Source organism: Streptomyces sp. SLBN-31, from assembly GCF_006715395.1.
Classification (GTDB): domain Bacteria; phylum Actinomycetota; class Actinomycetes; order Streptomycetales; family Streptomycetaceae; genus Streptomyces.
Genome location: NZ_VFNC01000001.1, coordinates 2,557,495 through 2,671,231 on the forward strand (window position 1 = coordinate 2,557,495; position 113,737 = coordinate 2,671,231).

The 113,737-nt window shown below is 72.1% G+C and carries 103 protein-coding genes and 1 pseudogene (2 of these 104 running past the window's edge); 62 read left to right on the forward strand and 42 right to left on the reverse strand.

Annotation, left to right across the window (positions count from 1 at the left end):
* Positions 1–713 carry the 3' portion of an RNA polymerase sigma-70 factor gene (locus FBY22_RS11740; RefSeq protein WP_142144802.1) on the forward strand. 205 nt of this gene lie to the left of the window's left edge, so only the last 713 of its 918 coding nucleotides appear in the window; its start codon lies beyond the left edge, outside the window; it ends in the stop codon at positions 711–713.
* A gap of 216 nt (positions 714–929) precedes the next feature.
* On the opposite strand, the gene FBY22_RS11745 is transcribed toward FBY22_RS11740, so the two are convergent.
* Entirely contained in the window at positions 930–3,494 is a 2,565-nt protein-coding gene (locus FBY22_RS11745; protein ID WP_142147548.1) for a CHAT domain-containing protein, read from the reverse strand.
* Positions 3,495–3,644: 150 nt separating this feature from the next.
* Between FBY22_RS11745 and FBY22_RS11750 the strand changes: the two genes are divergently transcribed.
* Genes FBY22_RS11750 through FBY22_RS11760 form a run of 3 tightly spaced genes read left to right on the forward strand, consistent with a single transcriptional unit; the run spans position 3,645 to position 6,215 of the window.
* Complete coding sequence (locus FBY22_RS11750) at positions 3,645–5,081, forward strand: S8/S53 family peptidase (RefSeq protein WP_142144804.1); 1,437 nt, start codon at positions 3,645–3,647, stop codon at positions 5,079–5,081.
* Positions 5,082–5,140: 59 nt separating this feature from the next.
* The gene (locus FBY22_RS11755; RefSeq protein WP_142144806.1) at positions 5,141–5,716 is read left to right on the forward strand and encodes an RNA polymerase sigma factor; all 576 of its coding nucleotides are present in this window, start codon (positions 5,141–5,143) and stop codon (positions 5,714–5,716) included.
* Between the two features lie 4 nt (positions 5,717–5,720).
* Entirely contained in the window at positions 5,721–6,215 is a 495-nt protein-coding gene (locus tag FBY22_RS11760) for a hypothetical protein (RefSeq protein WP_142144808.1), read from the forward strand.
* A gap of 27 nt (positions 6,216–6,242) precedes the next feature.
* On the opposite strand, the gene FBY22_RS11765 is transcribed toward FBY22_RS11760, so the two are convergent.
* The 3 genes from FBY22_RS11765 to FBY22_RS11775 form a co-directional block, all read right to left on the reverse strand.
* Positions 6,243–7,052: an N-formylglutamate amidohydrolase gene (locus FBY22_RS11765; protein WP_142144810.1), complete on the reverse strand. Its 810-nt coding sequence runs from the start codon at positions 7,050–7,052 to the stop codon at positions 6,243–6,245.
* 37 nt (positions 7,053–7,089) lie between these two features.
* A complete protein-coding gene (locus FBY22_RS11770; protein WP_142144812.1) occupies positions 7,090–7,638 on the reverse strand; it encodes a YciI family protein in 549 nt (182 codons plus the stop codon).
* Between the two features lie 148 nt (positions 7,639–7,786).
* A complete protein-coding gene (locus FBY22_RS11775; protein WP_142144814.1) occupies positions 7,787–10,006 on the reverse strand; it encodes an NADP-dependent isocitrate dehydrogenase in 2,220 nt (739 codons plus the stop codon).
* A gap of 222 nt (positions 10,007–10,228) precedes the next feature.
* Between FBY22_RS11775 and FBY22_RS11780 the strand changes: the two genes are divergently transcribed.
* Positions 10,229–11,770, forward strand: a complete 1,542-nt coding sequence (locus tag FBY22_RS11780; RefSeq protein ID WP_142144816.1) for a M1 family metallopeptidase — start codon at positions 10,229–10,231, stop codon at positions 11,768–11,770.
* 4 nt (positions 11,771–11,774) lie between these two features.
* On the opposite strand, the gene FBY22_RS11785 is transcribed toward FBY22_RS11780, so the two are convergent.
* Positions 11,775–12,869, reverse strand: coding sequence for a mechanosensitive ion channel family protein (locus tag FBY22_RS11785; RefSeq protein WP_142144817.1), 1,095 nt, complete (start codon positions 12,867–12,869; stop codon positions 11,775–11,777).
* Between the two features lie 97 nt (positions 12,870–12,966).
* The gene (locus FBY22_RS11790; protein WP_142144818.1) at positions 12,967–13,731 is read right to left on the reverse strand and encodes a crotonase/enoyl-CoA hydratase family protein; all 765 of its coding nucleotides are present in this window, start codon (positions 13,729–13,731) and stop codon (positions 12,967–12,969) included.
* 57 nt (positions 13,732–13,788) lie between these two features.
* Here FBY22_RS11790 and FBY22_RS11795 point away from each other — a divergent pair, with 57 nt between their 5' ends.
* Entirely contained in the window at positions 13,789–14,502 is a 714-nt protein-coding gene (locus FBY22_RS11795; protein WP_142144820.1) for an SDR family NAD(P)-dependent oxidoreductase, read from the forward strand.
* 51 nt (positions 14,503–14,553) lie between these two features.
* On the opposite strand, the gene FBY22_RS11800 is transcribed toward FBY22_RS11795, so the two are convergent.
* Complete coding sequence (locus FBY22_RS11800) at positions 14,554–15,534, reverse strand: lysylphosphatidylglycerol synthase transmembrane domain-containing protein (protein WP_260844797.1); 981 nt, start codon at positions 15,532–15,534, stop codon at positions 14,554–14,556.
* A gap of 174 nt (positions 15,535–15,708) precedes the next feature.
* On the opposite strand from FBY22_RS11800, the gene FBY22_RS11805 reads away from it, so the two are divergent.
* On the forward strand, positions 15,709–17,604 hold the full coding sequence (locus tag FBY22_RS11805) for an ABC transporter ATP-binding protein (RefSeq protein WP_142147550.1): 1,896 nt from the start codon (positions 15,709–15,711) through the stop codon (positions 17,602–17,604).
* A 60-nt stretch (positions 17,605–17,664) separates the two neighbouring features.
* On the opposite strand, the gene FBY22_RS11810 is transcribed toward FBY22_RS11805, so the two are convergent.
* A complete protein-coding gene (locus FBY22_RS11810) occupies positions 17,665–19,086 on the reverse strand; it encodes an amino acid permease (RefSeq protein WP_142144824.1) in 1,422 nt (473 codons plus the stop codon).
* A 200-nt stretch (positions 19,087–19,286) separates the two neighbouring features.
* Here FBY22_RS11810 and FBY22_RS11815 point away from each other — a divergent pair, with 200 nt between their 5' ends.
* From FBY22_RS11815 to FBY22_RS11850, 8 genes are all read left to right on the forward strand, one after another.
* Positions 19,287–19,982 carry a FadR/GntR family transcriptional regulator gene (locus FBY22_RS11815; RefSeq protein ID WP_142144826.1) on the forward strand — a complete coding sequence of 232 codons (696 nt, stop codon included), beginning with the start codon at positions 19,287–19,289 and terminating at the stop codon, positions 19,980–19,982.
* Between the two features lie 53 nt (positions 19,983–20,035).
* Positions 20,036–21,478 (forward strand): APC family permease, encoded by a 1,443-nt coding sequence (locus FBY22_RS11820; RefSeq protein ID WP_142144828.1) that lies wholly within the window; start codon positions 20,036–20,038, stop codon positions 21,476–21,478.
* 342 nt (positions 21,479–21,820) lie between these two features.
* Positions 21,821–22,144, forward strand: coding sequence for a hypothetical protein (locus tag FBY22_RS11825; RefSeq protein WP_260844798.1), 324 nt, complete (start codon positions 21,821–21,823; stop codon positions 22,142–22,144).
* Between the two features lie 180 nt (positions 22,145–22,324).
* Positions 22,325–23,671 (forward strand): DEAD/DEAH box helicase, encoded by a 1,347-nt coding sequence (locus FBY22_RS11830; RefSeq protein WP_142144832.1) that lies wholly within the window; start codon positions 22,325–22,327, stop codon positions 23,669–23,671.
* A gap of 121 nt (positions 23,672–23,792) precedes the next feature.
* Positions 23,793–24,035 carry a DUF5302 domain-containing protein gene (locus FBY22_RS11835; protein ID WP_142144834.1) on the forward strand — a complete coding sequence of 81 codons (243 nt, stop codon included), beginning with the start codon at positions 23,793–23,795 and terminating at the stop codon, positions 24,033–24,035.
* A 365-nt stretch (positions 24,036–24,400) separates the two neighbouring features.
* Positions 24,401–24,889: a GNAT family N-acetyltransferase gene (locus FBY22_RS11840; protein ID WP_174267126.1), complete on the forward strand. Its 489-nt coding sequence runs from the start codon at positions 24,401–24,403 to the stop codon at positions 24,887–24,889.
* A 272-nt stretch (positions 24,890–25,161) separates the two neighbouring features.
* Entirely contained in the window at positions 25,162–25,581 is a 420-nt protein-coding gene (gene panD / locus FBY22_RS11845) for an aspartate 1-decarboxylase (RefSeq protein WP_142144838.1), read from the forward strand.
* A 35-nt stretch (positions 25,582–25,616) separates the two neighbouring features.
* Entirely contained in the window at positions 25,617–25,970 is a 354-nt protein-coding gene (locus tag FBY22_RS11850; RefSeq protein WP_142144840.1) for a GNAT family N-acetyltransferase, read from the forward strand.
* Positions 25,971–26,571: 601 nt separating this feature from the next.
* On the opposite strand, the gene gndA is transcribed toward FBY22_RS11850, so the two are convergent.
* Positions 26,572–28,011, reverse strand: coding sequence for an NADP-dependent phosphogluconate dehydrogenase (gene gndA / locus FBY22_RS11860; protein ID WP_142144842.1), 1,440 nt, complete (start codon positions 28,009–28,011; stop codon positions 26,572–26,574).
* A gap of 278 nt (positions 28,012–28,289) precedes the next feature.
* Here gndA and FBY22_RS11865 point away from each other — a divergent pair, with 278 nt between their 5' ends.
* Entirely contained in the window at positions 28,290–29,459 is a 1,170-nt protein-coding gene (locus tag FBY22_RS11865) for a transglycosylase family protein (RefSeq protein WP_142144844.1), read from the forward strand.
* Here the strand turns inward: FBY22_RS11865 and FBY22_RS11870 are convergent.
* Entirely contained in the window at positions 29,449–30,513 is a 1,065-nt protein-coding gene (locus tag FBY22_RS11870) for a DMT family transporter (RefSeq protein ID WP_142144846.1), read from the reverse strand. The two genes, FBY22_RS11865 and FBY22_RS11870, sit on opposite strands and share 11 nt — an antisense overlap.
* Before the next feature lie 210 nt (positions 30,514–30,723).
* Between FBY22_RS11870 and FBY22_RS11875 the strand changes: the two genes are divergently transcribed.
* The 8 genes from FBY22_RS11875 (at position 30,724) to FBY22_RS11910 (ending at position 42,483) form a co-directional block, all read left to right on the forward strand.
* The gene (locus FBY22_RS11875; protein ID WP_142144848.1) at positions 30,724–31,443 is read left to right on the forward strand and encodes a (2Fe-2S)-binding protein; all 720 of its coding nucleotides are present in this window, start codon (positions 30,724–30,726) and stop codon (positions 31,441–31,443) included.
* A 37-nt stretch (positions 31,444–31,480) separates the two neighbouring features.
* Complete coding sequence (gene glgA, locus FBY22_RS11880; RefSeq protein ID WP_142144850.1) at positions 31,481–32,632, forward strand: glycogen synthase; 1,152 nt, start codon at positions 31,481–31,483, stop codon at positions 32,630–32,632.
* A gap of 81 nt (positions 32,633–32,713) precedes the next feature.
* Positions 32,714–33,934, forward strand: coding sequence for a glucose-1-phosphate adenylyltransferase (gene glgC, locus FBY22_RS11885; protein WP_142144852.1), 1,221 nt, complete (start codon positions 32,714–32,716; stop codon positions 33,932–33,934).
* A gap of 157 nt (positions 33,935–34,091) precedes the next feature.
* Positions 34,092–36,707 (forward strand): PA14 domain-containing protein, encoded by a 2,616-nt coding sequence (locus FBY22_RS11890; protein ID WP_142144854.1) that lies wholly within the window; start codon positions 34,092–34,094, stop codon positions 36,705–36,707.
* Between the two features lie 57 nt (positions 36,708–36,764).
* Entirely contained in the window at positions 36,765–39,083 is a 2,319-nt protein-coding gene (locus FBY22_RS11895; RefSeq protein ID WP_142144856.1) for a GH92 family glycosyl hydrolase, read from the forward strand.
* A 156-nt stretch (positions 39,084–39,239) separates the two neighbouring features.
* On the forward strand, positions 39,240–40,577 hold the full coding sequence (locus FBY22_RS11900; RefSeq protein WP_142144858.1) for a wax ester/triacylglycerol synthase family O-acyltransferase: 1,338 nt from the start codon (positions 39,240–39,242) through the stop codon (positions 40,575–40,577).
* Positions 40,578–40,681: 104 nt separating this feature from the next.
* The gene (locus FBY22_RS11905) at positions 40,682–42,175 is read left to right on the forward strand and encodes an SDR family NAD(P)-dependent oxidoreductase (RefSeq protein WP_142144860.1); all 1,494 of its coding nucleotides are present in this window, start codon (positions 40,682–40,684) and stop codon (positions 42,173–42,175) included.
* Between the two features lie 74 nt (positions 42,176–42,249).
* Entirely contained in the window at positions 42,250–42,483 is a 234-nt protein-coding gene (locus FBY22_RS11910) for a hypothetical protein (RefSeq protein ID WP_142144861.1), read from the forward strand.
* Positions 42,484–42,500: 17 nt separating this feature from the next.
* Here FBY22_RS11910 and FBY22_RS11915 read toward each other — a convergent pair whose 3' ends face one another.
* From FBY22_RS11915 to FBY22_RS11930, 4 genes are all read right to left on the reverse strand, one after another.
* On the reverse strand, positions 42,501–43,316 hold the full coding sequence (locus FBY22_RS11915) for an SDR family oxidoreductase (RefSeq protein WP_142144864.1): 816 nt from the start codon (positions 43,314–43,316) through the stop codon (positions 42,501–42,503).
* A 25-nt stretch (positions 43,317–43,341) separates the two neighbouring features.
* Complete coding sequence (locus FBY22_RS11920) at positions 43,342–43,737, reverse strand: inositol oxygenase family protein (protein ID WP_142144865.1); 396 nt, start codon at positions 43,735–43,737, stop codon at positions 43,342–43,344.
* A gap of 95 nt (positions 43,738–43,832) precedes the next feature.
* Complete coding sequence (locus FBY22_RS11925; RefSeq protein ID WP_142144867.1) at positions 43,833–45,020, reverse strand: permease; 1,188 nt, start codon at positions 45,018–45,020, stop codon at positions 43,833–43,835.
* A 57-nt stretch (positions 45,021–45,077) separates the two neighbouring features.
* Positions 45,078–46,184, reverse strand: coding sequence for an ABC transporter ATP-binding protein (locus FBY22_RS11930; protein WP_142144868.1), 1,107 nt, complete (start codon positions 46,182–46,184; stop codon positions 45,078–45,080).
* 374 nt (positions 46,185–46,558) lie between these two features.
* Here FBY22_RS11930 and FBY22_RS11935 point away from each other — a divergent pair, with 374 nt between their 5' ends.
* Positions 46,559–46,732, forward strand: a complete 174-nt coding sequence (locus FBY22_RS11935; protein ID WP_106980896.1) for a hypothetical protein — start codon at positions 46,559–46,561, stop codon at positions 46,730–46,732.
* 152 nt (positions 46,733–46,884) lie between these two features.
* Here the strand turns inward: FBY22_RS11935 and FBY22_RS11940 are convergent, their stop codons facing one another.
* The 6 genes and pseudogenes from FBY22_RS11940 to FBY22_RS11965 all read right to left on the reverse strand — a co-directional run bounded on the left by FBY22_RS11940 (position 46,885) and on the right by FBY22_RS11965 (position 52,178).
* The gene (locus tag FBY22_RS11940; RefSeq protein ID WP_142147552.1) at positions 46,885–47,523 is read right to left on the reverse strand and encodes a LysE family translocator; all 639 of its coding nucleotides are present in this window, start codon (positions 47,521–47,523) and stop codon (positions 46,885–46,887) included.
* A 56-nt stretch (positions 47,524–47,579) separates the two neighbouring features.
* Complete coding sequence (locus FBY22_RS11945) at positions 47,580–48,926, reverse strand: amidase (RefSeq protein WP_142144870.1); 1,347 nt, start codon at positions 48,924–48,926, stop codon at positions 47,580–47,582.
* Between the two features lie 492 nt (positions 48,927–49,418).
* Positions 49,419–50,027 carry a DedA family protein gene (locus FBY22_RS11950; RefSeq protein WP_142144872.1) on the reverse strand — a complete coding sequence of 203 codons (609 nt, stop codon included), beginning with the start codon at positions 50,025–50,027 and terminating at the stop codon, positions 49,419–49,421.
* A 64-nt stretch (positions 50,028–50,091) separates the two neighbouring features.
* Positions 50,092–50,610: a MaoC family dehydratase gene (locus FBY22_RS11955; RefSeq protein ID WP_142147554.1), complete on the reverse strand. Its 519-nt coding sequence runs from the start codon at positions 50,608–50,610 to the stop codon at positions 50,092–50,094.
* Positions 50,611–50,688: 78 nt separating this feature from the next.
* Positions 50,689–51,047 (reverse strand): annotated as a pseudogene (locus tag FBY22_RS11960) (SAM-dependent methyltransferase); the annotation flags it as partial.
* Positions 51,048–51,167: 120 nt separating this feature from the next.
* Complete coding sequence (locus tag FBY22_RS11965) at positions 51,168–52,178, reverse strand: LacI family DNA-binding transcriptional regulator (protein WP_142147556.1); 1,011 nt, start codon at positions 52,176–52,178, stop codon at positions 51,168–51,170.
* A gap of 231 nt (positions 52,179–52,409) precedes the next feature.
* Here FBY22_RS11965 and FBY22_RS11970 point away from each other — a divergent pair, with 231 nt between their 5' ends.
* The 6 genes from FBY22_RS11970 (at position 52,410) to FBY22_RS11995 (ending at position 61,940) form a co-directional block, all read left to right on the forward strand.
* A complete protein-coding gene (locus FBY22_RS11970) occupies positions 52,410–53,702 on the forward strand; it encodes a sugar ABC transporter substrate-binding protein (protein WP_142144874.1) in 1,293 nt (430 codons plus the stop codon).
* A gap of 6 nt (positions 53,703–53,708) precedes the next feature.
* Complete coding sequence (locus FBY22_RS11975; RefSeq protein ID WP_142144876.1) at positions 53,709–54,611, forward strand: carbohydrate ABC transporter permease; 903 nt, start codon at positions 53,709–53,711, stop codon at positions 54,609–54,611.
* On the forward strand, positions 54,608–55,513 hold the full coding sequence (locus FBY22_RS11980) for a carbohydrate ABC transporter permease (protein ID WP_142144878.1): 906 nt from the start codon (positions 54,608–54,610) through the stop codon (positions 55,511–55,513). Before FBY22_RS11975 ends, FBY22_RS11980 begins: the two co-directional genes overlap by 4 nt.
* Positions 55,514–55,545: 32 nt before the next feature.
* Positions 55,546–56,802: a glycosyl hydrolase gene (locus tag FBY22_RS11985; RefSeq protein WP_142144880.1), complete on the forward strand. Its 1,257-nt coding sequence runs from the start codon at positions 55,546–55,548 to the stop codon at positions 56,800–56,802.
* On the forward strand, positions 56,799–58,799 hold the full coding sequence (locus tag FBY22_RS11990) for an endo-beta-N-acetylglucosaminidase (protein WP_142144881.1): 2,001 nt from the start codon (positions 56,799–56,801) through the stop codon (positions 58,797–58,799). The genes FBY22_RS11985 and FBY22_RS11990 overlap by 4 nt, the downstream gene beginning before the upstream one ends.
* Positions 58,800–58,919: 120 nt before the next feature.
* Positions 58,920–61,940, forward strand: a complete 3,021-nt coding sequence (locus FBY22_RS11995) for a glycoside hydrolase family 38 C-terminal domain-containing protein (protein ID WP_142144883.1) — start codon at positions 58,920–58,922, stop codon at positions 61,938–61,940.
* Positions 61,941–61,969: 29 nt separating this feature from the next.
* On the opposite strand, the gene FBY22_RS12000 is transcribed toward FBY22_RS11995, so the two are convergent.
* A complete protein-coding gene (locus FBY22_RS12000; protein ID WP_142144885.1) occupies positions 61,970–62,662 on the reverse strand; it encodes a TetR/AcrR family transcriptional regulator in 693 nt (230 codons plus the stop codon).
* A 130-nt stretch (positions 62,663–62,792) separates the two neighbouring features.
* On the opposite strand from FBY22_RS12000, the gene FBY22_RS12005 reads away from it, so the two are divergent.
* From FBY22_RS12005 to FBY22_RS12015, 3 genes are all read left to right on the forward strand, one after another.
* Complete coding sequence (locus FBY22_RS12005) at positions 62,793–64,238, forward strand: DHA2 family efflux MFS transporter permease subunit (RefSeq protein ID WP_142144887.1); 1,446 nt, start codon at positions 62,793–62,795, stop codon at positions 64,236–64,238.
* A gap of 120 nt (positions 64,239–64,358) precedes the next feature.
* Entirely contained in the window at positions 64,359–64,781 is a 423-nt protein-coding gene (locus FBY22_RS12010) for a YciI family protein (protein WP_142144890.1), read from the forward strand.
* Entirely contained in the window at positions 64,774–65,916 is a 1,143-nt protein-coding gene (locus FBY22_RS12015) for an RNA polymerase sigma factor (protein WP_142144892.1), read from the forward strand. The genes FBY22_RS12010 and FBY22_RS12015 overlap by 8 nt, the downstream gene beginning before the upstream one ends.
* Positions 65,917–66,319: 403 nt before the next feature.
* Here FBY22_RS12015 and FBY22_RS12020 read toward each other — a convergent pair whose 3' ends face one another.
* Positions 66,320–67,021, reverse strand: a complete 702-nt coding sequence (locus tag FBY22_RS12020; protein ID WP_142144894.1) for a FadR/GntR family transcriptional regulator — start codon at positions 67,019–67,021, stop codon at positions 66,320–66,322.
* Between the two features lie 163 nt (positions 67,022–67,184).
* Between FBY22_RS12020 and FBY22_RS12025 the strand changes: the two genes are divergently transcribed.
* From FBY22_RS12025 to FBY22_RS12060, 8 genes are read left to right on the forward strand one after another with little or no spacing between them, the layout of a single operon-like run.
* Entirely contained in the window at positions 67,185–68,255 is a 1,071-nt protein-coding gene (locus FBY22_RS12025; RefSeq protein WP_142144895.1) for a sugar ABC transporter substrate-binding protein, read from the forward strand.
* Complete coding sequence (locus tag FBY22_RS12030; protein ID WP_142144897.1) at positions 68,252–69,754, forward strand: sugar ABC transporter ATP-binding protein; 1,503 nt, start codon at positions 68,252–68,254, stop codon at positions 69,752–69,754. Before FBY22_RS12025 ends, FBY22_RS12030 begins: the two co-directional genes overlap by 4 nt.
* Complete coding sequence (locus FBY22_RS12035) at positions 69,747–70,772, forward strand: ABC transporter permease (protein WP_142144899.1); 1,026 nt, start codon at positions 69,747–69,749, stop codon at positions 70,770–70,772. The genes FBY22_RS12030 and FBY22_RS12035 overlap by 8 nt, the downstream gene beginning before the upstream one ends.
* 32 nt (positions 70,773–70,804) lie before the next feature.
* Complete coding sequence (locus FBY22_RS12040; RefSeq protein ID WP_142144901.1) at positions 70,805–72,145, forward strand: L-fuconate dehydratase; 1,341 nt, start codon at positions 70,805–70,807, stop codon at positions 72,143–72,145.
* Positions 72,142–72,897 carry an SDR family NAD(P)-dependent oxidoreductase gene (locus FBY22_RS12045; RefSeq protein ID WP_142144903.1) on the forward strand — a complete coding sequence of 252 codons (756 nt, stop codon included), beginning with the start codon at positions 72,142–72,144 and terminating at the stop codon, positions 72,895–72,897. Before FBY22_RS12040 ends, FBY22_RS12045 begins: the two co-directional genes overlap by 4 nt.
* Positions 72,894–73,880 carry an aldo/keto reductase gene (locus FBY22_RS12050; RefSeq protein WP_142144905.1) on the forward strand — a complete coding sequence of 329 codons (987 nt, stop codon included), beginning with the start codon at positions 72,894–72,896 and terminating at the stop codon, positions 73,878–73,880. The genes FBY22_RS12045 and FBY22_RS12050 overlap by 4 nt, the downstream gene beginning before the upstream one ends.
* Complete coding sequence (locus FBY22_RS12055; RefSeq protein WP_142144907.1) at positions 73,877–74,191, forward strand: L-rhamnose mutarotase; 315 nt, start codon at positions 73,877–73,879, stop codon at positions 74,189–74,191. The genes FBY22_RS12050 and FBY22_RS12055 overlap by 4 nt, the downstream gene beginning before the upstream one ends.
* Positions 74,188–75,021 carry an amidohydrolase gene (locus tag FBY22_RS12060; protein ID WP_142144909.1) on the forward strand — a complete coding sequence of 278 codons (834 nt, stop codon included), beginning with the start codon at positions 74,188–74,190 and terminating at the stop codon, positions 75,019–75,021. The genes FBY22_RS12055 and FBY22_RS12060 overlap by 4 nt, the downstream gene beginning before the upstream one ends.
* A 56-nt stretch (positions 75,022–75,077) precedes the next feature.
* Here the strand turns inward: FBY22_RS12060 and FBY22_RS44805 are convergent, their stop codons facing one another.
* On the reverse strand, positions 75,078–75,287 hold the full coding sequence (locus tag FBY22_RS44805) for a hypothetical protein (protein ID WP_260844799.1): 210 nt from the start codon (positions 75,285–75,287) through the stop codon (positions 75,078–75,080).
* On the opposite strand from FBY22_RS44805, the gene FBY22_RS44810 reads away from it, so the two are divergent.
* Complete coding sequence (locus FBY22_RS44810; RefSeq protein WP_260844800.1) at positions 75,286–75,624, forward strand: hypothetical protein; 339 nt, start codon at positions 75,286–75,288, stop codon at positions 75,622–75,624. The two genes, FBY22_RS44805 and FBY22_RS44810, sit on opposite strands and share 2 nt — an antisense overlap.
* A 10-nt stretch (positions 75,625–75,634) precedes the next feature.
* On the opposite strand, the gene FBY22_RS12070 is transcribed toward FBY22_RS44810, so the two are convergent.
* Positions 75,635–77,059: a lipase maturation factor family protein gene (locus FBY22_RS12070; protein WP_142147558.1), complete on the reverse strand. Its 1,425-nt coding sequence runs from the start codon at positions 77,057–77,059 to the stop codon at positions 75,635–75,637.
* A gap of 175 nt (positions 77,060–77,234) precedes the next feature.
* Between FBY22_RS12070 and FBY22_RS12075 the strand changes: the two genes are divergently transcribed.
* Both FBY22_RS12075 and FBY22_RS12080 read left to right on the forward strand, forming a co-directional pair.
* Positions 77,235–79,301, forward strand: coding sequence for a SpoIIE family protein phosphatase (locus tag FBY22_RS12075; protein ID WP_142144911.1), 2,067 nt, complete (start codon positions 77,235–77,237; stop codon positions 79,299–79,301).
* A gap of 49 nt (positions 79,302–79,350) precedes the next feature.
* A complete protein-coding gene (locus FBY22_RS12080) occupies positions 79,351–80,214 on the forward strand; it encodes an Fpg/Nei family DNA glycosylase (RefSeq protein ID WP_142144913.1) in 864 nt (287 codons plus the stop codon).
* A gap of 25 nt (positions 80,215–80,239) precedes the next feature.
* On the opposite strand, the gene FBY22_RS12085 is transcribed toward FBY22_RS12080, so the two are convergent.
* The 3 genes from FBY22_RS12085 to FBY22_RS12095 form a co-directional block, all read right to left on the reverse strand.
* On the reverse strand, positions 80,240–80,890 hold the full coding sequence (locus FBY22_RS12085; protein ID WP_142144915.1) for a zf-HC2 domain-containing protein: 651 nt from the start codon (positions 80,888–80,890) through the stop codon (positions 80,240–80,242).
* Positions 80,891–81,040: 150 nt separating this feature from the next.
* Positions 81,041–81,553 carry a hypothetical protein gene (locus FBY22_RS12090; RefSeq protein WP_142144916.1) on the reverse strand — a complete coding sequence of 171 codons (513 nt, stop codon included), beginning with the start codon at positions 81,551–81,553 and terminating at the stop codon, positions 81,041–81,043.
* Positions 81,554–81,725: 172 nt separating this feature from the next.
* Positions 81,726–82,271, reverse strand: a complete 546-nt coding sequence (locus FBY22_RS12095) for a sigma-70 family RNA polymerase sigma factor (RefSeq protein WP_142144918.1) — start codon at positions 82,269–82,271, stop codon at positions 81,726–81,728.
* Between the two features lie 232 nt (positions 82,272–82,503).
* Here FBY22_RS12095 and FBY22_RS12100 point away from each other — a divergent pair, with 232 nt between their 5' ends.
* On the forward strand, positions 82,504–83,655 hold the full coding sequence (locus FBY22_RS12100; protein WP_142144920.1) for a CapA family protein: 1,152 nt from the start codon (positions 82,504–82,506) through the stop codon (positions 83,653–83,655).
* Position 83,656: 1 nt separating this feature from the next.
* Here FBY22_RS12100 and FBY22_RS12105 read toward each other — a convergent pair whose 3' ends face one another.
* Positions 83,657–84,136, reverse strand: coding sequence for a MarR family winged helix-turn-helix transcriptional regulator (locus FBY22_RS12105; protein WP_142144922.1), 480 nt, complete (start codon positions 84,134–84,136; stop codon positions 83,657–83,659).
* 57 nt (positions 84,137–84,193) lie between these two features.
* On the opposite strand from FBY22_RS12105, the gene FBY22_RS12110 reads away from it, so the two are divergent.
* A complete protein-coding gene (locus FBY22_RS12110; protein ID WP_142144925.1) occupies positions 84,194–85,009 on the forward strand; it encodes an alpha/beta fold hydrolase in 816 nt (271 codons plus the stop codon).
* Positions 85,010–85,021: 12 nt separating this feature from the next.
* On the opposite strand, the gene FBY22_RS12115 is transcribed toward FBY22_RS12110, so the two are convergent.
* A complete protein-coding gene (locus FBY22_RS12115) occupies positions 85,022–85,483 on the reverse strand; it encodes a universal stress protein (RefSeq protein WP_142144927.1) in 462 nt (153 codons plus the stop codon).
* 89 nt (positions 85,484–85,572) lie between these two features.
* Between FBY22_RS12115 and lysX the strand changes: the two genes are divergently transcribed.
* Together lysX and FBY22_RS12125 are read left to right on the forward strand one after the other, a co-directional pair.
* Positions 85,573–88,851: a bifunctional lysylphosphatidylglycerol synthetase/lysine--tRNA ligase LysX gene (gene lysX / locus FBY22_RS12120; RefSeq protein ID WP_142144929.1), complete on the forward strand. Its 3,279-nt coding sequence runs from the start codon at positions 85,573–85,575 to the stop codon at positions 88,849–88,851.
* Between the two features lie 95 nt (positions 88,852–88,946).
* On the forward strand, positions 88,947–89,783 hold the full coding sequence (locus FBY22_RS12125; protein WP_142144931.1) for a polysaccharide deacetylase family protein: 837 nt from the start codon (positions 88,947–88,949) through the stop codon (positions 89,781–89,783).
* Between the two features lie 30 nt (positions 89,784–89,813).
* Here the strand turns inward: FBY22_RS12125 and FBY22_RS12130 are convergent, their stop codons facing one another.
* On the reverse strand, positions 89,814–90,470 hold the full coding sequence (locus FBY22_RS12130; RefSeq protein WP_142144933.1) for a class F sortase: 657 nt from the start codon (positions 90,468–90,470) through the stop codon (positions 89,814–89,816).
* Between the two features lie 333 nt (positions 90,471–90,803).
* Here FBY22_RS12130 and FBY22_RS12135 point away from each other — a divergent pair, with 333 nt between their 5' ends.
* A complete protein-coding gene (locus FBY22_RS12135) occupies positions 90,804–91,298 on the forward strand; it encodes a hypothetical protein (protein ID WP_142144935.1) in 495 nt (164 codons plus the stop codon).
* Positions 91,299–91,395: 97 nt separating this feature from the next.
* Here FBY22_RS12135 and FBY22_RS12140 read toward each other — a convergent pair whose 3' ends face one another.
* The 3 genes from FBY22_RS12140 to FBY22_RS44815 form a co-directional block, all read right to left on the reverse strand.
* The gene (locus FBY22_RS12140) at positions 91,396–91,938 is read right to left on the reverse strand and encodes a hypothetical protein (protein WP_142144937.1); all 543 of its coding nucleotides are present in this window, start codon (positions 91,936–91,938) and stop codon (positions 91,396–91,398) included.
* A 199-nt stretch (positions 91,939–92,137) separates the two neighbouring features.
* Positions 92,138–92,902: a DUF4239 domain-containing protein gene (locus tag FBY22_RS12145; RefSeq protein WP_142144939.1), complete on the reverse strand. Its 765-nt coding sequence runs from the start codon at positions 92,900–92,902 to the stop codon at positions 92,138–92,140.
* 16 nt (positions 92,903–92,918) lie between these two features.
* Positions 92,919–93,047, reverse strand: a complete 129-nt coding sequence (locus FBY22_RS44815) for a hypothetical protein (RefSeq protein ID WP_260844801.1) — start codon at positions 93,045–93,047, stop codon at positions 92,919–92,921.
* A 732-nt stretch (positions 93,048–93,779) separates the two neighbouring features.
* On the opposite strand from FBY22_RS44815, the gene FBY22_RS12155 reads away from it, so the two are divergent.
* From FBY22_RS12155 to FBY22_RS12180, 7 genes are all read left to right on the forward strand, one after another.
* The gene (locus FBY22_RS12155; protein WP_142144943.1) at positions 93,780–94,742 is read left to right on the forward strand and encodes an SCO0930 family lipoprotein; all 963 of its coding nucleotides are present in this window, start codon (positions 93,780–93,782) and stop codon (positions 94,740–94,742) included.
* Between the two features lie 250 nt (positions 94,743–94,992).
* Positions 94,993–95,805, forward strand: a complete 813-nt coding sequence (locus FBY22_RS12160) for an SAM-dependent methyltransferase (protein WP_142144945.1) — start codon at positions 94,993–94,995, stop codon at positions 95,803–95,805.
* Entirely contained in the window at positions 95,802–97,937 is a 2,136-nt protein-coding gene (locus FBY22_RS12165; RefSeq protein WP_142144947.1) for a bifunctional diguanylate cyclase/phosphodiesterase, read from the forward strand. Before FBY22_RS12160 ends, FBY22_RS12165 begins: the two co-directional genes overlap by 4 nt.
* Positions 97,938–99,206: 1,269 nt before the next feature.
* A complete protein-coding gene (locus FBY22_RS12170; RefSeq protein ID WP_313905374.1) occupies positions 99,207–101,192 on the forward strand; it encodes an AAA family ATPase in 1,986 nt (661 codons plus the stop codon).
* Positions 101,193–101,308: 116 nt separating this feature from the next.
* Positions 101,309–101,866 carry a helix-turn-helix transcriptional regulator gene (locus tag FBY22_RS45710; RefSeq protein WP_313905375.1) on the forward strand — a complete coding sequence of 186 codons (558 nt, stop codon included), beginning with the start codon at positions 101,309–101,311 and terminating at the stop codon, positions 101,864–101,866.
* A gap of 127 nt (positions 101,867–101,993) precedes the next feature.
* Entirely contained in the window at positions 101,994–102,818 is an 825-nt protein-coding gene (locus FBY22_RS12175) for an alpha/beta hydrolase (RefSeq protein ID WP_142144949.1), read from the forward strand.
* A gap of 31 nt (positions 102,819–102,849) precedes the next feature.
* Positions 102,850–103,629 carry an SDR family NAD(P)-dependent oxidoreductase gene (locus FBY22_RS12180; protein WP_142144951.1) on the forward strand — a complete coding sequence of 260 codons (780 nt, stop codon included), beginning with the start codon at positions 102,850–102,852 and terminating at the stop codon, positions 103,627–103,629.
* A gap of 158 nt (positions 103,630–103,787) precedes the next feature.
* Here the strand turns inward: FBY22_RS12180 and FBY22_RS12185 are convergent, their stop codons facing one another.
* Entirely contained in the window at positions 103,788–104,675 is an 888-nt protein-coding gene (locus FBY22_RS12185) for a LysR family transcriptional regulator (RefSeq protein ID WP_142144953.1), read from the reverse strand.
* Between the two features lie 120 nt (positions 104,676–104,795).
* Here FBY22_RS12185 and FBY22_RS12190 point away from each other — a divergent pair, with 120 nt between their 5' ends.
* The 3 genes from FBY22_RS12190 to FBY22_RS12200 are packed head-to-tail and all read left to right on the forward strand — an operon-like array spanning position 104,796 to position 108,161.
* Positions 104,796–105,467 carry a succinate dehydrogenase gene (locus FBY22_RS12190; protein WP_142147560.1) on the forward strand — a complete coding sequence of 224 codons (672 nt, stop codon included), beginning with the start codon at positions 104,796–104,798 and terminating at the stop codon, positions 105,465–105,467.
* Between the two features lies 1 nt (position 105,468).
* The gene (locus FBY22_RS12195; RefSeq protein ID WP_142144955.1) at positions 105,469–107,415 is read left to right on the forward strand and encodes a fumarate reductase/succinate dehydrogenase flavoprotein subunit; all 1,947 of its coding nucleotides are present in this window, start codon (positions 105,469–105,471) and stop codon (positions 107,413–107,415) included.
* Complete coding sequence (locus tag FBY22_RS12200; RefSeq protein WP_142144957.1) at positions 107,412–108,161, forward strand: succinate dehydrogenase/fumarate reductase iron-sulfur subunit; 750 nt, start codon at positions 107,412–107,414, stop codon at positions 108,159–108,161. Before FBY22_RS12195 ends, FBY22_RS12200 begins: the two co-directional genes overlap by 4 nt.
* Before the next feature lie 130 nt (positions 108,162–108,291).
* On the opposite strand, the gene FBY22_RS12205 is transcribed toward FBY22_RS12200, so the two are convergent.
* The 8 genes from FBY22_RS12205 to FBY22_RS12240 are packed head-to-tail and all read right to left on the reverse strand — an operon-like array spanning position 108,292 to position 111,974.
* Entirely contained in the window at positions 108,292–108,585 is a 294-nt protein-coding gene (locus FBY22_RS12205; RefSeq protein ID WP_142144959.1) for a gas vesicle protein K, read from the reverse strand.
* Complete coding sequence (locus FBY22_RS12210) at positions 108,582–108,830, reverse strand: gas vesicle protein (RefSeq protein ID WP_260844802.1); 249 nt, start codon at positions 108,828–108,830, stop codon at positions 108,582–108,584. Before FBY22_RS12210 ends, FBY22_RS12205 begins: the two co-directional genes overlap by 4 nt.
* The gene (locus FBY22_RS12215; protein WP_142144961.1) at positions 108,827–109,690 is read right to left on the reverse strand and encodes a GvpL/GvpF family gas vesicle protein; all 864 of its coding nucleotides are present in this window, start codon (positions 109,688–109,690) and stop codon (positions 108,827–108,829) included. The genes FBY22_RS12210 and FBY22_RS12215 overlap by 4 nt, the downstream gene beginning before the upstream one ends.
* Positions 109,687–110,031 carry a gas vesicle protein gene (locus FBY22_RS12220; RefSeq protein ID WP_142144963.1) on the reverse strand — a complete coding sequence of 115 codons (345 nt, stop codon included), beginning with the start codon at positions 110,029–110,031 and terminating at the stop codon, positions 109,687–109,689. Before FBY22_RS12220 ends, FBY22_RS12215 begins: the two co-directional genes overlap by 4 nt.
* On the reverse strand, positions 110,028–110,354 hold the full coding sequence (locus FBY22_RS12225) for a gas vesicle protein GvpG (protein ID WP_142144965.1): 327 nt from the start codon (positions 110,352–110,354) through the stop codon (positions 110,028–110,030). Before FBY22_RS12225 ends, FBY22_RS12220 begins: the two co-directional genes overlap by 4 nt.
* 4 nt (positions 110,355–110,358) lie before the next feature.
* Positions 110,359–111,117, reverse strand: a complete 759-nt coding sequence (locus tag FBY22_RS12230) for a GvpL/GvpF family gas vesicle protein (protein ID WP_142144967.1) — start codon at positions 111,115–111,117, stop codon at positions 110,359–110,361.
* Entirely contained in the window at positions 111,114–111,611 is a 498-nt protein-coding gene (locus tag FBY22_RS12235; protein WP_142144969.1) for a gas vesicle structural protein GvpA, read from the reverse strand. The genes FBY22_RS12230 and FBY22_RS12235 overlap by 4 nt, the downstream gene beginning before the upstream one ends.
* 39 nt (positions 111,612–111,650) lie before the next feature.
* Positions 111,651–111,974 carry a gas vesicle protein gene (locus tag FBY22_RS12240; RefSeq protein WP_142144971.1) on the reverse strand — a complete coding sequence of 108 codons (324 nt, stop codon included), beginning with the start codon at positions 111,972–111,974 and terminating at the stop codon, positions 111,651–111,653.
* 332 nt (positions 111,975–112,306) lie between these two features.
* On the opposite strand from FBY22_RS12240, the gene FBY22_RS12245 reads away from it, so the two are divergent.
* Both FBY22_RS12245 and FBY22_RS12250 read left to right on the forward strand, forming a co-directional pair.
* Positions 112,307–113,083, forward strand: a complete 777-nt coding sequence (locus tag FBY22_RS12245) for a GNAT family N-acetyltransferase (protein ID WP_142144973.1) — start codon at positions 112,307–112,309, stop codon at positions 113,081–113,083.
* Positions 113,083–113,737, forward strand: the 5' portion of a protein-coding gene (locus tag FBY22_RS12250; protein WP_142144975.1) for a 1-acyl-sn-glycerol-3-phosphate acyltransferase. The gene runs 152 nt beyond the window's last position; the window shows 655 of its 807 coding nt (coding positions 1–655); it begins with the start codon at positions 113,083–113,085; its stop codon lies off the right edge, out of view. Before FBY22_RS12245 ends, FBY22_RS12250 begins: the two co-directional genes overlap by 1 nt.

A 113,737-nucleotide genomic window follows, 5' to 3' on the forward strand; every position in this document is an offset into this window, starting at 1 on the left:
GCGTGCGGCGGGAGCACTACGTCGGCCCGTGGTTCCCGGAGCCGCTGCTCGCCGACCCCTACGAGGACCCGGAGCGTGCGGCGGAGCTGGCCGACTCCGTGTCGATGGCCGCCCTGCTGTTGCTGGAGCGGCTCAGCCCGCTGGAGCGGGCGGTGTTCGTCCTGCGCGAGGTGTTCGACTTCGGCCACCCCGAGATCGCGTCGGCGGTGGGCCGCTCGGAGGCCGCCTGCCGCCAGCTCGTGGTGCGGGCCCGGCGCCACATGGCCGCAGGCCGGCCCCGCTTCGACGCCGACCGCAAGGAGCGTCAGGAGCTGGCGTCGCGGTTCTTCGACGCCCTGCGCGAGGGCGACGTCGCCGGCCTGCGCGACCTGCTCGCCGCCGACGTGTCGATGGTCGGCGACGGCGGCGGCAAGGCCCCGCAGCTGGCCCGCGCGGTCATGGGCGCCGACAACGTCTCCCGGCTGCTCGCCTCCGTCCTGCCCCGGATGGCCCGTATCGACGTGACGTTCGAGCCGCACGAGCTCAACGGCCAGCCGGGCGCGGTCTTCCGCGACCGGGACGGCAGGGTGCTGCACACCCTGGCCCTCGACGTCCTCGACGGCCGGATCCAGGCCATCCGCCTGGTGATCAACCCCGACAAACTCGCCCACCTGGGCCCGGTGGCAGACGCCTGGGCGATCTCCGCCGAGCTCAAGCGAGCACCGCGGGGGTGACGCACGGGCGGGGTTCTCTACGCCGGTGACGGACGCCTCGGGGGATCGCCGTGAGCCGAGGGGTGAACGTGCGTAGGCGGGGCCCGCGCGCCGGTGGCGGGCGCCTCAGGGGATTCGGCACGGGCGGGTCCTGTCGGGCCGGCGGCGGATGCCTACGGGATTCACCGTGAGTTCAACGTGTGCCGAGGGGGTGGGTGACCCGCGCGGGCGGCGTCTTCAGGCCGCGCCGAAGGCCGTGAAGGCCCAGCCCGTTGCCTGGTGGAGGGCGTCGTCCGGCAGTGCGGTCCGTGCGTCGCGCAGTGACTCCGCCAGGGACAGGCCCGCGCTGAGCCCCTTGTGCAGCGCCAGCATCAGGGGCACCACGGCGTGGTCGTTGACGGGCGCGCTGCTCGCCACGACCCCCGCCGTGCCCAGCGGCAGCAGCGCGGTGACCAGACCCAGCAGCTCGTCCGCGCCGACCGAGGCGAAACGAGCGGTGTCGCAGCTGGAGAGGATGATCCGGTACGGGCTGCGGTCCAGGCGCTCGAAGTCGTGCACGATGAGCGGCCCGTCCGCCATCCGCAGCGAGGAGAACAGGGGACTGTCCGCGCGGAAGGTGCCGTGCGCGGCGAGGTGGACGAGCGTGGCCCCGTCGAGTTCCTCCAGCACCCGCGGCACGCGCGCGTGCTCGTGCTCCAACAGCACCGGTCTGCCGTACCGGCCGACGAGTTCGGGCACCTCCGCACCACCGGTGGCCAGGCCCGGACCGCGCACCAGCACATGGCGGCCACCCGGCGGCGGCTCGGTCTCACGCGCCCGCAGCCAGCTGCCCGCCGACGGCGACACGCTCAGCACCCGCTCGCGCAGCGCCGGCAGCAACGCCCACGGCACCCGGTGCAGCCGCCCCGGCGGTACGACGACCACGGGCCCGGAACCCAGGTGCGCTACGGCCGGCCCCAGCAGCAGCTCCTCAAGGCGGCGGCCCATCTCCTCCACCAGCGGAAGGCGGGCCTCCGCCCCGGGGTGGGCCAGACGCCGCAGCCCGGCCTGCACATGCTCGGCCTCCACCTCGGCGTCGGCCAGCAGCCCCGCCTCGAACCGGCGCACCCGCCCGTCCCCGCACAGCAGCACCTGCACCCGCCCGTCCAGCACGGCCAGCTCCACCAGCCGCGTGCCGCCCAGCCCGGCCAGGAGCCGGGCGGGGTCGAAGCGGCGCTCGTCGCCGGCCGCGTCACCGCGCATGTGCAGGGTGCGGGAGCGGATCTCCCGCTCCAGGCGCCGCTGCTCACGCTCCAGGGCGGGGATGGGGCGGCCGTCGCTGCGGGCCTCCTCCGCGCGGGCCGCGATCTCCCGGAAGGCGGTCAGGCTGCCGAGCAGCGCCTGATCGGCCGGGGGCCGGGTGGGCGGCGTGGACAGCACGGTCGCCCGCCAGCGTTCGCTCCACGTCAGCAGCCGCCGCGGCGCGCCCGAGTCGAGGCTGACCCGCTGGGCGAGCGCGGCGAGTTCCGCACCCTGCGCGGTGGCGCGGGCCCGCAGCTCCGAGGCACCCAGGGTCGTGCGATGGTCGTCGAGCACGTCCAGCCCGCGCCGGCACGCCTCCAGCACGCCCCGGCCCGAACCCGCGGCCCGGGCCCGCAGCGCCTGCGCCGCCCAGCCCGTCATCCGGGCCAGCGGAGGCCCGCTGTGCCGGCTGCGGGCCGCGACGGCCAGATGCCGCTCCGCGTCCGCCCGCCAGCCCAGCCCCAACGCGATCCGGCCCGCCAGCAGCGAGGCCTCCGGTGCGGCCGGCGCGCCGAAGGCGGCGAGCCGGTCGGCGACCGCGGCCGCGTCCGCGACCAGCCGCCCCGAGCCGCGCCCGGCGGCCAGCCGCGCCTCGATGAGCACCAGCCTGGCGTGCGTCTCCCACCAGGTGCGCCGCTGCCCGGCGAACAGCCGTACCGCCAACGCGGCGCGGGCGATCGCGGTGTGCGCGTCCCCCGCCAGCCGGGCCGCCCGCGCCGCGACCAGCAGCAGCTCCGCCTTGCGCGTCGACTGGCCGCCGATCCGGTCCAGCGCCCCGATCGCCGCGTCCGCCTCGGCCAGCGCCTCCGGCACCAGGCCCGCGGCCATCAGCACCTCGCAGCGCCGGATGTACAGCATGAACGACGGCGTGCCGAGCTTGAGGTAGCGCTCCTCGGCCTCGTCCAGCAGCCGCAGCGCGGCCGGCACGTCCCCCTGCCGGAACGCGGCCAGCCCCCGGCTCTCGACGACGTCCGCCTTGTCGTGGTCCTGCCCGGTGGTGTCCCACAGCGCCTCCGCCGACGCGAAGTCGGCGTCCGCCCGCTCCACCGCGCCGAGCGCCAGATGCACGGTCGCCCGCAGGGTCAGCGCCCGCGCCGTCCAGATGACGTCGTCGGCCTGCCGCAGCACGGGTATCGCCCGCCGCACGTCCTCCAGGGCCTCACGGTGCCGGCCCAGCACCCAGGAGGCGTACGCCCGCCGGAACAGCACGCGCGCGCGGGCGTGCCCGCTGCTGACGGCGACACCCCGCTCCAGGGCCTCCAGGCCCTGCCGGGTGCGCCCCGCGTGGATCAGGGCCACGCCCAGCGCGGCCAGCACGTCCGCCTCACGCTCGGGGTCCTGGGCGCGCGCGGCAAGATCACGGGCGCGGCGCAGATGGCGCAGCGCGATCCTGAGGTCGCCCCAGTCCCGCTGCCAGATGCCGATCGCCTGGTGCGCCACGGAGGCGCTCCACGGTGACGGATCGGACTCCAGCACGTCCTGAGCCCGCGCCAGAGCCTCGTTCGGGGCGGCGAACACCATCGGCAGCAGTTCGAGCACCGAGTCGCTTCCCGCTGTCACCCTGAGGATGGTAACGGCCCTGGTGGCGCCCCACACCCGTTTGGCGCTGTATCAGGTGACGCCCACGTGACTCTGAACTGACGACAGCTGCCTCGAGGGGGAGGACACGCCATGGCACCACAGCGATTCCACGAGCAGTTCGACCAGATCCAGCGCTCCATGCCCGCCGTACCGCTGGCCCTGGGACCCGACGACTCCGCGGAGTTCGTCTACGAGAAAGGCGTGGTCCTCGCCCGTGACGGCGAGGAGGCCCGGCTCGTCGAGGACACCGTGCGCACGCACTTCACCGAGGCGACCGGCCTGAGCGGCGACCAGGTGCGCCGGGGGAGCCCGGAGACCAACCGTTCGGGAATCACCCGCATCCAGGTCGGCGACCCCGGCCACGGCGACCGGCGCGGCGACCGGGCCGTCGCCCACGCGCTGCGCGCCCTGCGCGGGCACGAGTCCCGCGCCGGCCGCCGCCTGGTCAGCCGCAACCACGTGGTGTCGCTCGCCGTGAACTCCTGTCCCGGTGACGAGCCCGTGCCCGCCCCGCTCACCCAGGGCACCAATCCCGCCGCGGCGGAGGGCGGCCACGACGCCGACACGGCGGTCGACGTCCTCGTCGTCGACAACGGACTCACCCACGACTACTCCCTGGTGCCGCTGCTCGCCCACGTCCAGGGCGACCTGCACGGCACCGAGACCGACGCCCAGGGGAACCTCCTGCAGTACGTCGGGCACGGCACGTTCATCGCCGGGCTCGTCGCGGCCGTCGCCCCCAACACGAACATCACCGTCCGCAACACCCTCAACGACGCGGGCGCCGTCCTGGAGGACGAGTTCGGCCAGCGGCTCTTCGACGCGGTCGACCGCAACGGCTGGCCGGCGATCCTCAGCCTCTCCGCGGGCACCTCCAACGGCCGTGACGACGGCCTGCTCGGCGTCGCCGCCTTCATGGAGGAACTGCGCGAGCAGAACACCCTGCTGGTCGCGGCGGCCGGCAACAACTCCAGCGCCAGTCCCTTCTGGCCCGCCGCCTACGCCGGCCTGCCCGAGTACGCGCACGCGGTGCTGTCGGTCGGCGCGCTGCGCACCGACGGCGAGTACGGCGCCTGCTTCTCCAACTACGGCCCCTGGGTGAAGGCCTACGCCCCCGGGGAGCGCCTCACCAGCACGCTGACCGGCTTCGACGTGCCCGTGCCGTACCTCTACCAGCACAGCACCTACGACGCCTGCAGGTACAACTTCACCTACGCGTGCACGTGCCAGTCGCCGCGCCACACCGGTGTGCTGAGCGAGGCGGGCACGCCCACCTCGGGCAAGGCCGATCAGGTGATGTTCGAGGGCTACGCGCACTGGAGCGGCACCTCCTTCGCCACCCCGGTGGCGGCCGGGATGATCGCCGCCTTCATGACGGCCGACAAGGAGGGCGACGCGCGCGCCGCCCGCAAGCAGCTGCTCGCCGGGGACACGGCGTACGCGGAGGTGCGCGGGGCACACGTGCCGGCGCTGCTCCCGGCAGGCTGGCGTCCGTCGCCGGTCACGCAGCTGGTGCCTCCCGCATGAGGTGCGGAACGGTCCCGTCCACGGCGTACGATGACAGGCCGTACACGAGGAGTGGGACCGTGGACCGAGCACATGTCGGCGCGCTGGTCCGGACCGCCGTCGACGGCGACGCGGCGGCCTGGAAGGCGCTCGTGGAGGGGCTGAGCCCACTGGTGTGGTCGGTCGTGCGCGCACACCGGCTCTCCGACGCCGACGCGCACGAGGTCTACCAGACGGTGTGGTTCCGCTTCGCCCAGCACCTGGGGCGCATCCGCGAACCCGACAAGGCCGGCTCGTGGCTGGCCAGCACCGCACGGCACGAGTGCCTCAAGGTGCTCAAAAGCCTCAAGCGGCTGACTCCGACGGACGATCCGCAGCTGCTGGACCGGATCAGCGAGGACCGTACGCCGGAGCAGTCCTTCCTCGACCTGGAGGAGGCCGCCGCCGAGTCGGAGCGGATCAGGCACCTGTGGCAGGAGTTCGAGGAACTGGGCGAGCGGTGCAGGCAGTTGCTGCGCGTCCTGATGGCCACGCCGCCGCCCAGCTACCAAGAGGTGTCCGTTGCCCTCGGGATCGCCGTGGGCAGCATCGGACCGCTGCGCCAGCGCTGTCTTCGGCGTCTGCGGGCGCGGCTCGAGGCACGGGGAGCGGTGTGAGGGCATGGACGACGACATGAACGGCATGGACGACATGGACGGCGAAGAGCCCCTCGACGGCGAGGACTTCGGCCTCGACCTGCTGGAGGAGGAGCTCCGCCGGGCCGCGGCCGTCCTCGACCCCGTCCCGGCCGAGCTGCGGCAGATGGCCGTGGAGGCGTTCGCCCTGCACGACCTCGAGGCGCGGCTCGCCGAGCTGACCTTCGACTCGGTGGTCGACGCCATCCCTGTCCGGGGAGCCGCCGACCCGCCGCGGATGCTGACGTTCCACGCGGGCGGCGTGACCGTCGACGTGGAACTGACCGCGCACGGGCTGATGGGCCAGGTGCTGCCCCCGCAGTCGGCCCGGATCGAGGTGCTGACCGGCCCGCACCCGGGCGCCCCGCTGACGACCGACGAGATGGGACGCTTCACCCACGACCGGCCCCCTGCCGGCCCCTTCGCCCTGCGGCTGCGGACCGGCGAGGGAGTGCTCGTCACCGACTGGCTGACGGTGTGACCAGGGGCTCCGCCGGCCGGCCCGAGGTCAGCCGGCGGGGCCGGTGACGGCGTCGACGAGGGTCGCCAGCGCCGCCGCCAGCCGGCCGAGCCCCGGTCCGGCGGGGCCGCCCGGTTCGGTCATGTAGGTGTCCCGCCGGATCTCCACCATCAGCGCGCCGACCCGCGCGTCCGCGCCGTGGAACCGAAGCGGCACGTACGTCCCGGCGAACGGGCTGTCCAGTCCGGTCTCCCCGCAGGACGCGAACGCCTCCCGTGCCGCCCGCAGCAGTGCCGGTGGCGTGTGGAAGGAGTCGGTGCCCAGGCAAACCGGCGGACGCGGGCCTTCGCCGTGCAGTTCGTAGGGCAGGGCCGCGGTCGGGTAGGAGTGCACGTCGACGATCACGGCGCGCCCCGTCGCGGCGAGCCGGTCGGCCACCGCGTCCGTCATGGCCCGCGCGTACGGCCGGAAGTACCGCTCGATCAGCGGATTCGGGTCGGTGTCCGCGGGCCGCAGCGCCTGACCATGCGTCGTCCGCGTGTACACCGCGCCCATCCCGACGGCGAGCATCTCCTCCCGCTCGTCGGGGAACCGCTCGGGGTCGACGACCAGGCGCGACAACCGGTTGACGAACCGCCACGGCGTGACGCCGGCCGAGCGCGCCGCCGCCTCGGCGAGCTCGGCCGTGTGGGCGTCGGTGATGTGGTCCAGCTCCCGTTCCAGCGCCGCCTCGTCCAGCACGATGCCCGTACGCACCTCGGCGGGGATCCTCCGCGCCGAGTGCGGCACATGGAGGATCACGGGGGAGCCGGGCGCGCCGGGCAGGAGCTCGAAGGACGGCGCGTCGGCGTGCGGCATGGGCTGCTCCCTGCGGTTCGGCGTCACGTACGAGGAGCTATCGTCGCCCGCCGAACTCCCATTCGTGGACCTCGACGTCGGCGTACCGGTCCACGGTGAGGACGGCACGGGCGGTTTCCGGGTCCGGGGCCCGCAGCAGGGCCGCCGTCCCCAGCCAGGTCTTGCCGTCGTCGGACAGCAGCGGCCCGTACGCCACCAACTCGTCCCTGTCGGACGGCGGTTCGAGGTCGACGGCCTCTCCCGCACCGAGGCCGAGCACCAGGTACCGGTTGCCTCCGCTGCGCCCGCCGGGGAACTCCCACATGGTGCGTCCCAGCAGATTCCGCCACCGGCGCAGCAGCACGTCCCGGTACACGCCGGCCTGGTGGTTGGGTTCGTCGAAGGCGAACGCCCGGGCGGCGGTCGCGTCCGGCAGATCCACGATGTGCACGCTGCCGGTCGGCGTGTCACCGCCTGCCGCGAAGGTCGGACCGCGGGCGATCAGCTCGGCCGCGTAACGGTCCATGTAGGACCAGTGCGCCTCCAGCAACTCGTCCCGCAGGGTGGCGGAGCCGGGCCGGTCACGGTGATAGCAGAAGAACTCCATGAGGGCAGAGTCTGCCCAGGCCCGCGGGCCGCCGCCACGCGATATCCGGGGCCACTGTCGGACCCCTTGCCCGCTCTCCGCGAAAGCCGACGTCCCGGCGGCGGGTGCCTGCCGGGACGTCGGCTCGAAAGGTGACGGGGACCTGGCGTCAGCTCAGGGACGCCAGCGCCTCGTTCCAGGTGGCCGAGGGGCGCATGACCGCCGCCGCCTTGGCCGGGTCGGGCTGGTAGTAGCCGCCGATGTCGGCCGGCTTGCCCTGGACGGCGTTCAGCTCTTCGACGATCTTCTGCTCGTTCGCGGCGAGCGTCTCGGCGAGCGGGGCGAAGGCCTTGGCCAGGTCCGCGTCGTCGGTCTGCCGGGCCAGCTCCTGCGCCCAGTACAGGGACAGGTAGAAGTGGCTGCCGCGGTTGTCGATGCCGCCGACGCGACGGGTCGGGGACTTGTCCTCGTTCAGGAAGGTCGCCGTGGCCCGGTCGAGGGTGTCGGCGAGCACCTTGGCCTTCGGGTTGTTCGTGGCGCTCGCGTACTGCTCAAGCGACGGCACCAGCGCGAAGAACTCGCCCAGGGAGTCCCAGCGCAGGTAGTTCTCCTTGACCAGCTGCTGGACGTGCTTCGGCGCGGAGCCGCCGGCGCCCGTCTCGAACAGGCCGCCGCCCGCCATCAGCGGGACGACCGACAGCATCTTGGCGCTGGTGCCCAGCTCCAGGATCGGGAACAGGTCGGTCAGGTAGTCGCGCAGGACGTTGCCCGTCACGGAGATCGTGTCCTCGCCGCGGCGGATGCGCTCCACCGACAGCTTGGTCGCCTCGACCGGGTTCAGGACGCGGATGTCCAGGCCCTCGGTGTCGTGCTCCGCCAGGTAGGTGTTGACCTTGGCGATCAGGTTGGCGTCGTGCGCGCGGGTCTCGTCGAGCCAGAACACCGCCGGGTCGCCGGTGGCGCGGGCGCGGGTGACGGCCAGCTTCACCCAGTCCTTGATGGGGGCGTCCTTGGTCTGGCAGGCGCGGAAGATGTCGCCGGCCGAGACGGTCTGCTCCAGCACGGCGTTGCCGGCCTGGTCGACGAGGCGGACCGTGCCGGTGGTGGGGATCTCGAAGGTCTTGTCGTGGGAGCCGTACTCCTCGGCCTTCTGCGCCATCAGGCCGACGTTCGGGACCGAGCCCATGGTCGACGGGTCGTAGGCGCCGTTGGCCCGGCAGTCCTCGATCACGGCCTGGTAGACACCCGCGTACGAGGAGTCCGGCAGGACGGCGAGGGTGTCGGCCTCCTGGCCGTCCGGGCCCCACATGTGGCCGGAGGTGCGGATCATGGCGGGCATCGAGGCGTCGACGATGACGTCGGACGGCACGTGCAGGTTGGTGATGCCCTTGTCGGAGTCGACCATCGCCAGCTCCGGGCCCTCGGCGAGCTCGGCGTCGAAGGAGGCCTTGACCTCGGCGCCCTCGGGCAGTGCCTCCAGGCCCTTGTAGATGCCGCCCAGACCGTCGTTCGGGGTCAGGCCGGCCGCGGCGAGCGTCTCGCCGTACTTCGCGAACGTCTTCGGGAAGAACGCGCGTACCACGTGACCGAAGATGATCGGGTCGGAGACCTTCATCATCGTGGCCTTCAGGTGCACGGAGAACAGCACGCCCTGCGCCTTGGCCTCGGCGACCTGCGCGGTCAGGAACTCGCGCAGCGCGGCGACGCGCATCACGGAGGCGTCGACGACCTCGCCCTCGAGGACGGGGACGGACTCGCGCAGCACGGTCGTGGAGCCGTCGTCGCCGACCAGCTCGATCCGCAGCGCGCCGGCCTCGGAGATGACGACGGACTTCTCGGTGGAGCGGAAGTCGTTCTCGCCCATGGTCGCCACGTTCGTCTTGGACTCGGAGGTCCAGGCGCCCATGCGGTGCGGGTGGGTCTTGGCGTAGTTCTTGACCGAGGCGGGGGCGCGGCGGTCGGAGTTGCCCTCACGCAGGACCGGGTTCACGGCGGAGCCCTTGACCTTGTCGTAGCGGGCCTGGATCTCCCGCTCCTCGTCGGTCTTGGGGTCGTCCGGGTAGTTCGGCAGCGCGTAGCCCTGCGCCTGCAGCTCGGCGACGGCGGCCTTGAGCTGCGGGATCGACGCCGAGACGTTCGGCAGCTTGATGATGTTGGCCGCGGGCGTCCTGGCCAGCTCGCCCAGCTCGTGCAGGGCGTCCGGGATGCGCTGGTCCTCGCTCAGGTACTCCGGGAACACCGCGATGATGCGGCCCGCAAGCGAGATGTCCCGCGTCTCCACGGAGACACCCGCCTGCGAGGCGTACGCCTGGACCACCGGCAGGAAGGAATACGTCGCCAGGGCCGGGGCCTCGTCAGTGTGCGTATAGATGATGGTCGAGTCAGTCACCGGGTGCTCCGCTCCACGTCTGCAACATTGCTCGACATCAAGATATCTCGGACTCGGGGGCGGACTCGACAGGGGTCCGCCCCCGAGTCCGCTTCGACGGTGTTCGAAACGCCGGGCGGGGATGCAACCAAACACCCGACCCCATGGTCCTGGATGTAGATCGTCCCAACTGATCGTCGACGGCCGGAGCTGACCACCCGGCCGCCCGAGCGAAAGCTGACCATGAGATATCGCACCAGAGTGACGGCCCCCGCGGCCGCCCTGATCGGTACGGCCGCGGCACTGACCGTGGGGGGAACGGCCCAGGCGGCACCGCGGGGCGGAGGCACCCCGGGCGTCGAGACCCTCGGCGACAGCGTCTTCCCGGCCCTCGGCAACGACGGCTACCGCGTCTCGGCCTACCACCTCGACCTCGCCTACGACGCCACGACCAAGCTCGTCGAGGCCACCGCCACCCTGAGGATCCGCACCACCCAGCCGCTCAGCCGGTTCTCCCTGGACTGCCTCGGCCTGGACGTGCACGCCGTCCGCGTCGGCGGCCGCACCGCCTCCTTCGAGCAGGCCGACGAGAAGCTGCGGATCACCCCTGCCCGGCCGCTGCGCGACAAGGCCCGGGTGACGGTCTGCGTGGAGTACACGGCCGACCCGGCCCGCACCCTCCCGCACACCGCCTGGGTCGTCACCCCGGACGGCTTCGCGATCTGCCCGCAGCCGAACTCCGCGCACACCGTCTTCCCCTGCAACGACCACCCCTCGGACAAGGCGGACTTCACCTTCCGCGTCACCGTCCCCGACGGACTGCGGGGCGTCGCCAACGGCCTGCTCTGCGGCACCGAGAACCTCGACGGGGGCCGTACCGCGTACACGTACGAGTCCCGTGAGCCGATGGCCACGGAGTTGGCGCAGATCACGGTCGGCGACTACGCCGTCAAGGAGCGGCCGGGCCCGAACGGCCTGCCGCTGCGGGACGTCGTGCCGACGGCCCGCGCCGCCGCACTGGAGCCCGCGCTCGCGCTCACGCCCGGGCTCGTGGAGTGGATCGAGCAGCGCCTCGGGGCGTTCCCCTTCGAGACGTACGGCCTGCTGCCCTGCAACTCCGACAGCCCGACTGCCTTCGACTTCACGGGTCTGGAGACCCAGACCCTCACCCTGTACAAGCCGAACTTCCTGCTCCAGGAGGAGAAGAAGATCGGCTCGCACATGATGCACGAGCTGGTGCACTCCTGGTTCGGCAACATGGTCAGCCCCGCGAACTGGGCCGACCTGTGGCTCAACGAGGGCCACGCCGACTACTACGGACTGCTGTACCGCTACGAGCGCGGCTGGACAGACTCGCTCGGCTACAGCACCTTCGAGGACCGCATGAAGTGGACCTACGGCGTCGGCGACCAGTGGCGGCACGACTCCGGCCCGGTCGCCGCGCCCAACGAGGTCAACCTCTTCGACAGCCAGCGCTACACGGGCGGCGTCCTCGTCCTGTACGCGCTGCGCCAGGTCGTCGGCGAGGACGTCTTCCACGCGATCGAGCGCGCCTTCCTGGACCGGTATCGGAACTCCTCGGCGACGACGGACGACTACATCGCCGTCGCCTCGGAGGTCTCCGGCCAGGACCTGACCGGCTTCCTGCGGGACTGGCTCTACGGCACCAGGACCCCGCGGATGCCCGGGCACCCGGACTGGACGGTCACGCCGGTAAGTTCCTCGCTCGCCACGCCGCACAGCCGCCGGGGCGGGCACTGGCACGAGAACTCGGCGACCCTCTGAGCCGTCAGTCGAGGTGGGCGACGTGCGCGTCGCCCACCTGCTCGGCGCTGCGCTGCTGCGGGATGCTCACCGAGCCCTGCTGCAGCGCCACCGTCCGGGCGGGCGCCGGGATGCGGATGCCCTCCTGGCCGTAGCGCCGGTGCAGTCGCTTGATGAACTCGTGCTTGATCCGGAACTGGTCGCTGAACTCGCCGACCCCGAGGATCACCGTGAAGCCGATCCGGGAGTCGCCGAAGGTGTGGAAGCGCACCAGCGGCTCGTGGTCCGGGACGGCGCCGTCGATCTCCTGCATCACCTCGGCGACGACCTCGCAGGTGACGCGTTCGACGTGCTCCAGGTCACTGTCGTAGGCGACGCCGACCTGGACGGTGATCGTCAGCTTCTGCTCGGGGCGCATGAAGTTGGTCATGTTGGCCTTGGCGAGTTCCCCGTTGGGGATGACGATGAGGTTGTTGGAGAGCGCGCGCACGGTCGTCTGACGCCAGTTGATGTCCTCGACGTAGCCCTCCTCGCCGCTGCTCAGCTGGATGTAGTCACCGGGCTGCACGGTCTTGGAGGCGAGGATGTGGATGCCCGCGAACAGGTTGGCGAGGGTGTCCTGAAGGGCGAGGGCGACCGCCAGACCGCCGACGCCCAGGGCGGTGAGCATCGGGGCGATCGAGATGCCCAGCGTCTGCAGTACCACCAGGAAGCCGATCGCCAGGACCAGGACCCGGGTGATGTTCACGAAGATCGTGGCCGACCTGGCGACCCCGGAGCGGGACTGGGTGACCGCGCCCACCAGGCCGGCGATCACCCGGGCCGCCGTCAGCGTCACGACGAAGATGAGCACGACGGTGAGCGACTGGTTCACATGCTTCTGGACGGTCCTCGTCAGCGGCAGTATCCCGCCCGCGGACGCGGCCCCGCCCAGGAACGCGGCCCACGGCACCACCGTGCGCAGCGCGTCCACGATGACGTCGTCACCGCTCCAGCGGGTACGGTCGGCGTGCTTGCCCAGCCACCGCATCAACAGGCGCAGCAGGAACGCGGCCAACAGGCCCGCGCCCAGCGCGATTCCGGCGAGGACCAGGTCGTCCACGGTGAGCGCTCGGTTCACCGGTTACCTCCAATTTCGGGATGTGCAACCGCTCATCCTGCCGCATCCGCACAGGGGTTCGTGCCCGCCGCCCGTGCAGCCTGGCGCGTTCCGTTCGTCATACGTCCGTGAAGGACCCGTGCCGCCCCGCACCGGAGGCGAACCGCGCCGCACCCTCCACACCTTGCGCCAACACGTCCATCCCGTAACGCAGTTCGCCGCGCATCGCCTCCTCCTCGGTCAGCCCCTCCTGCTCCAGCGCCGACGCCCGGTCGCCGCGCAGGCACGCCTGCGGGAAACGGGCGACCTCCGCGGCCAGTTCCTCGGCCGCGGTGCGGGCCGTGCCGGTGGGGACGAGGCGGTTGGCCAGCCCCATCCCGTACGCCTCCCGCGCCTGCACCGGACGCCCCGTCAGGATCATGTCCAACGCCCGGCTCTGCCCGATCAGCCGGGGCAGCCGCACCGTGCCCCCGTCGATCAGCGGTACACCCCAGCGGCGGCAGAACACGCCGAAGACCGCGTCCTCCTCGGCGACCCGCAGATCGCACCACAGGGCCAGTTCCAGGCCGCCCGCCACGGCGTGCCCGGCGACCGCGGCGATCACCGGCTTGGACAGCCGCAGCCGCGTCGGGCCCATCGGGCCGTCGCCGTCCTCCGCGACCCGGTTCCCCCGCTGCGTGCCGACGGCCTTGAGGTCGGCGCCCGCGCAGAACGTCCCGCCCTCGCCCCACAACACCGCCACCCGCGCCTCCTCGTCCGCCTCGAAGTCGCGGAACGCGGCGACCAGTTCGGCGGCCGTCGGACCGTCGACCGCGTTACGGGCCTCGGGGCGGACGAGGACGACCGTGGTGACGTGTCCCTGGCGCTCGATCCGGACCGGCATGCTGGTCCCCCTTTTCCTGTGCGAGGCTGATGTCGCGTACTCAAGGGAGTGTTCCTGATGGCAGGCGAAGGCGCGGACCTCCCGGTCGCCGTCGTGACCGGGGCCAACCGCGGTATCGGGTACGAAGTGGTACGACAGCTCGCCGACCGGCGCCACCGCGTAGTCCTCGGCTCGCGCGACCTCGACAAGGGGCGCGCCGCCGCGGCCCGTCTCGACCCGGGCGGCGAGCGGGTGACCGCCGTCCGGCTCGACGTCGCCGACGCGGCGAGCGTGGCCGCGATGGCCGACCGGGTGACCCGCGAGCAGGGCCGCGTGGACGTGGTCGTCAACAACGCGGCGATCCTCTACGACACCTGGGCGCAGGCCCGGTCCGCCGACCTGGCCGAGGTGCAACAGGCCCTGGACACCAATCTGTTCGGTGCCTGGAGGGTCACCCAGGCGCTGCTTCCGCTGTTGCGGCGCGGCCCGCACGCCCGGGTGGTCATGGTGAGCAGCGAGGGCGGCTCCCTGCACGCAATGAGCGGCGGCACCCCGGCCTACAGCGTCTCCAAGGCCGCCCTGAACGCCCTCACCCGTCTGCTGGCCGGGGAACTCGGCCGGGACGGGGTGCTGGTCAACGCGGTCTGCCCGGGCTGGGTCGCCACCGACATGGGCGGCCGGGGCGGCCGGCCAGTGGCCGAGGGCGCGGCAGGTGTGGTGTGGGCGGCCACGCTGCCCGACGGGGGCCCGACCGGCGGCTTCTTCCGGGACGGCGAGCCGCTCGCCTGGTGAGGCGTCCGCCCCGGGTGAGGGGTGTGGCTCCCGATGGCCTTCGGCGCGGCCTCAGATCACCTTCAGCCGCACCAGCGCCCCCAGCGTCAGCGCCCCCGGCACCAGCGGCAGCCACACCGTGATGATCCGGTAGGCGAGCACCACTGCCGTCGCCACGGCCGCCGGGCCGCCCGCCGCCACCAACGCCACGACCAGCGCCGCCTCCACCGAGCCGAGCCCGCCGGGCGTCGGCACCAGCGCGACCGCGACGGTCGCGGCGAGATACGCCACGGCCATGTGCACCGGAGGCACCGGCAGCCCCAGCGACATGCCGACCAGGACGAGCCCCGCCGCCTGCAACGCGGGGAAGGCGAGCGAGCCGCCCCACAGGGCGAGGGCGCGGGACGGGCGCGCGTGCACCGAGCGCAGCTCGCCCAGCGCCGTCCGCAGGAAGGACAGCACGGCCGTCCGCAGCCGTCGCACCAGGACCAGGGCCGTGACGGCGAGGACCGCGACCACCGCGACCGTGAGCAGCAGCGGGTCTGTCGCGTCCGGCGGTACCAGGTTGCCGAAGCGCAGCGCGCCGGGGAACGCGAGCAGCAGCACGACCAGCAGGGCCACCCGGGTGACCGACTCCGCCAGCAGGTACAGGGCGAGGGCGGCCGAGGAACGGGCCAGCGGAATGCCGCACACGGTCATGAACCGCAGGTTGACCGCCCCGGCGCCCAGGCCGGTGGGCAGCAGGTGGTTGGCGGAGCCCGCGGCGAACTGGGTGGCCAGCAGCCGCCGCCTCGGCAGCCGGTCGACGACCGCGCCCTGCCGGGTGAAGGCGGCCGCCACCCAGGTCAGACAGGTGGCGGCGACCGCCGCCAGCAGCCACGGCCAGTGGGCCGAGCGCAGATGACCGAATCCCTCGGCCAGGACGTCACGGTGCCGCACGGCGACGACGGCGACCAGCAGGAGCGGAAGCAGGCACAGGACCTGGCGGACCGGGACGCGACGGGGGAACCGTCCCGGAGGGAGGGAGCCGTGGGGAACTTCGACCGCAGTCACACCGGAAGAGGGTTTCCGCGCCGCGCCAACTGCGGGTTGCGGCATCGCGGACAGCGGCTTACGGACGGGAAGCGGGTGGGGAGGCAGGGCCATGAGGTCCTTCGGGGCAGAGGACGAAGCGGCGGGAGTGTTGACCTCAATGACGCTTAAGGTTCTACGTTCTCTCCCATGAGCATGGAAACCACAGCGTGGACACAGCTGCACAGTGTCATGACCGCCCAGCAGGAGCGCCGACCCGTGGCGCGTGCCACGCTGCGCCGTATCGGCGCGTTCGCCCGTCCGCACCGCGCCCGCATCGCACAGTTCGTGCTCCTCGGGGTGGTGACCGCGCTGCTCGCCGTGGCGACCCCCGTGCTCGCCGGACATGTCGTGAACGCGATCGTGTCGCACGGTGACCAGGGCACCGTCGTACGCCTCGCCCTGCTCATCGCGCTCATCGCGGTCGCGGAGGCGGTGCTCGGGATCCTCGGCCGGAGGCTCTCGGCGTCGCTCGGGGAGGGCCTCATCCTCGATCTGCGGACGGCTGTGTTCGATCATGTGCAGCGGATGCCGGTCGCGTTCTTCACACGCACACGTACGGGAGCGCTGGTCTCCCGACTCAACAACGACGTCATCGGCGCCCAGCGCGCCTTCAGCAACACCCTGTCCGGAGTGGTCAGCAACCTGGTCACCCTCGTGCTCACCCTCGTCGTCATGCTCACCCTGTCCTGGCAGATCACGCTGCTGGCGCTGCTGCTCCTGCCGGCGTTCGTGGTCCCGGCCAGGCGCATGGGCAGCCGCATGGCCCGTATGCAGCGCGAGGCGGCCACCCTGAACGCGGCCATGGGCACCCGTATGACCGAGCGTTTCTCCGCTCCCGGCGCCACCCTGGTCAAGCTCTTCGGACGCCCGGAGCAGGAGTCGGAGGAGTTCGCGGCGCGCGCCCGCCGGGTCGCCGAGATCGGTGTGCGCACCGCCACGGCCCAGTCGGTGTTCATCACCGCCCTCACCCTGGTGTCCTCCCTCGCGCTGGCCCTCGTCTACGGCCTGGGCGGCTGGTTCGCCCTGCGCGGCAGCCTGGAGCCGGGCGCCGTCGTCTCGCTCGCTCTGCTGCTGACCCGCATGTACGCGCCGCTCACCGCGCTCGCCGGGGCCCGTGTCGAGGTGATGAGCGCGCTGGTCAGCTTCGAGCGCGTCTTCGAGGTGCTCGACCTGAAGCCGCTCATCGTGGAGAAGCCGGGGGCGCGGGCCGTCCCCGAGGGCCCGGTCTCCGTCGAGTTCGACGCGGTCCGCTTCGCCTACCCGTCCGCCGACAAGGTCTCCCTGGCCTCGCTGGAGGAGGTCGCGTCCCTGGACACCAGGGGCGGCGCCGAGGTCCTGCACGGCATCTCCTTCCGCGCCGAACCCGGCCGGACCGTGGCGCTCGTCGGGTCCTCCGGCGCCGGCAAGTCGACCATCGCGCAGCTGCTGCCGCGCCTGTACGACGTCGACGAGGGCGCCGTGCGCATCGGCGGCGTGGACGTCCGCGATCTGAGCGCCGGTTCGCTGCGCGCCACCCTCGGCATGGTCACCCAGGACGGTCACCTCTTCCACGACACGGTCCGTGCCAACCTGCTGCTGGCCCGCCCCGAGGCGGCCGAGGCCGAGCTGTGGGACGCCCTGCGCCGCTCCCGCCTCGACGACCTCGTCCGCTCGCTGCCCGACGGTCTGGACACGGTCGTCGGTGAACGCGGCTACCGGCTGTCCGGCGGCGAGCGCCAGCGCATGACCATCGCCCGCCTGCTGCTGGCCCGTCAGCGCGTCGTCATCCTCGACGAGGCCACCGCCCACCTCGACAACACCTCCGAGGCCGCCGTCCAGGAGGCGCTGGCCGAGGCGCTGGAGGGCCGCACCGCGGTCGTGATCGCGCACCGGCTGTCCACGGTGCGGGCCGCGGACCTGATCCTGGTGATCGAGGACGGGCGGGTCGTGGAGCGCGGCACCCACGAGGAACTGCTGCTGGCCGGCGGCCGGTACGCCGAGCTGTACCGCACCCAGTTCGCGGAGCCCGACGGGGAGGACGGCGCGCCGGAGGTCGAGGTGGTGGCGTGACGACGACCCACGGCCCCGGGGACGGCATCGCCGCCCCCGGGGCCGTACGTCGTGAAGTCGCTACGACTGCAGGGCCGGCTCGTCCCGCCTGCCGCGCACCCGCTGGCGGACCAGGGCGAAGACCACCACAGCCAGCGCCACCAGCGTGGACAGGACCACCTGGTCGCGGCCGCCGCCGTCGGCGGTGTCGGTCAGCATGTAGCCCAGCACGAAGGTGATCAGGGCGATCGTGGCCCAGGTCAGGTAGGGGTAGAGCCACATCCGCACGACGAGCTTCTCCGGCGACTCCCGCTGGATGATCTTGCGCATCCGCAGCTGGGAGAAGCAGATCACCAGCCAGACGAAGAGGGCGATCGCACCGGAGGCGTTGAGCAGGAACTGGAAGACGGTGTCCGGCCACAGGTAGTTGAAGGCGACCGCGACGAAGCCGAAGACCACCGAGGCCAGGATCGCCGTGCGCGGCACACCGCGCTGCGTGGTGCGGGCGAAGGAGGCCGGGGCGTCGTTGCGGCCGCCCAGCGAGAACGCCATGCGCGAGGCGGTGTAAAGGCCGGAGTTGAGACAGGACAGCACCGAGGTGAGCACGATCGCGTTCATGATCTGCGCGGCGTGCGGGATGCCGATGGAGCTGAGCGCGGCGACGTAGGAACCGTCCTTGAGGATCGCCGGGTCGTCCCAGCGCAGCAGCGACACCACGATCAGGATCGAGCCCAGGTAGAACACCGCGATCCGCCAGATCACGCTGTTGGTGGCCTTGGTGACCGCACCCCGCGGGTCCTGCGACTCACCGGCCGCGAGCGTGACGATCTCGCTGCCCATGAAGGAGAAGACCACCATCAGCACGCCGGTGAGGATCGCGCCGGGTCCGTGCGGCAGGAATCCGCCGTGCGCGGTGAGATACGAGAAGCCGGACGCCGGGTGGTCCGAGCCGGGCAGCAGACCGAAGATCGCGAGGCCGCCCAGCACGATGAACGCGGCGATGGCGACGACCTTGATGCCCGCGAACCAGAACTCGAACTCGCCGTAGGAGCTGACCGAGGCGAGGTTGGAGGCGGTCAGGACCACCATGACGATCAGGGCCCAGCCCCACTGCGGGACCGCGGGCACCCAGCCCGCCAGGATCTTGGCGCCGGCGGTCGCCTCGACGGCGAGCACCACGACCCAGAAGAACCAGTACAGCCAGCCGATGGTGAAGCCGGCCCAGCGGCCCAGCGCCCGGTCGGCGTAGGCGGAGAAGGAGCCGGACGTCGGGTTGGCCGCGGCCATCTCGCCCAGCATGCGCATCACGAGGACGACGAGGACGCCGACGAGCGCGTACGAGACGAGGATGCCGGGCCCGGCGGCGGCGATGCCGGAGCCGGAGCCGACGAACAGGCCGGCACCGATGACACCGCCGATGGCGATCATCGACAGATGGCGGTTCTTGAGCCCCGGCTTCAGGCCGGGCTCGGAGGGCGGACTCTGGGTGAGCGTTGAGGTCATCGCGACATCCATGAGAGGAGTGAGGACGGAGGGGACGGTGACCCGGAAATTAGTTCAGTACGATCCAAAAGAACAAGACTTGTTTAACTGTTCATCGTGCTCTATTTTGCGTGCAACGCGGAGCCGCTACGTCCGTAGGAGCCCCCATGCACATCTCACGCGGGCCGTGACCCCGCTCAGCAGGCGGTTAAGGTGACGTCGTGGCCAAGGCAGCGGGCAAGTTCGTCTCCGGGGTGCTCGACGTCCGCGTCCTGCCCGGCAGGGGGCAGACCGGATCGGAACTCGTCCGCTCACGGATCGCCCTGCGGGTGCGCCTGAGGTCCGAGGCGCCGGGGGACCGGCTGCCGGACGTCGGCGTCCTGGCCGAGGAACTCGGCATCGGCGAGATCACCGTACGCCGGGCCCTGGAGGGCATGTGCCAGGACGGTCTGCTCGACCGCCGGCGCGGCCGGGCCGGCGGAACGTTCGTCGCCCAGGACTGGGACACCGTCGCGGCCGTGATGCACGACCCCGACGAGGCGGCCTCGCTGGACGCCGTGCACGCGCTCCTGGAGTGCGGGCTCGTCTCCCACGCCGTCGGCGAGGTGCCGCAGGACCGGCTCGACGGACTGCGGGCGCTGACCGACGAACTGGACCGCACCGACGTACCGGACCGGCTGCTCGAACTGGAGACCCGCTTCCACCTCGACCTCGCCGAGGCGCTCGGCGGCCCCGGCATCCGCGAGTTCGCCGCCGACCTGCTCGGCCGCCAGTGCCTGCTGCTGCCCGCCCCGACCCCCGAGGTCGTACAGGCACGCAACCGCCACCACACCGACCTGCTCGACGAACTCGCCCGCGGCGCCATGGCCCCCGCGGTGGCCGCGGTCAAGGCCCACCGCGACGCCGGAACGGCCTGAGCCCCGCCCACGACCCCGCCCCCCGCACCGACCCCGCACAAGGAGCCGCCGTCATGCCCGACCGGAGAACCGCCGGCCCGCCCCAGCGGCTGCGCGGCGGCGTCCTCGGCATGGCGGACATCGCCGCCGCCACCATGGCCAACGTCGGCCCGGCCATGAGCTTCTTCTTCGGCTTCGCCTTCCTCGCCACCACCGCGGGCGTCGCCTCCCCGCTGACCATCCTCGCCGCCGGCGTGGCCGTCGCGCTGCTCGGCAACACCCTCGCCCAGTTCTCCCGGGCCCACCCCTCCGCGGGCAGCTTCATCACCTTCGTCGGCAAGACCTTCGGCCCGGTCAGCGCCGTGACCACCGCCCTGCTGGCCGGCCTCGGCTACATCATCGCGATGGCCTCCGTCATCGCCATCTCGGGCGGCTTCGTGCAGATCACCCTGCACCACTACACCGGCGTCGACATCCCCTGGATCATCTGGACCCTGCTGCTGACCGGCGCCTCGGTGGTGCTGATGCTGCGCGGCATCGTCGTCTCCACCAAGTGGGCCGGCTACTTCTTCGCCGTGGAGATGCTCGTCCTCGTCGTGGTCTCCGTCGCCGCGCTCGTCGAACACCGCGGCAACCTGTCCGCCGCGCCCTTCCTGCCCGACCACATCCACCACGGCCTCAGGGGCCTGGCCGCCGGCTTCCCGCTCGCCGTGTACCTCTTCGTCGGCTGGGAGAACTCCGCCGCCCTCGCCGAGGAGACGGAGAACCCGCGGCGCAACGTCGGACGCGCCGTCTTCTCCTCGGTGGGCATCATGACGGCGAGCTACATCCTCTTCTCCTACGCCACCGTCACCGGCTTCGACTACGACGTCCAGAGCCTCGGCGACTCGGCCATCCCCTTCATCGACGTCGCCCACGACACCCTTGGCGCACTGGCCTTCCTCGCCTACGTCGGCGGCCTCACCTCGACCCTCGGCGTGCTCATCGCCGGCATCAACTCCCAGGCCCGGCTGGTCTTCAACGCCGGACGCGAGGGACTGCTGCCGTCCTTCTTCGGCTACGTCCACCCCGTGCGCCGTACGCCGAACAACGCCATCGTCACCTTCGCCGTCACCGCCCTGCTCATCATCGGCGGCTGGGGCCTCGGCCACCTGATCGGGGCGGACGGCGGCCCGATGGACCCGGTCGTCTTCTTCACCGAGTCCTCGACCCTGGGCACCATCCTGATCCTGGTGGTCTACCTGGCCTCCAACATCGCCCTGCCCTTCTACTACCGGCGCTACCGGCCGCAGGAGTTCCGCACGGTCCGCCACCTGGTGCTGCCCGCGCTCGGCGTCCTGGCGATCCTGGTGCCGCTGTACTACCTGGCCAAGCCCGGCCAGCCCGCGCCGTACAACTGGTTCCCGGTCGCGGCGCTCGCGGCCCTGCTGCTGGCCGTCGGCTACGCGGCCCTCCTGGTCCGCCGCGACCCGGGTCTGGCGGAAAGGGTCGGCTCCGTCGTCGCCGACGTGGAGTGAGCCGATGCGGTGTGAGCTGCCCGCACCCTGATGGTGGAGTGCCCGGAAGGAGCGCGTGAACGGAGGCGTGGGTGAAAAACCCGCAGGTGAGGGCCTTCCCGAGGGGACCGGGGACCGGGGGGCGGTGAGCCGGGCGCCGGACCGGTTGCGAGGCCCGTCGGGGCTTCCCACTGTGCCGTCGTCTGCGCCGCGCTGGTCCTCGGCCCCGCAGGCACCGCCGCCGCCACGACCGGCCCTCCGACCGAAGCCACCGCCGTCGCGCAGCCCTCCGTCGCAGGGGCACCGACGACCGACGGGGCGAGGCGGCTGCCCGGCGCCGCTGCACTCCACCCCCTGCTCGGTGTGCTGACCGACCTCGACGACAGACGCGGCGAGCGCCTCGGCCCGGACGAGGTGACCGCCTACCGGAAGGCGGTCGAAACGGCGTCCGCCCCCCTCGTACGGGAGCTGCGGGACCGGTCCGCGACGGCGGGCGTGCGCGCCGCCGACCCGATCTCGGACGCCTTGGCCCAGATCCAGACGGCGATCTCCGACCTGCTCAAGGCCCTGGGCTCGCTCGACCTGGGCTCCGCCCTCGACTCCGTGACGGGCGCGCTGTCGCCGGTGCTCTCCCTGGTCACGGGCCTCCTGGGCGGCGGACTGCCCTCCCTGCCGGCCGCCGAGTAGCCGGTCCAGGACGGAGCGAAGAAGGGGCGGACCGCTCACGACGCGGTCCGCCCCTCGTGGTACCGTCGTGCGTTTGCGTGGTCCTCGCGCCGGTCGCTCCAGCGCGTCCGGTTCCACCTGTGCGGGGGCTCTCGATCCTGCCGGGCCTTCCTCGGTACGTTCCTCTACGGAAGGCTGTTCATGACGCGCCCCGACGACTCCTTCGCCGGTCTCGGACTGCCGGTGGAGGTGCTGCGGACCCTCAGCGCACTCGGGCTGCGCGACCCCTTCCCCATCCAGGCCGCCACGTTGCCCGACGCACTCAAAGGGCGACACGTCCTGGGACGCGGGCGCACCGGATCGGGCAAGACGCTGGCCTTCGGCCTGCCGCTGCTGACCCGTACGGCCGGACGGCGCGCCGAACCGAAGCAGCCCCTCGCCCTCGTCCTCGTGCCCACCCGCGAGCTGGCCCAGCAGGTCACCGAGGCGCTGACGCCGTACGCCGAGGCACTGCGGCTGCGGATGGCCACGGTCGTCGGCGGCATGTCGATCGGCCGGCAGATCGCCGCGCTGCGCCAGGGAGCCGACGTGGTCGTCGCCACCCCCGGACGCCTGCACGACCTGATCGAGCGCAACGCCTGCCGACTGGGACGGGTGAGGATCACCGTGCTCGACGAGGCCGACCAGATGTGCGACCTGGGATTCCTGCCGCAGGTCGTAGACCTGCTCGACCAGGTGCACCCCGACGGTCAGCGGATGCTGTTCTCGGCCACTTTGGATCACGACGTCGATCAGCTGGTCCACCGCTACCTCCACGACCCCGTCGTCCACTCGGTCGACCCGCCGGCGGGCACGGTCACGACGATGGAGCACCACGTCCTGGTCGTCCACGGACCCGACCGCTACGCCGTCACCACGGAGATCGCCGCCCGCGACGGCCGCGTACTGCTGTTCCTCGACACCAAGCACTCCGTCGACCTGCTCACCCGCCATCTGCGGGCCAACGGGGTGCAGGCCGGGGCCCTGCACAGCGGCAAGTCCCAGCCCCAGCGCACCCGGACACTGGCGCAGTTCAGGGACGGCCGGCTCAGCGTGCTGGTGGCGACCGACGTGGCGGCCCGTGGCCTGCACGTCGACGACCTCGATCTCGTGGTCAACGTCGACCCGCCCACCGACCCCAAGGACTACGTGCACCGGGCCGGCCGCACCGCCCGCGCCGGTGAGTCCGGCAGCGTGGTCACGCTCGTGCTGTCGGCCCAGCGCCGCGAGACGAGCCGCATGCTGGCCGAGGCCGGCGTCGAGGCGACCGTCACCAAGGTGCGCTCGGGCGAGGCGGAACTGAGCCGGATCACCGGCGCCAAGGCCCCCTCCGGGACCCCGCTCGACGGGGCCGCCGTCCCCCGGCCCAAGAACACCAACCTGCCCTTCCGCGGCATCGGCACCAGCAAGGACAACTCCCGCGGCGCCGGCGGCAAGTCCCGGAAGGCCGGCGAGGCCCGCAAGCTGGCCGAGGCTCGCAGGGCCGCCCTAGTGCGCCGCAACGGCTGAGACGCGTCACCCTGGTGGTGAACTTCCGGCCACCGGATCGCCACGCCCCGGCCCGGCCCGCCCCGGCGCCGTGCAGCCATGACAAGCTGTGGTCGCACATCCCCGAACCCAGGAGGTCACCATGACCGCAGAGCCCGTTTCCACGGAAGGTTCGGAGCCGGCCGCCGCCGAGCCGTCCCCTCTCGCGCCGGACAGCGACGGCAACTACGACCTCAAGCGCAAGTTCCGCGAAGCCCTCGCCCGCAAGCGCGGCGCGCAGGCGGACGCGGCCGATGCCGCGTCCAACCCCGACGCGTCGAAGGTGCGGGCGGCGCACGGCCCGGCCGCGAGCCAGCGGTCGTTCCGGCGCAAGAGCGGCGGCTGAGCCGATCGGTCCCGCGGCCCGAGCGCTCCACCGGCACTGTGCGCGCCCTCCACGCGCGCCCGGTGCGGTGGCCCGCGAGGCGCAGGCCCAAGCGGGTTGCGGGCAGGGCCGCAGGTCCAAGCGGGTTGCGGGGCAGGGACGTGGTCGGCGGTCTCCTGCGCGGCGATGAGAGCCCCCGTACGAGCGGTCGACTGAGGCGATGCGCGATCCCCGTACGAGCGGTCGACTGCGGTGACGCGCGATCCCCGTACGAGCGGTCGACTGCGGTGACGCGCGATCCGCCGTACGAGCGGCGTTGTGCGATCCCCCGCGCGAGCGGCCGACCCACCGCGCGACGGTGTTCCCCGGTGCGAAATACTCGCCAGATGAGTTCACGCCCCACCCCGCTCAGCCGGCCGGTCACGATCCGGAGGGCTGTCGCGCGGGACGCCAGGCGGCTCACGCGGCTCGTGCGGGGCTCGGGCGCCTACCAGGGCAAGTACGCGGCCGCGGTCGCGGGCTACCGGGTGGGTCCCGACTACATCGAGGCCCACCGCACCTTCGTGGCCGTCGACGCCGACGAGCCCTCAGGTCGGGTCCTCGGGTTCTACGCGCTCGTCCTCGAGCCACCGGAGCTCGACCTGCTGTTCGTCGCCGACGACGTGCAGGGACGGGGCATAGGACGGCAGCTCGTCGACCACATGCGGGCCGAGGCCCGCGCCGCGGGGATCGACCGACTCAAGGTCGTGTCGCACCTTCCCGCCGAGGACTTCTACCACCGCGTCGGTGCGGTGCGCACCGGAACCGCGCTCGCGAACCCGCCCGCCGTGCCGTGGGACCGTCCCGAATTCGAGTTCCGCATTCCCTCGCGATGACGCCGTGTGCGCCGGTCGACGGGGCACGGTCCAGACGATCCCTTGCAGCGCACCGCGCAGATCTCACCCCGGCCATGCAGCCGATCTCCACCCCCGAGCGGGTCGAGACCCACCTGGGCACTCTGGAATTCCCGCTGGGTGTAGCACGATGTTCCGTCAGGCCTCCGCACGATGTTCCGGCAGGCCTTCGATCGAAAGGCATGCCCATGTACAGTGATGGACGCCCTCGACCTGCAGAAAGTTGGCGGGGAGCCGTCTTCCAGGAGTCCAACATGCTGCGCACCATGTTCAAGTCCAAGATCCACCGGGCCACCGTCACCCAGGCCGACCTGCACTACGTGGGATCGGTGACCATCGACGCCGACCTGCTCGACGCCGCCGACCTGCTGCCCGGCGAGCTCGTGCACATCGTGGACATCACCAACGGCTCGCGCCTGGAGACATATGTCATCGAGGGCGAGCGCGGCTCCGGCGTGATCGGCATCAACGGTGCCGCCGCCCATCTCGTCCACCCCGGCGACCTGGTGATCATCATCAGTTACGCTCAGGTGACCGACGCCGAGGCCCGGGCACTGCGGCCTCGGGTCGTGCACGTGGACCGCGACAACCGCATCGTGGCCCAAGGCGCCGACCCCTCCGAGCCGGTACCGGGTTCGGACCAGCAGCGCAGCCCGCAGGCCGTATCGGCCTGAGCCCGGACCGCGTTCTTCGACCAGGAGCGTGCCTCATGAGTGACATCGAGATCCGCGACGACCGGGCGGCGGGCCGCCTGGAGGCCCTCGGTGGCGGCGCGGACGGCGAAGTCGTCGGCCACATCGAGTACTTCGTCCTCGAATCGCCCCGGCGCGCCCTGGTCCCGGTCCACACGATCGTGGAGCCGGCGCACGAGGGGAAGGGCATCGCGGGGTCCCTGGCACGGGAGTTGTACGCCATCGCCGAGCGCGAGGGCGTCGTCGTCGCGCCGTTGTGCCCGTACGTCGTGAAGTGGGCCGAGCGCCACCCGGACGTGGCCGGGACGGCCGATCCCGAACTGCTGCGCGCGGCGAAGCAGTGGCTGGCGGCGCACCCCGGACGGTTCTGAGCCGACGTCATACGGCGCCGCCCCGGCCGCCCGTGCCGTAAGGACGGCAGGCCGGGGCGGCGCCGTGTTCTCCCGCACCCGATGTCGTCCGGCACCGGCGCTCGCCGGGCGGGGCCGACCGGACCCAGGTCGTCATACGGGCGGGTGAGTGGGGAAACGGCGCCCGGGTACGCGGGGGAGTAGTCCAGAGCCGACGTCGACCGACTGGCCGGAGGACCTGATGACCGACCCGTACCCCGACCCCGTACCGCCGGGCCCCGACCCGGGCCCGGACCCCGTACCGCCCGCGCCCGAGCCCGGCCCGGGCCCCCAGCCGCCGGACCCGTACCCGTCTCCGGTCCCCAACCCCCAGCCGCCTCCCGGGCCGGAGCCGACCCCACCGCCGCAGCCCCCGTCGCCCCCGACGCCGACCCCCGCCCCGCCCCCGGGCCCGTCCCCGATCCCGCCGGGACCGGAACCGGTGCCGAACCCGGAGCCGGGCCCGCCCCTGAGCTGACGCGCAGGGCCGATGCCCGTGGCAGGCACGAAAAAGGCAAAAAAAGCGACGGACGGCCGCTCGGCCGTCCGTCGCCCCGTGCTTCCCGTCGGGAAAGTGGCCCGACTACGCGGTCACCTCCGACCGGTCGCCGCCCCACAGGGTGTGGAACGACCCGTCGCGGTCCGTGCGCCGGTAGGTGTGGGCGCCGAAGAAGTCCCGCTGCCCCTGCGTCAGCGCCGCCGGCAGCCGCTCCGCGCGCAGGGCGTCGTAGTAGGCGAGGGCCGCGGCGAAGCCGGGGGTCGGCACGCCCTGACGGGTCGCGGCGACCAGGACCTCGCGCCAGTCGTCCTGGGCGTCCGCGATCTCCTGGGCGAACGTCTCGTCCGACAGCAGGCTCGGCAGGTCGGGGCGGGCGTCGTACGCGGCGCGGATGCGGTCCAGGAACGCCGCGCGGATGATGCAGCCGCCCCGCCAGATCGCCGAGACCGCGCCCAGGTCGATGTCCCAGTCGTACTCCTCGCGGGCCGCCGCGATCTCGTGGAAGCCCTGCGTGTAGGAGACGATCTTGGACGCGTACAGGGCCTGCTCCACCCGGTCCGCGAAGGCCCCCGCCTCGGACTCCGACAGCGGGGACGCCTTCGGGCCCTTCAGGCCGCGGGAGGCCTCGCGCAGCGCCGCGTGGCCCGACAGGGAGCGGGCGAAGACCGCCTCCGCGATGCCCGACACCGGGACCCCGAGGTCAAGGGCGATCTGGACCGTCCAGCGGCCCGTGCCCTTCTGCTCCGCCTGGTCCACCACCACGTCCACGAACGGCTCGCCCGTCGCCGCGTCAACGTGGGACAGCACCTCGGCCGTGATCTCGATGAGGTACGAGTCCAGCCGGCCCGTGTTCCAGGTGCGGAAGATCTCGGCGATCTGCGCGGGGGAGTAGCCGGCGACGTCCCGCAGCAGCTGGTAGGCCTCGCCGATCAGCTGCATGTCGGCGTACTCGATGCCGTTGTGGACCATCTTCACGAAGTGCCCGGCGCCGTCGGGGCCGACGTGCGTCACACAGGGCGCCCCGTCCTTCGCCTTCGCCGAGATCTTCTCCAGCATCGGACCGAGCGAGTCGTACGACTCCTTCGGGCCGCCCGGCATGATGCTCGGCCCGTTCAGCGCGCCCTCCTCGCCGCCGGAGACGCCCATGCCGACGAAGTGGATGCCCTGCTCGCGCAGCGCGGCCTCGCGGCGGCGGGTGTCCGCGAAGTGCGCGTTGCCACCATCGATGATCATGTCGCCGGGCTCCAGGAGCGGCGCGAACTCGTCGATCACCGCGTCCGTCGGGCCGCCCGCCTTGACCATGATGACCAGCCGCCGCGGCCGCTCCAACGCCGCCACGAACTCCTTGGCGGTCTCCGTCGCGATGAAGTCGCCCTCGTCCCCGAACTCCTCGACGAGGGCGTGCGTACGCGCCGACGTCCGGTTGTGCAAGGCGACCGTGTAGCCGTTGCGCGCGAAGTTCCGGGCGAGATTGCGGCCCATGACCGCGAGTCCCGTGACGCCGATCTGGGCTGTCTTGCTCATTCGGTTGGCTCCTTGAGGATCCGGTATCGGTGGTGCCGGTCGTGCCCGTCAGTATCGCCCCACCGACCATCCTGACTTGCCGGTACGCCCGGCGCATGTCCGGGTTGTCCGGCGTGGCGTACGCAAGTACGGACCACGGACCCCACCTGCCTCAGCCGATCCGCAACTGCGGCGTATTCCTGCTGCCTTGAGATGCAGGGCGGCCGATTGCCGTCTTGTCATGGCCTGTTCGCGGCGCTTACTTTTGGCCCTCCTGACGCATGTCGAGGGGGATCTCCATGGCCGTACGCGGCCGGCACCGCCGGTATCAGCCGAACAGGATCAACCGCGCCTCACTCACCGTCACCGCGGGCAGCGCGGGAATGGCGATCCCGCTGATCGGTGCCGGCACCGCCCACGCGGCCGACGTGTCGACCTGGAACAAGGTCGCCGCCTGCGAGTCCAGCGGCAACTGGAGCATCAACACCGGCAACGGCTTCTACGGTGGGCTGCAGTTCACCCAGTCCACCTGGGAGGCCTACGGCGGCCGGGCGTACGCCCGCCGCGCCGACCTGGCCACCAAGGACCAGCAGATAGCCGTCGCCGAGAAGGTCCTCGACGGACAGGGGCCGCGCGCCTGGCCGGTGTGCTCGGCACAGGCCGGGCTGTCCCGCGGCGGCGGCACCCCGGACGTCCACACGGAGAGCGCCGGAACGAAGAGCGCGAAGAGCACGAAGAAGACGTCGGTGAAGGACGTCCAGCCGCATACCACGCCCCAGTCGCGGGCGGGTACGGCCGAGATGTACACCGTGGTGCGCGGCGACAGCCTCTCCGAGATCGCCGAGACCGAGCACGTCACGGGCGGCTGGCGGCGGCTGTACGACGCCAACCGCCCGACGATCGGGGCCGATCCGGACCTGATCCTGCCCGGCCAGCGGCTGCAGCTGCGGGGCAAGGCCCCGGCCACCCACACCGACGCCAAGTCCCCGACCCAGAAGGCCTCTTCGACAACCGAGAAGCACACCGGGAAGCACACCGGGAAGAAGGAGAAGGCGCCCACCCGCCACGCTCGGGTCGCCCCGGTGAACGGCCCGATCGGCACCGGGTACCACGTGCCGGGCTCCTCCTGGTCGAAGGGCTACCACACCGGCGTCGACTTCCCCGTCCCCACCGGCACCTCGGTGAAGGCGGTCGCCGCGGGCGAGGTCGTGACCGCCGGCTGGGGCGGCTCCTACGGCTACCAGGTGGTGATCCGGCACTCCGACGGCCGCTACACGCAGTACGGCCACCTGTCGGCGATCTCGGTTCGGGCCGGGCAGATCGTGAGCCCCGGCCAGCGCATCGGCCGGTCGGGGTCCACGGGCAACGCGACGGGCCCGCATCTGCACTTCGAGGTGCGGACGGGGCCCGGCTTCGGTTCCGACATCGACCCTCTCGCCTATCTCAGGGCCGGAGGCGTCAGGATTTGACGCGCACCCGGTGCCGGTCGATGGCCGGCGCCGGGATGTAGGAGCCTCCGTAGAACGGGCCGTAGAAGCGGTAGCGGGCAGGGTCGAGCGAGAGCTCGTCCGTCTCGTCGTAGGCGACCTCCAGGACCGTGGGGCCCACCTGCGCCGGGACGAGGAGTTCCGCGGTGAGCAGCTCCTCCTCGACGGGCGTGGGCTCCGGCTCGGCGGCCGGTTCGGTCTCGGCGGTGTGGGCGAGCCGCTCCGTGGTCAGCAGGATCAGACCGCCCGCCGCCACCACACCGCAGCTCAGCGCGAGAGCGGTGCCGGTGGTGCCGTAACGGAAGGTCTCGCCGAACATCGTGATGCCGACCGCGGCCGCCACCACCGGGTTGACGACCGTCAGCGTGGCCAGCGGGGCCGCGAGGCCCGCGCCGCGGTAGGAGGCCTGGGACAGCAGCATGCCGGCCGTGGCGAACACGCCGATGACGGCGAGGGACGGCACGTCGGACACGCTCACGCCGTCGCTCCAGTCGACCGCGACGGTCTTGGTGAACACCGAGGACATGCCGAACGCGATACCGGACCCGGTCGCCAGCAGCATGCTGCGCACCGCCGGGTGCCGGTGGGCGGCCCGGCCCGCGATCATCAGGGCCACGACCACACCGCCGGTGACCACGGCCACCGCAACCCGCTGGGCCGTGTCCAGCGACTGCCCCTCGGACGCGCCGACCAGGGCCAGCAGGCCGGCGAGGCCCACGGTCGCCATGATCGCGCCCCGCCAGGCGGTCGCACCGGCCCGGCGGCCCACGAACAGCGCCGCCATCGGCAGTGCGAACACGATGGTCAGGGCGCCCAGGGGCTGCACCAGGCTGAGCGGGCCGCAGGCCAGCGCCACCACGTGCAGCAGACCGCCGAGGCCGTTGAGCGCCACCGCGGCCCACCAGGACGGCCGGCGCAGCGGCGCGTACTGCTCGCCGGGCGAGGACACCGCCACGCGCTCCTGCACGATCGCCCCGCCGGCGTAGGCGACGGCGGAGACGAGGGAGAGGAGCACGGACAACGCGAGGGCACTCATCGGTTGCTCCTCTGCGTGTGGCGGGGGCGGTTACCCCTGCGCGGCGAACGGTCGGCCTTCATAGCCAACACGATGCCCTGTCGATCTGTTCCCGTCGTCGTCCCTGAGCACGCAATGGGTCCTACTGCCGATGGAGTACGAATCGGGCACCGTCATCCCCAGGGTGGGCGACACGGGGTGGACACCCCTGGAAGCCGCCCCCTAGGGGCCTTGGTACTACTGCTCTTCGTGGACCTCGACCCCGAACTCGCCGCTCTGAGACCGCTCGGCGGCTTCTTCGTACTGAACACGGGCGGAGCGCTGCCTTCCGCTCTGCCCACACTAGCTCGGACATACGAGAACCGACCGACGGAGACCTACGGCAATCCACTCACCTTCCGGGTCGAGAAGGTCGCGGCCGCGCTGCGCGCCCCGGAGCCTCGGGTGGCGGCCTCCGTGTTCCAGCAGGGACTCGCGGCCCGGCTGTGGTCGGTGACGCTCGGCTGCGCCCTCGCGTACGGCGCCGTCCCGGACCTGGACCCCGCGCTGCTGCGCTGGGACCCCGACGCGAGTGCCCCCGACGACCTGTGGCTGTCCGAGGTCCGCCCACTGCCCGCCGACCCGGAGACCGCCGCCGGCGTCGTCCTGCACGGCCACCTCGAACCCCTGGCCGAGGCGCTGCGCTCCCACTACCGCGTCGCCCCGGGCCTGCTGTGGGGCAACGCCGCCTCCGCCCTCGTCGGCACCGCCCGGCAGCTGGGCCCCGCGGCCCGCCCCCTCACCGCCGCACTCCTCGCCCACCCCCTCCTGTCGGGCACCGGCACCCTCACCGGCGCCGCCTTCCGCCGCCGCAGCTGCTGCCTGTACTACCGGGTGCCCGGCGGGGGCGTGTGCGGTGACTGTTGCTTCACACGACCGCCGCGCCCTTCCGCGCGCGGCGCATCTGGGTGACCATGAAGGAACTGGTCGCCGAGGCAAGGGGTATCGGGTGCGTGTGGGACTGCTGACCCGGGAGTTCCCCCCGGACGTGTACGGCGGCGCGGGCGTCCATGTGGAGTTCCTCGCCCGGGAGCTGACCCCCCTGGTCGACCTGGAGGTGCACTGCTGGGGAGAGGGCCGCGGAGTGGGCGTCGTACGCCACCGCCCCTGGGCCGCCCTGGACACCGCCAACGACGCGCTGCGCACCTTCTCCGTGGACCTCGCCATGGCCGCCGGCCTGGAGGGCCGCGAGCTGGTGCACTCCCACACCTGGTACGCCAACCTCGGCGGCCACCTCGCGAAGATGCTCCACGGCGTGCCCCACGTCATGACTGCGCACTCGCTGGAGCCCCTGCGCCCCTGGAAGGCCGAGCAGCTCGGCGGCGGATACGCCCTGTCCAGCTGGGCCGAGCGCACCGCGATCGAGTCCGCCGACGCCGTGATCGCCGTCTCCGGCGCCATGCGGGAGGACATCCTCGGCTGCTATCCGGCGCTGGATCCGGCCAAGGTCCACATCGTGCACAACGGCATCGACACCACGCTGTACCGCCCCGACCACGGCACCGACGTGCTGAGCCGCATCGGCCTGGACACCGGGCGCCCGTACATCCTCTTCGTCGGCCGCATCACCCGCCAGAAGGGCGTGCCGCACCTGCTGCGGGCCGTGCGGGACATCGACCCGGGCGTGCAGGTCGTGCTGTGCGCGGGGGCGCCGGACACCCCGGAGATCGACCGTGAGTTCCGTGAGCTGTACGAGGAGCTGAGCCGGGTCCGCGACCATGTGCACTGGATTCCGCAGATGCTGCCGCGTCCCGACGTGATCCAGCTCCTCACCCATGCGGCCGCCTTCGTGTGCCCCTCGGTGTACGAGCCCCTCGGCATCGTGAACCTGGAGGCGATGGCCTGCGGCACCCCCGTCGTGGCCTCCCGGGTCGGCGGCATCCCCGAGGTCGTGGACGACGGCCGGACGGGGGTACTCGTCACCGTGGACGACGATTTCGAGGCCTCTCTCGCGCGGGCCCTGGATTCGGTGGTCGGCGACCCGGAGGCGGCACGGCGGATGGGCGAGGCGGGGCGCGAGCGTGCGGTGGTCGAGTTCGGCTGGGACGCCGTCGCCCGCCGTACGGTCCGCCTCTATGAGGAGATCCTGAAACAGGAATAGAACGAACGGGATCTCCTCGAGCAGGCTTACTCCGCCCTGGGCAGGGGCAGGGATGGATCAACCACGGTGAGGGGAGCGACCATGCGTCGTGGCGGACCTTCGGTGCTCGGGATCGTGCTGGCGGGCGGAGAAGGCAAGCGCCTTATGCCCCTGACGGCGGATCGCGCGAAACCAGCGGTCACCTTCGGCGGTACGTACCGCCTTGTCGACTTCGTGCTGTCCAATCTCGTCAACGGCGACATCCTGCGCGTCTGTGTGCTGACGCAGTACAAGTCGCACTCGCTGGACCGGCACATCACCACCACGTGGCGGATGTCGAGCCTGCTCGGCAACTACGTCACGCCGGTCCCGGCCCAGCAGCGGCTGGGCCCGCACTGGTACCTGGGCAGCGCGGACGCCATCCTTCAGTCGCTGAACCTGGTGCACGACGAGAGCCCCGAGTACGTGGTGGTCTTCGGCGCCGACCACGTGTACCGCATGGACCCGCGCCAGATGCTCGCCCAGCACATCGAGTCCGGGGCGGGTGTGACGGTGGCCGGCATCCGGGTGCCGCGCTCGGAGTCCTCGCAGTTCGGCGTGATCACGCCCGGCTCGGACGGGCTGACGGTGGAGAGATTCCTGGAGAAGCCCGCCGACCCGCCCGGCCTCGCCGACGACCCGGAGTGCGTCTTCGCCTCCATGGGCAACTACATCTTCACCACCAAGGCCCTGATCGAGGCCCTGCAGCGGGACGCCGAGGACGAGAACTCGGTGCACGACATGGGCGGCTCGATCCTGCCCCAGCTCACCGAGAGGGGCGAGGCCCAGCTCTACGACTTCAGCGCCAACCACGTGCCCGGCGAGACCACCCGCGACCGCGGCTACTGGCGCGACGTGGGCACCCTCGACGCGTACTACGACGCCCACATGGACCTCATCGCCGAGCGCCCCGCCTTCAACCTCTACAACCGGCAGTGGCCCATCTACACCCACTCCAACCAGCTCTCCCCGGCTCGCTTCAACGCGGGCGGCATGGCCAGTGAGTCGATCATCAGCGCCGGCTGCCTGATCCGCGGCCAGGTCACCCGTTCCGTGCTGTCGCCGGGCGTCCTGGTGGACCCGGGCGCGGTCGTCCAGGGCTCGATCCTGCACGACAACGTCCACATCGGGCGCGGCGCGGTGGTGCGCGGGGCGGTGCTGGACAAGAACGTCGAGGTGCCCCCGGGCGCGACCATCGGCGTCAACCCGGAGCGGGACGCGGAACTGTACACGGTCTCCAAGGGCGGCGTGATCGCGCTCGGCAAGGGACAGGTGGTGTCGTAGCCGAGCAGGTCTCCCGCAGGCGCTCGGATCAGCCCCGGCCCACATCGACGGCCGGGGCTGTTGTCATGTCGGCTGTTGTCATGTCCCTGGACGCAAAGCGGAATCCGTGTTGTCATGCCAACTGCTGTCCATGACAACGTTGTTATGGGAGGGTTCCGTGCACGCCAGACGCCTCAGAGACAGGCTCGCGTTACTGCTCGCCGCGGTACTCGGCGCGGTCGGCCTCGTCGCCGCCCCCACCGCCACCGCCGCCGCCGCCGAGGACCCGGTCGAGGTCCACGGTCTGAAGGGCGAGTACTACACCCAGTCCGCCCCCGGCGCCTTCGACTTCCACGAGCTCAAGGCCACCGGCTTCGATCCGAACCTCGACTTCGACAACCTCGAACCACGCCTCGCCTTCACCACCGGTCGGTCCGACGACGTGAGCGTCCGCTGGACCGGAAAGATCGTCCCGGAGAAGACCGGACCGCACACCTTCTCGATCACCGGCGACAACGGCTTCCGCCTCTGGATCGACGGCGCTCTCGTCGTCGACCACTGGGTCGACGACTGGGACCGCGAACAGACCTCGCAGCCCGTCGAGTTGACCGCAGGCAGGGCCTACGACATCAAGCTCGAGTACTTCGAGCACTACGGCGGCTCCAACCTCCACGTGCGCTGGACCGAGCCCGGCAGTGTGAAGGAGGCCGTCCCGCAGTCGGCGTTCCGGCTGCCCGACGGCTGGGACTACGACGGCGCCGTGGCGGCCACCGTCACCGGCACCGGCCGCACCCTCCGGCTGGACTTCGCCCAGCGCCTCGCCGCGCCCCCGGCCGGCCTCACCGACCACCTGACAGCGGTGATCGGCGGTGCCAAGTGGCCTTTGGGGAAAGCGCAGTTGGATCCGGCCGACCCCCGGTCCCTGCTGGTCGCGCTGGAGCAGCCCGTCGTCGGCAACAAGACCGGCACCGCCAGCGGTACCGCGGACGTCCGCTACGACGGCGACGGCGGCCTCACCGACCCCGACGGCAACGTTGTCAAGGCGTTCTGGAGCAGCGGCCCAAACCGCTCGGCGTACGAGCTGCGCACGAAGTGGGCCGACCGGGTCGGCCCCGGCAACGCCCACCCCGAGTACCCGCGTCCTCAGCTGACCCGCACCGACTGGCGCAACCTGAACGGCCGGTGGCAGTTCGCCGCGGCGTCGGCGGGCGAGCGGCCGCCGGTCGGCAGGAACCTCGCCGAGCGGATCCTCGTCCCCTACCCCGTCGAGTCCCAGCTCTCCGGCCTCGAACGGCACGAGGACCGCATGTGGTACCGGCGCACCTTCACCGTGCCGGCCGGCTGGAGGATCGGCTCGGGCAAGCGGCTGATGCTCAACTTCGGTGCCGTCGACTGGCGCGCCGAGGTGTACGTCAACGGCGTCAAGGTGACCGAACACCAGGGCGGCTACGACAAGTTCGGCGCCGACGTCACCGACGCGCTGAAGCCCGGCCGCACCCAGGAGCTCATCGTCGGCGTCTACGACCCGACCGACGCGGCCTCCGGCGAGAACCCGCCGCTCGGCAAGCAGCGCCTGGATCCGAGCGGCATCTGGTACACGCCCACCTCGGGCATCTGGCAGACGGTGTGGATGGAGCCCGTCGCGCGCGACCACGTGGACGCGCTGAAGCTCACCCCGGACGTCGCGAACGGCCGGCTCACCGTCGAGGCGCAGGGGGTCCGCGACGGCGTACCCGTCACGGCGACCGCGTACGCCGGACACCGCAAGGTCGCCACGGCCCGCGGCCGCACCGGAGGCCCGCTCACCCTGACCGTCCACGACCCGCACCTGTGGTCCCCCGACGACCCCTTCCTGTACGACCTGAAGGTCACCGTCGGCACCGACCGCGTCGGCAGCTACTTCGGGATGCGCTCGATCTCCGTCGAGAAGGTGAACGGCGTCCCGCGCACCCTCCTCAACGGCAAGCCCGTCTTCATGATGGCCACCCTCGACCAGGGCTTCTGGCCCGACGGCCTCTACACCGCCCCGACCGATGAGGCGCTCGCGTACGACCTGAAGGCGCACAAGCGGCTCGGCTTCAACGCCGTGCGCAAGCACATCAAGGTCGAGCCCGACCGCTGGTTCTACTGGGCCGACCGCCTCGGCCTGCTGGTGTGGCAGGACATGCCCGCGATGACCGCCGGTGTCGATCCGAGCCCGGCCGCCCGCGCCGAGTTCGAGCGCGAGATGAAACAGGTGATCGACGAGCACGTCAGCAGCCCGTCGGTCGTCATGTGGGTCACCTTCAACGAGGGCTGGGGCCAGTACGACATGGCCCGCGTCGCCGACCAGGCCAAGGACTGGGACCCCACCCGCCTGGTCAACTCCATGTCCGGGCTCAACCTCGGGGCCGACGGCGGCACCGGCGACATCATGGACGAGCACGGCTATCCCAGCCCCGCCCTGCCACCCAACCCCGACGGCCGGCGCGCCCTGGTCAGCGGCGAGTACGGCGGCCTGGGCCTCGCGGTGCCCGGACACGCCTGGTCGGTTCAGCAGTCGTACGTCGACGTCGACCCGGCGGCCTACACCGACGACTACCTGGCGAAGCTCGCCGAGGTGCGTGCCCTTGCCTGCCGGGGGAGCAACGGAGCCGTCTACACGCAGATCTCCGACGTCGAGGGCGAGCTGAACGGTCTGCTCACCTACGACCGCCGGGTGCTCAAGCCGGACGCCCAGCGCGTGCGGGCCGCCCAGCAGGCGCTGATCCGCGACGCGTCGCAGCCGAACCCCGCGGGTTGCGCGGCTGACTGACCCGCGGACCCGATCATGCAGACAACGCTGTCTCACGCCCGACGGAGGCTCTACGACATGAGATGGACCCGGCGCCTGCGCCTGTGCACGGCGGGGGTGGTGGCAGCGTCCGCGCTGCTCGCCGCCCCCGCCGCCCGGGCCGCCGAGCCGAGGGACGCCAGGCTCACCGACCTGGTGAACCCGTTCATCGGCACCGAGAACGAAGGCAACACCTTTCCCGGCGCCGCCGTGCCCTTCGGCATGGTGCAACTCTCGCCGGACACCGGGCACAACACCGGCTACGACTACTCCTGGGCCCACATCCGGGGCTTCTCCCTGGTCCACCTGTCAGGCGTCGGCTGCGGCATCGGCGGCGACCTGCCCGTCCTGCCGACCACGGGCGAGGTCACGCAGACGGACTACGCCAAGTACGCCGCCGGCTTCAGCCACGATCACGAGGCGGCGAGCCCCGGCTACTACCGGGTCGGTCTGGACACCGGCATCGACGCGGAACTGACCGCGACCGCGCGCACCGGAGTGCAGCGCTACACCTTCCCCGCCACCGACAAGGCCAACGTCCTGCTGAACGCGGGCCAGTCGCTGCACAAGAAGGGCGCGAGCAAGGTCGAGATCCTCGACGACCACACGGTGCGCACCGCCATCACCGGCAGCGGCTTCTGCCAGGGCACCCGGCCCTACACCGTGTACACCGTCACCCGCTTCGACCGCCCCTTCACCGCCTACGGCACCTGGGACGGCGGCACGGTCACGGCCGGTTCGACCACCGGGGCGGACGGCGCCTACGTCCGCTTCGACACCACCAAGGACCGCACCGTCGAGGCCACCACGGCCCTGTCGTACGTCGACGCGGCCGGCGCGGCGGGCAACCTCCGCGCCGAGGGCGGGCGTTCCTTCGACGCCGTGCGCGAGGCGGCCCGGCGGTCGTGGGAGAACCGGCTGGCGAAGGTGCGGGTGCGGGGCGGCGACGAGACGCTGCGCCGCACCTTCTACTCCTCGCTGTACCGGTCCTTCCTGGCGCCCAACGTCGGCAGCGACGCCGACCGCCGCTACCGGGGCTGGGACCAAGAGGTCCACCGCGCGGAGGGGTTCACGTACTACCAGAACTGGTCGCTGTGGGACACCTACCGCACCCAGTCCCAGCTGCTGTCGCTGCTCGCGCCACGCGAGGCAAGGGACATGGCGATCTCGGTCGTCAAGGTCTCCGAGGACGGCGGCTGGCTGCCCAAGTGGGGCTACGGCACGGTCGAGACGAACATCATGACCGGCGACCCGGTCACCCCGTTCCTGACCAACGCCTACCAGCAGGGGCTGCTCGCCGGGTACGAGGAGCGGGCCTACCGGGCGCTGAGGAAGAACGCCGACGGGGTGCCGCCCGCGGACTCGCCGTCGCTGGGCAGGGAGGCCAACCAGGAGTACATCGCGAACGGCTTCGCCCCGTACGTCAAGGACCGCCCGAAGGCGAAGCCCGGTGACTCGGACTACCACCAGGGCGCCTCGGCCACGCTGGAGTACGCCCTCGCGGACGCGGTGCTCGCCGAGATGGCGCGCGACCTCGGGCACGACGCCGACGCGGCGCGCTACGCGGCCCGCGCCCAGAACTACCGCACCATCTTCGACCCCTCGACCGGCTTCTTCCGCGCCCGGGACGCCTCCGGCGCCTTCACCGGCCCCGCCGACCCGGCGCAGAGCGTGGGCTTCCACGAGGGCACGTCCTGGCAGTACCAGTGGCTGGTGCCGCAGGACCTGCCCGGCATGGTGGACCTGATCGGTGGCGCCCAGGCGGCCGACGAACGCCTCGACTCCTTCTTCGCCTACGACCAGCTGCTGAAGGACCCGGCGAAGACGGCGCGCGAGGTATGGGTCAACGGCCCGTACGACTACTACAACGCCGACAAGTACAACCCGCAGAACGAACCCGATCTCATCGCCCCGTACACCTACCTCTCGACCGGCCGGCCCTGGAAGACCACCGACGTCGTGCACGCGGCGCTGACCCTGTTCACGGACGGCCCGACCGGCATGACCGGAAACGACGACCTCGGCACCATGTCCGCCTGGATGGTCCTGTCGTCGATCGGGATCTTCCCGGTCCAGCCCGGTTACGACACCTGGGGTCTGTCCACGCCGGTCTTCGACCGCGTCGACCTGACCCTGGACCGCCGCTACTACCCGCGCGGCGCCCTGAGCATCACCGCTCCCGGCACCTCCGCCACCGACCGCTACACCCAGTCGGTGCGCACGGACGGAAAGCCGCACGACAGCGCGTACCTGACCACCGGCGATCTGCGCTCGATGCGCAGGCTCTCCTTCACGGTCGGCCCGCGCCCGTCCGAGTGGGGTACGTCACCCCAGGCGGCGCCGCCCGCCCTGAAGTGACCCCAGGCGCCACATGAGTCCCGCCCCTGTCGTGGGGGCGGGACGAGTGGGGGTACTTAATCTGCTGTTAACTGTATGTAGCTTGATTGTACTTGACCGTAATCGCCTGAGGGCGGTTGACTGCTTGCTCACCCGTCGTCGACGCGAGGCAAGCCATTGACATCTGACCTGCTCGCTCCTCTCGACCTGGCGTTCTGGAACATCGAGTCCGCCGAGCACCCCATGCACCTGGGCGCCCTCGGTGTCTTCTCGGCCCACTCGCCCACCGCCGGCGCCCACGCGGCCGACCTGCTCGCGGCCCGCGCCGCCGCGGTGCCCCGGCTGCGCATGCGGATCCGGGACGTGTGGCAGCCGCTGTCCTTCCGGCCACTGGCCTTCGGCGGTGCCACCCGCGAGCCGGACCCCGACTTCGACCCGCTCCACCACGTCAGGCTGCACGCCCCCACCGCCGACTTCCACGCGGCCGCGGGCCGGCTCATGGAGCGCCCGCTGGAGCGCGGCAGGCCACCGTGGGAGGCACACGTGCTGCCCGGCGAGGACGGCGTGTCCTTCGCCGTGCTGTTCAAGTTCCACCACGCCCTGGCCGACGGGCTGCGCGCACTGACCCTCGCCGCCGCCGTGCTGGACCCCATGGACCTGCCCGAGCGCAGGCCGCGGGCCGCGGAGCCCAAGGGCGGCGGCCTGCTGCCCGACGTGCGCCGGCTTCCGGACCTGGTCAGGGGCGCGGTGTCCGACGTGGGCCGGGCCCTGGACATCGGCGCCTCCGTGGCCCTGTCCAGCCTCGCCGCGCGCTCGTCGTCGGCGTTCACCTCCGAGGCCACCGGCACCCGCCGCACCGCGGGCGTCGTCGTCGACCTCGACGACGTGCACCGCATCCGCAAGTCCGAGGGCGGCACCGTCAACGACGTCCTGATCGCGGTCGTCGCCGGCGCACTGCGCCGCTGGCTGGACGAGCGCGGCGACGGCAGCGAGGGCGTGGCGCCGCGCGCCCTGATCCCGGTCTCCAGGCGCCGCCCGCGCACCGCCACCCCCCAGGGCAACCGCCTCTCCGGCTACCTGATACGGCTTCCGGTCGACGACCCCGACCCGCTCGGCCGCCTCGCCACGGTCCGTACCGCCATGGACCGCAACAAGAACGCCGGCCCCAACCGGGGCGCGGGCGCCGTCGCCCTGCTCGCCGACCACGTGCCCCCGCTCGCCCACCGGCTCGGCGGCCCGCTGGTCAGCCAGGCGGCCCGGCTCTGGTTCGACATCCTGGTCACCAGCGTGCCCCTGCCCAGCTTCGGCCTGAAGCTCGGCGGCAACCCGGTCACCGAGGTCTACCCGCTGGCCCCGCTGGCCCGCGGCCAGGCCCTCGCGGTCGCCGTCTCCACCTACCGCGGCCAGGTCCACTACGGCCTCGTCGCCGACGCGGAGGCCGTACCGGACCTGGACCGTCTGGCCGCGGCCCTGACGGCGGAGGTGGAGACACTCATCACTGCCTGCGGGTCCTGAGAGCCTCACGTTTGGAGGACCGGCCCGGCGCTCCGTAAAATCCATCCCTCGACAGGCGGGTGCGATCGGAGCGCCGCTCGGGTGATCAGGGAAACGGCAGCGCGATGACGGTGACAGAGGAAGGTCCGGCGACCACGGACGAGGTCGTGTACGGGCCCGGCATCGACCCGGAGCGGCTCGCCGTCTGCCTGAGCGTGCTGGAGGAACTCGACAAGCTGGAGGTCGACCACCCGGACGCGATCGCCGTGCGCCGCGCCACCGCCGGCGTGTACCGGACGGTCAAGCAGCGCCGCCGCCAGGAGCGCCGGGCCGCCAAGACCGCCCACGACAAGGCGGTCACCGAGGCCACGGCGACCGGCTCCGCCCAGCGCATCGACGACGAGACCGAGGGCCTGCTGCCGTCCTCGCGGACCGAGGAGGGCCGGGTCGCGGGGATACTCCAGCGCCCGCGCTCCTGCTACACCTGCAAGACCCGGTACGTGGAAGTCGACTACTTCTACCACCAGCTCTGTCCCGAGTGCGCTCACCTGAACCGCGACAAGCGCGACGCCCGCGCCGACCTCACCGGCAAGCGCGCCCTGCTCACCGGCGGCCGCGCCAAGATCGGCATGTACATCGCGCTCAGGCTGCTGCGCGACGGCGCCCACACCACGATCACCACGCGCTTCCCCAAGGACGCCATCCGCCGCTTCAAGGCGATGGACGACTCCGCCCAGTGGATGCACCGGCTGGAGGTCGTCGGCATCGACCTGCGCGACCCGGCGCAGGCCGTCGCGCTCGCCGAGCAGGTCGCCGAGGCGGGCCCGCTGGACATCCTCGTCAACAACGCCACGCAGACCGTACGCCGCCTGCCCTCCGCCTACGCCGCCCTGGTCGAGGGGGAGAGCGCCCCGCTGCCCGCCGGCGAGCTGCCCGCCCACCACGTCATCGGCGCCTTCAACTCCGGAGCGGTCGACGGCCTGGCCGCGCTGCCGCTCGGCACCAGCGGCCTCGACGCCCAGCAGGTCGCCGACCTCGCCCTGGTCGCGGGCAACGCCAGCGTCGCCCGGCACCTGGACGGCACCGCCATCGACGCCGGCGGCCTGGTCCCCGACGTCGTCGACAGCAACACCTGGGTGCAGACCATCGAGCAGATCTCGCCGGTGGAGCTGCTGGAGACCCAGCTGTGCAACTACACCGCACCGTTCATCCTGATCAGCAGGTTGCGGCCGACGATGGCCGAGGCCGCGCGCAAGGCGTCCAGCGGGCGGGCGTACGTCGTGAACGTGTCGGCGATGGAGGGCGTCTTCGGCCGCGGCTACAAGGGAGCGGGGCACCCGAACACCAACGCCGCCAAGGCCGCGATGAACATGGTGACGCGGACCAGCGCCCAGGAGATGTTCCAGACCGACGGCATCCTCATGACCTCGGTCGACACCGGCTGGATCACCGACGAACGTCCCCACTTCGACAAGCTGCGCCTGGCCGAGGAGGGCTTCCACGCCCCGCTCGACCTGGTCGACGGGGCTGCGCGGGTCTACGATCCGATTGTGCGCGGCGAGCAGGGCGAGGACCTGTACGGCGTCTTCCTGAAGGACTACGCGCCCGGTAAGTGGTGATCCGCGGATCGAGCGTGTGGCCCGGCGCCACCCGGGAACCCGGACCCTGGTGAACACCGCGCCAGGGAGTGACCATGAGCAGTCCACACGGTATCGATCCGCGAGCGCAGAACGACCCGCGCAACCGCTACCCGACCGATGAGCAGTTCTACGGCAGCGACCGCCCCGAGCACGCTCAACTGCCGGAGGACCGGCCGCGCGGCGGTGGCGAGACGACTCCTATGAAGCACCGCGGCCCGTGGGCGACGGCCGCGCTGATCGCCTGCATCATCCTGCTGATCCTCGTCGGCATCGCACTGTTCCCCTGAGGGAGCCCCCGCCACCGTCATGAGCGAGGTGGTGCGTATGAGCGAAGCATGTCGTGGACGGCGTACTCCCGTGCGGAGTGCGCCGTCCGTACGCGTGTGCCGCCGTCCACCAGCAGATCCGCGCCCGTGATCCACCCGGCCGCGTCGGAGGCCAGCCACACCACGGCCCGCGCGATGTCGTCGGGCTCGCCGATCCGCCCGAGCGGCAGACCGGCGGCCACCCGCTCCTCCTCGGGCTCCCACACGAACCGGGCCATCTCGGTGCGCACCAGCCCGGGGGAGACCGAGTTCACCCGCACCCTCGGCGCCAGCTCGCCCGCGAGCTGCCGGGTCAGGTGCAGCAGGGCCGCCTTGCTGGTGCCGTAGGCGCCGACGTTCGGTCCGGCGTGTCCGGCGCCCTCGGTGCAGATGTTGACGACCGAGCCGCCGTGCTCCCGCATCCACGCCCGCCACGCGCCCTGCACCAGCCGCAGCGGTGCCTCGACGTTCACGGTGAAGGTCGTCCGCCACGCCTCGGGGTCGGCGTCCATGAGCGGGCCGTAGGGCTGGTTGGTCGCCGCGTTGTTGACCACGACGTCGAGCCGCCCGAACGCCCGCACGGCGGTGTCGACGACCTCCCGCAGATGGTCCGGGTCGCCGACGTCGCCGCTGACGCCCACCCCGTCCAGCTCGGCCGCCGTCCGCCGCACCTCCCGCGCGTCCCGGGCGGTCACGCACACCCGTGCGCCCGCCGCGGCCAGATGCCCGGCGACCGCGCGCCCGATGCCCCGGGTCCCGCCGGTCACCACGGCGGCCCGGCCCCGCAGCCCGTCCTGCGCGTACGACGACGTCATCGCCGTACCGTCTCATGACGGGCCGTCAGTCAACAGCCCCCAGGCGGGAGTTGCGGGCGGCGACAAGTTCCAGGACGGTACGCCAGTCCTCCAGGACGCCGGCGTCGAACCCGGCGGTCCGGCTCTCCTCGTCAGCAAGGATCAGGCGCGTCAAGTCGTCCTCGCGGGCGCGTCCGTCACGGCGCACGAGGCGGTAGACGCGCTCGCCGAGCAGGGACCTCACGGCCGCGGCGGCGTGCTCGGCCCCGCGGGACTCGTCGCCGGGGCACAGCAACCGTCCGATGTCGTGCACCAGCCCCGCCAGCTGGAGCTCCTTGTCGGCGGGGCGGCTGCGGCGCAGCAGGGCGGCGGTGCGCAGCGCGTGCCGACTCCGGCAGGCGTACAGCAGATCCATCAGCTCCTCGACACTGCGCAGCTCCATGCGTCAGTCCTCCCGCCGGACGGGCCGTTGCCGTCCGTCAGCAGATCATGGCCGTGTTTCGAACCGGCCAACGGGACTTGAACTGCGCGGCCCCTTCAGTGCTGCGCGTGCGGGTCGTGGTGCGCGTGCCCGGCGTGTTCGTGGCCCTCCTCGGACGGCGCTCCGCCCATCATGCGCAGCATCGCGGGCCCTCCGCTGCGCCAGAACCGCCACATGAGCACCGCGGCGAGCAGCAGGAAGGCGATGTTGAGCCAGGTGGTGTAGTTCCACGACACGCCCTCGTCGGGGATCTTCGCCGCGCCCTGGTCGGGGACGAGTCCGAGGGCGCCGAAGACCAGTTCCACCGCGTAGCCGGCGAGGACCGTCGCCGCGTAGAAGGTGACCAGCAGGAAGACGGTCATCCGTGGGCCGTAGTACTTCCGGTAGATGTTCAGGATCGGCAGGATCAGCAGGTCCGCGAAGATGAACGCGACCACGCCGCCGAAGCTGATGCCCCCCTTCCACAGCACCACCGCCAGCGGCACGTTGCCGATGGAGCAGACGAACGAGGCGATCGCCACCAGGGGACCGATGAGCGGGCCGACCAGCTTCGCGGCGAGCGGGTGCCCCTCCAGGAAGAGGGACTGCCAGAAGGAGTCGGGCACCCAGGCGGCGATCGCGCCCGCGATCAGCAGGCCGACCACCAGGTCGCGCAGGATCGCCGCCCACTCCATGACGAACACGTGGGAGACGGAGGTGAAGCCGTCGCGGGACAGGAGCCGCCGTACGAACGACCCCTCGCCGCCGACCGACATGTCCATCGCGGCATGGCCCTCCATGGAGCCGGCGAGCCCGCGCCCGGCCTGTTCGCGGGCCTCGCGCAGCAGGCGCTGCCGCAGGAAGATCCGGAACAGCACCGCCAGCACCACGATCATGATCGGACCGCCGGTGAACTCGGCGAGGGTGAACTGCCAGCCCATCAACAGGGCGAGGATGATGCCCAGTTCGACGACGAGGTTGGTGGAGGCGATCTCGAAGGCCATGGCGGCGGTGAAGTCCGCGCCCTTGCGGAACAGCGAGCGGGCCAGCGCCACGGCCGCGTAGGAGCAGGACGAGGAGGCGGCGCCGAGGCCGGCCGCCAGGGTGAGGGTGCGGGGGCGGTCGTCGCCGAGCAGCCGTACGACCGTCGACCTGCGAACCACCGCCTGCACGACGGCCGACAGCGCGAAGCCGAGCACCAGGGCCCAGGTGATCTCCCAGGTCATCGATCCGGTGAGGGAGAGCGCGTGGAGGATCGCGTCCATGGGGCTGTGGTCCTTCCGGTCCGTCCGGTGTGACACCTCTCCGCGGCACTGTACCCCCTAGGGGTATGCATAGCGCATGCCGGTCACGGCCGAGAAGCAGTGCACGGCGTCGGTGCGGACCGCCACGCGCACCGGTTCCCCCCTGAAGTGCGTGGGACGCCCGGGGAGCCGGACGACGACGTCACCGAGCCCGGTGGCCGCGGGCGCGGACGTGTGCAGATGGACTACGGCGCCCGTGTCCTCGACCGCCTCGACCACCAGGTCCAGCCCCGGCGTCGTCCGGTCCTGCGACGGCAGGACGTCGAACTGCTCGGGCCGCACGCCGAGCACGATCTCGGCGGCGCCCTCCGCCGCGGCGGCCCGCAGGACGGAGCGGGGCAGCGGCACGTCCAGACCGCCGAGCCCGACGCCGTCCGGGGAGAGCCGCAGCCGGAACAGGTTCATCGCCGGCGAGCCCACGAACCCGCCCACGAAGGCGTTGGCCGGCCGCGCGAACAGCTCCCGCGGCCGCCCGACTTGCTGCAGCACCCCGTCCCTGAGCACGGCGAGGCGGTCGCCCATGGCCATCGCCTCGGTCTGATCGTGCGTGACATAAACCGTGGTGATGCCCAGATGGTGCTGCATCCGGACGATCCGCCTGCGAGTCTCCACCCGCAGCCGGGTGTCGAGGTTCGACAGCGGCTCGTCCATGAGGCAGACCCGCGGATCCCGCACCAGCGTCCGCCCGGTCGCCACCCGCTGCTGTTCGCCGCCCGACAGCGAGCGCGGCCTGCGCCCCAGGTACCGCTCGATGTCCAGCACGGACGCGGCGAAGCGGACCCGGCCCCGGGCGTGCTGCCGGGGCATGCGCGCGATCCGCAGCGGGAAGCCGATGTTGTCGGCAGCCGACAAATGCGGGTACAGCGAGTAGTTCTGGAACACCATCGCGACGTCCCGCTCGCGGGGCGGAAGATGGGTGACGTCACGGACGCCGATGTGGATCGACCCCGCATCGACGTCCTCCAGACCGGCGAGCAGGCGCAGACAGGTCGACTTTCCGCACCCGGAAGGTCCGAGCAGCACCATGAACTCCCCGTCCTCGATCTCGAGGTCGAGCGAGTCGACGGCCGGCCGGTCGCCCGACGGGAAGCGCCGGGTGACCTTCTCGAAGGTGACGGACGCCATGACATCCCCCTCCCGGACAGGTCCTCGCACCCAGAGTGGAACGGGTGTTGCCGTTCGGCACGCTGCTAGACCGAAAGAGTGACGCAAGAGGGGAATGAAACAGGATGAATTACAACAGTAACCCCAAGTTTTCAGCCCCATAGAGCAGGGTGCCGCTCATTTGGTTAATCTGGTCCGGACGGACAGCACCACAGGGTCCCACCCACACCCACGTCCGTCCCGGGGCAAGCCGTTCACAACGGCCTGCTCGTACTCGAGTTACCGGCGCCACCGCGTCCGAGCTGTTTTCGACTCACACCCGAGCGGGCGTCAGGTGCCGGACCACACAGTGGCCGGTATGCCCCGAGGGTGACCCGACACATAAGGAGTGCGCGGTGACACCGGAGAAGACGAATCGCGAACAACGCCCCAAGGAACGCACCGAGCGCGCCGGCCGCAGGCCCGGCGAGCTCGGCAGCCTGGACGTGTGGGCCCGGTCGGCCCCGATCCGCCTGGCGGGTTACGAGGACGACCTCGCCGAACCCCACATCCTGCCCAGCGTCGACTGAACCCACGGCAGGATCTTCGCGATCGCCGACCGCGGGGGGCGTACCGCCACACTCACGTCCCCCGCGGAACACAGCAGCCGCGGCCGAGACCGGCCGCGGCTCCGTGTGTATCGGTCCGTCTCCGTGTATCGGTCCGTCTCCTCGTGACCGTCCTAGTCCTTGCGGCCGGTGACGGCCACGGTCACGCCCAGGGCGATCATGGTCAGGCCGCCGGTCCCGCCCACCAGCGACAGCCGGCGCGGGGAGCGGGCGAACCAGGCGCGGGCGGTGGAGGCGGCCAGGCCCCACACACTGTCTGAGGCCAGCGCGATGGCGTTGAAGACCAGGCCCAGCACCAGCATCTGCAGCGTGACGTGCCCCCGGTCGCGGTCGACGAACTGCGGGAGGACGGCCGCGAAGAACACGATCGTCTTGGGGTTGGTCACGCCGACGGCGAACCCCTCCCAGAACGTGCGCAGCCCGCTGTGCGCCTCCCCGCCGCCCGCGAACGCCGCCCGCAGCGAACTTCGGGTGCGCCACGCCCGGATCCCCAGGTACACCAGGTAGGCGGCACCGGCCAGCTTCAGCGCGGTGAAGACCAGGACGGAGCGTTCCACGACGGAACCGATGCCGACCGCCACGGCCACCACCAGCAGATAGGCGCCGAGCGTGTTGCCCACGACAGTGGTCAGCGCGGCCCGGCGCCCCTGGGCGAGCGCCCGTCCGACGACGAACAGGACGCTGGGGCCCGGGATCACGATCAGCAGGAAGGACAGCGCCGCGAAGGCGAGCAGTCGGTCGGTGGACATCATGCTCTTCATGCAAGCACGACGAGGCGCCCGGCCTCAGCCCTATTTTCCGCGGCCCCTCAGTCCAGCGGCGCCGTGCGCTGCCACGGATGCAGCTCCTCCAGCTGCCGTGCCACCTCCAGCAGCAGCGCCTCCGATCCCGGGCGGCCCACCAGCTGGACGGCGGTCGGGGCGCCGGAGGGCAGGGTGCCGAAGGGCACGGCCATCGCCGGCCAGCCGGTCAGGTTCCAGGGCGGGGTGAGCGGCGAGTAGTTGGTGTTGGCGACGATGTTGGCCAGCCAGCCCCGCTCGTCCCAGGCCACCGACCTGGGGGAGCGGCGGGCCAGCGCCGGGGTGAGCAGCACGTCGTACTCGTCGAAGAACGGCTCCAGACGGCGGCGCAGCCGCTCCCGGCTGTCGCCTGCGCGGACGCGGCCGACGAAGCGGCGGCCGACCGCTGCGTGCACGCGCGTGCGCCGGGTCAGCAGGCGCGGGTCGAGGCCCTGGGCGTCCACCGCCGTGCCCGCCGTCCAGTGCGTGAGGGAGGTCGTGCTCAGTGAGAGCGGGTAGGGCGGGTCCGCGCGGCGGACCTGGTGGCCGGCCTTGATCAGGACGCCGGCGGCGTCGCGGGCCGCGGTCGTGTACGGCCGGGTGACGGTCACACCGGCCAGGGGACTGCGCAGCGACACGGCGATCCTGCGGATGGCCGGCTCGGACGGCGCCGCCTCGGTGTCGGTGTCCGCGAGCACCGCCAGCATCAGGCGGGCGTCCTCGACGGTCGTGGCAAGGGGCCCGTTCTCCGACATGCCGAACCAGTCGCCGTCGCTGATGCCCGCCGGGACGACCCCGTGGCCCGGCTTGATGGTGACCAGACCGCAGTTGGCGGCCGGGATACGCAGGGACCCCATGCCGTCGTTGCCGAGGGCGAGCGGCACGAACCCGGCGGCCACCGCAGCCCCGCTGCCGCCCGAGGAGCCGCCCGCCGTGCGGGTGAGGTCCCACGGGTTGCGGGCGGTGCCGTGCACGCCCTCGGTGGTGCCGAAGACACACAGCTCGGGCACGTTCGTCAGGCCCACGACCACCGCGCCCGCCGCCCGCAGCCGAGCCACGGTGACATGGTCCTCGGCGGCGGGAGTGTCCGGGCTCGCGGCCGAGCCGACCCGGTTGGACTCGCCCCGCACGGCGAGGTTGTCCTTGACCGCGACCGGCACACCGGCCAGGGGCAGCTCGGCCAGGTCGGCACGCGAGGCCACCTCGTCGGCCTCGGCCAGCGCCGCCTCGGCCCGCACGACCCGGAACGCCCCGACACGTCCGTCCAGCCGTTCGATCCGGGCGAGATGCTCGGCCACCACGTCCCGCGGCGTGGCGCGCTTCTCGCGTACGGCGGCGGCGATCTCGGCGGCGGTCCGGCCGACCCAGCTGGTCACGGGCGCTCCTCGGGGGTGCTTGCTCGTCGGTACTCGTCAGTAATCTTCGCTACGGAGAGCACTCTGCCCCGGAGCCCTGCCCCACGTCGAGAGCGCCGGCTCTTGGACATTCGGGCGTGTCTTCTTGGACTTTTCGAGGGGTGCCGTCGGGCCGCTCCTCTCGGACCCGCAGGTCATCCGATCACTGGCCCAACTGGGGCCGAATCGCACCCCATTGACAGCCCTCGGGGGCCGCCCGCTGATCACACCTCCGATGAATGGTGGAGCCTCCGTGCGAGGTGGAGTGGCATGGGTGAGTTCCGAAAGAGAGCGCTGCGCCTGTTGGGCGCGGCAGCGGCACTGGCGCTCCTGGTGGCGCCGACGTCGGTGGCCGCGCGGGAGGAACGGCAGCAGGCTGCTCAAGACAGCGGTACGGGCCGCCGCCGCGGCTGCGGCCGTCCTCCTCGCGCGGTTCGCCCTCTACCGCTCGCGGGTCTGGCGGCGGGAGCGCCGTCAGGCGTGGTTGCGGCGGTGCTTGCGCACGCGCCAGACGATGAGGGCGACGACCGCCAGTACAGCCGTCACCAGCGCGACGGACCGCCCGACCAGGGTCTCCGCCTGCTGGTAGGCGGCCCCCGCGGCGTAGCCGAGCACGGCGTTGCCGACACCCCAGATCGCTCCGCCGAGCGCGTTGTAGAGCAGGAAGCGGCGGTACGGCATGTCCGAGGCGCCGGCCATCGCCGGGACGAAGGAGCGGAACAGGGCGATGAAGCGGCCGATGAACACCGCCGCCGGCCCGTGCCGGCGCAGCAGGTCGCGGGACTTCTCCACCCGCTGCGTCTTCCGGCGCAGCGGGCGGCTGCCCAGCAGTCGCGGCCCCGCACGGCGGCCGATCTCGTAGCCGACGCCGTCACCGACGATCGCGGCGACGACGACGGCGACCGAAAGCCACACCAGGTCGACCACGCCCTGCCGGGCCAGCACGCCACCGACGATCACCGCCGTCTCCCCGGGCAGCACGAACCCGAAGAACAGCGCGTCCTCGGCGAAGACCATGGCCGAGACAACCACGTACACCACGGGCGCGGAGAGATCGTCGAGCCAGTGGAGGAGCGTGCTCATCCGCCGACTCCCTTCCCGGCCGCCGCGCGGTGACCTTCACCGCCGACGCAACGAGTACCCAGTGCTAGCGCCGAGAGGCGTCCTCGGACGGGCGGCACCGCAGGATGTTGATCGCGGTCATGGTCAGGACGGTGTCGCCGTGCTGGTCGAGGACCTCGATCGCGGTGCGCACGAGCCCGCGGTCCGGCTTCGAGCGCGACAGGCGTGCCTCCTTGACGGTCGTCCGCAGGGACAGCGTGTCACCGGGGCGGACCGGTCGCACCCAGCGCAGTTCGTCGATGCCGGGGGAGGCCAGGCTCGCCACCCTGCTCACGTAGTGGTCGGCGTACAGTCGCATCATGACGGCGCAGGTGTGCCAGCCGCTGGCGATCAGGCCGCCGAAGGGGCCCTGGGTCGCGGCCCGCGGGTCGGTGTGGATGCTCTGCGGATCGAACTCGCCGGCGAAGCGGAGGATCTCCTCCTCGGTGACGGTGATGCTGCCGTACTCGTAGACCTCGCCCGGGACGTAGTCCTCGTACCAGCGGTCCTCGACCGGGGCGGCGAAGTCGGCGTCGCTGAGCGTGGTGGTGGTCGCGGGTCCCATGAGCGTCACGATAGTGGCCGTCGGCGAGCGCGGCGGGCCGTCAGGTCTCGCTGAGGACTCGCTCGAGGAAGTCCACCGAGTGAGCAGGGCCTGGGCGTGCACCAGCACGAGGGGGTCGTTGTCGACGTACACGATGCAGCTGGCGGGGGCGATCCGCTGGGCCACCTCGTGGGTGTTGTCGGCCGTGGGCAGTCCGGTGCCGACGTCCAGGAACTGGCATATGCCGGCCTCGGCGGTCAGGAGGCTCACGGCCCGGTTCAGGAAGCGCCGTTGGAGGCGGGCGAGCATGGCGATGTCCGGGAACATCCGCAGGATCGTCTCGCCCACCTGGCGGTCGCGGCGTAGTTGTCCTTGCCGCTGAGCGGGAAGTTCCACACCCGGGCCGAGTGGGGCTGGTCCGGTCGCAGCCGGTCGTCCGGCGGGGCTTCGTCGGTCATGGGGAAAAGGTCACAGGAAGTGGGCGGCTCCGTCCGGCCGTTGACACCGGCCGGGGTCCGGTGCGCGGCGTACCGCAGGGGCCTCCGGCTCCCGGGGGGGACGGTCCGGGCGGCGTCGCGTCAGCCGCCCCGCGCCGCGCCCGTGCTGTCGCGCACGATCACCCGTGGCACCGGTACGCGCACCGTCCGGGCCGGCCCCCCGTCCACCAGCGCGGTCAGCTCCCGCGCCGCCGTGCGCCCGAACTCCACGCTGTCCCTGGACAGGGCCGACAGCCACGGCTTGACCATGCGGCACAGCGCCGAGTCCTCCCAGGCCACCACCGACACGTCGGCCGGTACGGAGAACCCGAGTTCGCCGGCGGTGGCCACGCCGGCGACGGCCATCACGTCGTTGTCGTAGATCAGGGCCGTCGGGGGAGCGGGGCGCTCCAGGACCCGGCGGGTGACGGCCGCGCCCTCCGCGTCGGAGTAGTCCGTGGTCACCGACTCCACCTCGGTCAGGCCCCGGCGTCCGGCCTCGGCGCGCAGGGCGCGGATCCGGCGTTCGGTGTGGGCCAGGCCCGGCAGACCGGCGATGTGCACGATCCGGCGATGGCCGAGCGCGTACAACTCGTCCACGACCGAGGCCATGGCGCCCGCGTCGTCCGCCCACACGGTGGAGATGCCGGGATGGCGTTCGTCCGGCGCGCCGCCGATCACCACGGCCGGCAGGCCGAGCTCGTCCAGGAGGCCGGGGCGCGGGTCGTGGGTGCGGGGGTCGACCACGAGGACACCGTCGACGCGGTGCTCGGCCCACCAGCGGCGGTAGACCGCGCACTCGTCGGCCACGTCCTCCACCACCTGGAAGAGCAGGCCGAGATGGCGTTCGGCCAGCACCTCCTGGATGCCCGAGACGAGTTGGAGGAAGAACGAGTCCACGCCGAGCGTGTCCGCGGGCCGGGCGAGCACGAAGCCGACCGTCGCAGCGCCCTCCCCGGACAGCTGGCGCGCCGCCGTGCTGGGCCGCCAGCCCAGCTGCTCGGCGACCCGGCGCACCCGGTCGCGGGTTCCCTCGGAAACCCCCGGCCGGCCGTTGAGAGCGAAGGACACCGCGCTCTGGGAGACCCCGGCATGCCGTGCGATGTCCTTCATCGTGGGCCGGGGCGCGGGTGACCGCTTGCCTGACACGGTGATTCCCCATTCGTCCGACGGATTCCGCGAGAATATGCACTAATGCGGTTCAGCTGCAAGAACCTAATGCGCTTTAGCAACTAATGAAATTAGCTTCGCCGGTGCCATTGACGGGCCGCTGAAACGGCGTGCAGGGTCTCGGTCGTTGGCCAACCCCGCTGCCACTCCGCCGCACAAGGAGGCCGTTCCATCGTGCCCGTTTCCCGCAGAACTCTCGCCGCCGCCACTGCCCTCTGTCTCGCCCTGCCGTTGAGCGCCTGCGGCTCCGGGAGCGACGGCGGCGGCTCGACCGACGCCTCCGGCAAGGTCCAGGGGGACATCACCTTCCAGACCTGGAACCTGCGCGCGAACTTCAAGGACTACTTCGAGGGAGTCATCGCCGACTTCGAGAAGAAGTACCCGGACACCCGTGTGAAGTGGGTCGACCAGCCCGCCGAGGGCTACGCCGACAAGATCAGCGCGGACGCGGCGGGCGGCACCCTTCCCGACGTCGTCAACGTCTCCCCGGACCTCGTCGCCCCGCTCGCCAAGGCGGGCCTCGCCCTCGACCTCGACAAGGCCGCGGCGAAGTACAAGAAGGAGTACCTGGCAGGCGCCTGGGCCAGCCACCGGATACCGGGCATGACGGGGACGTACGCCTTCCCCTGGTACCTCAACACGGGCCCGCTGTTCTACAACAAGTCCCTCTTCAAGAAGGCCGGCCTCGACCCCGAGACGCCGCCGAAGACGTACGACGAACTCTTCGCCGACGCCCTCGAACTCGCGAAGAAGAGCGACGGCAAGGTGGCGACCCTCGCCAACGTCCCGACGATCGAGGACTTCGGCCGCTACGGCGTCGAGCTGATGAACAAGCAGGGCACCGCGTTCACCTTCAACGACGCCAAGGGCGTCCAGATGCTCGCGAAGTACAAGGAGTTGTACGACGCGAAGGCCCTGGACCCGCAGGCGCTCACCGCCACCCCGGAGTCCTCCGGACGGAAGTTCCTCACCGAGGCCGTCGCCATGAACCCGGGCAGCGCCCTCGACCTCGGCAACTTCAAGAAGCAGGCGCCGAACCTGTACAAGAACATCGGCATCACCGACCAGATCACCAGCACCGGCCACGTCAACATGTACGTCATGGGCGTGATGGTCAACTCCAAGACCAAGCACACGCCGGCCGCCGTGGCCTTCGCGCACTTCGTCACCGACGCCGAGCACCAGATGTCCTTCGCCAAGAAGGTCGCCATCTTCCCCAGCACCGCCGGCTCCCTCGACGACCCGTACTTCACCAAGGAGGACGGCAGCGACGAGACGCGGGTGCGCGTCGCCGCCGCCAAGTCGCTCAAGAACGCGGTCAACTACACTCCGGTGCTGTTCAGCGAGCAGATGAAGACGGCGCTGCGCAACGAGGTGGCCAAGGCACTGCAGGGCAAGGAGAGCCCCAAGGCGGCTCTCGACAACGCTGTCAAGCAGTGCAACACGCTTCTCCAGCAGCAGGGATAGCGTCCGATGGCCCTGTCCACCGCCTCCCGGGTGCAGCGCGTGCGGCGCCAACTGCCGTTCAGCCCATGGATGTTCGCAGCGCCCGGGCTGCTGATCACCGGCGTCTTCATCCTGTACCCCTTCGTCTCCACGCTGGTCAACTCCCTCACCGACCGCCGCACCCTGATCCCGGGGAAGTTCGTAGGGCTCGCCAACTTCCGCGAGCTGCTGCACGACGACATGTTCTGGATCGGCCTGCGCAACAGCACGCTCTACGTGGTGGGGGTCGTCCCCGCGCTCGTGGTCCTGCCGCTGCTGCTCGCGCTGCTGGTCCAGAAGAACATCCCCGGCATCACCTTCTTCCGGTCCGCCTTCTACACCCCGGTCGTCGCCTCGATCGTCGTCGTCGGGCTGATCTGGGTGTGGCTGCTGGACGAACGCGGCCTGGTGAACTCGCTGTTGGAGACCGTCGGGGTCGGCCGGGTCGGCTTCCTCAGCGACCAGTGGCTGCTCCTGCTGAGCGCCATGGCCGTCACGGTCTGGAAGGGCCTCGGCTACTACATGATCATTTATCTGGCGGCGCTGGCGAACGTCCCCCGCGAACTCCACGAGGCCGCCGCCGTCGACGGCGCGGGAGCGGTGCGCCGCTTCCTCACTGTCACGGTGCCCGCCGTCCGCTCCACCATGGTCCTGGTCGGCGCGCTGTCCTCGGTGGCCGCCTTCAAGGTCTTCTCCGAGGTGTACCTGATGGCGGGGCCCAGCGGCGGACCGGCCGGCGAGGACACGACCCTCGTCATGCTGGTCCAGCGCACCGGCACCGGCCTGACCGGGCGCGTCGGCTACGCCTCGGCCATCTCCGTGGTCGTCTTCGTCGTCACCGTCGTGCTGATGCTGCTCGTACTGCGCGCCGACCGGAGGGACGGGACATGAGCGTCCTGGAGAAGGCACCACCGCGGACCGAGAAGCCCGCGGCGCGCGAACCCCGCGTCACCGACGAGCACGGCCGCCGCATCCGGATGTGGGAACTAATCCTGCGTTACGCGCTGCTGCTCGCCGTCCTGGCCCTGACCGTAGGCCCGTTCCTGTGGCAGCTGTCCACCTCCCTGAAGGGGCCGACGGAGGACATCTTCAGCTCCCCGCCCAGGTTCCTGCCGGGCCATCCGACCCTGCACAACTACGAACGCGTCGCCGACACCATCCCGGTCTGGGACTACGCCCTGAACTCGCTGAAGGTCGCCACCGCCAACGTCGTGACCAACTGCGTCGGTTCGGCCCTCGCCGGCTACGCACTCGCCCGGCTGCGCTACCGCGGGCGCCGGGTCGCCACGCTCGTCTTCATCCTCGCGATGCTCGTGCCCGTCGAGGGCATCATCATCGCCCAGTTCACCACCATGCGGGAGCTGGGCCTGAACAACACCCTCGTCGGGGTCGTCCTGCCGGGCTGCATCGGCGCCATGAACGTGCTGCTGATGCGCAACGCCTTCCTCAACCTGCCGTACGAGATCGAGGAGGCCGCCTACGTCGACGGCGCCAACGTCTGGCAGCGGTTCCTGCGCATCGCGCTGCCATCGGTCAGGGGAACCGTCGCGGTCGTCGCCATCTTCGCCTTCATGGGCGCCTGGGACGACTTCCTGTGGCCGCTGATCGTGCTGAGCGACCCCTCGAAGTTCACCCTGACCATCGGCCTCAACTATCTGCACGGCACCTTCGCCAACGACGAACGGCTCGTCGCCGCCGGCACCGTCATCGCCGTGGCACCGCTGATCGCCCTGTTCGCCTGTCTCCAGCGGTACTTCTTCCGCGGGGTGGGCGAGGGCGCCGTGAAGGGCTGAACATCCCCGACTCGCCCCCGCAAGGACACCGCATGCCTCCAGCCGTGCGCTTCGGCGTCAACTACACCCCCAGCGAAGGGTGGTTCCACCACTGGCTCGACTTCGACCCCGACTCCGTACGCGCCGACCTCGACTCCATCGCCGCGCTCGGGCTGGACCACGTGCGGGTCTTCCCGCTGTGGCCGTACTTCCAGCCCAACAGGACGCTGATCCGCGGGCGGGCCGTCGAGCAGCTCGTGCAGCTCGTGGACGCGGCCGCCGAATGCGGGCTGGACGTCAACGTGGACGGCCTGCAAGGGCACTTGAGCAGCTTCGACTTCCTGCCGGCGTGGACGCGCACCTGGCACCGGCGCAACCTGTTCACCGACCCGGAGGTGCTCGACGGCCAGGCCGAGTACCTGCGCACGCTCGCCGCCGCGCTCGCCGACCGGCCCAACTTCCTCGGCATGACCCTCGGCAACGAGGTCAACCAGTTCTCCGCCGGCCCGCACCCCGACCCCGACCGGGCGACCGGGGACGAGATCGACGCCTGGCTGGCGCGCATGCTGGCCGCCTGCGAGAAGGGCGCCCCCGGCAGACTGCACCTGCACGCCGAGTACGACGCCACCTGGTACCAGGACGACATGCCGTTCACCCCCGCCCAGGCCGCCCGGCACGGCGCGGTCACGGCCGTGCACTCCTGGGTCTTCAACGGCACCGCCCAGCGCCATGGCCGTACCGCCGTCCCCACCGAGCACCACGCCGCCTACCTCGTCGAACTCTCCAAGGCCTGGGCCGACGACCCGCACCGCCCGGTCTGGCTCCAGGAGGTCGGCGCACCCGCGCCGCTGGTCCCGCCCGAGCACGCAGCCGCCTTCACCGAGGCGACCGTCGTGAACGCGCTGGACTGCCCCGACCTGTGGGGCATCACCTGGTGGTGCTCCCACGACGTGTCCCGGGAGCTCGTCGACTTCCCGGAACTCGAATACGGACTCGGCCTGTTGACCAACGACCGGCACCCGAAGGACACGGCACGGGTACTGGCCGCGGCGGCATCGCGCGAGCACCCGGCGCCCGCGCCCCGGACCACCGCCCTCGTGGTCCCCGCGGAGCCGGGCTCGCGCTCCCGCTGCGCGCCCGGCGGCCCGGTCTTCGACGCCTTCTTCCGGCTCACCGCCGACGGCGCCCGGCCCACGACCGTCCTGGACACCCGTGCGGACGACGGCGACCACCTAGCCGCCCGGGCCATCACCGAAGTCGTCACTCCCGAACAGGTACTCCCCACCCCACAAGGAGGCACCAGCTCGTGAACCCCACCCGACGCACCGTCCTGCTCGCCGGCGCCGCGGCCGCCCTGCTGCCCCCGCTGCCCGCCTCCGCCGCCCCGAAAGCCACCGTCGCGGCCACCCAGCCGTACGCCTCGTACTGGTACCCCGACTCCCTGCCCTCCGGCTCGCCCGGCACCGGCATCACCTGGCGGAGCCTGAAGTCCTGGACGGCCGCAGGCGATCCGGACCTCGCCTTCAACGCCGCCTCGGTGCCGCTGGCACCCCGCTTCACCCCGACCCCGGCGAACACGACCGCCCGCTCGGGGCAGGCCCGCGTCCAGTCGCTGGTGTCCTTCGGGCCGACCTCGGGCAACCCCTCGCAGGGCTCGGCCACCGCCGACTACTACGCCCTCACGCACTGGGCGTACCTCGACGAGCTGGTGTTCTGGGGCGGCTCGTCCGGCGAGGGGTTGATCCTCGCCCCGAACGCACCGATCGTCGACGCCGCCCACCGCCACGGCGTCCCCGTGCTCGGCAACATCTTCCTGCCGCCCGTGACCTACGGCGGACAGCTGCGGTGGACGCGGGACCTGGCGCAGAAGGACGCCGCCGGGCACTACCCGCTCGCCGCGCAGCTGGTGGCCGTGGCCGCCGCGTACGGCTTCGACGGCTGGTTCGTGAACGCCGAGACGGGCGGCGGCAACGCGGCGCTGGGCGCCGACATGCTCGGCTTCGTCAAGGAGCTGAAGGCGCTGGCAAGGGGCCGGGGACAGCGGGTGACCTGGTACGACGCCATGACCGTGAACGGGACGGTGAGCTGGCAGGGGGCGCTGAACAGTCAGAACCAGGCGTTCTTCCAGGCCGCCGACGACATGTTCGTCGACTTCCGCTGGAGCGCGGGCAGCCTCGCCTCCTCCGGGCAGAAGGCCGGGCAACTGGGGCGCAGCCGCTACGAGTTGTGGGCGGGCGTCGACGTCGAGTCGAACGGGCCGGACACGGTCGTCGACTGGGACGCGATCGTGCCCAGCGGCAAGGCGCACATCACGTCCATCGGCTTCTACCGGCCCGAGTGGACGCGCAACCACCTGCCGGCCTCGGGCACTCCGGGCGACTTCCACGCCGCCGACGACCGGTTCTGGACCGGGCGTTCACTGGATCCCTCGCGGCCCGACGCCGCCGACCCCTGGCGGGCGCCCGCCGTGTCGGTCGCGGACCGGTCGACGGTCGGCGGGGTGCCCTTCGCGACCACCTTCAACACCGGGCACGGGCTGCGCTGGTACGAGGACGGGGCCGTCACGTCGGACACGCCGTGGAACCACCTCGGGCTCCAGGACCGACTGCCCTCGCGGCAATGGGTGGTACGGACGGCGGGGGCGCGGCCGGCCGTGTCGTTCGACTTCGCGGACGCGTGGCGGGGCGGCAGCAGCGTGCTGGTCGACGGTGAACTGGACGCGCCGACGACGGTCGAGCTGTACGCGACACGGCTGCCGGTCGGTGCCGACACGGTCGTCGAGCTGACGCACCGGACGGACACGGGGGCTGTGAACGTCGAGCTCGCGGTCGCCCTGGCGGAACCGGGCGCGCCGGGTGCGACACCGCCGTACACCTATCTGCCTGTGAACCCGGTCAACGGCTGGAAGACCGTGACCGTCCCGCTCACGGGTCTTTCCGGGACGCTCCACTCGATCGCCGTACGGCTCACCGCGAGCGAAGGCCCGGTGAAGTGGCGTCTCGGCGGCCTCGCGGTCCGCGACACCGTCGTCACCCCCGAGGCCCCTTCCGGCCTGCGCGTCACGGCGGCCTCCGGCGGCGACCTGCGCCTCGCCTGGGCTCCCGCACCCGGCGACGTACGCCACTACACCCTCCACCGCCTCCTGGCCGACGGCACCCGCCGCTTCCTCGGCGCGACCTGCCAGCGGGCGTACTTCCTCGCCGGCCTGCAGCCCGAACAGGGCGAGAGAGCGGCGCGGTTGGAGCTGCGCGCGGTGGGGGAGCTCTACACCTCGTCGGCCGCCGTCACCGTGACCCACACCTGGTGACCACCCACACCTGGTGACCACCCGCACCGGGTAACCACTCGCACCTGGTAACCCACTCGCACCCGGTAACCACCCACTCCTTGTGATCACCCGCCACCGGAACAGCTACGGAGCACCCGCATGCATGACGACCGCACCCTGGTCGAAGCCCGTCTCAAGCGCGTCCTGGACGAGCGCCTCCGTCCCGCCGTGTACCCCGAGAGCGTGCCGCTGGAGGTCGCGGTGTGGCACGCGCCCGGTGAGCCGGTGCCGGTCGCCGAGGGGCTGGCGGCCGAGCCCGAACCGATCGCCGTCGGTGCCCGCTGGGGTGCTCCGTGGGCGACCAGCTGGTTCCGCGTCACCGGGACGGTGCCCGGGGCGTGGGCCGGAAGGACCGTCGAGGCGATCCTCGACCTCGGCTTCGACGAGAACATGCCCGGCTTCCAGTGCGAGGGCCTGGTCTACCGCCCCGACGGCACCCCGGTGAAGGGTCTCAACCCGCGCAACCAGTGGGTGCGGATCGGGGCCCCCGTCGAGGGTGGCGAGGAGGTGCGCCTGCACATCGAGGCGGCCTCCAACCCGGTCATCCTCGACTACCACCCCTTCCTGCCGACACAGTTGGGCGACAGGGAGACCGCCGGCAGCGACCCCCAGTACACCCTGACCCGCATGGACCTCGCCGTCTTCGACGAGACCGTGTGGCAGCTGGTCATCGACCTGGAGGTGCTCAGCGAGCTGATGGCCGAGCTCCCGGTGGAGTCCGCCCGGCGCTGGGACATCCTGCGGGCGGTGGAGCGCGCGCTGGACGCGATCGACCTGCAGGACGTCAACGCCACGGCGGAGGAGGCCCGTTCGCGTCTGGCCGAGGTGCTGGCGACCCCCGCCGCTCCTTCCGCGCACTGCCTCAGCGCGGTCGGCCACGCGCACATCGACTCGGCGTGGCTGTGGCCGCTGCGCGAGACGGTCCGCAAGGTCGCCCGCACCACCTCCAACATGACGGCGCTCCTCGACGACGAGCCCGACTTCGTCTTCGCCATGTCCCAGGCCCAGCAGTGGGCGTGGGTGAAGGAGCACCGGCCCGAGGTGTGGGCGCGGGTGAAGAAGGCCGTGGCCGACGGCCGGTTCGTGCCGGCCGGCGGCATGTGGGTGGAGTCGGACACCAACATGCCCGGCTCGGAGGCGATGGCCCGTCAGTTCGTGCACGGCAAGCGTTTCTTCCTCGACGAGTTCGGCATCGAGAACGAGGAGGCCTGGCTGCCCGACACCTTCGGCTTCGCGGCCGGACTGCCGCAGATCATCCGGGCGGCCGGCTCCAAGTGGCTGCTGACCCAGAAGATCTCCTGGTCGCAGACGAACAAGTTCCCGCACCACACCTTCCGCTGGGAAGGCATCGACGGAACCCGGATCTTCACCCACTTCCCGCCGGTCGACACCTACAACTGCTCCATGAAGGGCAGCGAACTCGCCCACGCGGCACGCAACTTCAAGGACAAAGGAGTCGCCCGCCACTCCCTCGCCCCGACCGGCTGGGGCGACGGGGGCGGCGGCACCACCCGAGAGATGGTCGCGAAGGCCGCGCGCGTGCGCGACCTGGAGGGCTCGGCGACCGTCACCTGGGAGACTCCGCGGGACTTCTTCGAGAAGGCCGAGGCCGAATACCCCGAGCCGCCCGTATGGGTCGGCGAGCTGTACCTGGAACTCCACCGCGCCACGCTCACCAGCCAGGCGAAGACCAAGCAGGGCAACCGCCGCAGCGAACACCTCCTGCGCGAGGCCGAACTCTGGGCGGCCACCGCCGCCGTACGCACCGGATTCCCGTACCCCTACCAGAAGTTGGACCGCCTCTGGAAGACGGTGCTGCTGCACCAGTTCCACGACATCCTGCCGGGGTCGTCGATCGCGTGGGTGCACCGGGAGGCGCGGGCGACGTACGAGCGGGTCGCCGTCGAACTGAACGCCGTCATCGACGCCGCTCAAGGGGCCCTGGCGGGCGAGGGATCGACGCCCCTCGTCTTCAACGCGGCCCCGCACGCCCGCGCCGGCATCCCCGCGGGCGCCGCGGGCACGGCACTCATCCAGGGGGAGACGCGGCTCTCGCCGCGCCCCGGCGGCGGGCACGTCCTCGACAACGGTCTGCTGCGGGTGGAGATCGACGCCCGGGGTCTGGTCGTGTCCGCCTACGACAGCACGGCCGACCGCGAGACGATCGCCCCCGGCCGGGCCGCCAACCTCCTCCAGCTGCACCCCGACTTCCCGAACATGTGGGACGCCTGGGACGTGGACGAGTTCTACCGCAACACGGTGACGGACCTCACCGACGCCGACGAGGTGAGCCCCGGCGAGGACGGCACGTCCGTGCGGGTCGTGCGTTCCTTCGGCGCGTCGCGTGTCACCCAGGTGCTGTCGCTGCCGCCCGGTGAGCGGCGGCTGGTGCTGGACACGGAGGTGGACTGGCACGAGACGGAGAAGTTCCTCAAGCTCGCCTTCCCGCTCGACGTGCACGCCGAACGGTACGCGTCGGAGACCCAGTTCGGTCACTTCCACCGCCCCACCCACACCAACACCTCATGGGAGGCGGCGAAGTTCGAGGCCTGCAACCACCGCTTCGTCCACCTGGAGGAACCTCGCTGGGGTGTCGCCGTCGTCAACGACTCGACCTACGGCCACGACGTGACCCGTACCGTGCGCACCGACGGCGACCGCGGCACGACCACCACGGTCCGCGTGTCCCTGCTGCGCGCTCCGCGCTTCCCGGACCCGGAGACCGACCAGGGAGTGCACCGCTTCCGGCACGCGCTGGTGCCCGGGGCGGGCATCGCTGACGCGGTCCGGGAGGGCTGGCGCATCAACGTCCCGGAGCGGCGGGTGGAGGGCGCCTGCGAGGTCGCGCCGCTGGTCTCGGTCGATCAGGAGGCGGTGGTGATCACCGCCGTCAAGCTGGCCGACGACGGGAGCGGGGATGTGGTCGTCCGCTTCCACGAGGCCCACGGCGGGCGCGTCCGGGCCGTGCTCCGCGCCGGGTTCGAGGTCGCCGACGTCACGGTGACCGACCTCCTGGAGCGGCCGCTGGCTGACGGCGCCGCGGTGGAGCGCGACGGCGCGCGTGTCGCCGTACGCCTGCGCCCCTTCGAGCTGGTGACGCTGCGGCTGCGGAGGGCGTAGGCAGGCGCCGACCGGGCGGACCGTCCTTGTCAGGCGGGGTCGCGGTTCCTGTCGGCCCGTGCTCCGTAGTGCCGCAGGAACATGTCGACCCCGCCGGTGATCAGACGGTCCGTCAGGTCGTCGTCCACTTCGGCGCCGTAGGCGCTGAACACCAGGTGCGGATAGACCAGCAGCGAGTACAGCTGCAGGATCGCCACGTCCAAGTCACCGACCTCCAGGCGTCCTTCGTCGGCCAGGTGCCGCAGCGCCCGCGCCATCGCCGGGTGATGGTGCTCGGTACCCCGGCGGTGCCAGGCCGCCGCGAGTTCCGGGAAGCGGTGCAGCTCACGGGCGACGACGTTGCGCAGGGCCAGGACGTCGGGGTTCGCGCGGACCTCGGCCACCCAGGCCCGCGCCGCGGCGACCATGGCCTCCCGCAGGTCGTCCGAGTCGCCGAGCCCCTCGATCGCCGCGGCCAGCGTGTCGTCGAGCGGCGCGTCCAGGGAGTCCTTGACGACCCCGACGAACAGGGCCTCCTTGCTGCCGAAGTGGTTGTAGACCGTCACCTTCGACACGCCCGCCTCCGCGGCGATCGCGTCGACACTGGCGTCGAAACCCTCCCGCAGGAAGAGCGCGCGAGCCGCCTTCACGATGGCCTGCCGTTTCGCCTCCGCGCGGGGGCCGGCCGGCGGCTGCTTGGCGGGATGCGCGGTGGCGGGGGTGGCGGCGTTCCTCGGGCTCATGGGGCGAGTCTACCCAGGTATCTGAACTGTACCGTTGAGTTCATCTGAACTGTGCCGTACAGTTCAGATCGATGGGTGTGCAGGGCCCTGGCATGCCGTCCACCGGCAGGAAACGACCCGAGGAGTAGCCATGAGCCACCTCCACCGCACCACCCCGGACACGGCGCACCATCCGCCCGCTCCCCAGGAGGACACCGCCACGCGCCGACCGGGGCTGCTGCTCGCCGTGCTCTGTCTGGCGCAGTTCATGCTCATCCTCGACGTCACCGTCGTGAACGTCGCGCTGCCCGACATGGCCGCCGACCTCGCCCTCGGCCGCGAGACCCTGACCTGGGTGGTCACCGCGTACACCCTCTGCTTCGGCGGACTGATGCTGCTCGGTGGCCGGCTCGCCGACGCCCTCGGCGCCCACCGCACCGTACTGGCGGGTCTCGCGGTGTTCACCGCCGCCTCGCTGGTCAGCGGGCTGGCGACGGGCGCACCCATGCTGCTGACCGGCCGCACCCTGCAGGGCGTCGGCGCCGCCCTGATGTCCCCGGCCGCCCTGTCGATCGTCACCACCGGCTTCCACGGCGAGGCACGCAACAAGGCACTCGGCGTCTGGGCGGCCATCGGCGGCACCGGATCCGCCGTGGGCGTCCTGCTGGGCGGCGCACTGACGGACGGCCCCGGCTGGAAGTGGGTCTTCTACATCAACGTCCCCGTCGGCGCCTTCGCCCTCGCGGTCCTGCCCGCCCTGCTCCCCAAGCGCCCGGCCCGGCCGGCGCGCCTGGACGTGCCCGGCGCGCTGCTCGCGACCACCGGCACCGCGTCGCTCATCTACGGCCTGGTGAAGGCGGGCGACACGGGATGGGGGAGTGCGCCCGCGGTACTGCCGCTGCTCGGTTCGCTCCTCCTGTACGGCGTTTTCGTCGCCGTCGAGCGCCGCTCCCGCGCCCCGCTGATGGACCTGCGCATGTTCACCCGCCGTCCGGTCGTCGCGGGCGTGTTCCTGATGCTGACGGCGACGGCGCTGCTGATCGCCTACTTCTTCCTGGGCTCCGTCTACCTCCAACACGTGCGCGGATTCAGCCCGTTGCGGACCGGGCTGGTGTTCCTGCCCGTCGCCGTGGCCACCGGACTCGGGGCGCACCTGGGCTCCCGGCTGGTCGGCCGGATCGGCAGCCGCGCCACAGCGGTGGCCGGCATGGCGGTCGCGGCCGCCGGGACCGTACCGCTGACCACGCTGTCCGCAGGCGCCGGCGTGTACGCGGCCGTCGTCCCCGGCCTCGCCGTGGCCTCCTTCGGTCTCGGCGCCGTCCTCGTCACCGCCACCACCACCGCGCTCGCGATGGTCGCCCACGAGGAGGCCGGGCTGGCCTCGGGCGTCGTCAACACCTTCCACGAGGTGGGCGGTTCGATCGGCGTCGCCGTGATGTCCACGGTGGCCGCCTCCGGCATCGACCACGGGACGGCCGCCGGGTTCTCGGACGCCTTCACGTTCGGCGCGGTCGCCGCGGCCGCGAGCGCGCTGGTCGCCCTGGTGCTCGTACCGCGCGGAAGGCCCCAGGTGCCGCCGGGCATGACCATGCACTGACGGCCGCACATGCCCTGCCTGAAGAATTTCTCGGGCGGCGATGTCGAGAACGGCGGCCCTGCTCCGTCCCAGGGGTGAACGCGGCCACAATGGGTCGCACCAGGACCGAGGAGAACCCCGATGGCGAAGTACCTGCTGCTGAAGCACTACCGCGGCGCCCCGGCCCCGGTGAACGACGTCCCCATGGAACAGTGGACGCCTGAGGAGATCTCGGCGCACGTGCAGTACATGCGGGACTTCGCGGACCGGCTGGTGAAGAGCGGGGAGTACGTCGACGGGCAGGCACTCGCTCCCGAGGGGACCTGGGTGCGGTACGACGGTGAGGGGCGCCCGCCCGTGACCGACGGGCCGTTCGCCGAGACCAAGGACCTCATCGCCGGGTGGATGGTCATCGACGTCGACAGCCACGAGCGGGCCGTGGAGCTTGCGGGGGAGCTGTCGGCGGCGCCCGGGGCCGGGGGCAAGCCGATCCACGAGTGGCTGGAGCTGCGGCCCTTCCTCGCCGCGTCGCCCACCGTCACGGAGTGCCACCCCGGTGGATGAGGCACTGCTCAGAAGCCTCACCCCGAGCGTGCTCACCGTCCTCGTGCGCCGCGGAGCCGACTTCGCGGAGGCCGAGGACGCCGTACAGGACGCGCTCGTCGAGGCCGTCCGCGGCTGGCCCGCCGACCCGCCCCGGGACCCCAAGGGCTGGCTGGTGACCGTGGCCTGGCGGAAGTTCCTCGACCAGACCCGCTCGGACACCGCACGCCGCCGACGCGAGGACCGCGTCGAGGAGGAACCGGCTCCCGGCCCCGCGCCCGCCGTGGACGACACGCTCCAGCTGTACTTCCTGTGCGCCCACCCCTCGCTCACCCCGTCCTCCGCCGTGGCCCTCACCCTGCGCGCGGTCGGCGGACTCACCACCCGGCAGATCGCCCAGGCCTACCTGGTGCCCGAGGCGACCATGGCCCAGCGGATCAGCCGGGCCAAGCGGACCGTGGCCGGCGTGCGGTTCGACCAGCCCGGGGACGTCGCCACCGTGCTGCGCGTCCTCTACCTCGTCTTCAACGAGGGCTACTCCGGTGACGTCGACCTCGCCGCCGAGGCCATCCGGCTCACCCGGCAGCTCGCCGCCGCCGTCGACCACCCCGAGGTGTCCGGGCTGCTGGCCCTGATGCTGCTCCACCACGCCCGGCGCGCCGCCCGCACCGCGCCCGACGGCGGGCTGGTCCCGCTCGCCGAGCAGGACCGCGGCCGGTGGGACACGCGCCTGATCGCCGAGGGCATCGGGATCCTCCAGGCGGCCCTCGCCCGCGACCGGCTGGGCGAGTTCCAGGCGCAGGCCGCCATCGCCGCCCTCCACGCCGACGCGCCCACCGCCGCGGAGACCGACTGGGTGCAGATCGTCGAGTGGTACGACGAACTCGCGCGCCTGACCGACAGCCCCGTCGTCCGGCTCAACCGCGCGGTCGCCGTCGGCGAGGCGGACGGACCGCGCGCCGGCCTGGCCGCGCTCGCGCAGGTGGACTCCGCCGTGCCCCGGTACACCGCGGTGGCGGCCTACCTCCACGAACGCGACGGCGACCTGGCCACGGCGGCCCGCCTGTACGCCGAGGCGGCCCACAAGGCCCCGAACCTCGCCGAACGTGACCATCTGACCCGCCAGGCGTCCCGCCTCAACACCCACCGAGACTGACGTGGTGGTCGACATGTCGATGTAACGCCCAGCGCGGACGCCGCGCTGTGCGCCGCTCCCGCCACATCGGCCGACCGCCGGCGCGTTGGTCGACATGCCGCTCCGGCCGGACGCCGAGCACGATCTCGTCGGCGCCCTCCGCCGCGGCGGAGGGCGGGACGGAGCGACGCGATGTCGTGCCCGACTCCGGCACTCCACCGTCGGCGACTCCCGGCCGGGGGCACGGAGTCGTCGGCTGCGGGTGCTGCGCCGCCGGGGGTGGGCCCACCGGGGGTGGCGGCCGGCCCGTGGCATCGACGGGGGATCCGTCGGACGTCCGCTGCCGGAGCGGCCCCCCCCCGGCCGGCGGCCCGTCACCTCGTCAGGTTCGTCACCGCCCGGGCCACCGTACGAACCGCGCCTCTCAGCCGCCCAGTTGGGCGCGCAGCCACTCCTCCACCTCGCCCACGTGCGCGGCCGCCGCCGCCCGTGCCGCCTCCGGATCGCGGGACACCAGGGCGCGGTGGATCGCCGCGTGCTCCCGGCGGGTCCGTTCGAAGGCGCCCTCTTCCTGGTAGCCGCGCCAGACCCGGGCACGGAAGGTCCGGGACGACAGGCCGTCCAGGATGGCCGCCATGGTGTCGTTGCCGGCCGCCGCCGCGATCTCGCGGTGGAAGGCGAGGTCGTGGGCGAGGATCTCCTCGGGGTCGTCGGTGACGTTCATCGCCAGCAGATGCTTCTCCACCTCGGCCAGTTGGTCGGGCGTGATGCGGGCCGCCGCCAGCGCCGTCGCCGTCGACTCCAGGATGCGCCGCACCTCCAGCAGTTCCACCAGGCGCGGCCCCCGCGAGAGGTCGGCGACGACGCCGAAGGTCTCCAGCAGGTCGCCGGCCTCCAGCTGGGTGACGTAGATGCCGGAGCCGTGCCTCGCCTCCAGCACCCCCAGCACGGTCAGCGCCCGGATCGCCTCCCGCATCGAGCTGCGGGAGATGCCGAGCTGCACGGCGAGGTCGCGCTCGGTGGGCAGGCGCTGGCCCGGTTCCAGCCGGCCCTCCGCGATGAACGCCTTGATCTGCTCGATGGCGCGCTGCGTCACGGTGCCCTTCTGCGGGGCTGTCTCGTCCACGCCACTCCTCCACTCACCGGGTGCGCCGCAGTCTAACCGTCAAGGTGGTCGGACCACTACGGTCAGAATCCCGGAAATCTGCCGCTAGAGGGTGTTGTTTCGCGTGAGTGGTCTGATAAGTATGCGGGCATCTGCTCGAACACGCTCAACGAGGAGCCGCCAGATGCCCGTCAGGACAGTGGGGAAGCGGAACAGAATTCGGATCGTCGCAGCGGTCGCGGTCACCGCGAGCGCCTCGCTCGCGCTCGCGGCGTGCGGAAGCACCAAGGACACCGGCTCCGGTAGCACGGGAGGCGGCGGCACCGGCAAGGTCGGGGTGATCCTGCCCCTGCTGACCTCGCCGTTCTGGCAGTCCTACAACGACTACGTGCCGAAGATGGCCAAGTCCGAGGGTGTCGACGCGCTGAAGACGGTCAACTCCAACAGCGACCCCTCGCAGCAGATCACCGACATCGACAACCAGCTCAACCAGGGGGTCAAGGGCCTCGTCGTCGCCCCCCTGGACAGCGCCGCCATCGAGGCGGGCCTCAAGCAGGCCGAGCGCAAGGGCGTGCCGGTCGTCGCCGTCGACGTGGCACCCGACAAGGGCAAGGTCGCCATGGTCGTACGCGCCGACAACATCGCGTACGGCACCAAGGCCTGCGAGTACCTCGGAGCGCACATCACCAGCGGCAAGGTCGTGCAGATCATGGGCGATCTGGCCTCCGTCAACGGACGCGACCGCTCCGAGGCCTTCCGCTCCTGCGTGAAGAAGAAGTACCCCAAGCTGAAGGTCCTGGAAATCCCCGCCAAATGGGAGTCCGACGCGGCCGCCTCGAAGCTCGACACCCTCCTGAACGCCAACCCCGACATCAAGGGCATCTACATGCAGGCCGGCGGCGTCTACCTCGCGCCGACCCTGCAGACCCTGAAGTCGAAGAACATGCTCAAGGCGGCCGGCGGCAAGGGCCACATCGTGATCGTCTCCAACGACGGCATCCCGCAGGAGTACGAGGCCATCCGCAAGGGCCAGATCGACGCGACCGTCTCCCAGCCCGCCGACGCCTACGCCAAGTACGGCATGTACTACATCAGGGCGGCGATGCAGGGGAAGACCTTCCAGCCCGGCCCGACCGACCACGACTCCACGATCGTCAAGCTGCCCAGCGGCATCCTCGAGGACCAGCTACCCGCCCCGCTGGTCACCAAGGACAACGTCGACGACCCCAAGCTCTGGGGCAACACGGTCAAATGACGACGCCACTCGTCGAGGCCCGCGACATCGTCAAGCGCTACGGCCCCACCACCGCCCTCGCCGACGGCCGGCTCACCGTGCTGCCCGGCGAGTCCCACGCCCTCGTCGGCCGCAACGGCGCCGGCAAGTCGACCCTGGTCAACATCCTCACCGGACTCCAGGCACCCGACGAGGGCACCGTCCGCTTCGACGGCGCGGCGGCACCCTCGCTCGCCGACCGCGACGCCTGGCGCCGAAAGGTCGCCTGCGTCTACCAACACCCCACCGTCGTACCCGAGTTGACGGTCGCCGAGAACCTCTTCATCAACCGGCAGCCGGTCAGCCGCGGGTTCATCAGCTGGCGCCGCCTGAAGAACGAGGCGGCCGCCCTCCTCGGCACCTGGGACGTGCACGTCGACCCCGAGGCGCGCACGGCCGACCTCAAGGTCGAGGACCGCCAAATGGTCGAGATCGCGCGCGCGTTGAGCTTCGGCGCCCGGTTCATCGTCCTTGACGAGCCGACCGCCCAGCTCGACAACCGGGAGATCGAGCGGCTCTTCGAGCGCATGCGCGGCCTGCAGGGCTCCGGCGTCACCTTCCTGTTCATCTCGCACCACCTCCAGGAGGTCTACGAGGTCTGCCAGACCGTCACCGTGCTGCGCGACGCCCGCTGGATCACCACCGCGCCGGTCGCCGAACTGCCCAGGGCGGCACTGATCGAGGCCATGGCCGGCGAGAGCATCGAGGCGATCGCCGAACAGGCCGTGCACGAAAGGCTCGTCGACGACAGCGCGCCCGTCCTTCTGGATGCGCGGGGGCTCACCTCGGAGACGTACCAGGACATCGATCTGACCGTCCGGCGCGGTGAGGTCGTCGGGCTCGCCGGTTCCAGCGCCAGCGGCAAGATCGAGCTGGCGGAGGCCTTCGCCGGCCTGCGTGCCCCCACCGGCGGAACGGCACGGCTCGACGGCGAACCGCTGCCCTTCGGCTCCGTGCCGGCCGCCCTCGCCGCCGGCGTCGGCTGCGTCCCGCGTGACCGGCACGACCAGGGCCTGGTGCGTTCCATGTCCGTCGGCGACAACACCACCATGAGCGTCCTCGACCGGCTGGGCCGCTTCGGCTTCCTCGGCACCGACCGCAGACGCGGCTTCGCCGCCGAGCTGATCGACCGCCTCGACATCCACACCGAGGGCCCCGAGCAGCCGGTCTCCGACCTGTCCGGCGGCAACGCGCAGAAGGTCGTCATGGCCCGCGCCCTCGCTTCCGACCCCCGGCTGCTGGTCCTCATCAACCCCACCGCCGGGGTCGACGTGAAGTCCAAGGAGTCCCTGCTGGCCCGCGTGGACAGCGCCCGTGAGGACGGCACCGCCGTCCTGGTCGTCTCCGACGAACTCGACGACCTGCGGCGCTGCGACCGCGTCCTCGTCCTTTTCCACGGCCGTGTCGTCGCCGAGCATCCGGCGGGCTGGCGCGACCACGAGCTGATCGCCTCCATCGAAGGAGTGGACCACCATGGCTGACACCAAGGCTCCGCCGGTGAAGCCGGTGAGTGTGCCCGACGCCCAGTCGGCGCGGGCCGTACTGCTGCGGCGGGCACGTGAACTCGCTTTGCTGCCAGCCCTGTTGGCGGTCCTGGTGATCGGAGCCTTCGTCAACGACTCGTTCCTCACCAAGAACAACCTCATCTCCATCGCGGCGTCGTCGGCGTCCCTGGCGATGGTGGTCCTCGCGGAGGCCCTCGTCCTCATCACCGGCAAGTTCGACCTCTCCCTGGAATCAGTGGTCGGCATCGCACCGGCGATCGGCGCACTGCTCGTGCTGCCGGCGGCCAGTGCGGGCTGGGGTGTCGAGCTGCCCACCTGGCTGGCGATGCTGGCCGTCCTGGTGGTGGGTGGCGCGGTCGGCCTCTTCAACGGCTTCCTCGTGGTGAAGCTGCGGCTCAACGCGTTCATCGTCACGCTCGCGATGCTGATCATCCTGCGTGGCGTGCTGGTCGGCGCCACGAAGGGCAAGACGCTCTTCGACATGCCGGACGCCTTCTTCGCGATCCACACCACCACGTTCCTCCAGGTGCCGATCTCGGTGTGGGTGGCCGCCGCGGGCTTCGCCGTCGCGGGCGCCGTGCTCCGCTACCACCGGGTCGGGCGCGCCCTGTACGCCATCGGCGGCAACGCCGAGGCGGCCCGGGCGGCCGGAATCCGGGTGGACCGCGTGATGCTCGGCGTGTACGTGAGCGCGGGAGTGCTCGCCGCGGTGGGCGGCATCATGAAGACCGGCTACGTCGGGGCGATCAACGCCAACCAGGGCCAGAACATGATCTTCACCGTGTTCGCCGCGGCGGTGATCGGCGGGATCAGCCTCGACGGCGGCAAGGGCACCATGTTCGGCGCCCTGACCGGCGTGCTGCTGCTGGGCACCGTCGACAACCTGCTGACCCAGGCGCAGGTCCAGCCGTACTGGATTCAGGCTATTTATGGCGGAATCATCCTGCTCGCCCTCCTGATCGCCCGTCTCACCACCGGCCGCGCCCAGGACTGACCCCGCCCCAGCCCCCGAACGAAAGGCCCTCCGTGTCCCCGACGCCCGCCCGCATCACCGCGGTCGACACCCACGACATCAGGTTCCCCACCTCGCGCGAGCTCGACGGCTCCGACGCGATGAACCCGGACCCCGACTACTCGGCCGCCTACCTCGTGCTGCGCACCGACGCCGAGGACGGCCTGGAGGGGCACGGGTTCACCTTCACCATCGGGCGGGGCAACGAGGTGCAGGTCGCCGCGATCCACGCGCTCCGCCACCACGTGGTGGGACGGCCCGTGGACGAGGTGTGCGCCGATCCTGGAGTGGTGTACCGGGACCTGATCGGGGACAGTCAGCTGCGCTGGCTCGGCCCCGAGAAGGGCGTGATGCACATGGCGATCGGCGCGGTCGTCAACGCCGTGTGGGACCTGGCCGCCAAGCGCGCCGACAAGCCGCTGTGGCGGCTGCTCGCCGAGTCCGAACCCGAGTGGCTGGTGGGGCAGATCGACTTCCGGTACCTGACCGACGCGCTCACGCCCCAGGAGGCGCTGGACATCCTGCGCCGGGGCCGCGCCGGAGCCGGGGAGCGCACGGCCCGCCTGCTGGAGCGCGGCTACCCCGCCTACACGACCTCCGCCGGCTGGCTCGGCTACAGCGACGAGAAACTCACCCGGCTCGCCTCCCAGGCGGTCGCCGACGGCTTCACGCAGATCAAGCTGAAGGTCGGCGCCGATCTCGACGACGACATCCGCCGCTGCCGGGTCGCCCGCTCGGTCGTCGGCCCGGATGTCCGCATGGCGATCGACGCCAACCAGCGCTGGGACATCGCCGAGGCCATCCGCTGGACCAAGGCCCTCGCCGAGTTCGACCCGTACTGGATCGAGGAGCCCACCAGCCCCGACGACGTCCTCGGGCACGCCGCCGTCCGCGAGGCCGTCGCCCCCGTCAAGGTCGCCACCGGCGAACACGTCCAGAACCGCGTCGTGTTCAAGCAGCTGCTGCAGGCCGGCGCCCTGGACGTCGTCCAGATCGACGCGGCCCGCGTCGGCGGCGTCAACGAGAACCTCGCGATCCTGCTGCTCGCCGCGAAGTTCGGCGTACCGGTCTGTCCGCACGCGGGCGGCGTCGGCCTGTGCGAACTCGTCCAGCACCTGTCGATGTTCGACTACGTAGCCGTCACCGGCACCACCGAGGACCGGGTCATCGAGTACGTCGACCACCTGCACGACCACTTCCTCGATCCCGTGGTGATCCGCGAGGGTCACTACCGGGCCCCCACCGCGCCGGGCTTCTCCGCCGCCATGCGCCAGGAGTCCATCGCGCGGTACACCTTCCCCGGCGGCACCTTCTGGGCCGCCGACCTCGACGAGAAGAAGGGACGGGCGGCATGACCGACTTCGCGGGGCTGAAGGCCCTCGTGACGGGCGGAGCCTCCGGAATCGGACGGGCCACGGCCGACCTCCTCGCCGCCCGCGGCGCCCAGGTCGCCGTCCTCGACCTCGATCCCTCGACAGTGGAGAAGCCGCTGCTGGGCTTCCGGGCCGACGTCGCCGACGACACGTCCGTACGAGAAGCGGTCGCGGCCGCCGTCGCCGAACTCGGCGGCCTCGACGTACTGGTGAACAACGCGGGCATCGGCGCGCAGGGCACCGTCGAGGACAACGACGACGACGAGTGGCACCGGGTCCTCGACGTCAACGTGGTCGGCATGGTGCGCGTGGCCCGCGCGGCCCTGCCGCACCTGCGCGAGTCACGGCACGCGGCGATCGTCAACACCTGCTCCGTCGCGGCCACGGCCGGCCTCCCGCAGCGCGCGCTCTACAGCGCCACCAAGGGCGCCGTGTACTCCCTCACCCTCGCCATGGCCGCCGACCACGTCCGCGAGGGCATCCGCGTCAACTGCGTCAACCCCGGTACGGCGGACACCCCGTGGATCGGCCGCCTGCTGGACGGGGCCCCCGACCCGGCCGCCGAACGCGCCGCCCTGGAAGCCCGCCAGCCCACCGGCCGGCTCGTCTCGGCGGACGAGGTCGCCGGTGCCATCGCCTACTTGGCGAGCCCGCTGTCCGGGGCCACCACCGGCACCTCGCTCGCCGTCGACGGCGGCATGCAGGGCCTGCGCCTGAGGCCGGCGGGCCGGTGAACCGCCTCGGCGACAGCCCCGTCCAGGTCAGCGAACTCGCCTTCGGCGGGGCGGTGATCGGCAACCTGTACACCGAGGTGAGCGAGGAACAGGCGTACGAGGCCGTGTCCGCCGCCTGGGCGGAGGGCATCCGCTACTTCGACACCGCCCCGCACTACGGCCTCGGCCTGTCCGAGCGCCGCCTCGGCGCCGCGCTGCGGGAGCACCCACGCGCGGACTACACGATCTCCACCAAGGTCGGCCGCCGCCTTGAGCCGTCGGACGAGGGCGGCGACGACCTGGCGAACGGCTTCGCCGTACCCGCCACGCACCGCCGCGTGTGGGACTTCAGCGCCGACGGCGTACGACGCACCCTGGAGGCCGCTCTGGAACGGCTCGGCCTCGACCGGGCCGACGTCGTCTACCTCCACGACCCCGACGACCACGCCGAGCAGGCCTTCCGGGAGGGCTACCCGGCGCTGGAGAGACTCCGCTCCGAGGGCGTCGTCGGCGCGATCGGCGCCGGCATGAACCAGGCCGAGATGCTCACCCGTTTCGTCCGAGACACCGACGTCGACGTCGTCCTGTGCGCGGGCCGCTACACCCTCCTCGACCAGCGGGCGCTGGCCGAGCTGCTGCCGGCGGCCGAGGAACGCGGCACGTCGGTGGTGATCGGTGGCGCCTTCAACTCCGGTCTGCTGGCCGACCCGAAGCCGGATGCGACGTACAACTACGCCACCGCATCCGGTGAGTTGCTGGATCGCGCCCTGCGCCTGAAGGCGGTCGCCGAACGGCACGGCAGCACCCTGCGGGCCGCGGCCCTGGCGTTCTGCGCGGCGCATCCGGCGGTCGCGAGCGTGCTCGTCGGGGCTCGCTCGGCGGACGAAGTACGGGACGCCGCACGGCAGTTCGCCGCGAAAGTGCCCTCGGGTCTGTGGCAGGAGCTGCGCGCGGAGCGGCTCCTGCCGGCCGAGGCCCCCGTCCCCGCCGAGGAGCCGTCATGAGAGTCGCCCTGCACACCAAGGTCCGCGCGGACCGCGTCACGGAGTACGAGGCCGCCCACCGCGAGGTCCCCGAGGAGCTCACGGCCGCCATCCGCGCGGCGGGCGCCACGTCCTGGACCATCTGGCGCAGCGGCACCGATCTCTTCCATCTGCTGGAGTGCGAGGACTACGCCCGCCTCATCGCGGAGCTGGAGCAGCTGCCGGTCAACGTCGCGTGGCAGGCCCGTATGGCGGAGTTGCTGGACGTGGTGCACGACTACTCCGACGAGGGCGCGGACGCGGGCCTGCCCGTGGTCTGGGAGCTGCCATGACGGTCGACGCCCACCACCACGTGTGGGACCTGTCGGTCCGCGACCAGGACTGGATTCCCCACCACAGTCCGATACGACGGAACTTCACGGTCGCCGACCTCGCACCCGAGGCCCGCGCGGCCGGCGTCGACCGTACCGTCCTGGTCCAGACGGTCACCGTGGCCGAGGAGACCCCGGAGTTCCTGGCCCTGGCCGACGCACACGACCTCGTCGCCGGCGTCGTCGGCTGGACCGACCTCACCCGCCCCGACATCGCCGACGAACTCGCCCGTCTGCGCGCCCTCCCCGGTGGCGCACACCTCAAGGGCATCCGCCACCAGGTCCAGGGCGAGCCGGACCCCGGTTGGCTGCTGCGCCCCGACGTACTGCGCGGCCTGACCTCGGTCGCCGAGGCCGGCCTGGCCTATGACCTGGTGGTGCTGCCCCGGCAGCTCCCGGCCTGCGCGAAGGCGGCCGCGTACCTCCCCCAACTCACCTTCGTCCTTGACCACTTGGGCAAGCCGCCCATCGCCTCCGGTGCCGTCGACCCCTGGGCGACGGACCTGCGGAACCTGGCCGCCCTCCCCAACACGGTCGCCAAGCTCTCCGGGCTGGTCACCGAGGCCGACCCCGCCACCTGGACGCCCGACGACCTCCGTCCGTACGCCGAAACGGCCCTGGAGGCCTTCGGCCCCGACCGCCTGATGTTCGGCTCGGACTGGCCCGTGTGCACCCTCGCCGCGACCTACGGCGAAACCGTGGAAACGGCGCAGCGCCTGATCGCCGGCCTCAGCGAGTCCGAGCGGACGCGGATCCTGAAGGACACGGCGACCCGCGTCTACCGGCTATGACCCGATCGACCCGCCGGGAAGCGTCGGACCCAGGCGGCCGAGCGGTGAGAGGCCCATCAGGACCGGCGACAGGAGCATGCCGGCTCCCCGGCGAGCTGCGCGGCGCGCTGGACATGGACCGCGTCGGCATGTTCGGCCAGTCGGCGGGCGGCTTCACCGTGCTGCAGGCGATGCACGACGACCCGCGCGTCGCGGCGGCCGCCGACCTCGACGGCGTCCTGGCGTACCGCCGACGGCCAGGACCGGCCCTTCCTGCTGATGGGCATGGACGGCAACGACCTCGAAGCCGTGCCGTCCTGGAACGCGCTGTGGCGGCACAGCCGTGGCTGGCACCGGGGCCTGACCCTGCGGGGCGCGGCACACGCGACGTACACCGACGCGGAGGCGCTGGTCCCGCAGATCGCCCACCGGCTGGGCCTGCCCCGCAGGACGGTCGTGGCGAACATCGGCGCCATCCCGCCGAGGCGCGCCATAGGTGCCGAACGGGCCTGTCTCGCCGCCTCCTTCGACCGCTGGCTGCGGGGCCGGGACGACGGTGGCCTGCTGGACGGGACGTCGGGCCGGTTCCCGGAGATGCGTATGTTCCCCCAACGGCGCGCCTGACGAGCTCCGTTCAGGAGCGCTGCGCCACCCCCGCCAACCGCGTCGGCGGCAAGTACTGGCGGACGTACGTCCGTTCCCAGCACGCGCCCGTCTCCCGCAGCTCGCGCCAGCTCGTGTACCGGTAGCGGAACAGCCGGGCCCGTACGAAGCGCGGCGGCTCGTCCGGCGGGAACGGGGAGCGGCGCAGCAGCCGCAGTGTGTCGCGGTCGTTCTCCAGCAGCCGTTCCACCAGCCCGCCGAACCAGGGGTCGGCATAGGCGGGGGAGAGCGCCGCGAACCACATCAGCCAGTCCAGGCGGAGGTGGTACGGCGCGAACTGGCGCGGCCAGCGCCGGGGATCGCCCGGCTTGCCCTTGAACTCGTACTCCCGCCAGTCGGAGTCCTCGCGGGGCGCGGCGTCGGCGGTGCCCTCGATCACCACCTCGTACCTGACCCGGCTGACGCTGCCGAACGCCCCGTAGGTGTTCACCAGATGCAGCGGGTCGAAGGAGCGGTTCATGATCTGGCGGCGGGAGACCATGTTGGCGACCGGACGGTAGCTGAGCGCGACGAGCAGGACGGCGATCGCCGACACCAGGACCTCGTACCAGAGCGGTGCGGCCGGCACGGACGCCGGGGCGTCGGACGGGAGCGCGAGCGCGGACGCCGCCAGCACGATGGTGATCCAGTTCAGCCAGGAGAAGTTGCCCGACAGCACCAGCCAGAGCTGGGTGACGATCATCAGGGACGCGGCGGCCGTCGCGACCGGCTGGGGGGCGAACAGCAGGACGGGCACGACGAGCTGGGTGACGTGGTTCGCGGCCACCTCGACCCGGTGCGCGGGCGCCGGCAGACGGTGGAAGAACCAGCTGAGCGGGCCCGGCATCGGCTGCGTCTCGTGGTGGAAGTCGAGGCAGGTCAGCTTTCGCCAGCACGCGTCCCCGCGCATCTTGATCAGTCCCGCGCCGAACTCGACGCGGAAGAGGACCCAGCGCAGCAGGAAGAGCACGACGATCGGTGGGGCCACCTCGTCGTTGCCGAGGAAGACGGCGAGGAAGCCGACCTCCAGGAGCAGCGACTCCCAGCCGAACGCGTACCAGGTCTGGCCGACGTTGACGATCGACAGGTAGAGCAGCCAGGGCACCAGCCACAGCAACATCCCTCCCCACAAGGGGAGTCGGGAGTCGAGGCCCGCGGCCAGCGCGGCGGCGACCGCGCAGCCCGTCCAGGCGCAGGCCGCGAAGAACCGGTCGGAGTAGTGGAGTCGGAAGAGGCTGGGGGCACGCCGGAAGGGCACCCGGGCGGTGAAGCGGGGGACCGGCAGCATGCCCCTCTCGCCGATGAGCGGCCGAAACTGCAGGGCCGCCGAGAGAAACGCCACGAGGTACACGCCGGCCAGAGCCCGCTGGAAGACCAGCCGGCTCGTCCAGTACTCGGGTGCGGTGAACCAGTCCACGACCGTGCGCTCCTCGACTCCAGTGTCGCGCCGGAACCTCAAGTCACGCTCCGTGTAACCAGCCTCCGCCTGCGTAACCCGAGTGGTGATCGCGACCCGCTCCCAGAGCAAAATATGAAGAAAGCGTCCTGTCGTCCCGGTCGAAGAATCGGTCAAACCCTGGCAAGGTGGCCCCATGGTTGATCGGGGAGCGAGCGCCCTGTCACTCCCGGACGACTGGCCCGCCCACCCGGCTCCGATCCTGGCGCTCAACCGCATGGGCAGCTTCGACTGGGACCTGGACACCGGCCTGTTCCACATGGACGCCCAGGCCCACGAGGTCTTCGACATGCGCCCCGACGAGTTCGACGGCCACCCCGAGAACCTCTCCGTCCGGGTCCCGCCCGCCGAGGCCTACCGTCTCGACGCCCTGGTCGCCCAGGCCATGAAGGACGGCAGCGAGAACTACGGCGCCTACTTCCGCCTCCGCCGCCGCGACGGCAGCCTGCGCTGGACCCACACCCAGGGCTACATCCGGCGCGACGGGACGGGCCGCCCGCGCCGCATCATCGGCATCGTCCGCGACGCCACCCCGGAACTCGCCGAACTCGCCGCCCACGAGGAGCGGACCGCACAGGAGGAGGTCCGGCGCGACCAGACCAGGGTCGTCCAGCTCATCACGGCCGCCCTGGCCCACGCCCGCACCGTGCAGGACGTCATCGACGTCCTCAAGGACACCCAGGGCCTCACCCACCTCGGCGCCACCAGCCTGGTCATGGGCCTGGTGGAGGCCGGCCGCATCCGGCTGATCGCCGAGGGCCCCGAAGGCAGCTTCGTGCCCGGCACCCTCGTCACCCGGATCGACGAGCCCTACCCGATGAGCGAGGTCGTACGGACCCTCACGCCCCGCTTCATCGAGTCGCCGGAGGAGTTCGCCAAGGGCTACCCCATCCTGTGGCCGCACATCACCGACCTGGACATCACCGCGGCCGCCTACCTCCCGCTGATCGTGCAGGCCCGCCCGATCGGCGCCATGGGCCTGCTCTACAGCGACCGGCGCGGCTTCTCGCCCGACGAGCGCGACGTCCTGCTCGCACTGGGCAGCAGCATCGCGCAGAGTCTGCAGCGGGCCACCTTCTACGAACAGGAGAAGGACCTCGCCACCGGTCTCCAGCAGGCCATGCTGCCGCGCACCATCCCCAGCGTCCGCGGCGCCGACGTCGCCGTCCGCTACCGCTCGGCCTCCCTCGGCCGGGACATCGGCGGCGACTGGTACGACCTCATCCCGCTGCCCGGCGGCCGGGTCGGAGCCGTCATCGGCGACGTCCAGGGCCACGACACGCACGCGGCCGCCGTCATGGGCCAGCTGCGCATCGTGCTGCGCGCCTACGCGGCCGAGGGCCACACCCCGGCCACCGTCATGGCCCGCGCCTCGGTCTTCCTCCACGAACTCGACACCGACCGCTTCGCGACCTGCCTGTACGCCGAGGCCGACCTGTCGACCGGAGTCGTCCAGGTGGTCCGGGCCGGCCACATCGACCCACTGATCCGCGACGAGGACGGCGGCTGCCACCGCATCCCGGTCCCGGGCGGCCTCCCGCTCGGCCTGTCCGCCGAGTTCGGCAGCCTCGAATACCCCGTCGGAACCATCGAACTGGACCCCGGTCACACCCTGATGCTGTGCACCGACGGCCTGGTCGAACAGCCCGGCGCAGACCTCGACGACGGCATGCGGACCCTCACCGCCCTCATCGCCGCCGGCCCGGACGACGTACGCGACCTCGCGGACTGCCTCATCGACGTCGCCGAGGAACGCGGTGGCGAGGACGACGTCGCCCTGCTCCTGCTGCGCCGCCGCGGCCTGGACGCCCCCCGCTCCGGCGGCCGGCTCCAGCAGCACGTGGCACCCGGCGACCCCGAGGCCCTCCACGAGGCCCGCCACATGATCCGGGCCGCGGTCCGCGCATGGGGAGCGAAGGACCGTGCCGACGAGATCGAACTGGTCGCCGACGAGCTGATCACCAACGCGCTCATGCACACCGAGGGCTCCGCGATCCTCACCCTGAGGGTGCTCACCGGCAGCGACCGGCGGCTGCGCGTGGAGGTGGAGGACTCCTCCAGCGCCCTGCCGCGCCGCCGTGAGGCGGGGGAGTCGGGCGTCTCGGGCCGGGGCCTGCTCCTGGTCGACCTGCTCACCAACGTGTGGGGTGTGGAGGCGCGGGGCGGCGGCAAGTGCGTGTGGTGCGAGTTCCTGATGCCGTGACCCGGCCGGTCCGCGTGGCGCTGTCGGTGCCGGGTGGCACTCTGGACGTATGCCGGAACTCCCCGAGGTGGAAGCGCTCAAGGACTTCCTGACCGAGCACCTGGTCGGACACGAGATGGTGCGGGTGCTGCCCGTCGCGATCAGCGTCCTGAAGACCTACGACCCCCCGCTCTCCGCCGTCGAGGGCCGGGAGGTCGGCGCCGTGCGGCGGCACGGCAAGTTCCTCGACCTCGCCACCGAGGGCGGCCCGCACTTCGTGACCCATCTGGCCCGCGCCGGCTGGCTGCAGTGGAGGGACCGGCTGCCCGACGGCCCGCCCCGCCCCGGCAAGGGCCCCCTCGCCCTGCGCGTGGCCCTGGAGACCGGCGAGGGCTTCGACCTGACCGAGGCCGGCACCCAGAAGCGCCTCGCCGTCTACGTCGTCCAGGACCCCCACGAGGTCCCGGGCATCGCCCGGCTCGGCCCGGACCCCCTCGCCGACACCTTCGACGAGCAGGCGTTCGCCGGCCTCCTGGCGTCCGAGCGGCGCCAGATCAAGGGCGCCCTGCGCGACCAGAGCCTGATCGCCGGGGTGGGCAACGCCTACAGCGACGAGATCCTGCACGCCGCGAAGATGTCCCCGTTCAAACTGGCCGCCTCCCTCACCCCGGAGGAGACCACCCGCCTCTATCAGGCCCTGCGCACCACCCTCACCGAGGCGGTCGAGCGTTCCAGGGGCCTGGCGGCGGGCCGGCTGAAGGCGGAGAAGAAGAGCGGTCTGCGGGTCCACGGCCGCACGGGCGAGCCCTGCCCGGTCTGCGGCGACACCATCCGCGAGGTCTCCTTCAGCGACTCCTCCCTGCAGTACTGCCCGACCTGCCAGACGGGCGGCAAGCCGCTGGCGGACCGGAGGATGTCGCGGCTGCTGAAGTAGGCGGCGGCCGGGGAGGGCCGCTCGCTCAGTGCGCGTCCAGCGTCACCAGGTGCTCGCCCTGGGCGGTCCGCAGGTCGTAGCGGGCGATCTCGGCGCTGTGCATGGCCGTGCTGCCCCGCATCGTGATCGGGCGGGCGTCGTGGTCCGGCACGGTCCAGCTGGTCACGACCTGCTCGGAGCCGTCGCGGCCGACGGCGACCAGCCGGCAGGCCCGCGGGCCCGCGGCGTCCTTCACCTCGAGCTCCACATCGGTGCCCATGTCCGCGTCCGCCGACGTCACCTGGGCCCACACGCCCGTCTTGGCGTCGGTCGCCGCCATCCGCACGGCACCGTCGCCGCCGTTGGACAGCATCATGATCCCGGGGCCGGCCGCGGCGATGGCGACCGAGGCGGCCAGGCCGTACAGGAAACGCCGCCGCGTCGCCCGGTGCCGGTTGGCCACCGCGGCCATCAGCCGGTCGAGCAGCTGGGGGCCGGGGCGGCTCATGGGGCTCACGAACCGTGGCGTCGACCGGCGGTACAGCATCATCTGCCGGGTGACGGGCCCGAACTCGGTCACGTGAGCGGCGCAGCGCGCGCACTCCATGAGGTGGTCCTCGAAGCGGAAGGCGTCCGCCTCGTCCAGCACGCCGAGCGCGTACGCGGCGACGTCGCGATGCCTCTCCTGGGACCTCATGCCGAAACCTCGTGCCGTTGGGTGCGGGTTGGGTTACTCCTTGCTCCCACCGGTACGGACCAGACCGCCGAATCACTCAAGACTCAGGGGAATCGCAACCAAGGGATTCGGAGCGGCCGGGCACGAGGATTGGTCCGGATCGACAGACGGCTAAAAAAGGTGGATGGCGAGATGACCGAGGGGCAGTCCGAGCTGCCACGCCTTCGTCCACACCTTCGGACCTTCGTCCTCGCCGACCCCTACGGCGCCGCCGGGCACCGCGTTCAGATCGGGCGCGAGCAACTCGGTCTCCTCCAGCCAGCGCCAGGCCGCCGCCGCGAGTTCCAGGTCGGGCGCGGGCCCGCCCGACGCGGCCGCCTCGGCGGCGAGATCGGCCATCCGCCCACGCACCCAGTCCTGCCACGGCTGGTCGTAGGCCGTCAGGGACAGCCAGGTCTCCAGCTGGGACACCACCCGGATGCCGGAGAGTTCGCCGTCGGTGTCCGAGAGGAAGACGGTCAGGGCCAGGGCGTCGCGCCCGGCGCGGAACTCCATGGACGTCGGCGGCATCAGGTCGCCCGTGCGCAGCAGCTCGTCGGCGATGTACTCGGCGTACAACCAGGCCATGGGGACGACCAGTTCCCCGCCGGTGCCGTCCGTGCTCTCTTGACCTCTGTCCAGCATCCCTTCCTGCCTTCCTCCGGTGCGTGCGCGTCTGCCCGAGCACCCGGGCCCTGGGGCCGCGGCGCCGGAAACCGGTGCCGCGGCCCCATCCGGAACACGGATGAGGACAGCCGATTACTCAACCGGGGTCCTCAGCAAGGCGCTTTACGGAGGTTTGACTGAGCCATTGGTTTCACCGCAGGTCGGCCGCATATCCGGGAAGCACCCGGCGCAGGGCGCGCAGCGCGTAGTACGCGCGGGACTTCACGGTACCGGCAGGGATTCCCAGGGCTTCGGCGGCTTCCGCCACACTCGCCCCCTGGAAGTACACGAGCACCAGGACTTCGCGGTGCTCGGGAGTGAGTGTCTTCACAGCCTCGCGCACGTCGAGCGCGGCGGCGGCCCGTTCGGCGTGGTCGGCGATCACGCGCGAGTTCTCCAGGATCGCGTCCCCGACCTCGGCCGGCCGTGCCTGCCGGGCCCGCCGCGCGTCGATGGCCAGCCGCCGCCCGACGGTCATCAGCCACGGCCGTACGGACTCGAAGTCGTCGGCGCGCAGCGCCTCGGGGTGCTGCCAGGCGCGCACGAGGGTCTCCTGCACCAGGTCCTCGGCACGTTGCCGGTCGCCGTCGCAGAGCCGGAGCAGGAGCGCGAAGAGGGGCCGGCCGTGCTCCCGCTGCAGTGCGGCGAGCTCGTGCTCGGCGGTCGTCCGGTTCGTGAGGGTGGTTCCGGCCGTCATGCGCGTATGGCATCGCAGGGGGCGGATTCGGGACAGGGGCCGTGCCGGGATCTGCGGCGGACGGTCGATCGCGTCGACGAACGGTACGACGAACGGTCTGTGACGGCCCGTTCACACAGGGCCGGGGCGCCCTCCCGCGTGTCGGACGGGCTAATCGGCGGGTCGAAGCAGGGGGCGGCGTCGTCCAGTTCGTACCTTTTGTAGGTAAATATGACCACAGTGGGGTGAGCTGATGATTGCACGCAGACAGCAGGTTGCCCTGGCCCTCACGGCCGTCCTCGCCGGGGGCGCCGCCTGCCAGGCCCAGCACCACGAAGCGGCGCCGCGGGCGGGGCGGCCCGCCCCGGCCCCCGCCCGCGGATTCACACTCGTCGCCTCCGGCGACGTCCTGCCGCACTCCTCCATCATCGACCGTGCACGCTTCGACGGCGGCGGCAGCCGCTACGACTTCCGTCCGATGCTCGCCGGGGTCAAACAGATCGTCTCCCGCGCCGACCTGGCGCTGTGTCACATGGAGACGGTCTACGGGGAGAACGGCGACTACACCGGCTATCCCACCTTCAAGTCCCCGCCCGAGGTGGCCCAGGGCCTCGCCGCCACCGGCTACGACGGCTGCTCCACCGCCTCCAATCACAGCCTCGACGACGGCGCCGCGGGCATCGGTCGCACCCTCGACACCCTCGACCGCGCGGGCGTACGGCACGCGGGCTCGGCGCGCACCGAGGCCGAGGCACACACCACCACCATCCTCCAGGCCGGCCCGGCGAGGGTCGCCCACCTCGCCTACACCTACGACACCAACGGCATCCCGATGCCGGCCGGCGAGCCCTGGGCCGTCAACCTCATCGACCCCGGCCGGATCGTCGCGGACGCCCGGGCCGCCCGGCAGGCCGGCGCCGACGTGGTCGTCGTCTCCGTGCACTGGGGCACCGAGTGGCAGGACGAACCGGACCGGCAGCAGCTCGACCTGGCCCGGACGCTCACCGCCTCCCGCACCGGCGGCCGCCCCGACATCGACCTGATCCTCGGCACCCACGCCCACGTCCCACAGGCCTACGAGAAGGTCAACGGCACCTGGGTGATCTACGGCATGGGCGACCAGATCGCCGGCGAGATGTACAACCAGCAGGGCGTCCAGGACCCGCGCGGCGACCAGTCCACCCTCGGCCGTTTCACCTTCGCCCCGCCCGCCCGTCCGGGCGGACGCTGGGAGGTGACCAGGGCCGAGTTCATCCCGCAGATGTTCGACGTCGACGCCGGGCGGGTGGTCGACCTGAACCGGGCGATCGACCAGGGCGCCGGCCTGCAGGGGGTGCGCGACCGCATCCGGGACGTGGTCCTCGGCCGGGGCGCGGCCAAGGACGGCCTGGTGATGGGGAAGTAGGTCACTCCGGATCGGTTTCGGCCTGCTCGAAGAGCTTGAGCATCTGCCGCAACACCTTGGTGCACGCCGTCAGTTCGGCATCGGTCAGATGGCCGCCGACCTGCTGGTTCAGGGCCTGCTCGCGGGCGCGTATCGCCGCGATGGCCGCCCTGCCCTCCTCGGTGAGCCGGATCAGGGAGGACCGCTGGTGCGCGGGGTTGGGCGTGACCTCCGTCCAGCCGCGCGCCGTCGCGTCGTTGACCATGCGCTGGACGAACTGCCGGCTCAGCGCCAGGACGCGGGCCATCTGCGGCACCGTCATGGGCTCGCTCAGCCGCAGCAGATCCAGTACCGAGCGCACCCCGACGGAGGCGCCCTCGGTCGGTTCGCCCTGCTCCAGCTTGCGCAGGGCGCGCCGGTAGAGCGGGCCGACCAGGTCGAAGACCTCCGCGACGCGGTGACCCAGCTCGTCGGGGGCGAGGGGTTCGTCGCTGTCGTTCACCCGACCATCATGACACCTTGGTTGCCAAAATCTCGCCAGGATGACACCTTGGTTGTCATGACTGCTGCTGCGGACCTCCGCTACTTCCCGTCCACCGACGGCGACCTCGCCTACCTCGACACCGGCTCCGGCGACCTGGTGGTCCTCCTCCATCCCGGATACGTCGACCACCGCGTCTGGCGGGACCAGATACCGGCGCTGGCGGCCGAGTACCGCGTGATCGCCCCGGACGTGCGCGGCCACGGCTCCTCCGCCAACGCCACCGGCCCGTTCCGTTGGGCCGACGACCTCGCCGCGCTGCTGCGCCACCTCGACGCCGGTCCCGCGGTCGTCGTCGGCGTCTCGATGGGCGGCGTGATCGCCACCGACACGGTGCTGGAGCACCCCGAGCTGGTCCGCGCGGTCGTCACCTGCGGCGCCGCGACCGGCGACTGGCAGTACACGGACGACTGGACCCGGGGCATCCAGGCCGAGTACGCCCGCACCCTGGGCGCCGGCGACCTCGACGGATGGCTGGAGGCCTTCCTGCGCGTCGTGCCGGGGCCGCACCGCAGCGCCGGGGATGTCGACCCGGACATCGGGCGCCGGCTGCGCGAGATGGCCCTCGGGACGATGTCAAAGCACGCGCCAGGAGAGACGGACTGGCTGGTGCGCGTGACCGACTCCTGGTCCCGCCTGCCGAAGATCGACGTCCCCGTCCTCGCCGTCAACGGCACCATGGAGCCCGTGGAACTCCTCGACGCGGCCCGACGTCTGGCCCAGGCCGTCCCCGACGGGCGCGCCGAGACCGTCGAGGGCGTCGGCCACTACCTCAACATGGAGAACCCGGACACCTTCAACCGCGTCCTGCTCGACTTCCTCCGCGGACTCTGACCCCCGCCGGCGCTACGGCACCACCGTCACCGGCCAACGCCCCGCCTTGACCAGCCGCACCGCCACCGACCCCACGATCCGATGGCCCGCCTGCTCCGAGGCGCCCACCACCACCGCGTCCGCCTTGAGGTCGTCCGCCGCCTTCACCAGACCGCCGTAGGGGTCGCCGCGGAAGGTGTGGAACTCCCAGCGCACGTCGAATATCCCCTTCGTCCGCTCGGTGGCCTCGCGGATCTGCTTGACCAGGTCCTCGGCGATCTCGTCCGTCGTCTCCGCCACCGGCGCCCCCATCGCGGCGCCCGCCGCCATCACCGGCTGGACGTAGACGACGGCGAGCAGCGCCCGCTGACGCCGGGCCAGGCCTCCGGCGTACGCCGCCGCCCGGAGGGAGGAGTCGGAGCCGTCCACGCCGACGACGATGACCTTGGGCCCGTCGGTGCCCCGCTCGAACTGGTGCGAGTGCTGTTCCGTCACGGCTGTGAGGTTATCGGAAGGCCCAGGTCGGCCCGGTGCGCGGGACCTCTGGAGGAGCGTGGTGGCCGGGAACTTCCTACAGTCGGTACATGAGTGCCACGGCGGAGGCCCCCGCGCCCAAGCAAGCGACGGCCCCGACACCGCAGCCCGGAACCGGCCCGACGAACAAGGTGCCGGAAGCCTTCGCGACCTTCTTCGGCGCCCTCGCCGTCCTCTGCGCCCTGCTCGCCCTGATCCCGCCCCTGCGCCTGCTGCTGCGCCCGGTCGTCCGCTTCCTCGACCTGATCACCGTCCCGGTCAGCGCCAACCTCGCCTACGCCGTCTTCCTCCTGCTGCTGGCCGCCGCCACCGCCGCGCGCAAGAAGGTCGCCTGGTGGCTGGTCGTGGTCTACCTGGGGCTGCTGATCGCCGACGACGCCGTCGACGTACTGCTCGGCCTGTACGCCGAGGCGTTGCCGTCCCTCGTCGTCTGCGGACTCCTGCTCGTCGTGCTGATCGTCGCCCGACGGGAGTTCTACGCCGCATCCCGCCGCGCCGCCGTACGCCGCGCGGTCGGCGTCCTGATCGCCGGACTCGCTCTCGGCATCCTCACCGGCTGGGGCCTGGTCGAGCTCTTCCCCGGCACCCTGCCCTGGGGTCAGCGCCTGCTGTGGGCGGCCAACCGGGTCTGCGGCGGTCTGGTCTCCGCCCGCTCCTTCGACGGCCGCCCGCCCCGCGCCCTGTACTTCCTGCTCGGCCTGTTCGGCGCCCTCGCCCTCCTCAACGCGGCCGCCGCCCTGTTCCGCTCCCAGCGCATGGAATCCGCCCTGCACGGCGACGAGGAACCCCGCATCCGCGCCCTGCTCGGGGCCTACGGCGAGAACGACTCCCTCGGCTACTTCGCCACCCGCCGCGACAAGGCCGTCGTCTTCTCGCCCAGCGGCAAGGCCGCCGTCACCTACCGAGTAGAGGCAGGCGTCTGCCTGGCCAGCGGCGACCCGGTCGGCGACCGGGAGGCCTGGCCGCACGCCATCGCAGCCTGGCAGGACGTGGCCCGCCGGCACGCCTGGGCGCCGGCGGCGATGGGCGCCTCCGAGGACGGTGCCAGGGCGTACGCACGCGCCGGCCTCGGCGCGCTCCAGCTCGGCGACGAGGCGATCCTGAACGTCGCCGACTTCGACCTCGACGGCCGCGACATGCGGGTGACCCGGCAGGCCGTCCACCGAGTCCGCCGCACCGGCGCCACGAGCCGCATCCGCCGCCACTCGGCTCTCACCGAAGCGGAGATGGAGGAGATCGTCGACAAGGCCGACGCCTGGCGCGACACCGAGACCGAACGCGGCTTCTCCATGGCCCTGGACCGCCTCGGCGACCCGGCCGACGGCGACTGCCTCCTCGTCGAGGCCCTCGGCCCCGACGGCCGCCTGCTCGCCCTGCTCTCCTTCGTCCCCTGGGGCCGCGACGGCGTCTCCCTCGACCTGATGCGCCGTGACCGCACCGCCCCCAACGGCGTCATGGAGTTCATGGTCGCCGAACTGTGCGCCGCGGCCCCCAAGCTCGGCGTGCGCCGCGTCTCCCTCAACTTCGCCGTCTTCCGCTCGGTGTTCGAGGAGGGCTCCCGCATCGGCGCCGGACCGGTCCTCAGGCTGTGGCGGCGACTGCTGCTGTTCTTCTCCCGCTGGTGGCAACTGGAGGCCCTCTACCGCTCCAACGCCAAGTACCACCCGCACTGGTACCCGCGCTTCATCTGCTACGGCGACGCGGGCGCCCTCGCCCGCATCGGCCTGGCCTCCGGAATCGCCGAAGGCTTCGTTTCCGTACCGTCGTTGCGCAAACTCTGGGGAAAGGGGCACTCGAAAGGTGCGCCCAGGCCCGCCACGACGGAGGGCCTGCCGTCGCTGTCGGCGCTCGGCCTCGCCGGAGGGGACGAGGCCGGGCCCGACGACCCGCGGGCCGGCCTGCCCGAACAGGTCCGCGTCCGGCACCGCACCCTGGACCGGCTGCGGGCCCAGGGCACGGACCCCTACCCGGTGGGCGTCCCCGCCCGCACCCACGCCCTCGCCGACGTCCGCGAGGGCGAGCACGTCACCGTCGCCGGCCGGATCATGCTCGTCCGCGACTTCGGCGGCATCGTCTTCGTCGTCCTGCGCGACTGGTCGGGCGATCACCAACTGGCGCTGACCCGCGCGGAGTCCGGCCCCGCCCTGGACCGGTTCACCGCCGACACCGACATCGGCGACCACATCACCGCCACCGGCCGGGCCGGCGTCAGCGACAAGGGCGAACCCACCGTCTTCGTCACCGACTGGCTGCTGACCGGCAAATGCCTGCGCCCCCTGCCCGACAAACACCGGGGCCTGGCCGACCCGGAGGCCAAGGTCCGGCTGCGCCACGTCGACCTGATCTCCGCGCCCGACGCCCGCGAACTCGTGCGCGCCCGCTCCACCGCCGTACAGGCCCTGCGGCAGGGACTGCTGGAGCGCGGCTACCTGGAGGTCGAGACACCGATGCTCCAGCAGATCCACGGCGGCGCCAACGCCCGCCCCTTCACCACCCACATCAACGCCTACGACCTCGACCTGTACCTGCGCATCGCCCCCGAGCTGTACCTCAAGCGGCTGTGCGTCGGCGGCCTGGAGAAGGTCTTCGAACTGGGCCGCACCTTCCGCAACGAGGGCGTCTCCTACAAGCACAACCCCGAGTTCACCATGCTGGAGGCCTACCAGGCCTTCGCCGACTACGACGTGATGCTCGACCTCACCCGCGAACTGATCCAGGGCGCCGCCACCGCCGCCTTCGGCACACCCGTCGCCCGCAAGGACGGCAAGGAGTACGACATCTCGGGCCGATGGCCGGTCAGGACGGTCCACGGCGCGATCTCCGAGGCCGTCGGGGAGGAGATCGACGCGGACACGGAACTGCCCGTGCTGCGGCGGATCTGCGACCGCGCCGGGGTGCCGTACACCCCCGACGACGGCCGCGGCGACGTCGTACTGGAGATGTACGAGCGGCTGGTCGAGGGCAGGACCCTGCTGCCGACCTTCTACAAGGACTTCCCCACCGACGTCTCCCCGCTCACCCGGCAGCACCGCGCCGACCCGCGGCTCGCCGAGCGCTGGGACCTGGTCGCGTTCGGCACCGAACTGGGCACCGCCTACTCGGAGCTGACCGACCCGGTGGAGCAGCGCCGCCGGCTGACCGCCCAGTCCCTGCTCGCCGCCGGGGGAGACCCGGAGGCCATGGAACTGGACGAGGACTTCCTCGACGCCCTCGAATACGCGATGCCGCCCACCGGTGGCCTCGGCATCGGCGTGGACCGGCTGGTCATGTTCCTCACCGGCCGCACGATCAGGGAGACGCTGCCCTTCCCGCTGGTGCGCCGCCGCTGACCGTGCCCCCTCCGGTTGGGCCGAGCGGGTGTTTTACCGCCGCCACTGCGGTGTCGCTGCGGGGCGTCGGCCTTTTGCCGGGCGACTGATGACTCATGAAGAAGGATCAGTTCCTCACGCGGCGCCGGATGCTGATCGCCGGCGCCGCCGCTCTGGGTGCGGCCGGCACCGCCGGCGCACTGACGCTGGGCACGGGCGACGAACCGGCGCGCACGGCCGCCTCCGCCGCCGGCCCGCAGGCACGACCCGTGCTCAAGCCCTCCGCCTACCGTCTCCAGCCCCTGACCGGATACGGACCACCACAACGGAAGGCCGCCCGCACCGCGGTGCGGCACGAGCCGTTCCTGCGGGTCTCGGGGCGCGGTCGCACCATGGTGCTGACCTTCGACGACGGGCCCGACCCCCGCTACACGCCGCACATCCTGGACACCCTGGCCGAGCACGACGTCCGCGCCATGTTCTTCGTGTGCGGGGAGCAGGCCGACTGGAACCGGGACCTGCTGGCCCGGATGGCCGACGACGGCCACGTCGTCGGCAACCACACCTGGTCCCACCCCCTGCTGACCCGGCTGAGCCGCAGCCGCATCCACTCGGAGCTGCAGCGCACCAGCAAGGTCATCGAAGAGGCCTACGGGGAGCGCCCGCTGTGGTTCCGGGCGCCCTACGGGGCATGGAACCGCTCGGTCTTCCAGATCGAGGCCGATCTGGGCATGGAGCCCATGGCCTGGACGGTCGACACCGAGGACTGGACCACCCCGGGCACCCGCGTCATCGTCGACCACGTCGAGGCCGGCGCCGCCCCCGGCGTCGTGGTGCTCTCGCACGACGCCGGAGGCGACCGCTCACAGAGCGTCAGGGCCCTGAAGCGGTATCTGCCGCAGCTGCTGGACTCCGGCTACCACCTCACCGTGCCCAGGCGCCGCTACGCCTGAGCGGATTCCGCCCGTCCGGCCGGGGAACGCTCAGCGGACCGCGGCCAGGCGGGCGAAGACGACGACGTTCCCGTCGTAACCGTGCTGCTTCGAAAAACCGCCTCCGCAGGTGATGACCCGCAATTCCGGCTCCCCCTTGGAGCCGTAGACGCGGTCCCCGGGGAAGTTGTTCTTCGCGAACACCTCAATGCCGTAGACCTCGAACACGGCCGTCTTTCCGTCCTTGCGGGCGACCTCGATGCGATTTCCCTTCTTCAGGGCCCCGAGTCCGTAGAAAACGGCGGGGCCCGACTTGTTGTCCACATGGCCGACGACGACCGCGGTGCCCTTCTCGCCGGGCGACACCGCGCCGGTGAACCAGCCCGCCAGGTTCGGGTCCTCCGGCGGCGGCGCCCCGACCCAGCCGTCCGAGTCCAGGCCCACCGGCATGACCGGCGCGTCGACCCGGATCGTGGGGATCCTGACCCGGTCGGGAATGGCGTACGGCAACGCCTGGACCTTGGCGAAGGTGCCCGGGACACGGCTGTCCGCCGCGGCCGCCGAGGCGGGCTGCGGCGGACCCACGTCGAACTCTCCCGACCCGTTCCGAATGAGCGCGAGGCCGGTCAGCAGAACAAGCGCTATCACGCCCCAGGGAGCGCGCTTCTTCGGCTGCTCCTCTTCTTCGGCCAGCTCGAACGCAGACATTCGACTTCCCCTCTCGACGCGGCCGTCGCCACGTCATTCGCGCATACGAGAACGCTAAGTCCCGCGCCCGCGACCGGCGACGGGGCACAAGCCGAACGGGTGGCCCCGCGTATTGCCGGTGCGCCATCCGAGTTGCCGCTCCCAGGAATTTTCTGACGGTGCGTGACCTGCGGAGATATCCGATTGTGCGGTTGTCGTCCGGCGTGTCCTCTCACCAGGACGGACCATCGCCGAAATGCGGGCCGCCGCACGGCAACTGAGGGTCTTATCGGGAGGCGCTTTCTCGCCGATCGACCGGGGACGGGACCCGGGGCGTCTTCCGCGGAGGATCACATGCGTACCACTCGTGCCCTGGCGGCCTCGGCCGCCGTGGTCGCCACCCTCGGGCTCGCCGCCCCGACGGCCGTCGCACGCGACGGCATGCCCATCACCCTGAGCAACCTCGTCGCCCTGCCGAGCGTCATCGCCCGCGGCGGGCAGCTGACCATCACCGTCGACGGCTGCCCCGGGCTGGCCGTGGCGACCTCCGACGCGTTCTCGTCCACGACGCTGAACCGGGTCGGGAACAGCAACACGTCGAGGGGCACCGCGACGGTCAACACCAACGCCCGCACCGGCTCGCACAGCATCACGGTCACCTGCGGCAGCCAGACCCTGACCAACCCGACCGCGTTCACAGTGATCGGCGGTGTGCGCGGCGGCCTGGGCGGAAGCTCCTCCACGGGGGCGACCCCGACCGACATGGCCATCGGCGGCGGGCTGGTCGCCGCGGCCGTCATCGGCGGCGGGGTGTTCCTGATGCGCCGCAGGGCGGAGAGGCGGATCTGACCTCCTCCCCCTTCGGAGCGCGGATCGCACGTCGAACGGCCTCCGCCCCGGATCCTCGGCCAGGATCCGGGGCGGAGGCGTGCGCCACCGGTCCCGGTCAGGCGCCGTCCTCCTGGCCGCGGCGCCGCGAGAAGTGGTAAGCCGCCCCGATGGAGCCTGCGATCAGTGCCGCGCCGAGACCGATCTCCCGGAGGTCGAACCCGGCGACGCTGCCGCCCTCACCCGCGCGCACACCCCGGTCGGGGTCGACCGGCGTGACCGGCACCGGGGTGGGGCCCGCCGGCCGGCCGTCCGCGATGGTGAGATCCGTCGTTCCGCGCATCCCGTCGCAGGCGAACGTCACCTGGTACACCGCCATGGCCTTGGCGGTCACATCCACCGTCGCCGTCCCGGACGAGCGTCCGCGCGGAATCGTGACGGTGTCGAAGACGGCCGAGGACACGGTCACCGACCCCTTGCAGCCGCCGCTGTCCCTGTCGAGCCGGAAGGTGATCTGCCCGCCGGCCGCGATGGTCGTGGGCAGGACGCTGAAGCCGAACGGCGTGACGTTGCCGCCGTCGCTGGCCACGGCCGGCGGTGCGGAGAAGGTGAGGGCGCCTATGCCCAGCAGTGCGGCCGAAGCGACGCGTATCGCGCGCATGGTGAATCCTCCGGTCCCCGAGGAGCAGCTGCGGACTGTTTCCGCTTGCGCCATAAATGCACCTCGATGACCGAAACGCTAGGAACATGTGTGCGCCTGCGCGATCTCAGTCGGGCGAATGGGGCAAAACACTGGGCCACCCAGGGGACACCCACGGCGTGGTTCCCTTTCTCCGGGTGGCCCGTCGGGTGAGTGCCTGTCAGCCGTTCAGGTGCGGGAAGAGATCGACGAAGGGGGCCGCGGACGCCGTGATGCCCCGGCTGTAGGGCGCGTCGAAGTCCCAGATGAGGAAGAGCAGGAACGCGATCAGGGCGGAGAACAGCCCGGCGAGGACCAGTTCGCGCGCGGTGCGCCGGATCTGCAGGGCGAAAACCATGCCGATGGTGATCACGGCCCCGCTCAGCAGCCCGAACCACACCACGCCCGGCATGGTCGCCCCGAGGGACTGGGTGCGGGCGCTGCGGGCCTGTGCGGCCGTGGTCACCTGGTCGAGCAGTGGCTGGTAGGCCTGCGCCTCGAAGTCGTTCCCCGGCTGGTAGTCGGTGACGTCGTGGCGGACGCGGTCGAAGAGCTCGTCGCCCCGCGAGGTCGTCTTCGCGTGGTCGGCCATCGTCTTCCACTCGGTGTCGACGACCTGTCCGACATAGGCGTTGACATCCTCCCGGATGCGGTCGCGGACGTCGGGCGGATAGACCCGCACCCGCTCCGAGATCTCGTGCAGCGCGACCGCCTCCGTCTGGACGTGGTCCTGGGCGGCGCTGCGTCCCTCCCACACCCCGGCGATGGCCAGGCCCAGGACGATGGCGTACACCACGCCGATCCACATGGTCATGTACTCGATGACGTCGGGGGTCTCGCTGGGGTCCTCGTCCTCGGGCGCGGCCTTGTGGCGTACGACGGTGATGACGACCACCACGACGCACGCGGCCAGCATCGCGAGGGTGAGAACGAGCCAATCCGGCAAGAGGTGCCTCCAGGAATCAGCGGGGGCGCAGTGCGGCGACGGCGATCGCGGCGGGCGCGGTGATGAGCAGGACGAAGGTGAGCGGTGAGGGGCCGTCGTGGCGGAGCGGGTGCGGCGCGGGCGGCCGGTGGCGCGGATAGCTCACAGGGGTCGCGGACGGGTGCGGGGTGGGCCTGGGCGACGGTTCGGCGGCGGGAGGCGGCGGGGGAGGAGGTGCGGCCGGACGCGGCGCGGCGGGGCGTGGTGGGGGCGGTGGCGGTGGGACCGGCTTCGGCGTGGCCGGCCTGGGGGACGTGGGTTGGGGGGCCGGGGGAGGGCTCGGAGCCGGGGGTGGCGTGGAGGTCGGGGTCGCCGTCGGCGTCGGGCAGGGCGGGGTCGGAGGTGGCGGTGGGGGCGGAGTGGGTGTCGGGCATCCCGGGGGTGTCGGCCAGGAGAGGCTCCCGGTGACCGCCACCGCCCGTGTGCCGTCGGGGCCGGTCGACGCGTAGGCGCAGGCGTCGGCGGCCGCGCTGCCGGCCGGGGCCCCGACGAGCAGCCAGGTCAACGCGGCCAGCGTCAACAGCCGTGCGGCGAGGGCGGTTTGGGTCGGTTCGGGTCCATGCACGACGAAGATCATGAGGCTTGCCGGGCCGCCACACGCCGACGTGCGCCCAACTTGGCCCGAACGGGGGATGGTGGCGTGCGGCGGTTCGATCGACGCGGTCCCGTGGAGTCCGTGACGCGCACTCGTGTGCGAGTCGGCGTGCGGGGGGAGCGGGTTGCGGAAAGAAATTTGTGAGACGGTTGAACACAACCGCAGGTCTCATGCGTACCCATGCTCGTGCGGCGGCGCAGAAGGGCGCTGCAACACCCTTGTGATCATGGGGAGTTGTTGACGATGAAGACCTCCTGGCGGAGCGCCTCGTTCGTGGTGGGCGCCGCGGCCATGCTGGCCCTTACGACCGCGTGCGGCCAGGAAAGCGGCACCTCTTCGGTGGGCAGTCAGAACGTGGGCGCCACGGCCCCGGCCGGTGGCTACGGCAGCGTGGGCGCGGGTACGAGCGCGAGCGCCAGTCCGGGCAACGGTTACGGCGCCGACGGACAGCAGGCCGCGGGCGGCCAGAGCACCCCCGCCGGCAAGCTCGCCGTCAGCGACAACGCGGAGCTCGGCAAGGTGCTCACCGACGGCGCCGGCCTGACCCTGTACCGCTACGACGAGGACACGGCCGAGCCCCCCAAGTCCAACTGCGACGGCGACTGCGCCAAGGCCTGGCCGCCCGTGCCCGCCGACGACGCCACCGCCGGCGCCGGTATCGACAAGTCCCTGCTCGGCGAGGTCACCCGGGCCGACGGCACCAAGCAGCTGACCATCGCGGGCTGGCCGGCCTACCGCTACGCCAAGGACGCCAAGGCCGGGGACGTCACCGGGCAGGGCGTCGGCGGCAAGTGGTTCGCGCTGGCCCCGACCGGCAAGAAGGCCTCCCTGGCGAGCCTGCCCGGCCTGTCCGTCCGCAAGGACCCCAAGCTCGGCGACATCGTCGTCGACAAGAACGGCATGACGGTCTACCGCTTCATCAAGGACGTGGCCTGGCCGAAGGTCATCTCCAACTGCACCGGCGCCTGCCTGGAGAAGTGGCCGGCCGTCGCCCCGGTCTCCCCGAACGACACCAAGGGCGTCGAGAAGAAGGGCCTGATGGGCTTCACCCGGCCCGACGGCGTCAAGCAGATGACCGTCGACTGCTGGCCGGCGTACACCTTCTCCGGCGACACCCAGCCGGGGGACACCAACGGCCAGGGTGTCGGCGGCACCTGGTACGTCATGGCCCCCTCCGGAAAGCCGATCGGCGCGCCGAAGAAGTAGGCGTCACCTCCCCAGGGTTGATCGCACCTCCACGCGCGTTCGATCGCAGGTCCGCCCCCTCCGCACCGCACGGAGGGGGCGGACCGCTTTTCGCGTGCGCCGATTTGCCGCTTTTCTATGGCGAAATGCGGCACGTGCCGCAGGCAGTGACCGGGAACGGACGGTCAATTTCCGTTTCAGCTCGCCCCGTTGGCAGGCGATCAGTAGCCTCTGCTCGAACACCGGATCGCCTACGCCCCTGGAGAGATAGATGGAACGTCCCGCCTGGGCCCCACGGAGCATCGACATCTCGGTGCCGAGCGTTTCCCGGATCTACGACTTCTACCTGGGCGGTTCGCACAACTTCGAGGTCGACCGGGAGGCGGCCCGCAAGGCGATGGAGTTCATGCCGGGCCTGCCCAAGATCATGCAGGCGAACCGGGCGTTCATGCGCCGCGCGGTGCGGTTCGCGGCCGATGAGGGCATCTCCCAGTTCCTGGACGTCGGTTCCGGCATCCCGACCTTCGGCAACGTCCACGAGGTGGCCGAGAACGCCAGCCCCGGCGCGCGCGTCGTCTACGTCGACCACGACCCGGTCGCCGTCGCGCACAGCCAGGCGGTCCTCGAGGGCAACGACAACGCCGGCGTCGTCGCCGCCGACCTCCGCAAGCCGCAGGAGATCCTCGCCAGCGCCGAAGTGGAGCGCCTGATCGACCTGAATCGGCCAGTGGCGCTGCTTCTCGTTGCCATACTGCACTTCGTGGAGGACGAGGACGACCCGTACGAGGCGGTGGCCCAGCTGCGCGAAGCGCTCGCGCCCGGCAGCATGCTGATCCTCACCCATGCCTCGTACGAGGGAATCCCGCTCTCCCCGGAGCGGGCCGCGGGCACGGTGGACGTGTACAAGGACATTCGCAACCCGCTGATCATGCGCTCGCGCGACGACATCGCGCGGTTCTTCGAGGGGTACGACATGGTGGAACCGGGACTGGTGCCGATGCCGCACTGGCGGCCGGATACGGCGCCCGAGGACGAGGATCCCTACGCCTTCTCCGGGTTCGCCGGCGTGGGGCGTACGGCGTGACCGCGGAGCCGGACGGGCCGGAGGACAGACTGCGCCGGTTCGCGACGATCTGGAGCCGGGCGGTGTTCCCGGTGACCTCCACGTCGCTGACCCGGCCGGAGTTCGAGCAGGAACTCCTGCCGCTGGCCCGGCGGTTGAGCCGGGCACTGCACGCACGGCCGCTCGACGCGGACGAGGGCAGGGCGGTGGGCGCCGCCCTCGTCTCCGCCCACTGCACCGACCCCGAGGCGCTCAGCCGGACCCTCGACTGCGTCGACGCCTACCTGGTGCTGTACTGCGGCGAGGACGGCGACCGGGAGGAACTGCGGGCCCGCTGCGCCCGGTTGCAGCACGCCATGGCCGCCGGATTCGCCCAGGAGCTGCGCGAGCGGACCCTCGCCGAGCAGGAGGCGATCTCCGCGGCCGCCCTGAAGGCGCAGGGCGTGGTGGCGCAGGCGCTGCACGCGACCGAGGCCCGCTTCCGCGCGGTCTTCGAGGGCGCGGCCATAGGGATCGGCATGGCCGACCTGGACGGCAACATCCTCCAGGTCAACGGCGCACTGCTGCGCATGTTCGGCATCCCCGAGGACAGCCTGCGCACCCGCAACGTCAAGGAGTGGACGCACCCCGAGGACGCGCCCCAGACCTGGACGCTGTACGAGGAGCTCGTCCGCGGCGAGCGCGAGCACTACCACCTCGAAAAAGCCTTCTACCGCCCTGACGGAACGGTCCTGTGGACCAACCTGACGGTCTCCCTGCTGCGCGACGCCGACGGCAACCCGCAGTACCAGCTCGCCCTCATGGAGGACACCACCGAGCGCCGGCTGCTCAACCTCCGCCTGCGCTACGAGGCCACCCACGACGCCCTCACCGGCCTGCCCAACCGCACCTTCTTCTTCGAGCGCCTGGAGAAGGCCCTCGGCGCGGGCAGCGGCCAGCGCTTCGGCCTGTGCTACCTCGACCTCGACGGCTTCAAGACCGTCAACGACAGCCTCGGCCACGCGGCCGGCGACCGGCTGCTCGTCGAGGTCGCCGACCGGCTGTCGTCCTGCGCCACCGCGCCCGGCGAGATGGTCGCCCGGCTCGGCGGCGACGAGTTCGTGGCGCTGACCACCGGCCCCGACACCCAGCGCGGGGTCGACGACCTCGCCGCCCGCATCATGAGCGCGCTGCTCGCCCCCATCAGCATCGACGGCCGTGAGCTGACCGTGCGCGGCAGCATCGGCATCGTCGAGGGGCCGGCCGGTGAGCGCAGCCCGGCCGAGGTGCTGCGCAGCGCCGACATCACCATGTACCGGGCCAAGTCGGCGGGCGGCAACCGCTTCGAGCTCGCCGACCCGGAGGCCGACGCCCGCGCCATCACCCGGCACGGCCTGACCACCGCCCTGCCGGCCGCGCTGGAGCGGGACGAGTTCTTCATCGAGTACCAGCCGCTGGTCCACCTCGGAGACGGCAGCGTCCGGGGCGCCGAGGCCCTGGTGCGCTGGCTGCATCCGCAGCACGGCGTCCTCGGCCCGGACCGCTTCATCCCGCTCGCCGAGCACACCGGCCTCATCGTGCCGCTCGGCCGCTGGGTGCTGGAGCAGTCGGTACGGCAGGCCAGGGAGTGGCGAGAACGGCACGACGCGGCGGGCCCGCTGCGCATCAACGTCAACCTCTCGCCCTGCCAGCTCACCCACCCCGGCCTGGTGCAGGACACCGTCGACATCCTGGAACGCGCGGGCGTCGAACCGGACGCCCTGTGCCTGGAGGTCACCGAGTCGGCGTTGATCGGCGCGGACGACGATCTGCTCAAACCGCTGCGCCGGCTCGCCGAGATGGGCGTCGACATCGCCCTGGACGACTTCGGCACCGGCTACTCCAACCTGGCCAACCTGCGCCGCCTGCCGGTCAGCATCCTCAAGCTGGACCGCTCCTTCACCCAGGGCATGCAGCAGTTCCCGGCCGACCCGGTCGACCTCAAGATCGTCGAGGGGATCGTTTCGCTCGCCCACAGCCTCGACCTCGCGGTCACCGTCGAGGGCGTGGAAACCGGCGCCCAGGCCGAGCAGTTGCGGATACTGGGCTGCGACACGGCCCAGGGCTGGTACTACGCCCGCCCGGGCCCCCCGGACCGCCTGCACGAACTGGCACTGGTCGACGCAACGGGCTGACGGGTCGCCGCGGGGGCCGACGGGTTCGGTCCGCGAGGGACGGCGACGGCATGTTCGCCGCGCGTGCGGTCCTTCCGGGAGGCTCGCGGCCTGTTCGGGTCGGACCGCGGCCTGTCCGCGAGGACCGTGGGCCGTCCGGGCCGGGGAGCCTGGCCGGTCGGGGGAGGTTGACCGACTCGGTTCGTGACGGGCGGCGATGGCCTGTTTCCGCCCACGGTCGGGAGGCTTGCGGCCTGTTCGGGGGGACAGTGGCCTGTCCGCGAGGACCGTGGGCCGTCCGGGTCGGGGAGCCTGGCCGGTCGGGGGAGGTTGACCGACTCGGTTCGCGACGGGCGGCGATGGCCTGTTTCCGCCCACGGTCGGGAGGCTTGCGACCTGTTCGGGGGGACAGTGGCCTGTCCGCGAGGACCGTGGGCCGTCCGGGTCGGGGAGCCTGGCCGGTCGGGGGAGGTTGACCGACTCGGTTCGCGACGGGCGGCGATGGCCTGTTTCCGCCCACGGTCGGGAGGCTTGCGACCTGTTCGGGTCGGACCGCGGCCTGTCCGCGAGGACCGTGACGCGCCCCTGCCGGGGAGCCCGGCCGGGCCGGGAGGTCGACCGACTCGGTTCGCGAGGGATGGCGACGGCCTGTCCTCGCTCACGGCCGGGAGGGCGGCCGGTTGGGAGGGGATGCCGTCTGTCCGCGCGGACCGTGGCCCGTCCGGGCTTGGGAGCCAGGCCGGTCCGGGCTTGGGAGCCAGGCCGGTCCGGGAGTTTGACCGACGCGGTCCGTGAGGGGCGACGACGGCCTGTTGTCGCCCCTGGCCGGAGGTTCGCGGTCTGTTCGGAGGGACAGCGGCCTGTCGTTGCACGACCTCGCCCGTCCGGAAGGACAGCGGGCCGCCCGAAAGGCGAGACCGCCGGGACCGTCGTACCCGTCGCCGAGAGCGCCCAGGCCCCCTGGCCGAGGCGCCCGTGGTCGTGGTCGAGGTCGAGGCGTCCGACGGGAGGCCGCGCGCTGCGCGGACGCGCCGTCGAGCCTGCCGTGCGCCGCCGTGGCGTGTGGCACGCCGACAGGGGCGGCTCGTTTCCGCCTCCGGCGGCAGATCACGGCCCCGACGCGCTCCCCGAAGCGGCGAATCGGACTCGCCCGCGGCCCGCGCCGGCCCCCGGCGGAGCCGGTTGCGGGCGGGGCGGCGCGCCGCGTACGGCGGCCCTCGGAGGGTGTCCGCGTGATCGGGCACCGGGATTCCGGCGGCGGGCCGGGTTCGTAAGGGGCAGCATGTGCGCATGGCGTATGTGCGTTCGGTCGTGGGGCGGGAGTGGGAGGTCGGTGAGCTGGGCGGGCTCGTCGCCTCCGCCGAGGGGCGGGCGCTCGTGCTGCGGGGCGAGCCCGGGGTGGGGAAGACCGCGCTGCTGGACGTGGCGGCGGCACAGGCGGCCGGGCTGGGGCAGCGCGTCGTGCGGGCGGCCGGGGTGGAGGCCGAGGCCGGACTGGCGTTCGCGGGACTGCACCAGCTGCTGCACCCGCTGCTGGCCGATGCCGGTGCGCTGGACCCGGCGACGCGGGCGGCGTTCGACATCGTCTTCGGCCGGAGCACCGGTGAGCCGCCGTCGGTGATGGTTCTGGGCATCGCCGTACTGGATCTGCTGGCCCTGGCCTCCGGCGACGTACCGCTGCTGCTCGTGGTCGACGACGCGCACTGGCTGGATCCGCAGAGCGCGGAGGTGGCGCGGTTCATCGCGCGGCGGCTGTCCGGCCACGCCGTGCGGATGGCGGTGGGGGTGCGGGCCGACACGCCGTCGCCGTGGGACGGCTCCGGGCTGCCCGAGCTGACGGTGCACCCGTTGTCGGCCGAGGCCTCGGCCCGGCTGCTGGACACCAGCAGCCCCGGCCTCCCCGAACCGGCCCGGCGCCGGCTCCTGGACCAGGCCCGCGGCAACCCCCTCGCCCTGCTGGAGCTGCCCGCCGCCGTGGACGGTTCCGCCGACCGGCCCGAACTGCCGTTGTCCCGGCGGCTGGAGCGCCTGTACGGCGACCGTATCGCCGGCCTCGACCGGGCCGAGCGCGCGGAGCTGCTGCGGGCCGCCCTCGACGGCACCGGCGCCGCCGCGCTGCCCGGCCGTGCCCGCTATCCGCTGCGCGCCGTCGACGGCGCCGTCGCACACGGCCTGCTCACCACCGACGCCGACACCGGCGACCTGGTCTTCCGCCACCCGCTCGTCCGCTCCGCCCTGCTGCAGTCCGCCACCCCCAACGAACGCCGTGCCGCCCACGCCGACCTGGCCCGGCTGCACCGCAGGGAACTCGAACGCCACGCCACCCACCTCGCGGCGGCCACCGTGGACCCGGACGAGTCGGTCGCCGTCGTCCTGGAGCGCGCCGCCCGTTCCGCCACCGCGCGCGGCGGCTCGGCGGCCGCCCTCACCCTGCTCACCCGGGCCGCCGAACTCAGTCCCACCGCGGCCCAGCGCTCCCGCCGTCTCGGCGAGGCAGCCTTCGTCGCCGCCCAGTCCGCCCTGCTGGACCAGGCGCACGAACTGCGCGAGGCCTCCGACCGGCTGGCCGGTACGGGCCGGTCGCCGACGGCCGTGATCACGTACGCCTACACCGCGCTCTACGAGGACGGCGACGTCCGCTCCGCCCACCGCAGGGTCGCCGCGGAACTCCAGGCGCTCCCGCCGGACACCGACGAGGAGATCCGCGCCCGCCTGCTGAACCTGCTGCTGGCCATCAGCGTGTTCTCCGCCGACCCCGCCCTGTGGCGGGTGAGCGACGCGCTGATGGACCGGGACGCGGACCGCGTCGGCGGCCCGACCCCGCTCTACCGGGACGCCTGGGGCGATGTGGCCCGCAGGGGCGCCGGCGCGCGCGAGCGGGTTCTGGCCGCGTTCGGCGAGCTCGGCGACGGCCAGCCCTGGGACGTGATGCGGCTCGGCGTGGCCGCGTACTACCTGGACGCGCTCGCCGAACACCGGATGCTGGTGCGCCGGGTCGCCGACCGGGAGACGGGCAGCGGCGCGGTCACCAACGCGATGACGCTGCAGCAGCTGGTCATGCTCGACCAGATCTCCAGCGGTGAGTGGGACGCCGCCGAGGAGACCGGCCGCCGGGGACTCGCCCTCACCGTCGCCCACGGCTACCGCTTGTTCGAGTACCAGTACCACGGCTTCCTCGGCCTGCTCGCGGCCTGGCGCGGCGACGCCGACACCGCCCGCGCGGCGTCGGCTACCTCACCCAACTCGCCGAGGCCACCGGCGCGGCCCTCGGCCTGACCACCGGCGACTACGAGAGCGCGTACGCCTACGCCGGCGGCCTCACCGCGCCCGGCACCTTCACGCCGTACTCGCAGCAGGCCCTGCGCACGCTGCTGGACCTGGTGGAGGCCGCCGTGCACACCGGTCGCGCCGGCCAGGCCCGCACGCACGCCCTGGCGGCCCGCGACCAGGGGCTGCCGGCCATCTCCCCGCGCCTGGACTTCCTGACCACCGCCGCGCTGGCGATGACGGCCGACGAGACCGAGGCGGGGCCGCTGTTCGAGCGGGCGGTCGCCCATCCGGCCGGCGTCGACTTCCCCTTCGAGCTGGCCCGGGTCCGTCTGGAGCAGGGCATGTGGCTGCGCCGCACCCGCGACCGCACGTCGGCCCGCACGGCCCTCGGCCGCGCCGCGGAGACCTTCGAACTGCTCGGCGCCACCCCCTGGCTGCGCCGCGCCCAGGCCGAGCTGCGAGCCTCCGGCCTGCCCGGCGGGCACACCGCCACGGACACGGCGCTCACCCCGCAGGAACGGCAGATCGCCGAGCTCGCGGCGAGCGGCCTGAGCAACAAGGAGATCGGCGCCCGGCTCTTCCTCTCCCCGCGCACGGTCGGCGCGCACCTCTACCGGATCTTCCCCAAACTGGGCATCTCCTCCCGCGCCTCCCTGCGGGACGCACTCGAGGGGACCTGACCCGTTCCGCGACGTCGGCTGCCGTCGCCGACGACAGTCGTTCGACTCAATCCGTGGGGGCGACCGTCGCGGCACTGTGAAGGCAACGCACCGCCCCTCGGCGGTCCCGAGGCCCCAGGAGCCGGCCATGGCCACATCGCGCACCCCCCTCGTCCTCATCCACGGACTGTGGCTGCACGCCTCGTCCTGGCAGCCCTGGATCGACCTGGCCACGGAGCGCGGCTACGCGCCCGTGGCCCCCGGCTGGCCCGGCGAGGCGGCCACCGTCGCCGAGGCGCGCCGGCACCCGGAGGCCGTCGCCGAGATCGGCATCGACGACGTCACCGACCACTACGCCGGCATCATCCGCTCCCTGGACGCCCCGCCCGTGCTGATCGGCCACTCCTTCGGCGGGCTGATCACCCAGAAGCTGCTCGGCAAGGGCCTGGCCCGGGCCGCGGTCGCCGTCGACCCGGCGCAGATCAAGGGCGTCAAGACACTTCCCCCGGCCCAGCTGCGTGCCGGCTTCCCGGTGCTGGGCAACCCGGCCAACCGCAAGCGCTCCGTCTCCCTGACGCCCGCGCAGTTCCGCTACGGCTTCGGCAACGCCCTGGAGCAGGCCGAGTCCGACGCCCTGCACGAGCGGTTCACCGTCCCCTCGCCCGGCCGCCCGCTGTTCGAGGCCGCGTTCGCCAACTTCACCCGGCACTCGGCCGCCGAGGTCGCCACCCGCAACCCCGACCGGGGCCCGCTGCTGCTGATCTCCGGACAGGCCGACCACACCGTCCCGGACGTGGTGACCCGCTCCGCCTACAAGCTCTACGGCGATTCGCCGGCCGTCACCGAGCTCAAGCAGTTCCCCGACCGCGGTCACTCGCTCACCGTCGACCACGGCTGGCGGACCGTCGCCGAGTACGCGCTGGACTGGCTGGACCGGCAGGACATCCAGGGCCATGACACCGCACACGCCTGATATCGCCTTCTCATCAAGGGAGTTGGACAGTATGAGCAGCGAACTGCAGGGCAGGACGGCCGTCGTCACCGGCGCCAGCAAGGGCATCGGGCTGGCGATCGTGGAGGCCCTCGCCCGGGCGGGCGCCCATGTCGTGGCGGGGTCGCGCACGACCTCCGAAGGCCTGGAGACCCTGGTGAAGGAAGGCTCGGTGACCTGGGTGCCGGTCGACCTCGCCGAGCCGGACGCGGCCGGGGAACTGGTCGCGGCGGCCGGCGGACGTATCGACGTCCTGGTCAACAACGTCGGCTCGGCACCCGCCCGCACCGGCGGCTTCCTGTCGGTCACCGACGAGGAGTGGCGGCGCACGATCGACCTGAACCTGCTGACCGCCGTACGGGTCACCCGGGCCGCGCTGCCCGTGATGCTGGACGCCGGCGACGGCTCGGTGATCACGGTCGGCTCCGTCAACGCCACCCTCCCCGACCCGCTGGTCATCGACTACAGCGCGGGCAAGGCCGCCCTGGTCGCCTTCTCCAAGGCGCTGTCGAAGGAGGTCGGTCCGAAGGGCATCCGCGTCAACACCGTCAGTCCCGGCCCCGTCGAGACGGAGCTGTGGCTGGGTGGCGGGGGAGTGGCGCAGACGGTCTCGGCCGCCGCCGGCATCACCCCGGACGACGTGGTCGCGCAGGCCTCGAAGGCCACCGTCACCGGCCGCTTCTCCAAGCCCGCCGAGATCGCCGACCTGGTGCTCTTCCTCGCAGGCGACCACTCCCGCAACATCACCGGCAGCGACCTGGTGATCGACGGCGGCTTCATCCCCACCTGGTGACCGGGCGGCGCCGGCCCGGTGGGGGGCAGCGCTCATCGCTCCGCGACATCACCGGCAGCGATCCGGTGATCGACCGATCGACGGCGGCCTCGTCCTCGCCCGGTGAGCGGGCGGCTTCCAGCCCGGGACCGCTCACCGCTCCCACCACAAGGCGCCGCTCACCGTTCCAGCAGCATCCGCTGCAACTCCCGTGCCGCGCGCGGTGGAGCGACGTCGCTGCGGTGCGCGAGAGCGATCGTGCGGTGCAGGCCGGGCCGGGCGAGCGGGGTGACCCGCAGCCCCCGGCCGGTCCGCGTCGCCACCATCCGGGGTACGACGGCCACGCCCAGCCCCGCCCGCACGAACCCCAGCACCGCGTCCATCTCGCCGCCCTCCACCGCGAACCCCGGCTCGAACCCCTCGGCGCGGCACGCGGCCACGGTCAGCTCCCGCAGGTCGTAGCCGTGCCGGAACATCACCAGGCGCTCGCCCTCCAGATCGGAGATGCGAACGGTACGCCGGCCGGGGCCGCCCGGGGCGGGTGCCTCCGGCGAGGAGACCACCACCAGGTCCTCGCGCAGCAGCTCCACCGTCGTCAGCGCCGGGGACGGTGTCGGCAGCGGCAGGACGACCAGCGCCAGGTCCAGGGCGCCGCGCGCCAGCTCCCGGACGAGGTCGTGCGAACCGCCCTCCTCGATCAGCAGCCGGATACCGGGATAGCGGTCGTGGAAGGCACGCAGCACGTCCGGCAGCAGGCCGGTGCACAGGCTCGGCGTGGCGCCCAGCCGCACCCGGCCGCTGCGCAGCTGCGCCAGCTCCTGCACCTCCTGCCGGGCGGTGTCCGCGTCGGCCAGGATGCGGCGGGCCAGCGGCAGCAGCGCCTCACCCGCGTCGGTGAGCGTGATGTTGCCCCGCGCGCGCCGGAACAGATCCGCCCCGAGCTCCCGTTCCAGCGCCTTGATCTGCTGGGAGAGCGACGGCTGGGCGACATGAACCAGCTCGGCGGCCCGGGTGAAGTGGCGGGTCTCGGCGACGGCCACGAAGTACTGGAGCTGCTGGAACTGCACGCTCCTAGGATAGCCGCAGCCTATGGAAACGAGCTCGATCATGTCTTGGACCGATGGGGCCGAACGGCCCTAACGTCAGGACTCATGGCTCTGGCAACGCGGACGGACCGACGGCCGTCGATGGCGCGCACGGTGTGGGACAGCTCCGTCGGCAAGAAGACGGTGATGGCCGTCAGCGGCGTGATCATGCTGCTGTACCTGGTCGCCCATGTGATCGGCAACCTGAAGATCTTCTTCGGGCCCGGCGAGTTCAACCACTACGCGCACTGGCTGCGCACCGTCGGCGAACCGTTCATGCACTACGAGTGGACGCTGTGGCTGGTCCGCGTCGTGCTGATCGCCGCCGTCGTCGCCCACGCCGTGTCCGCGTACCAGCTCAGCCGCCGCGACATCAGGGCGCGCCCCAGCAAGTACGTGCACAAGAAGGCCGGGGCGAGCTACGCGACGCGCACGATGCGCTGGGGCGGGATCATCCTCGGCCTGTTCATCGTCTGGCACATCCTCGACCTGACCACCGGCACCGTCCACTCGGGCGGCTTCCAGCCCGGCCACCCGTACCAGAACGTCGTGGACACCTTCTCCACCTGGTACGGCAACGTCATCTACATCGTCGCGATGCTCGCGCTCGGCCTGCACATCCGGCACGGCTTCTGGAGCGCCGCCCAGACCCTCGGCGTCGGCAGCCGCACCCGCGACCGCGCCCTGAAGACCGTCGCGAACGTCCTCGCGCTGCTGCTCACGGCCGGCTTCATCGCCGTCCCCGTGGGCGTCATGACCGGAGTGGTGAGCTGACATGACCTACACCGACTACCGCACCGGCGAACCCGTCGCCGACACCAAGGCCCCGGCCGGACCGGTCAACGAGCGCTGGGACAAGCGCCGTTTCGAGGCCAAGCTGGTCAACCCCGCCAACCGGCGCAAGCACACGGTCATCGTCGTGGGCACCGGCCTCGCGGGCGGCTCCGCCGGCGCCACCCTGGCCGAACAGGGCTACCACGTCGTCCAGTTCTGCTATCAGGACTCCCCGCGCCGCGCCCACTCCATCGCCGCGCAAGGAGGCATCAACGCGGCGAAGAACTACCGCAACGACGGCGACTCCGTGCACCGGCTGTTCTACGACACCGTCAAGGGCGGCGACTTCCGGGCCCGCGAGTCCAACGTGCACCGTCTGGCGCAGATCTCCGTCGAGATCATCGACCAGTGCGTGGCACAGGGCGTGCCGTTCGCCCGCGAGTACGGCGGCCTGCTCGACACCCGCTCCTTCGGCGGCGTGCAGGTCTCCCGCACCTTCTACGCCCGCGGCCAGACGGGCCAGCAGCTCCTCCTCGGCGCCTACCAGGCGCTCAGCCGGCAGATCGCCGCCGGCAACGTGGAGATGCACCCGCGCACCGAGATGCTCGACCTGATCGTCGTCGACGGGCGGGCGCGCGGCATCGTCGCCCGGGACCTGATCACCGGGAAGATCTCCACCTACTTCGCGGACGCCGTAGTCCTGGCCAGCGGCGGCTACGGCAACGTCTTCTACCTGTCGACGAACGCCATGAACTCCAACGCGACGGCCATCTGGCGGGCCCACCGCCGCGGGGCGTACTTCGCCAACCCCTGCTTCACGCAGATCCACCCCACCTGCATCCCGCGCACCGGCGACCACCAGTCCAAGCTGACCCTGATGAGCGAGTCGCTGCGCAACGACGGCCGGATCTGGGTACCCAAGGCCAAGGGCGACCAGCGGCCGCCGAACAGGATCCCCGAGGACGAGCGCGACTACTACCTGGAGCGCATCTACCCCTCCTTCGGCAACCTGGTCCCGCGCGACATCGCCTCCCGCGCCGCGAAGAACGTCTGCGACGAGGGGCGCGGAGTCGGCCCCGGCGGGCAGGGCGTGTACCTGGACTTCGCCGACGCCATCGAGCGTATGGGTCGCAAGGCCGTCGAGGCCAAGTACGGCAACCTCTTCGACATGTACCAGCGGATCACCGACGAGGATCCGTACCAGGTGCCCATGCGGATCTACCCGGCCGTGCACTACACGATGGGTGGACTATGGGTCGACTACGACCTGCAGACCACCGTCCCCGGCCTGTTCGCCATCGGGGAGGCCAACTTCTCCGACCACGGCGCGAACCGCCTCGGCGCGTCCGCGCTGATGCAGGGCCTGGCCGACGGCTACTTCGTACTGCCGGCCACCATCAACGACTACCTCGCCCGCAACCCCCACCAGGAGCGGGTCACCGACGAACACCCCGTGGTCCAGGAGGTGCTCGCCGAGACGCAGGACCGGCTCAACCTGCTGCTGTCCGTCGACGGCGACCGCACGCCCGACTCCTTCCACCGCGAAGTCGGCGAACTGATGTGGGAGTTCTGCGGCATGGCGCGCACCGACGCCGGTCTGCGCAAAGCGCTGGAGCGCATCCCGGAGATCCGCGAGGAGTTCTGGCGGCGCATCAAGGTGCCCGGCACCGGCGAGGAGTTCAACCAGTCGCTGGAGAAGGCCAACCGTGTCGTCGACTACCTCGAACTCGCCGAGCTGATGTGCCTCGACGCACTGCACCGTGCCGAGTCCTGCGGCGGCCACTTCCGCGAGGAGTCCCAGACCCCGGACGGCGAAGCCGCCCGCCGGGACGAGGAGTTCGCGTACGCGGCCGCCTGGGAGTTCACCGGCACCGGCGAGGCGCCCACCCTGCACAAGGAAGACCTGGTCTTCGAGTACGTCCACCCCACCCAGCGGAGCTACGCATGAGGCTCACCCTGCGCGTCTGGCGACAGAAGAACGCCGACGCCGAAGGCGCCATGTCCACGTACGAGGTGGACGGCATCTCCTCCGACATGTCCTTCCTGGAGATGCTCGACACCCTCAACGAGGAGCTCATCCTCAAGGGTGAGGACCCGGTCGCCTTCGACCACGACTGCCGCGAGGGCATCTGCGGCGCGTGCTCCCTCGTGATCAACGGGGACGCGCACGGGCCCGAGCGGACCACCACCTGCCAGCTGCACATGCGGTCCTTCGAGGACGGCGACACGATCGACATCGAGCCCTGGCGGGCGTCCGCGTTCCCGGTGATCAAGGATCTGGTCGTGGACCGGTCGGCCTTCGACCGGATCATCCAGGCCGGCGGGTACATCACCGCGCCGACCGGTTCCGCCCCGGAGGCGCACGCCACGCCGGTGCCGAAGCCGGACGCCGACTTCGCCTTCGAGCACGCCGAGTGCATCGGCTGCGGGGCGTGCGTGGCCGCGTGCCCGAACGGGGCGGCCATGCTGTTCACCTCCGCCAAGGTCAACCACCTCAACGTGCTGCCGCAGGGGGCGCCCGAGCGGGAGACCCGGGTGCTGGACATGGTGGCGCAGATGGACGAGGAGGGGTTCGGCGGGTGCACGCTGACGGGGGAGTGCGCCACCGCCTGCCCGAAGGGGATTCCGCTGGTGTCCATCACCAGCATGAACAAGGAGTGGCTGCGGGCGACGCGCAAGGCGGCCAAGCGCTAGCCGCGGTGCACAGAGACGTCCGCCGCAAGGGGCGGACGGGCGGGGCCGGGAGTGGTGCTCTCCGGCCCCGCCCCATATGCGGGCATGACCGGAGACCACGTCCTGTGAACTCCCCGCCCCGCCCACGGGGTCACGGCCCGGGATCGGCCAGGAGGGGGCCCAACGGGCCCAGGTCCAGGTTGAGATCGCCGCGCCGCAGACCGTGCTGCGCGCACAGCTCGTCCATGCGCTGGTCCAGCAGCATCAGCGCGGCACCGAGCCGGTCCTCCTGCTCGTCGCTGAGCGTCCCCTCGTCGAAACGGCGTACCGCCTGGCGTTCCATGAGCTGCCGCAGGAGTTCCACCACGGTCAGGACCAGGGCCGCCAGGTCGTTGGTGACCCGCTCGGGATCGAGGTCCACCGCGTGGGCGCGCGGCGCGGTCACAGCGGCCCGCTGTCCGGCCAGGGCGCGGGAACCCGGTCGCTGACCGACGCCAGCAGCGCGTGCAGGGAGATCCGCACCAGCGGCACGTCGGCGATGGCCAGCACCAGGTCGCCGCTGACCACGACACCCGTCGCCAGCACCCGGTCGAGCAGGTCGACGAGCGGCACCCCGACGGGCGCGTACGATTCCGGCCCCTCCCACGGCACCACCGCGCGGTTCGCACCGTCCGCGGCCGGCCCGCTCATGCCCGGATCTCCTCGTGCGCGCCGCACTCCACCTCGTCCGACCGGGCGAAGGAGTACGGGACCCAGGGTCCGGACATGGTGACCTCCACGGCGCTGCCGAGGGCCTCGCGGGCCAGCCGGCCGACGGCGCGGACGAACTCGCCCCGCCGTCCGTCGTCGATCAGATAGGCCGCGTTGAGCAGCTGCGGGACGTTCCTGCCGGTCAGCTGCTCGCTCTGCGGCCGGTGCCGTGTCGCGGCGACGGCGTACCGCCGCAACTCCCGGTCGACGGCGTGGGCCTGCGCCAGGGCGCGCTCGCGGATCTCGCGCTCGGCGCTGCGCCTCGCGCTCGCCCGGCGCAGATACGACCGGCCGTCGGCGGGCACGTCCCCGGCGGCACCGGAACCGGCACCGGACGCGTGCGCGATCGTCGGACCGTGCACCTTCACCGCCCACTCCGTACGGTCGCGCAACCGGTCCAGCAGGGCGCGCAGGGACGCCTCCCGGGCGGTCACCGCCCGTACGGCGTTGCGGTCGTCGAGATACAGCGTCGCCATCGGCAGCGGTACGACGGGACCCGCGCCCGCGGCCGCCTCCACGCCGCGATGGTGGGCCAGGGCGCAGCGCTCCAGTTCGTCGGGCCGGTTGAGCCGCTCCGCGAGCGCCTCCTCGCTGAACGCCGCCGCGGGGGCGTCCTGCACGACCAGGTGCAGCGAGCCCGCGGCCAGCACCCGCAGCGGACCGCCGCCGTCATGGCCCGGCGTCCGCGCGAGCACGTGGTCCGGCACAGGGGTGTCCGTCACGGCGAACACGCAGGTGACCGTGGAACGCGGCCCGTCCTGCCTCACCGTGGTCGCCGGATCGGCGGGGGCCGTGGTCATCGGATCACCTCCGCGGTGTCGGGGTCGGCTTCCTCCAGCGCCTCGAGCCGCGCGCGCAGACGCGCGTTCTCCTCGGCGAGCGCGTCCCGCGCGGCGCGCGAGGACAGCGCCGGGTCCGTCTCCCACCAGTCGATGCCCGCCTTCTTCGCGGTCTCGACCGAGGCGATGAACAGGCGCAGGCGGATGGTGAGCAGCTCGATGTCGAGCAGGTCGATCTTGATGTCGCCCGCGATGACGATGCCCTTGTCCAGGATGCGTTCGAGCAGGTCGGCGAGGTTTCCGGTGGGCGGCCCGACAGGCTGCGCACCGGGGTCCGCCGGCCAAGTGCCGAGGTCGGTCACGAGGCGCCTCCGCGGCGTCGGTGACGTGCCGGGACGAGCCCGCCGCCGTCGTCCCCGGCGGGTGGGACAGGGGCCGCCGGGGGCCGGCCGGCGTACCGGACGGGACTGTCGAGGCGTGCGAGCAACCGCTCCTCCTCCTTCTCGAAGGCCGCCTCGTCGATCGCACCCTCCTCCAGGGCCCGGTTGAGGGTCGCCAGGCATGCCTGAACCGCACGCGGGCCGCAGGCCTGCCGCTCGGCCTCCTGCAGCAGGTGGTCGGCGACCCAGAGCGTGCCGCGCAACGGGGCCATCGGCAGGAGCAGCAGCCCGCTCACGAGTCCCACCGCGTCACCGGCCGGCCGGGGCCGACGGCGCGTCGACGAAGCTGTAGCACGGCAGCGGCCCGGTCATGCTGAGTGCCAGCCGGTCCCCGACGCCGCGTGCCTGCTCGTCCACGGCCTGGCGGAAGCGCTGCTCGTCGGCCGAGCGCACCAGGAACGACGTGCTCAGCACCTGCTCGTCGTCGACCGCTCCCTGCGCCGTGCGCACGGCGAGCGGAGTCAGGCAGGCCAGCACGTCCCGTGCCGCGCGCCGTGCTTCGCGCGCGACGCCTTTGGCGAGCGCCTCGCCGAGCCGCACGTTCGCCTCGTAGCCGGGGCGGTTCCGGGTCCGGCGGGCGAGTGCGCGCAGGGTCTCGTCCCGGCGCACGAGGTCGGCGAAGTATCCCGGTACGACGGCCCCCTTCACGTTCATCTCGACGCAGCCCCGCACCCCGTCCAGCTGCGCCGTCAAGTGAGCCCGGTCAGAGCGCAGTTGGTGGCGCAACGTCACCGCGTCGGGAGTGAGGACGGCGAACCGCATGGGCAGGACGGGGCCCTGCGCGCCGAGTTCGCCGAGCACCGACTGATGGGCCATCAGGTCCCGTCGGCGCGCCCGGACGTGCGCCGGGGCGTCCGAGACCGCGGCACACAGCCCGGCCTCGGTCAGCAGCCGCACCACCGCACCGCCCACTCCGGGGGCGCGCGGAGGCTCGACGCCCGCGGGGGCGATGCCGTAGACGTAGAGGGTGTCGGCGGTGGCGGGGGCGGCGGTGGCCGTCACGGTCATGCCTCCTCCTCGGCCTTGCGGCGCCGGGTCCGCGGGCGGTCGTCGTCACCGGCACGGCGGCTCGAGGAGCCGGCGGTCTTCTTCGCGGGGCCGCGCCGCCTGCGTTCAGGCTGGGCGGAGCGCTCGTCGGCCTCGTCGTCCGTGTCGTCGTCCGGGGTGAGGATGTCCTTGACCTTGTCGGTCAGGGAGCGGGCGGTTCGCTTGGCGCCCGCCTTGCCGATGGTCCTGGAGACCGGCCCGCCGAACAGTTCGGGCACGGTCTTGGAGCGCGAGTCGCGTTCCAGATCGAGGCGGTTGCACGCCTCCGCGAAGCGCAGATAGGTGTCGACGCTGGCGACCACGATCCGCGCGTCGACCTTGAGGATCTCGATCCCGACCAGCGAGACGCGCACGAAGACGTCGATCACCATGCCGCGGTCGAGAATCAGCTCCAGCACGTCGTAGAGGGTTCCGGCGCGGGGCGCACAGACGACCTCGTCGTTGTAGACGGTCATGCGGCGGTCCTTCCGGGGGAAGCTTCGGCGACGGCGCGGTCACTGGTCCTGGGCGCCGCGCCGGTAGCGGGCGGTCCGCCGGTACTGCACCAGCTCGCCCGCCGAATCCAGTTCCACCTGGTACGTCGCGAGCAGACTGGTGGTGTCGGGGATGCGTGCCATTTCGAGTACGTCGACGTCGACGATCCAGCCGCCGTCCTCGCCCCGGCACACCGCGGAAACCCCTTCGAGGCGGTGGCGGATCAGCTCCGTCAGCGCTTCGGCGGCGCACCGGGCGGCCTCCCCGGCACCGTGCAAGGTCCGTCGGCGCCCGGCGGACGGGGCCGGACCGCGCCGTCGCTCAGCGGTTCCGGGTTCTGTCATGCAGCCCACTCTGGCCGCGGGAGCCGGTGGGCGCGTGCGCAGCTAGGCCATCCGAGCCGCGTCTCGTGCACGACAGGACCCGGGCCGGCGGAGAGCAGGCCGACCGCATGACGCCGCGCGCGCCGGTGGTCCGCCGTAGTCCCGCGGATGGACGCAGGACCGCGCGCCGGCGAAATGCCGGGTGCGGCCCGAGCCGTTCAGCAACCTCACACGCGTTCTCTCCGCTCCGGTCACGCGAAGGTCAGCGCGCGTCGGAAGAACAGGAGCGGCAGATCACGCGCCAACGGTCTGCTCCCGCTCCGCCGTCCCCGGCCGTCGACCTGGAGAGAGCCATGACCGGCGTAACCACCCTGGACCGCCCCGCACAGCCCGCCGCCCCCACCCGCTACTCCGTCTCCCTCGCCCGCGACGAGGCCGACGTGCGTGCCGCGCAGCGGCTGCGGCACGAGGTGTTCGCCGGGGAGCTGGGCGCCCTGCTGACCACCGCGCAGCCCGGGTCCGACGTCGACGCCTTCGACGCCCACTGCGACCACCTGCTGGTGCGCGAGGAGAGCACCGGGCAGGTCGTCGGCACCTACCGGCTGCTGCCGCCCGAGCGGGCCGCGGTCGCCGGACGGCTGTACTCCGAGGGCGAGTTCGAACTCGGCCCGCTCGACCCGATCCGCCCGGGTCTGGTCGAGGTCGGCCGCTCCTGCGTCCACCCCGCCCACCGCGACGGCGCCGTCATCGGCCTGATCTGGGCCGGCATCGCCCGTTACATGGTCGACCGGGGGCACGAGTGGCTGGCCGGCTGCTGCTCCGTGCCGCTCGCCGACGGCGGCGCGCTCGCCTCCGCGACCTGGGACCGGGTGCGGGCCAAGCACCTGGCTCCGCAGGAGTACCGCGTACGGCCGCTGCAGCCCTGGACCCCCTCCGCCGCCCCGTCCGCCCCCGCCCCGGCCGCCGAGCTGCCCGCCCTGCTGCGCGGCTACCTCCGCCTCGGCGCCTGGGTGTGCGCCGAACCCGCCCACGACCCTGACTTCGGCGTCGCCGACCTGTACGTGCTGCTGTCGATGCGCCGGGTCGACCCGCGCTATCTGCGGCACTTCCTCTCCATGGTCCCGGCCTGATGAGCGTCTGGACGCCCAGCGCGCCCTGCACCCCGCGGGCGTGCATAGAGCAGAGGGGACGCGTCACGGCCGTACCGCGTGCCGTCGCCCGGATCACCGCGGTCGTGGCCCTGATGCTCGCCGGGATCGCGCTGTCGCCGCTCGGCGGACCGATGCCCGCCGAGTGGGTGAGGCGGTGGTGCCGGTGGATCGTCCGGGCCGCCGGGGTGCGGGTGCGGATCACCGGCGCCGACGCGCCCGCCGGCGGGCTGCTGCTCGTCGCCAACCACATCTCCTGGCTGGACATACCGCTGCTGGCCGCCGTCCGCCCCGCGCGGATGCTCGCCAAGTCCGACATCCGCGACTGGCCCCTGGCCGGCCCCCTCGCAGCCCGCGGCGGCGCCCTGTTCATCGACCGCGACCGGCTGCGCGCCCTGCCCGACACCGTCGCCCGCGTCACGTACGCGCTGCGCGCCGGGCAGGCCGTGGGGGTCTTCCCCGAGGGCAGCACCTGGTGCGGCCGCGCCCAGGGCAGCTTCCGCCGGGCCGTCTTCCAGGCCGCCCTCGACGCGCACGTCCCCGTCCAGCCGGTGCGGCTGCGCTACCGGATCGCCGGCACCGCCAGCACGGCACCGGCCTTCATCGGCGAGGACTCGCTGCCGGCGTCTGTGTGGC

Excerpts from the sequence above, each read along its gene's own strand:
- FBY22_RS11745 (WP_142147548.1), bottom strand. The coding sequence starts at position 3,494 with ATGGTGTTCGCCGCCCCGAACGAGGCTCTGGCGCGGGCTCAGGACGTG.
- FBY22_RS11750 (WP_142144804.1), top strand. The coding sequence starts at position 3,645 with ATGGCACCACAGCGATTCCACGAGCAGTTCGACCAGATCCAGCGCTCC.
- FBY22_RS11760 (WP_142144808.1), top strand. The coding sequence starts at position 5,721 with ATGGACGACGACATGAACGGCATGGACGACATGGACGGCGAAGAGCCC.
- FBY22_RS11765 (WP_142144810.1), bottom strand. The coding sequence starts at position 7,052 with ATGCCGCACGCCGACGCGCCGTCCTTCGAGCTCCTGCCCGGCGCGCCC.
- FBY22_RS11770 (WP_142144812.1), bottom strand. The coding sequence starts at position 7,638 with ATGGAGTTCTTCTGCTATCACCGTGACCGGCCCGGCTCCGCCACCCTG.
- FBY22_RS11780 (WP_142144816.1), top strand. The coding sequence starts at position 10,229 with ATGAGATATCGCACCAGAGTGACGGCCCCCGCGGCCGCCCTGATCGGT.
- FBY22_RS11790 (WP_142144818.1), bottom strand. The coding sequence starts at position 13,731 with ATGCCGGTCCGGATCGAGCGCCAGGGACACGTCACCACGGTCGTCCTC.
- FBY22_RS11795 (WP_142144820.1), top strand. The coding sequence starts at position 13,789 with ATGGCAGGCGAAGGCGCGGACCTCCCGGTCGCCGTCGTGACCGGGGCC.
- FBY22_RS11805 (WP_142147550.1), top strand. The coding sequence starts at position 15,709 with ATGGAAACCACAGCGTGGACACAGCTGCACAGTGTCATGACCGCCCAG.
- FBY22_RS11810 (WP_142144824.1), bottom strand. The coding sequence starts at position 19,086 with ATGACCTCAACGCTCACCCAGAGTCCGCCCTCCGAGCCCGGCCTGAAG.
- FBY22_RS11820 (WP_142144828.1), top strand. The coding sequence starts at position 20,036 with ATGCCCGACCGGAGAACCGCCGGCCCGCCCCAGCGGCTGCGCGGCGGC.
- FBY22_RS11830 (WP_142144832.1), top strand. The coding sequence starts at position 22,325 with ATGACGCGCCCCGACGACTCCTTCGCCGGTCTCGGACTGCCGGTGGAG.
- FBY22_RS11835 (WP_142144834.1), top strand. The coding sequence starts at position 23,793 with ATGACCGCAGAGCCCGTTTCCACGGAAGGTTCGGAGCCGGCCGCCGCC.
- FBY22_RS11840 (WP_174267126.1), top strand. The coding sequence starts at position 24,401 with ATGAGTTCACGCCCCACCCCGCTCAGCCGGCCGGTCACGATCCGGAGG.
- panD (WP_142144838.1), top strand. The coding sequence starts at position 25,162 with ATGCTGCGCACCATGTTCAAGTCCAAGATCCACCGGGCCACCGTCACC.
- FBY22_RS11850 (WP_142144840.1), top strand. The coding sequence starts at position 25,617 with ATGAGTGACATCGAGATCCGCGACGACCGGGCGGCGGGCCGCCTGGAG.
- gndA (WP_142144842.1), bottom strand. The coding sequence starts at position 28,011 with ATGAGCAAGACAGCCCAGATCGGCGTCACGGGACTCGCGGTCATGGGC.
- FBY22_RS11865 (WP_142144844.1), top strand. The coding sequence starts at position 28,290 with ATGGCCGTACGCGGCCGGCACCGCCGGTATCAGCCGAACAGGATCAAC.
- FBY22_RS11870 (WP_142144846.1), bottom strand. The coding sequence starts at position 30,513 with ATGAGTGCCCTCGCGTTGTCCGTGCTCCTCTCCCTCGTCTCCGCCGTC.
- glgC (WP_142144852.1), top strand. The coding sequence starts at position 32,714 with ATGCGTCGTGGCGGACCTTCGGTGCTCGGGATCGTGCTGGCGGGCGGA.
- FBY22_RS11895 (WP_142144856.1), top strand. The coding sequence starts at position 36,765 with ATGAGATGGACCCGGCGCCTGCGCCTGTGCACGGCGGGGGTGGTGGCA.
- FBY22_RS11905 (WP_142144860.1), top strand. The coding sequence starts at position 40,682 with ATGACGGTGACAGAGGAAGGTCCGGCGACCACGGACGAGGTCGTGTAC.
- FBY22_RS11910 (WP_142144861.1), top strand. The coding sequence starts at position 42,250 with ATGAGCAGTCCACACGGTATCGATCCGCGAGCGCAGAACGACCCGCGC.
- FBY22_RS11915 (WP_142144864.1), bottom strand. The coding sequence starts at position 43,316 with ATGACGTCGTCGTACGCGCAGGACGGGCTGCGGGGCCGGGCCGCCGTG.
- FBY22_RS11920 (WP_142144865.1), bottom strand. The coding sequence starts at position 43,737 with ATGGAGCTGCGCAGTGTCGAGGAGCTGATGGATCTGCTGTACGCCTGC.
- FBY22_RS11925 (WP_142144867.1), bottom strand. The coding sequence starts at position 45,020 with ATGGACGCGATCCTCCACGCGCTCTCCCTCACCGGATCGATGACCTGG.
- FBY22_RS11930 (WP_142144868.1), bottom strand. The coding sequence starts at position 46,184 with ATGGCGTCCGTCACCTTCGAGAAGGTCACCCGGCGCTTCCCGTCGGGC.
- FBY22_RS11940 (WP_142147552.1), bottom strand. The coding sequence starts at position 47,523 with ATGATGTCCACCGACCGACTGCTCGCCTTCGCGGCGCTGTCCTTCCTG.
- FBY22_RS11950 (WP_142144872.1), bottom strand. The coding sequence starts at position 50,027 with ATGAGCACGCTCCTCCACTGGCTCGACGATCTCTCCGCGCCCGTGGTG.
- FBY22_RS11955 (WP_142147554.1), bottom strand. The coding sequence starts at position 50,610 with ATGGGACCCGCGACCACCACCACGCTCAGCGACGCCGACTTCGCCGCC.
- FBY22_RS11965 (WP_142147556.1), bottom strand. The coding sequence starts at position 52,178 with ATGAAGGACATCGCACGGCATGCCGGGGTCTCCCAGAGCGCGGTGTCC.
- FBY22_RS11975 (WP_142144876.1), top strand. The coding sequence starts at position 53,709 with ATGGCCCTGTCCACCGCCTCCCGGGTGCAGCGCGTGCGGCGCCAACTG.
- FBY22_RS11980 (WP_142144878.1), top strand. The coding sequence starts at position 54,608 with ATGAGCGTCCTGGAGAAGGCACCACCGCGGACCGAGAAGCCCGCGGCG.
- FBY22_RS11985 (WP_142144880.1), top strand. The coding sequence starts at position 55,546 with ATGCCTCCAGCCGTGCGCTTCGGCGTCAACTACACCCCCAGCGAAGGG.
- FBY22_RS11995 (WP_142144883.1), top strand. The coding sequence starts at position 58,920 with ATGCATGACGACCGCACCCTGGTCGAAGCCCGTCTCAAGCGCGTCCTG.
- FBY22_RS12000 (WP_142144885.1), bottom strand. The coding sequence starts at position 62,662 with ATGAGCCCGAGGAACGCCGCCACCCCCGCCACCGCGCATCCCGCCAAG.
- FBY22_RS12005 (WP_142144887.1), top strand. The coding sequence starts at position 62,793 with ATGAGCCACCTCCACCGCACCACCCCGGACACGGCGCACCATCCGCCC.
- FBY22_RS12010 (WP_142144890.1), top strand. The coding sequence starts at position 64,359 with ATGGCGAAGTACCTGCTGCTGAAGCACTACCGCGGCGCCCCGGCCCCG.
- FBY22_RS12025 (WP_142144895.1), top strand. The coding sequence starts at position 67,185 with ATGCCCGTCAGGACAGTGGGGAAGCGGAACAGAATTCGGATCGTCGCA.
- FBY22_RS12030 (WP_142144897.1), top strand. The coding sequence starts at position 68,252 with ATGACGACGCCACTCGTCGAGGCCCGCGACATCGTCAAGCGCTACGGC.
- FBY22_RS12035 (WP_142144899.1), top strand. The coding sequence starts at position 69,747 with ATGGCTGACACCAAGGCTCCGCCGGTGAAGCCGGTGAGTGTGCCCGAC.
- FBY22_RS12045 (WP_142144903.1), top strand. The coding sequence starts at position 72,142 with ATGACCGACTTCGCGGGGCTGAAGGCCCTCGTGACGGGCGGAGCCTCC.
- FBY22_RS12055 (WP_142144907.1), top strand. The coding sequence starts at position 73,877 with ATGAGAGTCGCCCTGCACACCAAGGTCCGCGCGGACCGCGTCACGGAG.
- FBY22_RS12060 (WP_142144909.1), top strand. The coding sequence starts at position 74,188 with ATGACGGTCGACGCCCACCACCACGTGTGGGACCTGTCGGTCCGCGAC.
- FBY22_RS44810 (WP_260844800.1), top strand. The coding sequence starts at position 75,286 with ATGGACGGCAACGACCTCGAAGCCGTGCCGTCCTGGAACGCGCTGTGG.
- FBY22_RS44805 (WP_260844799.1), bottom strand. The coding sequence starts at position 75,287 with ATGCCCATCAGCAGGAAGGGCCGGTCCTGGCCGTCGGCGGTACGCCAG.
- FBY22_RS12075 (WP_142144911.1), top strand. The coding sequence starts at position 77,235 with ATGGTTGATCGGGGAGCGAGCGCCCTGTCACTCCCGGACGACTGGCCC.
- FBY22_RS12080 (WP_142144913.1), top strand. The coding sequence starts at position 79,351 with ATGCCGGAACTCCCCGAGGTGGAAGCGCTCAAGGACTTCCTGACCGAG.
- FBY22_RS12085 (WP_142144915.1), bottom strand. The coding sequence starts at position 80,890 with ATGAGGTCCCAGGAGAGGCATCGCGACGTCGCCGCGTACGCGCTCGGC.
- FBY22_RS12090 (WP_142144916.1), bottom strand. The coding sequence starts at position 81,553 with ATGCTGGACAGAGGTCAAGAGAGCACGGACGGCACCGGCGGGGAACTG.
- FBY22_RS12095 (WP_142144918.1), bottom strand. The coding sequence starts at position 82,271 with ATGACGGCCGGAACCACCCTCACGAACCGGACGACCGCCGAGCACGAG.
- FBY22_RS12100 (WP_142144920.1), top strand. The coding sequence starts at position 82,504 with ATGATTGCACGCAGACAGCAGGTTGCCCTGGCCCTCACGGCCGTCCTC.
- FBY22_RS12110 (WP_142144925.1), top strand. The coding sequence starts at position 84,194 with ATGACTGCTGCTGCGGACCTCCGCTACTTCCCGTCCACCGACGGCGAC.
- lysX (WP_142144929.1), top strand. The coding sequence starts at position 85,573 with ATGAGTGCCACGGCGGAGGCCCCCGCGCCCAAGCAAGCGACGGCCCCG.
- FBY22_RS12125 (WP_142144931.1), top strand. The coding sequence starts at position 88,947 with ATGAAGAAGGATCAGTTCCTCACGCGGCGCCGGATGCTGATCGCCGGC.
- FBY22_RS12130 (WP_142144933.1), bottom strand. The coding sequence starts at position 90,470 with ATGTCTGCGTTCGAGCTGGCCGAAGAAGAGGAGCAGCCGAAGAAGCGC.
- FBY22_RS12135 (WP_142144935.1), top strand. The coding sequence starts at position 90,804 with ATGCGTACCACTCGTGCCCTGGCGGCCTCGGCCGCCGTGGTCGCCACC.
- FBY22_RS12140 (WP_142144937.1), bottom strand. The coding sequence starts at position 91,938 with ATGCGCGCGATACGCGTCGCTTCGGCCGCACTGCTGGGCATAGGCGCC.
- FBY22_RS12155 (WP_142144943.1), top strand. The coding sequence starts at position 93,780 with ATGAAGACCTCCTGGCGGAGCGCCTCGTTCGTGGTGGGCGCCGCGGCC.
- FBY22_RS12160 (WP_142144945.1), top strand. The coding sequence starts at position 94,993 with ATGGAACGTCCCGCCTGGGCCCCACGGAGCATCGACATCTCGGTGCCG.
- FBY22_RS12170 (WP_313905374.1), top strand. The coding sequence starts at position 99,207 with ATGGCGTATGTGCGTTCGGTCGTGGGGCGGGAGTGGGAGGTCGGTGAG.
- FBY22_RS12175 (WP_142144949.1), top strand. The coding sequence starts at position 101,994 with ATGGCCACATCGCGCACCCCCCTCGTCCTCATCCACGGACTGTGGCTG.
- FBY22_RS12180 (WP_142144951.1), top strand. The coding sequence starts at position 102,850 with ATGAGCAGCGAACTGCAGGGCAGGACGGCCGTCGTCACCGGCGCCAGC.
- FBY22_RS12190 (WP_142147560.1), top strand. The coding sequence starts at position 104,796 with ATGGCGCGCACGGTGTGGGACAGCTCCGTCGGCAAGAAGACGGTGATG.
- FBY22_RS12195 (WP_142144955.1), top strand. The coding sequence starts at position 105,469 with ATGACCTACACCGACTACCGCACCGGCGAACCCGTCGCCGACACCAAG.
- FBY22_RS12200 (WP_142144957.1), top strand. The coding sequence starts at position 107,412 with ATGAGGCTCACCCTGCGCGTCTGGCGACAGAAGAACGCCGACGCCGAA.
- FBY22_RS12210 (WP_260844802.1), bottom strand. The coding sequence starts at position 108,830 with ATGAGCGGGCCGGCCGCGGACGGTGCGAACCGCGCGGTGGTGCCGTGG.
- FBY22_RS12215 (WP_142144961.1), bottom strand. The coding sequence starts at position 109,690 with ATGACCACGGCCCCCGCCGATCCGGCGACCACGGTGAGGCAGGACGGG.
- FBY22_RS12230 (WP_142144967.1), bottom strand. The coding sequence starts at position 111,117 with ATGACCGTGACGGCCACCGCCGCCCCCGCCACCGCCGACACCCTCTAC.
- FBY22_RS12235 (WP_142144969.1), bottom strand. The coding sequence starts at position 111,611 with ATGACCGTCTACAACGACGAGGTCGTCTGTGCGCCCCGCGCCGGAACC.
- FBY22_RS12240 (WP_142144971.1), bottom strand. The coding sequence starts at position 111,974 with ATGACAGAACCCGGAACCGCTGAGCGACGGCGCGGTCCGGCCCCGTCC.
- FBY22_RS12245 (WP_142144973.1), top strand. The coding sequence starts at position 112,307 with ATGACCGGCGTAACCACCCTGGACCGCCCCGCACAGCCCGCCGCCCCC.